Annotated in this window: 100 protein-coding genes, 1 tRNA gene and 1 pseudogene (2 of these 102 cut by a window edge); 44 read left to right on the plus strand and 58 right to left on the minus strand. The window is 43.0% G+C overall.

The window, feature by feature from the left end; all coding sequences use genetic code 11:
• The 6 genes from MB380_RS12410 to MB380_RS12435 form a co-directional block, all read right to left on the minus strand.
• Positions 1-2,394 carry the 5' portion of a hypothetical protein gene (locus tag MB380_RS12410; protein WP_253522818.1) on the minus strand. It extends 27 nt beyond the left edge of the window, so the window shows 2,394 of its 2,421 coding nt (coding positions 1-2,394); its start codon is at positions 2,392-2,394; its stop codon lies beyond the left edge, outside the window.
• Entirely contained in the window at positions 2,394-5,078 is a 2,685-nt protein-coding gene (locus MB380_RS12415) for a hypothetical protein (protein WP_253522821.1), read from the minus strand. The genes MB380_RS12410 and MB380_RS12415 overlap by 1 nt, the downstream gene beginning before the upstream one ends.
• A gap of 223 nt (positions 5,079-5,301) precedes the next feature.
• Positions 5,302-5,805: a DinB family protein gene (locus MB380_RS12420; RefSeq protein ID WP_253522823.1), complete on the minus strand. Its 504-nt coding sequence runs from the start codon at positions 5,803-5,805 to the stop codon at positions 5,302-5,304.
• A 302-nt stretch (positions 5,806-6,107) separates the two neighbouring features.
• A complete protein-coding gene (locus MB380_RS12425; RefSeq protein ID WP_253522825.1) occupies positions 6,108-7,028 on the minus strand; it encodes an AraC family transcriptional regulator in 921 nt (306 codons plus the stop codon).
• A 49-nt stretch (positions 7,029-7,077) separates the two neighbouring features.
• A complete protein-coding gene (locus tag MB380_RS12430) occupies positions 7,078-7,935 on the minus strand; it encodes an SDR family NAD(P)-dependent oxidoreductase (protein WP_253522828.1) in 858 nt (285 codons plus the stop codon).
• Positions 7,936-8,407: 472 nt separating this feature from the next.
• Positions 8,408-8,481, minus strand: a tRNA-Arg gene (locus MB380_RS12435).
• Positions 8,482-8,721: 240 nt separating this feature from the next.
• On the opposite strand from MB380_RS12435, the gene MB380_RS12440 reads away from it, so the two are divergent.
• From MB380_RS12440 to MB380_RS12450, 3 genes are all read left to right on the plus strand, one after another.
• Positions 8,722-10,131, plus strand: coding sequence for an MBOAT family protein (locus MB380_RS12440; protein WP_253522831.1), 1,410 nt, complete (start codon positions 8,722-8,724; stop codon positions 10,129-10,131).
• A gap of 134 nt (positions 10,132-10,265) precedes the next feature.
• Positions 10,266-11,252 carry a hypothetical protein gene (locus tag MB380_RS12445; RefSeq protein ID WP_253522834.1) on the plus strand — a complete coding sequence of 329 codons (987 nt, stop codon included), beginning with the start codon at positions 10,266-10,268 and terminating at the stop codon, positions 11,250-11,252.
• 84 nt (positions 11,253-11,336) lie between these two features.
• Complete coding sequence (locus MB380_RS12450; RefSeq protein ID WP_253522837.1) at positions 11,337-12,311, plus strand: NAD-dependent epimerase/dehydratase family protein; 975 nt, start codon at positions 11,337-11,339, stop codon at positions 12,309-12,311.
• Positions 12,312-12,435: 124 nt separating this feature from the next.
• Here MB380_RS12450 and MB380_RS12455 read toward each other — a convergent pair whose 3' ends face one another.
• From MB380_RS12455 to MB380_RS12495, 9 genes are all read right to left on the minus strand, one after another.
• Entirely contained in the window at positions 12,436-13,620 is a 1,185-nt protein-coding gene (locus MB380_RS12455) for a glycosyltransferase (RefSeq protein WP_253522839.1), read from the minus strand.
• A gap of 138 nt (positions 13,621-13,758) precedes the next feature.
• Positions 13,759-14,874 carry a glycosyltransferase family 1 protein gene (locus MB380_RS12460; protein ID WP_253522842.1) on the minus strand — a complete coding sequence of 372 codons (1,116 nt, stop codon included), beginning with the start codon at positions 14,872-14,874 and terminating at the stop codon, positions 13,759-13,761.
• 232 nt (positions 14,875-15,106) lie between these two features.
• The gene (locus tag MB380_RS12465; protein WP_253522845.1) at positions 15,107-16,426 is read right to left on the minus strand and encodes an MFS transporter; all 1,320 of its coding nucleotides are present in this window, start codon (positions 16,424-16,426) and stop codon (positions 15,107-15,109) included.
• Positions 16,427-16,510: 84 nt separating this feature from the next.
• On the minus strand, positions 16,511-17,266 hold the full coding sequence (locus tag MB380_RS12470) for a LamB/YcsF family protein (RefSeq protein WP_253522848.1): 756 nt from the start codon (positions 17,264-17,266) through the stop codon (positions 16,511-16,513).
• Between the two features lie 69 nt (positions 17,267-17,335).
• Positions 17,336-18,283: a biotin-dependent carboxyltransferase family protein gene (locus tag MB380_RS12475; RefSeq protein ID WP_253522851.1), complete on the minus strand. Its 948-nt coding sequence runs from the start codon at positions 18,281-18,283 to the stop codon at positions 17,336-17,338.
• Between the two features lie 367 nt (positions 18,284-18,650).
• Positions 18,651-19,325 (minus strand): 5-oxoprolinase subunit PxpB, encoded by a 675-nt coding sequence (gene pxpB / locus MB380_RS12480; RefSeq protein WP_253522854.1) that lies wholly within the window; start codon positions 19,323-19,325, stop codon positions 18,651-18,653.
• A 107-nt stretch (positions 19,326-19,432) separates the two neighbouring features.
• On the minus strand, positions 19,433-21,445 hold the full coding sequence (locus tag MB380_RS12485) for a thioredoxin domain-containing protein (RefSeq protein WP_253522857.1): 2,013 nt from the start codon (positions 21,443-21,445) through the stop codon (positions 19,433-19,435).
• A gap of 9 nt (positions 21,446-21,454) precedes the next feature.
• Complete coding sequence (locus MB380_RS12490) at positions 21,455-23,107, minus strand: T9SS type A sorting domain-containing protein (protein WP_253522860.1); 1,653 nt, start codon at positions 23,105-23,107, stop codon at positions 21,455-21,457.
• A 20-nt stretch (positions 23,108-23,127) separates the two neighbouring features.
• Positions 23,128-23,802: an NUDIX hydrolase gene (locus MB380_RS12495; protein ID WP_253522863.1), complete on the minus strand. Its 675-nt coding sequence runs from the start codon at positions 23,800-23,802 to the stop codon at positions 23,128-23,130.
• Between the two features lie 172 nt (positions 23,803-23,974).
• Between MB380_RS12495 and MB380_RS12500 the strand changes: the two genes are divergently transcribed.
• The 4 genes from MB380_RS12500 (at position 23,975) to MB380_RS12515 (ending at position 28,073) form a co-directional block, all read left to right on the plus strand.
• On the plus strand, positions 23,975-25,261 hold the full coding sequence (locus MB380_RS12500; protein WP_253522865.1) for a hemolysin family protein: 1,287 nt from the start codon (positions 23,975-23,977) through the stop codon (positions 25,259-25,261).
• Positions 25,262-25,596: 335 nt separating this feature from the next.
• Complete coding sequence (gene pyrE / locus MB380_RS12505; RefSeq protein WP_253522868.1) at positions 25,597-26,226, plus strand: orotate phosphoribosyltransferase; 630 nt, start codon at positions 25,597-25,599, stop codon at positions 26,224-26,226.
• 59 nt (positions 26,227-26,285) lie between these two features.
• The gene (locus MB380_RS12510; protein WP_253522871.1) at positions 26,286-27,218 is read left to right on the plus strand and encodes a hypothetical protein; all 933 of its coding nucleotides are present in this window, start codon (positions 26,286-26,288) and stop codon (positions 27,216-27,218) included.
• 3 nt (positions 27,219-27,221) lie between these two features.
• Positions 27,222-28,073 (plus strand): sulfotransferase domain-containing protein, encoded by an 852-nt coding sequence (locus MB380_RS12515; RefSeq protein ID WP_253522874.1) that lies wholly within the window; start codon positions 27,222-27,224, stop codon positions 28,071-28,073.
• A 9-nt stretch (positions 28,074-28,082) separates the two neighbouring features.
• On the opposite strand, the gene MB380_RS12520 is transcribed toward MB380_RS12515, so the two are convergent.
• From MB380_RS12520 to MB380_RS12530, 3 genes are all read right to left on the minus strand, one after another.
• A complete protein-coding gene (locus MB380_RS12520) occupies positions 28,083-28,226 on the minus strand; it encodes a hypothetical protein (protein WP_253522877.1) in 144 nt (47 codons plus the stop codon).
• Positions 28,227-28,535: 309 nt separating this feature from the next.
• The gene (locus MB380_RS12525; protein ID WP_253522880.1) at positions 28,536-28,679 is read right to left on the minus strand and encodes a hypothetical protein; all 144 of its coding nucleotides are present in this window, start codon (positions 28,677-28,679) and stop codon (positions 28,536-28,538) included.
• A gap of 200 nt (positions 28,680-28,879) precedes the next feature.
• The gene (locus MB380_RS12530) at positions 28,880-30,757 is read right to left on the minus strand and encodes an asparagine synthase-related protein (RefSeq protein ID WP_253522883.1); all 1,878 of its coding nucleotides are present in this window, start codon (positions 30,755-30,757) and stop codon (positions 28,880-28,882) included.
• Positions 30,758-31,330: 573 nt separating this feature from the next.
• On the opposite strand from MB380_RS12530, the gene MB380_RS12535 reads away from it, so the two are divergent.
• From MB380_RS12535 to MB380_RS12545, 3 genes are all read left to right on the plus strand, one after another.
• A complete protein-coding gene (locus tag MB380_RS12535; RefSeq protein WP_253522887.1) occupies positions 31,331-31,990 on the plus strand; it encodes a hypothetical protein in 660 nt (219 codons plus the stop codon).
• Positions 31,957-32,742, plus strand: a complete 786-nt coding sequence (locus tag MB380_RS12540) for a sensor histidine kinase (protein WP_253522890.1) — start codon at positions 31,957-31,959, stop codon at positions 32,740-32,742. The genes MB380_RS12535 and MB380_RS12540 overlap by 34 nt, the downstream gene beginning before the upstream one ends.
• A gap of 98 nt (positions 32,743-32,840) precedes the next feature.
• The gene (locus tag MB380_RS12545; protein WP_101726179.1) at positions 32,841-33,515 is read left to right on the plus strand and encodes a response regulator transcription factor; all 675 of its coding nucleotides are present in this window, start codon (positions 32,841-32,843) and stop codon (positions 33,513-33,515) included.
• A 365-nt stretch (positions 33,516-33,880) separates the two neighbouring features.
• On the opposite strand, the gene MB380_RS12550 is transcribed toward MB380_RS12545, so the two are convergent.
• From MB380_RS12550 to bla, 4 genes are all read right to left on the minus strand, one after another.
• The gene (locus MB380_RS12550) at positions 33,881-34,978 is read right to left on the minus strand and encodes an acyl-CoA desaturase (RefSeq protein WP_253522893.1); all 1,098 of its coding nucleotides are present in this window, start codon (positions 34,976-34,978) and stop codon (positions 33,881-33,883) included.
• Between the two features lie 128 nt (positions 34,979-35,106).
• Positions 35,107-36,123: a zinc-binding alcohol dehydrogenase family protein gene (locus tag MB380_RS12555; RefSeq protein ID WP_253522906.1), complete on the minus strand. Its 1,017-nt coding sequence runs from the start codon at positions 36,121-36,123 to the stop codon at positions 35,107-35,109.
• A gap of 244 nt (positions 36,124-36,367) precedes the next feature.
• The gene (locus MB380_RS12560; protein WP_253522924.1) at positions 36,368-37,735 is read right to left on the minus strand and encodes an FGGY-family carbohydrate kinase; all 1,368 of its coding nucleotides are present in this window, start codon (positions 37,733-37,735) and stop codon (positions 36,368-36,370) included.
• A gap of 202 nt (positions 37,736-37,937) precedes the next feature.
• Positions 37,938-38,690, minus strand: a complete 753-nt coding sequence (bla, locus tag MB380_RS12565; protein WP_253522927.1) for a subclass B1 metallo-beta-lactamase — start codon at positions 38,688-38,690, stop codon at positions 37,938-37,940.
• 385 nt (positions 38,691-39,075) lie between these two features.
• Here bla and MB380_RS12570 point away from each other — a divergent pair, with 385 nt between their 5' ends.
• Positions 39,076-39,444 carry a hypothetical protein gene (locus tag MB380_RS12570; RefSeq protein WP_253522929.1) on the plus strand — a complete coding sequence of 123 codons (369 nt, stop codon included), beginning with the start codon at positions 39,076-39,078 and terminating at the stop codon, positions 39,442-39,444.
• Positions 39,445-39,525: 81 nt separating this feature from the next.
• Here the strand turns inward: MB380_RS12570 and MB380_RS12575 are convergent, their stop codons facing one another.
• The 5 genes from MB380_RS12575 to MB380_RS12595 all read right to left on the minus strand — a co-directional run bounded on the left by MB380_RS12575 (position 39,526) and on the right by MB380_RS12595 (position 42,776).
• Positions 39,526-40,035 carry a hypothetical protein gene (locus MB380_RS12575; RefSeq protein ID WP_253522946.1) on the minus strand — a complete coding sequence of 170 codons (510 nt, stop codon included), beginning with the start codon at positions 40,033-40,035 and terminating at the stop codon, positions 39,526-39,528.
• A 61-nt stretch (positions 40,036-40,096) separates the two neighbouring features.
• Complete coding sequence (locus tag MB380_RS12580; protein ID WP_253522963.1) at positions 40,097-40,957, minus strand: chromate resistance protein ChrB domain-containing protein; 861 nt, start codon at positions 40,955-40,957, stop codon at positions 40,097-40,099.
• Positions 40,958-41,005: 48 nt separating this feature from the next.
• On the minus strand, positions 41,006-41,422 hold the full coding sequence (locus MB380_RS12585) for an arsenate reductase ArsC (RefSeq protein WP_253522966.1): 417 nt from the start codon (positions 41,420-41,422) through the stop codon (positions 41,006-41,008).
• 112 nt (positions 41,423-41,534) lie between these two features.
• The gene (locus tag MB380_RS12590) at positions 41,535-42,380 is read right to left on the minus strand and encodes an arsenite methyltransferase (RefSeq protein WP_253522969.1); all 846 of its coding nucleotides are present in this window, start codon (positions 42,378-42,380) and stop codon (positions 41,535-41,537) included.
• Positions 42,381-42,440: 60 nt separating this feature from the next.
• Positions 42,441-42,776, minus strand: a complete 336-nt coding sequence (locus MB380_RS12595) for a helix-turn-helix transcriptional regulator (RefSeq protein WP_253522972.1) — start codon at positions 42,774-42,776, stop codon at positions 42,441-42,443.
• 232 nt (positions 42,777-43,008) lie between these two features.
• Here MB380_RS12595 and MB380_RS12600 point away from each other — a divergent pair, with 232 nt between their 5' ends.
• Positions 43,009-43,989 (plus strand): glycosyltransferase, encoded by a 981-nt coding sequence (locus tag MB380_RS12600; RefSeq protein WP_253522975.1) that lies wholly within the window; start codon positions 43,009-43,011, stop codon positions 43,987-43,989.
• A 374-nt stretch (positions 43,990-44,363) separates the two neighbouring features.
• Here MB380_RS12600 and MB380_RS12605 read toward each other — a convergent pair whose 3' ends face one another.
• Positions 44,364-47,216 (minus strand): outer membrane beta-barrel protein, encoded by a 2,853-nt coding sequence (locus MB380_RS12605; protein ID WP_253522977.1) that lies wholly within the window; start codon positions 47,214-47,216, stop codon positions 44,364-44,366.
• A gap of 311 nt (positions 47,217-47,527) precedes the next feature.
• Between MB380_RS12605 and MB380_RS12610 the strand changes: the two genes are divergently transcribed.
• Positions 47,528-48,247, plus strand: coding sequence for a prolyl oligopeptidase family serine peptidase (locus MB380_RS12610; RefSeq protein ID WP_253522980.1), 720 nt, complete (start codon positions 47,528-47,530; stop codon positions 48,245-48,247).
• 81 nt (positions 48,248-48,328) lie between these two features.
• Here MB380_RS12610 and MB380_RS12615 read toward each other — a convergent pair whose 3' ends face one another.
• The 4 genes from MB380_RS12615 to MB380_RS12630 all read right to left on the minus strand — a co-directional run bounded on the left by MB380_RS12615 (position 48,329) and on the right by MB380_RS12630 (position 51,616).
• Entirely contained in the window at positions 48,329-49,306 is a 978-nt protein-coding gene (locus MB380_RS12615) for a hypothetical protein (RefSeq protein WP_253522983.1), read from the minus strand.
• Between the two features lie 85 nt (positions 49,307-49,391).
• Positions 49,392-49,619 (minus strand): VOC family protein, encoded by a 228-nt coding sequence (locus tag MB380_RS12620; protein WP_253522986.1) that lies wholly within the window; start codon positions 49,617-49,619, stop codon positions 49,392-49,394.
• 69 nt (positions 49,620-49,688) lie between these two features.
• Positions 49,689-49,904, minus strand: a complete 216-nt coding sequence (locus MB380_RS12625) for a VOC family protein (protein ID WP_253522989.1) — start codon at positions 49,902-49,904, stop codon at positions 49,689-49,691.
• Positions 49,901-51,616: a DNA polymerase/3'-5' exonuclease PolX gene (locus MB380_RS12630; protein WP_253522992.1), complete on the minus strand. Its 1,716-nt coding sequence runs from the start codon at positions 51,614-51,616 to the stop codon at positions 49,901-49,903. The genes MB380_RS12625 and MB380_RS12630 overlap by 4 nt, the downstream gene beginning before the upstream one ends.
• A gap of 140 nt (positions 51,617-51,756) precedes the next feature.
• Here MB380_RS12630 and MB380_RS12635 point away from each other — a divergent pair, with 140 nt between their 5' ends.
• Entirely contained in the window at positions 51,757-52,149 is a 393-nt protein-coding gene (locus tag MB380_RS12635; protein WP_253522995.1) for a DUF2141 domain-containing protein, read from the plus strand.
• A 126-nt stretch (positions 52,150-52,275) separates the two neighbouring features.
• Here MB380_RS12635 and MB380_RS12640 read toward each other — a convergent pair whose 3' ends face one another.
• Entirely contained in the window at positions 52,276-53,070 is a 795-nt protein-coding gene (locus tag MB380_RS12640) for a thymidylate synthase (RefSeq protein WP_253522997.1), read from the minus strand.
• 631 nt (positions 53,071-53,701) lie between these two features.
• Positions 53,702-55,966, minus strand: a complete 2,265-nt coding sequence (locus MB380_RS12645) for an acyl-CoA dehydrogenase (protein WP_253523000.1) — start codon at positions 55,964-55,966, stop codon at positions 53,702-53,704.
• A gap of 371 nt (positions 55,967-56,337) precedes the next feature.
• On the opposite strand from MB380_RS12645, the gene MB380_RS12650 reads away from it, so the two are divergent.
• Positions 56,338-57,171 carry a hypothetical protein gene (locus MB380_RS12650; RefSeq protein WP_253523003.1) on the plus strand — a complete coding sequence of 278 codons (834 nt, stop codon included), beginning with the start codon at positions 56,338-56,340 and terminating at the stop codon, positions 57,169-57,171.
• Here MB380_RS12650 and MB380_RS12655 read toward each other — a convergent pair.
• The 3 genes from MB380_RS12655 to MB380_RS12665 form a co-directional block, all read right to left on the minus strand.
• A complete protein-coding gene (locus tag MB380_RS12655; protein WP_253523017.1) occupies positions 57,159-57,638 on the minus strand; it encodes a YdeI/OmpD-associated family protein in 480 nt (159 codons plus the stop codon). The two genes, MB380_RS12650 and MB380_RS12655, sit on opposite strands and share 13 nt — an antisense overlap.
• A 2-nt stretch (positions 57,639-57,640) precedes the next feature.
• On the minus strand, positions 57,641-57,994 hold the full coding sequence (locus tag MB380_RS12660) for a TfoX/Sxy family protein (RefSeq protein ID WP_253523031.1): 354 nt from the start codon (positions 57,992-57,994) through the stop codon (positions 57,641-57,643).
• A 74-nt stretch (positions 57,995-58,068) separates the two neighbouring features.
• Positions 58,069-58,491 carry an OsmC family protein gene (locus MB380_RS12665; protein WP_253523034.1) on the minus strand — a complete coding sequence of 141 codons (423 nt, stop codon included), beginning with the start codon at positions 58,489-58,491 and terminating at the stop codon, positions 58,069-58,071.
• Between the two features lie 666 nt (positions 58,492-59,157).
• On the opposite strand from MB380_RS12665, the gene gatA reads away from it, so the two are divergent.
• Together gatA and MB380_RS12675 are read left to right on the plus strand one after the other, a co-directional pair.
• Positions 59,158-60,582 carry an Asp-tRNA(Asn)/Glu-tRNA(Gln) amidotransferase subunit GatA gene (gene gatA / locus MB380_RS12670; protein ID WP_253523037.1) on the plus strand — a complete coding sequence of 475 codons (1,425 nt, stop codon included), beginning with the start codon at positions 59,158-59,160 and terminating at the stop codon, positions 60,580-60,582.
• Positions 60,583-60,852: 270 nt separating this feature from the next.
• Positions 60,853-62,376: a lytic transglycosylase domain-containing protein gene (locus MB380_RS12675; protein WP_253523063.1), complete on the plus strand. Its 1,524-nt coding sequence runs from the start codon at positions 60,853-60,855 to the stop codon at positions 62,374-62,376.
• Between the two features lie 150 nt (positions 62,377-62,526).
• Here the strand turns inward: MB380_RS12675 and MB380_RS12680 are convergent, their stop codons facing one another.
• From MB380_RS12680 to MB380_RS12715, 9 genes and pseudogenes are all read right to left on the minus strand, one after another.
• Positions 62,527-62,805, minus strand: coding sequence for a hypothetical protein (locus MB380_RS12680; protein ID WP_101726206.1), 279 nt, complete (start codon positions 62,803-62,805; stop codon positions 62,527-62,529).
• A gap of 919 nt (positions 62,806-63,724) precedes the next feature.
• On the minus strand, positions 63,725-66,352 hold the full coding sequence (gene mutS, locus MB380_RS12685; protein WP_253535579.1) for a DNA mismatch repair protein MutS: 2,628 nt from the start codon (positions 66,350-66,352) through the stop codon (positions 63,725-63,727).
• Positions 66,353-66,882: 530 nt separating this feature from the next.
• On the minus strand, positions 66,883-67,218 hold the full coding sequence (locus MB380_RS12690) for a hypothetical protein (protein WP_253523080.1): 336 nt from the start codon (positions 67,216-67,218) through the stop codon (positions 66,883-66,885).
• Between the two features lie 103 nt (positions 67,219-67,321).
• A complete protein-coding gene (locus MB380_RS12695) occupies positions 67,322-67,831 on the minus strand; it encodes a hypothetical protein (protein ID WP_253523095.1) in 510 nt (169 codons plus the stop codon).
• Positions 67,832-67,879: 48 nt separating this feature from the next.
• A complete protein-coding gene (locus MB380_RS12700) occupies positions 67,880-68,347 on the minus strand; it encodes a hypothetical protein (protein ID WP_253523097.1) in 468 nt (155 codons plus the stop codon).
• 132 nt (positions 68,348-68,479) lie between these two features.
• The gene (locus MB380_RS12705; RefSeq protein WP_253523100.1) at positions 68,480-68,848 is read right to left on the minus strand and encodes a hypothetical protein; all 369 of its coding nucleotides are present in this window, start codon (positions 68,846-68,848) and stop codon (positions 68,480-68,482) included.
• 71 nt (positions 68,849-68,919) lie between these two features.
• Positions 68,920-69,093 (minus strand): annotated as a pseudogene (locus MB380_RS21960) (CPCC family cysteine-rich protein).
• Positions 69,094-69,262: 169 nt separating this feature from the next.
• On the minus strand, positions 69,263-69,664 hold the full coding sequence (locus MB380_RS12710; RefSeq protein ID WP_253523103.1) for a hypothetical protein: 402 nt from the start codon (positions 69,662-69,664) through the stop codon (positions 69,263-69,265).
• 266 nt (positions 69,665-69,930) lie between these two features.
• Complete coding sequence (locus MB380_RS12715; protein ID WP_253523107.1) at positions 69,931-70,350, minus strand: hypothetical protein; 420 nt, start codon at positions 70,348-70,350, stop codon at positions 69,931-69,933.
• A gap of 239 nt (positions 70,351-70,589) precedes the next feature.
• Between MB380_RS12715 and MB380_RS12720 the strand changes: the two genes are divergently transcribed.
• The gene (locus MB380_RS12720) at positions 70,590-71,405 is read left to right on the plus strand and encodes a tetratricopeptide repeat protein (protein ID WP_253523110.1); all 816 of its coding nucleotides are present in this window, start codon (positions 70,590-70,592) and stop codon (positions 71,403-71,405) included.
• A 389-nt stretch (positions 71,406-71,794) separates the two neighbouring features.
• Here the strand turns inward: MB380_RS12720 and MB380_RS12725 are convergent, their stop codons facing one another.
• From MB380_RS12725 to MB380_RS12750, 6 genes are all read right to left on the minus strand, one after another.
• Positions 71,795-73,126: a c-type cytochrome gene (locus tag MB380_RS12725; protein WP_253523112.1), complete on the minus strand. Its 1,332-nt coding sequence runs from the start codon at positions 73,124-73,126 to the stop codon at positions 71,795-71,797.
• Positions 73,127-73,176: 50 nt separating this feature from the next.
• Entirely contained in the window at positions 73,177-74,607 is a 1,431-nt protein-coding gene (locus MB380_RS12730; RefSeq protein WP_253523115.1) for a cytochrome c, read from the minus strand.
• Between the two features lie 83 nt (positions 74,608-74,690).
• Positions 74,691-75,125: a hypothetical protein gene (locus MB380_RS12735; RefSeq protein ID WP_253523118.1), complete on the minus strand. Its 435-nt coding sequence runs from the start codon at positions 75,123-75,125 to the stop codon at positions 74,691-74,693.
• 266 nt (positions 75,126-75,391) lie between these two features.
• Entirely contained in the window at positions 75,392-76,564 is a 1,173-nt protein-coding gene (locus tag MB380_RS12740) for a PepSY domain-containing protein (protein WP_253523121.1), read from the minus strand.
• Between the two features lie 109 nt (positions 76,565-76,673).
• Positions 76,674-79,022, minus strand: a complete 2,349-nt coding sequence (locus MB380_RS12745) for a TonB-dependent receptor domain-containing protein (protein ID WP_253523135.1) — start codon at positions 79,020-79,022, stop codon at positions 76,674-76,676.
• Between the two features lie 366 nt (positions 79,023-79,388).
• Positions 79,389-80,390: an IS110 family transposase gene (locus MB380_RS12750; protein ID WP_253523137.1), complete on the minus strand. Its 1,002-nt coding sequence runs from the start codon at positions 80,388-80,390 to the stop codon at positions 79,389-79,391.
• A gap of 563 nt (positions 80,391-80,953) precedes the next feature.
• On the opposite strand from MB380_RS12750, the gene MB380_RS12755 reads away from it, so the two are divergent.
• The 3 genes from MB380_RS12755 to MB380_RS12765 all read left to right on the plus strand — a co-directional run bounded on the left by MB380_RS12755 (position 80,954) and on the right by MB380_RS12765 (position 83,798).
• Positions 80,954-81,871: an AraC family transcriptional regulator gene (locus MB380_RS12755; protein ID WP_253523139.1), complete on the plus strand. Its 918-nt coding sequence runs from the start codon at positions 80,954-80,956 to the stop codon at positions 81,869-81,871.
• Between the two features lie 251 nt (positions 81,872-82,122).
• Positions 82,123-83,163, plus strand: a complete 1,041-nt coding sequence (locus MB380_RS12760; protein ID WP_253523142.1) for a S9 family peptidase — start codon at positions 82,123-82,125, stop codon at positions 83,161-83,163.
• A gap of 311 nt (positions 83,164-83,474) precedes the next feature.
• A complete protein-coding gene (locus tag MB380_RS12765; protein ID WP_253523144.1) occupies positions 83,475-83,798 on the plus strand; it encodes a DUF4260 domain-containing protein in 324 nt (107 codons plus the stop codon).
• Positions 83,799-83,841: 43 nt separating this feature from the next.
• On the opposite strand, the gene MB380_RS12770 is transcribed toward MB380_RS12765, so the two are convergent.
• Both MB380_RS12770 and MB380_RS12775 read right to left on the minus strand, forming a co-directional pair.
• Positions 83,842-84,411, minus strand: coding sequence for a Crp/Fnr family transcriptional regulator (locus MB380_RS12770; protein ID WP_253523147.1), 570 nt, complete (start codon positions 84,409-84,411; stop codon positions 83,842-83,844).
• Positions 84,412-84,418: 7 nt separating this feature from the next.
• The gene (locus MB380_RS12775) at positions 84,419-85,231 is read right to left on the minus strand and encodes an oxidoreductase (protein ID WP_253523164.1); all 813 of its coding nucleotides are present in this window, start codon (positions 85,229-85,231) and stop codon (positions 84,419-84,421) included.
• Positions 85,232-85,599: 368 nt separating this feature from the next.
• Between MB380_RS12775 and MB380_RS12780 the strand changes: the two genes are divergently transcribed.
• The 3 genes from MB380_RS12780 to MB380_RS12790 all read left to right on the plus strand — a co-directional run bounded on the left by MB380_RS12780 (position 85,600) and on the right by MB380_RS12790 (position 87,861).
• Positions 85,600-85,962 carry a DUF4260 domain-containing protein gene (locus MB380_RS12780; protein ID WP_253523167.1) on the plus strand — a complete coding sequence of 121 codons (363 nt, stop codon included), beginning with the start codon at positions 85,600-85,602 and terminating at the stop codon, positions 85,960-85,962.
• A gap of 311 nt (positions 85,963-86,273) precedes the next feature.
• A complete protein-coding gene (locus MB380_RS12785; RefSeq protein ID WP_253523171.1) occupies positions 86,274-87,656 on the plus strand; it encodes a TlpA disulfide reductase family protein in 1,383 nt (460 codons plus the stop codon).
• A gap of 46 nt (positions 87,657-87,702) precedes the next feature.
• Complete coding sequence (locus tag MB380_RS12790) at positions 87,703-87,861, plus strand: hypothetical protein (RefSeq protein WP_253523174.1); 159 nt, start codon at positions 87,703-87,705, stop codon at positions 87,859-87,861.
• Between the two features lie 89 nt (positions 87,862-87,950).
• Here the strand turns inward: MB380_RS12790 and MB380_RS12795 are convergent, their stop codons facing one another.
• Positions 87,951-92,108 (minus strand): PAS domain-containing sensor histidine kinase, encoded by a 4,158-nt coding sequence (locus MB380_RS12795; RefSeq protein WP_253523177.1) that lies wholly within the window; start codon positions 92,106-92,108, stop codon positions 87,951-87,953.
• 1,366 nt (positions 92,109-93,474) lie between these two features.
• Between MB380_RS12795 and MB380_RS12800 the strand changes: the two genes are divergently transcribed.
• From MB380_RS12800 to MB380_RS12835, 8 genes are all read left to right on the plus strand, one after another.
• Positions 93,475-93,672, plus strand: a complete 198-nt coding sequence (locus MB380_RS12800) for a hypothetical protein (RefSeq protein ID WP_253523180.1) — start codon at positions 93,475-93,477, stop codon at positions 93,670-93,672.
• Positions 93,673-93,716: 44 nt separating this feature from the next.
• Complete coding sequence (locus MB380_RS12805) at positions 93,717-96,002, plus strand: S8 family serine peptidase (protein ID WP_253523183.1); 2,286 nt, start codon at positions 93,717-93,719, stop codon at positions 96,000-96,002.
• Between the two features lie 121 nt (positions 96,003-96,123).
• The gene (mce, locus tag MB380_RS12810) at positions 96,124-96,531 is read left to right on the plus strand and encodes a methylmalonyl-CoA epimerase (RefSeq protein WP_253523186.1); all 408 of its coding nucleotides are present in this window, start codon (positions 96,124-96,126) and stop codon (positions 96,529-96,531) included.
• 536 nt (positions 96,532-97,067) lie between these two features.
• A complete protein-coding gene (pheT, locus tag MB380_RS12815) occupies positions 97,068-99,500 on the plus strand; it encodes a phenylalanine--tRNA ligase subunit beta (protein WP_253523188.1) in 2,433 nt (810 codons plus the stop codon).
• A 428-nt stretch (positions 99,501-99,928) separates the two neighbouring features.
• Entirely contained in the window at positions 99,929-101,293 is a 1,365-nt protein-coding gene (locus MB380_RS12820) for a hypothetical protein (RefSeq protein ID WP_253523191.1), read from the plus strand.
• A 53-nt stretch (positions 101,294-101,346) separates the two neighbouring features.
• Positions 101,347-101,625: a transposase gene (locus MB380_RS12825; protein WP_253523194.1), complete on the plus strand. Its 279-nt coding sequence runs from the start codon at positions 101,347-101,349 to the stop codon at positions 101,623-101,625.
• Positions 101,626-101,669: 44 nt separating this feature from the next.
• Positions 101,670-102,506 (plus strand): IS3 family transposase, encoded by an 837-nt coding sequence (locus MB380_RS12830; RefSeq protein WP_253523198.1) that lies wholly within the window; start codon positions 101,670-101,672, stop codon positions 102,504-102,506.
• Between the two features lie 131 nt (positions 102,507-102,637).
• Positions 102,638-103,489, plus strand: coding sequence for an SEC-C metal-binding domain-containing protein (locus MB380_RS12835; RefSeq protein WP_253523201.1), 852 nt, complete (start codon positions 102,638-102,640; stop codon positions 103,487-103,489).
• A 79-nt stretch (positions 103,490-103,568) separates the two neighbouring features.
• Here MB380_RS12835 and MB380_RS12840 read toward each other — a convergent pair whose 3' ends face one another.
• Positions 103,569-104,150, minus strand: a complete 582-nt coding sequence (locus MB380_RS12840; protein WP_253523204.1) for a hypothetical protein — start codon at positions 104,148-104,150, stop codon at positions 103,569-103,571.
• A 133-nt stretch (positions 104,151-104,283) separates the two neighbouring features.
• A complete protein-coding gene (locus MB380_RS12845) occupies positions 104,284-104,520 on the minus strand; it encodes a hypothetical protein (protein ID WP_253523231.1) in 237 nt (78 codons plus the stop codon).
• Between the two features lie 146 nt (positions 104,521-104,666).
• Between MB380_RS12845 and MB380_RS12850 the strand changes: the two genes are divergently transcribed.
• From MB380_RS12850 to MB380_RS12885, 8 genes are all read left to right on the plus strand, one after another.
• Positions 104,667-105,230, plus strand: coding sequence for a hypothetical protein (locus MB380_RS12850; protein ID WP_253523234.1), 564 nt, complete (start codon positions 104,667-104,669; stop codon positions 105,228-105,230).
• A 102-nt stretch (positions 105,231-105,332) separates the two neighbouring features.
• Complete coding sequence (locus MB380_RS12855; protein WP_253523237.1) at positions 105,333-105,722, plus strand: hypothetical protein; 390 nt, start codon at positions 105,333-105,335, stop codon at positions 105,720-105,722.
• 150 nt (positions 105,723-105,872) lie between these two features.
• On the plus strand, positions 105,873-106,670 hold the full coding sequence (locus tag MB380_RS12860) for an MbnP family protein (RefSeq protein ID WP_253523240.1): 798 nt from the start codon (positions 105,873-105,875) through the stop codon (positions 106,668-106,670).
• A gap of 8 nt (positions 106,671-106,678) precedes the next feature.
• Complete coding sequence (locus MB380_RS12865) at positions 106,679-107,719, plus strand: cytochrome-c peroxidase (protein ID WP_253523243.1); 1,041 nt, start codon at positions 106,679-106,681, stop codon at positions 107,717-107,719.
• A gap of 48 nt (positions 107,720-107,767) precedes the next feature.
• Entirely contained in the window at positions 107,768-108,670 is a 903-nt protein-coding gene (locus MB380_RS12870; RefSeq protein WP_253523246.1) for a hypothetical protein, read from the plus strand.
• Positions 108,671-108,781: 111 nt separating this feature from the next.
• The gene (locus tag MB380_RS12875; protein WP_253523260.1) at positions 108,782-109,696 is read left to right on the plus strand and encodes a sugar phosphate isomerase/epimerase; all 915 of its coding nucleotides are present in this window, start codon (positions 108,782-108,784) and stop codon (positions 109,694-109,696) included.
• A 210-nt stretch (positions 109,697-109,906) separates the two neighbouring features.
• The gene (locus MB380_RS12880; protein WP_253523263.1) at positions 109,907-110,599 is read left to right on the plus strand and encodes a YafY family protein; all 693 of its coding nucleotides are present in this window, start codon (positions 109,907-109,909) and stop codon (positions 110,597-110,599) included.
• Between the two features lie 75 nt (positions 110,600-110,674).
• Positions 110,675-111,088, plus strand: coding sequence for a DUF1761 domain-containing protein (locus MB380_RS12885; RefSeq protein WP_253523279.1), 414 nt, complete (start codon positions 110,675-110,677; stop codon positions 111,086-111,088).
• 45 nt (positions 111,089-111,133) lie between these two features.
• On the opposite strand, the gene MB380_RS12890 is transcribed toward MB380_RS12885, so the two are convergent.
• Entirely contained in the window at positions 111,134-111,757 is a 624-nt protein-coding gene (locus MB380_RS12890; RefSeq protein WP_253523282.1) for a trans-aconitate 2-methyltransferase, read from the minus strand.
• Positions 111,758-111,999: 242 nt separating this feature from the next.
• On the opposite strand from MB380_RS12890, the gene MB380_RS12895 reads away from it, so the two are divergent.
• The 4 genes from MB380_RS12895 to MB380_RS12910 all read left to right on the plus strand — a co-directional run.
• A complete protein-coding gene (locus MB380_RS12895; RefSeq protein ID WP_253523285.1) occupies positions 112,000-112,629 on the plus strand; it encodes a hypothetical protein in 630 nt (209 codons plus the stop codon).
• 387 nt (positions 112,630-113,016) lie between these two features.
• The gene (locus tag MB380_RS12900) at positions 113,017-114,270 is read left to right on the plus strand and encodes a hypothetical protein (protein WP_253523288.1); all 1,254 of its coding nucleotides are present in this window, start codon (positions 113,017-113,019) and stop codon (positions 114,268-114,270) included.
• A gap of 443 nt (positions 114,271-114,713) precedes the next feature.
• Positions 114,714-115,238 carry a hypothetical protein gene (locus tag MB380_RS12905; RefSeq protein ID WP_253523291.1) on the plus strand — a complete coding sequence of 175 codons (525 nt, stop codon included), beginning with the start codon at positions 114,714-114,716 and terminating at the stop codon, positions 115,236-115,238.
• Positions 115,239-115,326: 88 nt separating this feature from the next.
• Positions 115,327-115,343: the 5' end (the start) of a hypothetical protein gene (locus MB380_RS12910; protein ID WP_253523293.1), read on the plus strand. 1,474 nt of this gene lie beyond the right edge of the window; the window shows 17 of its 1,491 coding nt (coding positions 1-17); its start codon is at positions 115,327-115,329; the stop codon falls past the right edge of the window.

A 115,343-nucleotide genomic window follows, 5' to 3' on the forward strand; every position in this document is an offset into this window, starting at 1 on the left:
TCGATAAATTCCTGCACTTTCTTCAAGTCTTTTAATTACATCCATTACATCATCGTGTGGCATCTGGTGTATATGGTGGAGTGATGAATAAATATTGGCATATTCATTGTAGATATTGGTTGAAAAAATTCCGGTATCATCTGTACCTACCACTATGGATGGTATATTCTTTCCCTCCTTTTTCCACCTTATCCAGTTAATTAAATGATAAGTACTAAAATCTCTATGGTAGCCAATTCTTACATTACTTGTAGGAAGTGTCTCAATTACAATCTCTCTTAAACTCATGAACTTTAGCACTTCAATCTGAAGGATTTCTAATTGAGTTTCATTGAGAATAGAAAAAGGATTAATATCAATAATCTCATCATAATTCTGTCTTATCGTTTCAGTATGGTAATTTAGGTAAACCTCTAGGGCATGATCAGGATTACTGTGTCCGTATTTTTTTCTAAATCCCTTATCTATTGCGAATTCCCATTCTTCTTCATCAAATACGAGACTTAATCTTGCATCCTTGCGTTTCTCTGATGATACATGTATAGGGCAGCACTGTCTCATTAACCAGGCTTTTTCTAAAACTTTAATAGGATACCGGGTTTTATATATTTCAAAACTCAGGTTTTCTACTTCATTAATTATATAAGGCAAAACTTGCTGTAAAGAGTCTATACTAAATTGAAGAATCAAGTGATAGCAAAAAATCAGATTATCCAGGTGAATCCCCTTTTTTATTTTAAACTTATTACCAACCGCTTTTGCCCAAAGTTTAACAGAAACGCCTGTGGCGGTTGCATGCCCTATCCTGTCAGACTTTCTCAAATCACAAAAATTGATTGCTTCATAAATAGCTCGTAGTCCATCCAGAATATGGTAGAAATCTTCTCCGGCATGATACGTAAAATGTCGTATGCCAGCACGACGCATCATTCTGTATACCGGGGCAAAAACCTCCGGAGGCGCATCAAACTCATTAGAAGCTGCATCAATGCCAGCAATTCTATATTTATACTTATGTTGATTCTTTTTTAAAAAAGTGATTACTTTTCCTATCACAAACAAGTCGTGCCTTAAAGAACGATGTCTAACTGTCTTACTTTTGTTTTTTTCAGGCTGTTTAATGAAATGCGCAACAAGAGTTAATTCAGGCAATGGCAAATTATTACCGATACTTTTACTTTTTATTTTAAAGTCAGCAATTAGCTTTTTCCAGCCAGAATCTATATTGTCAAATAGGCTTATCATCTCAACCTCGGTTTTTTTGGGAGAAAAACGTCCTTCCAAAAACCTGATGTATCTTAAATCATTTCCATTCATCTGATGAAAACGATGAAGGTAATCCTTTTCAGGTCCGTCCCGAAACTTATTCTTTGTAAGTTTTTGAAATTGGTCAAATCCGTTCTGATGAACCTGCTGAACTAATAAACGATTAGTTAAACCAAGAATCAGTAAATAGAAATGTAGCAAGCCAGCTAATAACTCATTGGGATTACGATAAAGCCTGTCGAGTATTAATATATGCATTAGCATTTCAACAGACATTTTGCAAGTACTTTCCGAATCATGCTTAAAAACCAAGGAAGCAAACGGATGTCTGAAACTCCCTTCATAATCAGGGGAATTATTAATAATCTTATGCAAGATGATATTCTTGTTACCAATGTTCTGGTTGAAAGACGTATTATCTATAAAAAGAAAATCAAAGAAAAACTTACGTAAGTTTCGTGCTATTTTTAAAAGTCGGTAGTATTTTAATGGCTGAATTGCACCAAACTCCTGCTCTAGCTGCTCCTTAACCATGTTCTCTTTGAAACCCATTTTTAAATGACCATAAGTTTCCTTAGGGTTAAAAAGAAAATCCTGCCATACCTTGTCTGTTTCAGAGGCCCCGTTGAGATGAACGTGCAAATCATGGAATCCGTGACTTTTGGAAACATAATAATTAAGCTGAGACAAATCTGCTCTTGGAATGGAAGTATACCGAGTATTAGGAAGTATATAAGTTTGGAAATAACTATTGATTTCACTTTTAATAAGATTAATACTTACTGGTGACTTTTGAAATAAAAAAAGACTTTGCAACCACAATGGAGGGATATAAGTTAGTAATTCCTGCCAGTTGTTTTGCTGCTCAGACTTTATTCTTACTCTGTTCTGGTTCAGCTCAAGAAACTGACATACCCAAACTGGCATAGTATGAGAAAAAAGTTTTGATAAACTACCAGTTTCAAAAAAAATTTCTGAAAGCTCAAACTTCAACAAGTGGTCTGGCAAATATGGATTTTGAGCCCTCTTCAACAGAAAAAGGCGTCTGCTTATGTCCTCTATGTTAGCATACTTGCCATCATCGTATTGACGCAAGGATTCATTATCTGAGAGTAAGAGATGCAGCATTATATTTTTTCTAAATACGTTAAAAAACTATTCCATGAATTTTCTGTAACTCTAATTATTCCAAAATTACTCAAATAGGTTTTTGCTGCTTCCCTGGAAAAAGTTTTAATATTATCAATATCTTCATCATTCTCTTCTAAAATTTGAACAATTTTTTCATGGTTTGGTGAAGTCAATGGAATTTTAACAATATCTTTTTTTATCTTAACTTTATTTAAGATATCATAAACTCTTAGATTAAATATTGCGCTATTTATTTCATAGCCTGAAAATTCAAGAATCAAGTTAATAAGGTCAGATTGGTTCTTAAGGTAAACTAATAACAAAGGACAAGCTAAAATCCATTTGGAAAAGCTTAGATTCAAGTCACTTTCATTTAACTTTGCTCGTGCTTTTTTTAGATTGTTGGTAAATATTACATCGCTATACCGAGGATTACTCAAACTTAATTCATCAGCAAAATCACTTTGCTCTTTGAAATCTTCGACTAAAACTGAATTCATAAAACCAATTATGTGAGAGTGAAAGATTTCACCTAAACTCTTTATTTCTTTTTCACTTTCAATATTTGTGACGACATAAAAAAATCTTGTAGAAACCCTTCCCAATAACTGTACCGAAATATTAATATAATTTTGTTTGAAAAGGAAAATCCACTTTTCAACAAGGTATTCTATATTAATGTCAGTTTCTAGTCTTTCTCCTAAATCTTGTTCATAAGCATCCCAAACATCAATTTTCTTATTGTTACCTGTTTTAAAGTGCGGCATGATAAATGCTCTCAGTTGAGTTAATCCAGCAAAACTCTTAATAGAATCTCCTGATTGAACCATCCTACAAAGCTCCCCGATAGCAGCAATAAGTAAATAGGGAGAATAAGTGAGTAATGACGACTGTTTATAAACGTACTGATTTGAACTCAATGGCAAATACACTAGTAATTTTTCAATGTAGTTAGCTTTATTTTCTGTTAATTCCCAATCGATTCTGCCTTGTGTCTCTTCTTTTTTCTTCTTTGCTTTACCAGCCATTCCGAACAAAGGTATTGTTCCTGCCCTTGAAATAGAATCGCTGTTTCCTAAGTTATCCATTTGACCTCTTAAATAGGCAATTATCCTACCCATCGTGGTTTTCAGCGCACTGTCATTTAGTATTACGTCTCTTCTACACATCTCCTCAAAAGCTTTTTCCATTTCAGACCGGTCTCCTGCTTTATAACCGATTAGCGGAACTAAATTTCTGATATAACCAATCCTAATTATATAATCAAAAATTAGATAAGAATTTGCTTTAATTTCAGTAGCTAAAATGAAATTTAAATTAATTAAACTTGAATTGAGTGAAGAATCTGTAGTAAATGGCTGAAGTTGATACAATTCTTCAATTTTTTGTTCTTTTAGTAAAAACTGAAGAATTATCCTATTGATGTTATAACTACTTTCCCTTAAACTAGGTGCATCAATCTCTTTAGCGTATAAATCACTTATAAATACATCTATTAATGAATCTATTTGGTTTTCCAAAGTAGTTTTGACCTCAAAAAAAATAGAAAGTACTTGTACTTGTGTTCGAATAGGCAAATCTAAAAAAAAATGTAAATACTGATCTGAATCATTCCTTACTAAGAGACCTATATTGCTAAGAATTTTTTTATAAACTTTACGAATATCAACTTCTATCTCATTGTCAGTATTTTTTTTGTAAACATTTATTGTGTGACCTCTTTTTAAAACTTTCCATATCGTTGGTAAATGAATCCTATATTTTGGTAACATTACTTTCTTTAAATATTGTGCCTCCAATTCTGTAACCATTTCATCAAAACGACTCGGTCTTTTGAGAACATCTCCTTCATAATTTAATATATCTTTGCCGAAGTTTTGCCATTTCTTTTGTCTTACAACGGTTGAATACAACTTCATGTCTCCTGATAAAATAGTAATCAATCTATCACTGGTAAGATATTTACGAATTGTTTCCAGTACCGGCCAGCCCTTTCTTGAGTCAACATCAATATCATCGAACATCAAAAGGAAAACTTTCTTGTCTAGAATTTTCAAAGCTTCTATTAATAGATTATGAAAGTTTTCAGATAGTTTGAGTGATGCCCCTACCGACTTCAAACCATTTTCCATTACAAATTCGGGGTCTTGCCAACTGTTATTTATATGATCTGCCACTCCATCAATGGAGGGTAATCCTGATGCCAGTTTGCTCAAAGCATTTCGCCAATCTTTTCTTTTCCAGACTATTTGATCCGAAGTTGGTTTACATTCTTCATCGTCTAATTTCTTTTCAACCAATTCCGTAATTCTGGAAATTACATTCAAAAAAACATGCCCTTTCTCTTCTATCAATGTTGGGTCAATTATTTCTAGAACCTGCACCTGCTGAAAATCGGAACTATTAATATCGCCAAATTTATTTTTTTTCTCTAGTTCCTTTTGTACGCTCAACAAAAAGGAAGTTTTTCCACTACCTCTTGAGCCCAGAATGGTAATTGTATCATGCAAGTGCAGCTCGGGTTTATTCTTACTACTGATATTCTCATTAACATTCTCAATTTTGCTTTTTATAAATCCCAATACATTTTCAAGCTCATCCTGATGTATTAGATTACTATTGGCTTCAAAGGGTTGAGCATGTGTACTTTTATCAAGAATTATATTAATTTCTTTAGGCATTGAACTATAAGTTTGAAGTTTTGTACGAATGAATAGAATAATATACGTAAATATAGTAATTTATTATTTAGCGGTATAAGAATCTTTGCAAAGCAAAAGAAAAACGGCTTAAATGTTTCAGGATGATAAAAACCTTGCTTCTTTGTTTAACATCTTTCACTTGAAAACCATAAAAAAAGCCTTCCCAAACAAGAGAAGGCCCATCCATCAAATCCATCCACTTTTACTTCGGCACCGACTGCTCGTAGGTGGGGCCATATAAGCCTGGTACTTTGTTGTCGGTGGCGCGTAGATACACAATCATTTCGCCGCGGTGGTGGTAAATGTGGTTAAATACAAAACCACGGGCTATGGCGCCTTTCGGAAATGGCCCCAGAATGGTATGGTCGCCGTTTTTCATGGTCCACAGGTTTTGCAGGCTCTCTTCAGTGGCCGATTGCAGCGCCACCCGGGCCTTTTCCACATTGTTTTCAAACAACATAAGCGTCGCGCCTATATCGGCAGGGTTGCCGCGTTCCAGTCGGTCGGTGGCCATGTCATACACATCGGTGGTAAAAACGCCGGTATACCAGTAATAAATAGTGGCTATGTGCTGGGCAAGCTCGCCCATTGTCCATGAGGTGGGTGAAGGCCTGTAAGCCAAATCTTTTTCCGGAATGGCCGTCAGCAGTTTTCTGGTATTTTGAACTTCCTGCTCAAACTCGGCTATTAAAGATTGTAAAAGCATATTTGTGTTCCTTTTTATGAATAATGAGGATAGACTATTGTCTTTTTATGACGCTATTTTGAAGACGTATCGGATAGTTGACAAAGTTATTAAAAACTATAAAATTTTAATGGTCAGAAAATAATTTACGGGGTAAATGCCACCTGCGCTGATTAATCAATTAAAAAAATCCGCTATCGAAAAACCCCTACAAAAAATAAAGCCTGAAAAAACATAAAAATCCCGAAGAGGGGCGGCACATTAATGCAGCCACACTTCGGGACTAAACCTTAATTAAACAATTATAAAGGTACTAACCTACATCAATTAAAAGACCGCTTAAACTCCAAAGGAGAAATATTCGTCTTCGTTTTGAACAATTTGCTGAATGACTGCGGATGCTCGAAACCCAGTTCATAGGCTATTTCACTGACCGACAAACCGGTGGTAGAAAGTTTCTCTTTTGCTTTTTCTATCAGTTTCTGATGAATATGTTGCTGGGCATTTTGCCCGGTAAGTGAGCGAAGCAAATCACTCAGATAACTGGGCGACAAATTGAGTTTTTCTGAAAGATAATGCACCGTGGGTATGCCCTCATTGGCTGGTTTTTCACCGGCAAAATAGCTGTCGAGTATTTCTTCCAGCTTTTGCAGCAAATCGTTATTAATGGCCTTGCGTGTAATAAACTGGCGTTTGTAGAACCGGTTAGCGTAATTGAGTAGCAATTCAATCTGGGCTATGACCACATCCTGACTAAAATCGTCTATGCGGCCTTTCAGTTCTATGTCTATCATATTAAAAACCTGCATAATGGTTGTTTTTTCTTCTTCTGAAAGATGCAGCGTTTCGTTAGTAGCATAAGAAAAGAAACCGTAATGTCTGATTTTCTTTGCCAGACTATACCCCAGAAAAAAATCGGGGTGAACCAGCAGCGTGTACTCCGAACACGCGTTGGCTTCGTTATCGTTTACCCCCATTATTTGTCCAGGCGATGCAAACAACAGCCCGCCCTCATCAAAATCATAGTAGCTCTGGCCGTATTTCAGCCTGCCAGTCAGTTTTGGTTTATAGGCTATTTTGTAAAAACCCAGCACATGCCCATTGCGGAAGTCGCCCATATCGGCAGGCAGATGAGTTCCATGTATCAGGCTGATTAATGGATGTTGGGGCCTGGGAATACCAAAAATACGGTGTGCCTCTGTCAATGACTCCATTTTCAGCGGGCTGTTATCTTCTTTTTTCATGTTTTGAAATCTGTAAAACGATGGTCGACACTTAATTTGGATTGCGCAATCACTTTATGCTACCCTGCGCTGCATTAGATACCTCTGCCCATGCCTCCCAAGTTGCCAGCCGTTCGTTATAAGCCTGACGAACCCAAGGTAAATTATGACTACCCAGAAAAAACCGTAAAGGTGGGTTTTCGGCATCTACAACCTTAAAAAGCGCCTCCGGTGTAGCGACAGGGTCTCCTCTTTCCATAGTTTGAAGGCTACCAAAAAACTGATTTTTAAAATCGGCGTAGATGTCTAGTCCCTGCGCAAATTTCAACGATTGCTGGCTGCCGAACTCGGTAGCATAAGCGCCCGGCTCAATGATGGTTACCTTTATGCCAAAAGCTTTAACCTCGGCTGCCAGACTCTCATAAATGGCCTCAAATGCCCATTTAGACGAGCAATAATAGCCAATAACCGGCAATACCACATGCCCCAGGTTGCTTGAAGTACCCAGTATGTGCCCGCCGCCCTGCTGACGCAACAACGGCAAAGCCGCCTGAATAACAGAAACCGGACCAATAATGTTCGTTTCATACAAAGCGCGGATATCGTCAGCGCTTGATTCCTCGATGGTACCAACCAGCGAATACCCCGCATTGTTGAAAACAATATCAAGCCTGCCAAAGTACTCATAGGCCTCATTTACTGCCTGCCGGGCTTGTTCGGCATGGGTTACGTCCAGCTCCAGCGTGAGTGCGTTTGCACCATATTTTTCTTTCAGGTCGGCAATGCTTTCCAATTTGCGCGCCGTAACTGCTACTTTATCGCCGCGTTGCAGGGCGGCTTCTGCCCATACGCGACCGAATCCGCGTGATGCGCCTGTAATGAACCATACTTTTTCTGACGTGCCTGAATTTTCCATTGGCTGTTTCATAATGTGTTACTATTTAAAATGATTAACAGCACAAAGGTCAGCACAGTGGTGTTCTCTGGTGTAGTCAAAATGAGGGATTACGTAACCAAAATGCGGGTGGGATGAGTTTCAAGAATAGCCTCAATTTTTTTGTGAAGTATTTTTAACCACAGAGTGTCGCGGAGTGATTGCACGGAGGAACTCGGAGTTTTTTACACAGTGAAACTCAGTGCCAAACTCTGAGCAACTCCGTGGTAAAATAATCAGATAATGCGCTTTCAAATTTTTAGAATAGCCAGTATTTTTAACCACGGAGTGTCGCGGAGTGATTGCACGGAGAAACACAGAGTTTTTTACTCAGTGAAACTCAGTGCCAAACTCTGAGCAACTCTGTGGTAAAATAAAAGGATTGAGAAGAAGAAGTTTATAAACGAGAAAAGCCCCGCATATTAAGCGAGGCTTGGCTCATAAATCAATTATTTTTTTTTAGTAGTGAACCCGGCAGGATTCGAACCTGCGACCCACAGATTAGAAATCTGTTGCTCTATCCAACTGAGCTACGGATCCGAATTGTGGGTGCAAATATAGCAGTTTGAATTTAAAATTCAAAAATGCTTTGAAAAATTGTAAGATAAACTCATTGTTTTTATCCACCGCCGCTTGTCGGTTCTCCTTTCTGTGGTATATCTTGCAGGTAATTTCATCAAAAAATCTTCACTCAATCAAGTTTCTGTATAAAAATGCCTTTGAAACTTTGATAATTACACAGAACTTTGAAACTTGATTCGCTAACAAAACAAAACCTGAATGCTGTTTAATTCTCTGCAATTTGTTTTCTTTTTTATTGTTGTTACTCTTGCCTATTTCAGTCTGCCGCATCGGGGCCGTATCTGGCTGCTGTTGCTGGCAAGTTGCTATTTTTATGCGGTTTTTAAGCCTATTTATATATTAATTCTGTTTGTTACCATAGTGGTTGACTACTTTGCGGGCATTCTTATTGCCGATGCCACCGGTAAAAAACGAAAATGGCTGCTCGTTATCAGCCTTATTACCAATATCGGGTTTCTGGCTTATTTTAAGTACTACAATTTTCTGAACACCAATCTGGCCATTATCCTGTCGAAATTCGACACCCCCACCCCATTCCCTTTTCTTGATTTCGCACTCCCCATCGGGTTGTCTTTCCATACGTTTCAGGCCATGAGCTACACCATAGAGGTGTATCGCGGCAATCAGAAAGCCGAAAAAGACTTTGTCATTTACTCACTCTATGTCATGTTTTACCCTCAGCTGGTGGCAGGGCCTATTGAGCGGCCTCAGAATTTGTTATGGCAGTTTCATAGTTTTTTCAAGTTCAGTTTCCCCAACCTGAAAGAGGGCCTGATGCGCATTGCCTGGGGGATGTTCAAGAAAGTAGTCATTGCCGACCGGCTGGCTATGGTGGTAGATTATTGTTACGATAACCCGCAAGACCACAACGGACTAACGCTGCTGATTGGTACTATTTTCTTTACTTTTCAGATTTACTGCGACTTCTCGGGTTATTCAGACATCGCCATTGGCACAGCCAGGGTAATGGGCTTTAAACTGATGGAGAATTTCGATACCCCCTATTTTTCAACCTCCATATCCGAATTCTGGCGGCGTTGGCATATATCATTATCTGGCTGGTTCCGCGATTACCTGTATATTCCGCTGGGTGGTAACCGGGTAAGCGAAAAACGTATGTATTTTAACCGTTTTTTTGTATTTATGATGAGCGGCCTTTGGCACGGCGCAGCGTGGACGTTTGTTATATGGGGTGCCTTGCATGGCATTTACCTGATTTTAGCCCAGATACGCGACAAATATTTTAAACTGAAAACCAGGCCCCTGCCTGCTTTTTTGAGCCAGCCCTTTAACCTGTTGTTTACTTTTGTGCTGGTTATGCTTACCTGGGTGTTTTTCAGGGCAAAGGGCCTTACCAATGCCAGGATAATTCTGCAAAAGATATTCTCTTTTGGCAGTTATGGTAATACCATTGATTCGCCTTTCAATAATACTGAAATGCTATTGTGCTGGCTGTTGATTGCCGGACTGCTGCTGAAAGAAAAGTTTGTGAAGGTGATAGTTGTTACCAACACGGCCCGATTCTATGTTGTATTTTTGGCGCTACTGTTGGTTTGTTATTTTCTGGGGGTGTTTGACTCCAACCAGTTTATATATTTTCAGTTTTGAGTTAATTATGAAACATAGTGTTTTAGAGTACATTGTGGCAAAGAAATACTTTTATAATAGCCACTAAGTACACAATGGATGCACAATGTTACGCTATTTTCAATATCAAATTTGTGGCAAGAAAATAAAGAGGAATGAATTTAAAAATATTAAAATATACCGCCCTTGTTGTTTTTGCTCTGCTTTGGTTGCCGGGCTTTTCGCCCAATGTAGCCAGATGGCTGGCGCAGAAAGGCTTTGTGAAAGACGAATATCGTTACGGCGATTTGTACCGTTTCTCGAATCTGGCGCAATTCAGGGTTCCTAATCAGCAGTGCGTGCCAGCACCCGTGAAGGTTACCAGCCCCAACACGGCGCTATACCTGATTGGCGACAGCTTTACCGAACCTGCAAGGATGACAGCCGCCGACTTTAAAACCGGTACTTTTCAAAGATTCTTTATTGGGGATACCAGTTTTATTAAATTAGACCGAACAAAGAAGAACATTCTGATAATTGAAACCGTAGAGCGGCATTTCAGAGAAAGGTTTGCGCAGCCCTATGCAAACCTTGTAACGGGCAAACCCAGTACCCGGCAAGCTGCCAGAAAAATGCTGCTGAATGCCCGCGACGTGTTCTGGTATAGCACCGAACGACACGAAGCGGTGCTGTTTTCGTCTGATTTTTTTCTGAAAATAAAAGAATGGAAGGCAGGTTTGAACGAAACATTTTTTAACCGCTCAGATAGCCACGTGGTGTTGTCGGCAGATAAAAAGCGCATTTTCTTTGAGATGGATGCCCGCCCCGATGGCATTACGTCTTCTTTTGATAGGGTTTCTGACAGCGAAATCAGCAGGCTGGTTGAAAACGTAAACCGCACTTATGATTTCTACAAAAAAAACGGCTTTGATGAGGTGTATCTTTCTATTGCCCCCAATAAGAGTTCGGTACTGGGCAAAGACCTGGGCAACTATAACCGGCTGATAGAACGGGTTCAGCAGCACCCGGGCCTGAAAGCACCTTATTTTGATATTTACACGCCGTTCAGCTCGTCAAAAAAAATGCTGTATGATGTGGGCGACACCCACTGGAATTGCGAGGGCAAACAAATATGGCTGGATGCCGTAAATGAGAAATTATAATGCCTTTTATAAAACAAATAGATTTTTTAGATTTGTATTTTACTGCGACAAAAAATATTATAACAATCTACCAAAACTAAAAATATGAAAAAAGCAATTGTTTGCGGAGCAGGCGGCTTTATAGGTGGCCACCTGGTTAATAGACTAAAAAGTGAAGGCTATTGGGTAAGAGGCGTTGATATTAAACATAACGAATATAAAAATGGCAATGCTGATGAATTTATCATCGGCGATTTAACCGACCCTTTGGTGTGTAAGCAAGTGCTTGAAGGCGGTTTTGACGAAGTGTACCAACTGGCGGCCGACATGGGCGGTGCAGGTTATATTTTTACCGGCGAAAACGACGCAGCCGTTATGCACAATTCGGTGCTTTGCAATGTTAATATGCTGCATGAGTCTCAAAAAGCAGGTGTAAAGAAGATATTCTATTCGTCGTCGGCCTGTATGTACCCTGAGTACAACCAGAACGAACCCGAAAACCCTAAATGCTCGGAGGATTCGGCCTACCCTGCTGCGCCTGACAGCGAATATGGCTGGGAGAAACTTTTCAGCGAGCGTTTGTATCTTACCTACCAACGTAATTTGGGCATACAGGTAAAAATAGCCCGTTTTCATAATATATTCGGCCCACAAGGCACCTGGAAAGGCGGTAGAGAAAAAGCCCCGGCTGCTATATGCCGTAAGGTAATAGAGGCAGAAGATGGCGGTAGCATACAGATTTGGGGAGACGGCAAACAAACGCGCTCATTTTTATTTATTGACGAATGCATTGAAGGTGTACGCCGCCTGATGGAGTCTGATTTCTCGGGTCCGGTAAACATTGGTTCGGAAGAAATGATATCTATCAACGATTTTGCCAGAATGATTATCGGCATTTCGGGCAAAAATGTTTCTATCAACAATATTCCGGGGCCGGAAGGCGTGCGCGGGCGAAATTCAGACAATGCTTTGATACAGGAGAAACTGGGCTGGGCGCCATCGTTACCATTGAAAGACGGTATCACCAAAACCTTTAACTGGATTGCCCAACAGGCCGCCAAAGAGGTAGAACTGGTTTAAGATACTGAAGGCATAAGAACCATGAAGTGGCTGAACTACCATTCGGCCAATTTTTTTGCACCTGCCTGATGCCACGGCTTTCCATACATAGACCTGGCAAGCGCCATCAGGCAACTGTACAGGTTTAATCAGCCAACAGGGCTTTTATAAAGGCTTCGGGGGTATGTCTGGCAACAAACTCTGCTGCTCGGGCAGGGTATTTGGGCTTAGACTGGTGCAGAAAAAACCTGAACGCCTCTTTTATTTCTTCCGGTTTGTGGCCGTCTACTGCCAAGCCCAGTTCATATTCGGCTGTTATGTTGCCTACAACACCAAATCTGGTGGCAATAATTGGCTTGTTATGCCTGCAGGCCAGACCAATAACCCCGCTTGACGAATAGAAATTGACATAAGCCAGCGAAACGATGTCGCTCTGGTTAATGAACGACTCCATCTCGTCGTCGTCCACAAAGCGGCTTTCCATTACAATTTTCAATTCGGGGCGTAGTTTCCGGGCTTCAGCAATGGCCTCAGCCAGAGGGGTTTCATAAACCTGCGAAACCTTGCCCACTATCAGCAGGCAGGCATTGGCTGCTTCGTCGGCGGTTAAATCCTGCAAGCCGCGCACCAGGTTCACCACATTCTTTTTCTGGTCTATCATACCAAAAGCCAGCAAAATTTTGCGGTGTGGCTCTATTTTAAATTGCTCACGTATTACAAGCCCCTGGCGCATAGGGTAATCATAAACGGGGTCGGGCAGGTAGGTAAATGCCTGCGTGCCCAGGGTTTCGTTCATGGTTTTGATGGTCTCGTAATCATTAAAAATGAATACTTTTTTCAGCTGCTTGTTGCGCAGCATCCACCAGGTGGTAAACAATTTGCGGGCTTTGGTAACTTTGGTTTTTTGCCGGGCTTTCAGCGAGTTATCGACCGGCACTAACCTCGGGTACGGATTAAACATAATACCGTGTATAATACAAAGCGGGCGGCTGCTGCCAATGGTATGCTGAAACATATCAACCATCATTAATATCAGCCTGTCGGCTTTCAGGTCGGTTACATACCGGCTGATGCTCTTCCAGAGCAGCTGGGTTGATTTTATGAGGCTCATACCCGACAACTGCGGCGCAAACTCTTCGTCGGTAAAGAAAATAATCTTTACATTTTGGGCAGAGGTTTGCACAGAAGGAATGGTTCTGGCCTCGGGGTTCAGCAGAAATATATATTCTCTGTCAGACGGATTCTTTTCTAAATAGCGTAAGATATTCTGGATGTGTCCTAAATTATGCCCTACAAGTTTTACATAAATATCACAAATGATGATTCTCATAAAAGGCCGTTTGAAAAACGCCGGTATCAGATTGGCCCCGGCGGAAGTGGTTTTATCAAAAAAGGTTCAAGTGGTATCTCCGGCTGCAAAGTTACAATTAAATTTTATTTTTTCTGCCTGCCTGTTGCAATCAGGCCATTACCTGCCTGCCGCTTTTTTGTAGACCTCGAGTGTTTGAATGGCTGTAATGCCCGGCGAAAAGTCTTTCAGGCGGCTGTAACCCCTGGTTACCAATGCAGACCGTTGCTCTGAACTGCTTACCACACGGCTGATAACAGCCGTGATGTCGGCCGGAGAATCGGGGTTGAAGTAAACGGCGGCATCCTGCGCTACCTCTGGGAAACAGGAACGATCGCTCAGCACAACGGGGCAACCACAGGCAAAGGCTTCAATAACCGGAATACCGAAACCCTCGTATAACGAAGGGTAAACAAAGCAAAGGGCTTTCTGGTATAGCCTGTACAACTGAGCGTCGCTCACAACGGGTTGGTACCACACCGCATCAGCAATCCCTTCAGTCTGCAGCCACAGCAGCTCCACCGCTGTAAAAGGGCAACTGCCCGCACATATCAGTTTCAAGCCGGGGTTTTGTTTCAGCACCGGGGCTACCCCTTTTATAAAAACATCAAAATTCTTGTAGTTTTCGCGGGTGCCTACATACAGCAGGTAGTTTTCTGGTGTTTCAATATCAAAATCATCAGCAGGCTTGAATGTTGAAAAATGGGTGGAATGATACACCACATCTACCTTGTCTGGCGACAGATCAAAAATCTCAATGATATCGTTCTTTGTGTTTTCAGACACGGCAATGATACCGGCCGCATTGTGCAGCAGTTTTCTTTTATAGTCTTTACTGAAACCATCAAGCAAGCCGTATTCTGTACCGAATTTTTCGGGTATGGCATCATGATAAGTAATTACATAAGGCTTATTACCCAGAAAAGGCACAAAGTAATTGTTGAAAAAAGTAGGATGAAAAACGTCGTAGTTTTTAATACTGATCTGAAGGGCGCTGTTGAGGCGGTTAAGGTGCGAAAACATCAGATTGGTGTATCGGCTGCCCAGAAAATAACTGAACGGATAAACCGTCCTGATGTCTCCTTTTTTGAGGTACTCGTTATTTGAAAACAGCAGGGAAAGGCTTACATCAACTCCCTGGTGATATTTCAGGTTATGCATCAAGTCATAGAAATACCGGGGAACACCTCCGTATCTGGCACCTGTAAACGACTGATGATCATAGAGCACTCTCATAAACGCTGGGGTCAGATATTCAGATAAACCATACAGTTACCTGATATCCTGAATTTAAATTAAGAACAGACCGGTGCTCTGGTTGGGGGTAAAATGGTTTTACCAAAACCGAGTACTGACGATTAGGAATAAATTTGCCGGGCATTTAGCACATGTAAGCACGCACCCGTTAATTGCTGCAAAAATAGTAAAATGCAATGATATAAACCTTATAGTAAAATTTATATTAGGCTTATCCCTTATAAATATTCTTCGATGGAATGCGCATCAGCAATAAAAAGCCGATAATAAAAAACACCAGTATTACCAGTACCGAATTGCGCATGTCGCCGGTTAGCTGTTCTACCACACCAAACAAAAGCGTGCCAAGGGTAATGGCTATTTTCTCGACGATGTCGTAAAACCCGAAATAAGACGCGGTGTCTTTGGTGTCGTCGGGTATCAGTTTCGCATAAGTTGAACGCGATAGTGATTGTATGCCACCCATTACCAGACCCACCACGGCGGCTATCACATAAAATTCATTGGCGGTGGTGGTAAAATAGGCAGCCAGCGGCATAAGCGACCAGATGAATATCTCTATCAGCAGGGCTTTGGTATTGCCGAATTTGCCTGATAACCAAGAGGCCAGAAATGAACCCGGGATAGCAATGAGCTGAATGAGCAATAAAGTAACAATCAGCCCGGTTTTTTCTATGTGCAATTCTTTATCGGCAAAAATGGTGGCCACGTAAATGACCGTCATTACGCCCATGTCATAAAACAGAAACGCCAGCAGAAAACGCTTGATGAGGTTGTTCTGGCGAAGCTCACCCAATACTTTGCGTAATTCTCTGAAACTACTGCTAAACACCTCTCCTTTCAGCCTTTTAACTTTGTCTTTGGGCAGGTAGTAGAACGGTATCTGTGCAAACAAGGCCCACCATAAACCCACAGTAAGAAAAGTTATGCGTGCCGTAAGACCAGACTCAGTATCAGCCTGCGAAAGCCCAACCATTTCGGGTTTCATGATCATAACCAGATTAAACACCAGCAATAGTACGCTGCCAATGTAGCCCATCATAAACCCGCGGGCGCTGAGGTTATCAAAACGGTCTTCGGTGGCAATTTCAGGCAGGAATGAGTTATAGAAAACGATGCTTCCGCCCCAGCCAACTATTGAAAGCCCAAAGGCAATGACCACCCAGTTGACGTTGTCGCGGGTAAAGAAAAAGAAGTAGGCACAACTGGCAGCCCCCAGATAACAGAATAGTTTCATAAAAAACTTACGCCGCCCGCTCGAGTCGGCCAGTGGAGTAAGTATGGGGTTCAGCAAAACCAGCAGTAATGTGGCTACTGATATGGTATAAGAATAGAGAACGGAGTTCTGCACATGAAAGCCAAAGAAATTAACCTCGTCGTTGATGATGTTACCCAATGAATCTTTAATAGACGTGGTAGCCAGAAAGTACATCGGAAAAACAACGGTAATAATAACAAGGTTATGCACCGAATTGGCCCAGTCGTACATGGTCCAGGCGGTCAGCACCTTCTTCTGATTCTTTTGAAACATTGCTTAGGTAAGTGTTTGGTTTAGGGAAAACAGGCACGAATTAGCAAATAATTCTTTAATTTTTTAAAACTATGTAATAAATTTTCAAATAGCCCGTACCTGAATGCCCTCCGTCTTCAATCTTTCATTCAGTGCTTTGGCAAATGCAACCGCGTGCAAGCCATCACCATGCACGCAAATGGTGTCGGCTTTTATAGGTATCGCACGGCCTTGGGTCGAAACAACCATGCCTTCTTTTATCATCCTGATTACCTGCGTAACGGCTGTTTCGGCATCTTCAATGAGTGCGTTGGCATGAGTGCGCGGGGTCAGGCTGCCGTCGTGCTGATAAGTACGGTCGGCAAATACTTCTGAGGCGGTTTGCAGGCCTGCTTTCTCAGCTTCACTTATCAGCAGGCTGCCTGAAAGACCGTATAAAATCAGTTTAGAGTCACTGTCGAATGTGGCTTGGGCTATGGCCTGCGCCAGCGCGGTATCTTTGGCGGCCATGTTATATAAAGCACCGTGCGGTTTTACATGGTGCAAAGTACCCCCCAAAGCCCTGGTTACATGAAGCATGGCGCCTATCTGATAGAGGCAGATATCATATACCTCCTGCGGACTGAGTTGCATATTGCGGCGGCCAAAGCCCTGCAAATCGGGGAAGCCGGGGTGCGCGCCTATGGCTACACCCTGTTTAAGGGCCAGCTCTGCGGTTTTGCGCATTGTGGTGGCATCGCCCGCATGGAAACCACAGGCAATATTGGCCGACGATATATAGTTCATCAGGATTTCGTCATTGCCCATTGTCCAGGCGCCGAACGACTCGCCCATATCACAGTTGAGGTCTATTGTTGGCATGATGTTGGGGTTTTGCATGTAGTATATTGAGCAAGTGAGAGACAAGGCAATGCCTTGTCTCTACTCCGATTATATAATATTCATAAATCTGATTGTCGCCTTCAATTTCTTCATTTCTTTCTCTCTCAAAATTAACAAATCTTCGGCTTCGGCTGCTGAAATACACTGAAAACGTATGGTATCTTTCGGGCCACATTGTGCCAGTAGCGGTAAATCGACTGAAATTACATGGCCCACACGGGGGTAACCGCCGGTTGTCTGGTGGTCGGCCATCAGAATAATCATTTGTCCGTCCGGCAACAGTTGCACCGTTCCGAAATCAACGGCCGATGAAACCAGTTCGGTTTTTTCAGAAAGCTGCAATGCCTCGCCCATTAACCGATAGCCCATGCGATTGGATTGCGGACTGATGGTGAAAGGCTGGCTTTGCAGTAAAGCCCTGCTATCGTTGGTCAGTAAATCGTATTCATTTCCTTTGATGAGCCTGATCATGGGCGATGCCCCGTAGGGTGGCCTGATGCTTAAACCCAAATAAGGTAAAAAGGCGGATGGATTGGTAGAAGATAATGCAAATCTTTGTCGCGAACGTATGGTATTGAAATTCAGCAGGCTATTTGTGCTTTTGCTGCCCAGCCATGCCTGGGCCTGAATGCCCTCTTTAACAGCCAGATAGGCGCACTGTCCGCTGATTCTCTTTCTGAATTTCAGCGTGTTTCCGGCGGGCACCTGTATGGCTTGCCAGTTATTGATTGGGCTTATGCCACCATTTTCATTCGACAGATATGGTGCAAAATCTGCTCCGCCAATGGCTATAATGGCGGCTTCTTCAAAGAGTATTTCAGGCGCCGGAAAATGGCATTCAAGTACGGCTTCGTTTTCATGATTACCCAGCAGGATATTCAGCAGGCGTGCGGCGGTTTTGTCCATTGCGCCGTTCGGGTTAATGCCGCTGTAACGGTAGGCGTTACGGCCGGTATCCTGAATTGTGCTTAATATGCCGGGTTTTAGGAATTGCATTCTGGTTATTCTTGAATTAGTTTTTTTGGCTTTCTATCATTGAGGCTTATTGCCAAATAAAAATACTATAAGTTTTATAAACCCGGGTTGTTACTTTTTTTACCTAAAAAAAAGTAACGCAAAAAAGCAGGCATCATTTAACTCGCACAATTAAAAATCCTTCAGACTACTTACATTCTCATCAATTCTTCCTCGATTTTTAATCGTGCTCAGACAAGAAATGATGTTTTAAGGTTATTCATTTTTAGTTGTTATTCTTTTCCTCTGTGAAACTCTGTGTTTAACTCTGGTAACTCCGTGGTAAAACTTTTATTGTGGCTATTAAAATGCGGCGAACAGGATGTTCGCGCCACAAAAGATAAAAATACTATTCTACCCTCACAAACTTCACCAAATCTCCTGCTTTCAGGAGGGTTGGGCTTTCGGAGCTTATATTAAATAATAGTGCATCAGTATGGCCTATGAGCTGCCAGCCACCCGGGCTTGCCAATGGATAAATGCCTGTTTGTTGGCCTGCTATGCCTACGCTGCCTGCCGGAACTTTGGTGCGGGGCGATGCCCTCCTGGGTGTAGCAATTCGGGTATCCATGCCACCCAGATAGGCAAAACCGGGCAGAAAACCCATCATATATACACGGTAAGTGGCGGCGCTGTGTATCTCAATTACTTCTTCTTTACTTAGGCCATTATGTGCTGCTACATGGGCCAGGTCTTCACCATCATATATTACCGGAATGTCAATCCGGTTCGGGCTGATGTTTGCGGTACTTATCGTTTTGTTGAGGGCTTCTTTCAGATAATTCTCTGCCAGTGCATAAGCCGTTGGGGTTTCAGGGTAAGCTATTCTAACCTGTACAACATCATAAAAGATGGTAAGTGAGGCATAGGCAGGCACCGCCTCCTGAAAGCCGATGAATGGCTGGCTATTACAATAATGAAACAGTTGCGACACAAGGGTATTAACGGCCTCGTCGATTACCGAACCGAAGTCGATGGTAACAGCCGAATCACTCAGGGGGAATATTTTGTACCGGTGTTTCAAAAAAGGTTAAAAGTTTGGCTCGGCCCCTTCTCCAACTCCGGGAATGGAGACGTTTTACTTTCATCTCCAAGCAGGGGTAAAAATTGAACAGGCGGCCTGATAACTGGTCATTTCATCAATTCCAATGCCTTGCTGATGTTGTCGGTGGGCAGTTGGCAGGTTTTATCAAAGCAAACGTAAATCATGGTTCGTCCGTCCTGCGCTGTGCGGCCTTGCAGCAGGGGCAGGCCAGACCCCTCAGCTGAACCTGCAAACACCTTATTGGGGCCGTAGGTCTGGTCTAGTATGGCTCTAACGCCTTGCGCATCAGGCCCAACAATGGCCACTTCGGCGGTTGGTTTTACCAATTGGGTGGCCAATGTAGCCCAGTTGGTGAGCCACTGGGTATCGGTCAGCACCAGTTTTTTCATTTTGGCCAACATCAGCCGGGCTATATCCACAAAATCGCGGCGGTCGAGTATGATACCCAGGTTATACAGGTTACCGGCCATTATAGAATTAGATGCCGGTATTACGTTATCAAAGAGTTCTTTTTTGCGGGCTATCAGTTGTTCTCCCTGGCTGTCGGTAAAATAGAAAAACTGGTCTTCGGTGTCATAAAAATTGGCAATTACGTAATCAGTCAGCATTTCGGCTTCATGCAGCCACTGCTCGTCGAATGTTACCTGATACAAAGCCGTGTAGGCATCAATTACACTGGCGTAGTCTTCCAGATACGCAATAATGGTAGCCTTGCCGTTTTTATAATTATGCCATAGACCCCTACCCTCGTGGCCGTCTTCGGTTTGTACAACCACACTCATTTTTGTTTGAATGAAATGCGCATTGGCCAGTGCCAGGGTTAAAAACGCGGGGTCGTTGATGTACCGGTAGGCATCAACCAGCCCCTTGAGCATCAGTCCGTTCCACGAGCAGAGAATCTTGTCGTCGAGACCCGGTCGCACGCGTTTGCTGCGTTCTTCCACCAAGGTGGCAAACATTTTATCCCATTGGGTATTGTCAACACCCCACAGGCGGTCTTCCAGATGCAGAATATTGTTGCCGTGTTCCCAGTTGCCTTCTTCGGTTATATTAAAAGCTTCATTAAATTCTGCCGATTTTTCAGCCAGCAGGTAATCAATTTCCTGCTTTTTCCAGATGTAAAATTTCCCCTCTTCGCCTTCGCTGTCGGCATCCAGCGCCGAGTAAAAGCCTCCTTCGGGGCTGGTCATTTCGCGTTGCAGCCAGTTGATAGTCTGGGTAACACGTTCTTTGTACAGGTGGTCACGGGTGAGTGCGTAGGCCTCGGCATAGAGCGACACCAACTGACCGTTGTCGTAGAGCATTTTCTCAAAATGCGGCACTTTCCAGTCGGCATCGGTCGAATACCGCGTCCATCCGCCACCCAGTATATCATAAATGCCCCCAAGCGCCAGCCTGTCAAGCGTCAGGTTCAGGTGCTGCAAGGCTCTTTCATCTTTAGTAAACTGATAATAACGCAACATAAATTTCCAGATGCTGGGCATCGGAAACTTCGGCGCGCGATTCATGCCGCCGCGTTCGTAGTCGAAATTAGAGCGCATCCGGTTAAAAACAGCTACCAGCTCTTCTTCGCTGAAACTCAGTTCTTCATCTGCCTGTAAACCATATTTTTCCGACTCGCTGAAAAGCATATTTTGTGTAAAGCCATCGGCCGACTCCTGTAATTTGTCGTAGTTTTCGTCAAAGGCACGCTTGATACCCACCACCAGATTAGCCCAGTTTTGCGGCGGAAAATACGTACCACCATAAAAAGGCCGCGCATTGGGCATCAGAAAAACATTGAGCGGCCAGCCGCCCTGCAAACCCATGGCCTGTAAGGCCTCCATATAAATGGCGTCTACATCGGGGCGTTCTTCGCGGTCTACTTTTATACACACCAGGTGGGCATTCATTAAATCGGCAATCTGCTGGTTTTCGAACGATTCACGCTCCATTACATGGCACCAGTGGCAAGCCGAATAGCCGATACTTACCAGTATGGGTTTGTTTTCGGCCTGGGCTTTTTGCAAGGCTGCTTCTCCCCAGGGGTACCATTCAACCGGATTATGGGCGTGCTGTAAAAGATAGGGGCTTGTTTCGTGAATCAGTTGATTTGGCATAAAATTGCATTATTTTTTTATGAATTTGGTGGATAAGTTCATGGCTCGTATCAGGTACGTACCCGCAGGCAGGTGGTTGATTTTCAGGGTTTTGATGTTTTGCCCCTGTTGCAGGCCGATGTTTTCTTCATAAATGGTTTTGCCTGCGGCGTTGGTCATGCTGATGCGCGTGGTTTGCGGTTGCGGGCTGTTCAGGCTGATGTGCAGTTCTTCTTCTGTCGGGTTCGGAAAAACCTTCAGAGCATTGGGCAATTGGCCGGGTTCCTGGCCCAGCAGGTTCATATCAAACCTGCAAAGAAAAATCTCGTAGCCTTTTAGTGGTATAAACAACTTCTGGTTGTTGTACGTGGCCTCTACCATTACGGCATCGTTGTCGTCTTTGGCGTAAGGGTTGTGCGCCACCACCAGCAAATGGTTATTTTTTACCACTGCCCGCCAGATAGGCTTGCGGTTATCAACATAGGCATGAGCCGGTTGAGGTATTACCAGCTGATAGTTGCCCGTGAACATCTCTTTATAAGCCGACAAGCGGTGCAGGCCTTTAATAAAATACTCGTAGGTAGCAAAGTTTTCGTTGTTGGTAAAAAGGTTGGGGTCGTCCCATAGCCAGAGGCCACTGGCACCGGAGAAAAACGGAAAAATGGCTGTGGCTTCGGCCATAAACGGCTTTATGAACTTCTGAGCCGCATTGGTTACATAACTGTAACGCAGCCAAACAAACGGAATGATGCGTTTATCGGGCGCCCAGGCGCGGTTTACCTCTATCTGAAAAAGCAGGTAGGCCAGGTAGTCGGGCGCCAGCGGGTGCGGGTAGTCATAATAATAATAGGCTGACGGCGCCAGGAAATCCTGCCGGGCCAGTACATCGCCGCCCAGGGTGTTCCGGTTGAAATCGTACATCAGGTAATTGAGCAGGCCGGGGTCGGTTGTCCATTTCTGCCAGCTATTACCGGGTATATTAATGTAGGTATTCAGAATGGGGGTGTCTGAATACCCTGCTATGCTGGCCGGTTTATTGTTTTTGGTAAACAAAAAGGCCTCGGCATACAAGGCCTGTAAATCTTTTTTGTATTGGGTTATAAAGGCGTTATTGTCCAGGCCCCGGTAGGCAACAGGGGTTGTGGGGTGGTTTTTCAGAATCAGAATAGAATCGTTGCTTTTGATTTGCCGTTCAATATCGGGCACCAGCAGGTCTACTTCAGGCATGGTACTCAGTTCGTGCTGCCATCTGCCCTTGTAGCCGTCCAGATTGTTATTCCAGGGGCTGCGCAAGGCCCACCAGGGCTGGTCTGCGCCGTTAAAGGCTACGCCATACCATACCAGCGCTCTTTGATGTTTGGGCAGGGTGGCGTCGGCGTTTTCAAAAGTTGCCAGATGGCTAAACCCATACCTGAGCGGAAGCCGCTGGGCGTCGCCAAAGCGGGGGCCGCCATACACCAGCGTAAAAGGCAGGGTAAATTCGGGGAATTTCTGCCAGTCGATAATGCGGTTCTGGGCTGTGGGGCTGAACGGCGCCTCAACAGCATTGCAGATTTGTCCAAACGACCGGAAAGCGAATAACTGCAAGGCAGCAAACAGAAAAAACCATGGCACCCGTTTGTTCCAACCATGTAGCAGAGACAAACGGTAGCGAGGCCAATTCTTGTTGTTGCTGTGTATCATGTAAAGATAACCGCGAAAAACTATTGCTTGTTCAATTCATCAAAAACATAACGGATAGAACTGTAAGAATTAAGCAGGGCTTTCTGCACCTGTTTTTCGTCCATCCAGCTTAATTCTTCAATGCCCTCTTCTGTCTGGGGTTTCATGTGGGTGTCGTCGGTACATTGCATTATATACCATTTGGTGCGTTTCAGTATCTTGTTATTGCCCATGGCATAGGTGTGCCAGGTTGTGCAAATTTTTTCACCAAGTATCACACTTATGTTGCATTCTTCCTCAACCTCGCGTATGGCTGTGGTTTTAGACTTCTCGTCGTCGTCGCGTTTGCCTTTGGGGAGGTCCCACTTGCCGAGGCGATACATCATCAGTATTTTATCGTCGTCATTAAAAACAACGCCTCCAGCGGCTTTTACTACCTTATAATAGCCCTTTATCTGCTGTTCAATGCTGGTTTTGTCGTCTACCACAAACACCACCGACTGGAAGTCGAAGTCTTTCACTGTCCACAAAAGGCGAAAGAATTTCTCAATAGTGGCGGCAGAAGTATTTAATATGATGACGTGTCCTTTAAACCGTTTTTCGGTGAGTGGCTCCAGTCGGGCATCCAGCATGATATCAAAGTCATTGCCGTGCAAATGATGGAACTTATTTTTACTTATAATCTTTACAGGTTTGTCGTCAATGAAGATAACCATTGGTTTTGTTCAGGCAGATTTGTTTCTGGCAGCAAAGTTCGTAATTTTTTTGAAAGTTATTGAAGCCGTAAAAAAATTATAATACACATTTCGTTCAGAATATTTGTAAAACATATTATTTTGCACTTTAATCACCATCTGGCCCACCTACCGGCGGGCCAAAAACTTCTAAATGGAAATTTTAATTATCCTTTTTTTAGTAATACTCAACGGTATTTTCTCTATGTCAGAGATTGCCCTGGTATCATCCCGCAAAACTAAACTAGAAATATCAAGCAAAAATGGTGATAAAAGAGCGCAGGCAGCGCTAGACCTGGCTAATTCTCCCAATCGTTTTTTATCTACGGTTCAAATCGGCATCACCCTCATCAGTCTCTTGACGGGTATTTTTTCAGGCGACAGCCTGACACTACACCTGCACGATACGCTGCTGGCCTGGGGTTTCCCGCCACTTTATGCCAATGAAGTATCGGTGGGGCTTATTGTACTCATTATCGGCTTTGTACAGTTGGTACTGGGCGAACTGGTACCCAAACGTATAGGCATGGCAAACCCCGAGGCCATAGCCAAAGCGGTAGCCGCGCCGATGAACATCCTGTCGAAAATTACTTCTCCGTTTATATGGCTGCTCACCAGAAGCAGCGACCTTATTTTTAAGATGTTCGGCATTACGCAGTCTGACTTTGCAGTAACTGAAGAAGAAATAAAATCGATGATTCAGGAAGGTGCAACCGGCGGAGCCATTGACGAGATTGAACAGGAAATTGTGCAGAACGTTTTTCATCTGGGCGATAGGAAAATTACCACCCTGATGACCAGCCGTAACGAAATTACGATGCTGGACGTAGAAGACAGCGTTGAAGAAAACAAAGCCAAGATTATTGAATACAAACACTCGGTGTATCCGGTTTGTAAAGACGGTATCGACAATATTATTGGTTTATTGTATATAAAAAACCTGTTGGGCAAAGACCTGGACACTGAGTTGAGAAACCTGGAACAGGTGCTGAAAGAACCACTGTTTATACCTGAAAACAACCATGCGTACCAGGCCTTAGAGAAATTCCGTGAGGAGCGTATCCATGTGGGTATTATTGTTGACGAGTACGGCAGCGTGCTGGGTATGATTACCCTGAACGATATTATGGATGCATTGGTGGGTGATATTTCGGTAGATAATGAGTTTAGCTACGAGATTTTTGAACGTGAAGACGGTAGTTTTCTGGTGGATGCCTCCCTGCCTTTTGATGATTTTCTGAATCATTTTGATATTCAGATTAACAATCGCCGCGAATACACCGGCTTTGATACCCTGGGCGGTTTTGCCCTGAACATATTGAAAGAGATACCCGACACCGGCGATAAATTTGAATGGGAAGACTACGAATTTGAAATTATTGACATGGACAAAAACCGGATTGACAAGATTCTGGTAATGAAGGTATCAAAAGAGAGTTGATGAATTGTAAAATAAGGGTTGAGATTAACTCAAAACATTTTCTGACATTCACTACTTCGTTATCCCGTAGGGATGATCTATCGGTAGAATAAATTCCTTAGAAAAATTCAAGTCCCGCTGGGACGATGGATTAATATACCATCCTTACAGGATTCACCTTTAGTATCAAGGTGTTTTCTACAGATATACCGTTCTGATGGGTCTCTGCGTACTTAAGAAAACACAAATTCTCTCTAAAAACCTGAAATTCAAGGTACAAACCTCATAAAAGGCTTTACCTGAAATATATAACCAGTAACATTTTTTGCCTTCAGGCTACCTAATATAATATCTGAATGAACACTTCGCGTAAAATTGCTTCTTATCTGTTATCAACCAAGGCCGTAAAATTAAGCCCCGACCAGCCGTTTCAATGGAGTTCGGGCTGGAACTCGCCCATTTATTGCGACAACCGCGTAACGTTGTCTTACCCGGAAGCAAGAACATTTATTAAAAAATCGTTGGCCAAGGCCATTAAAAAGCATTTTCCTGAGGCCGAACTCATAGCTGGTGTAGCCACTGCCGGTATACCGCAAGGCGCGCTGGTAGCCGAGGCGCTTGGCCTGCCGTTTGCCTATGTGCGCCCCAAACCGAAAGAACACGGCATGGGCAACCAGATTGAAGGCCGTATTGAAAAAGGACAGAAAGTGGTGGTTATTGAAGACCTGATATCAACAGGTGGCAGCTCTCTGAAAGCCGTTGACGCCCTGCGCGCCGCCGGAATTGAAGTGGTGGGTATGGCAGCCATTTTTACCTATGGCTTTAAAGTAGCCGACCAGAACTTTGCCGACAAACAGGTGCCGCTGGTAACGCTGAGCCATTATAATGCCTTGATAGACGAGGCCATCAAGCAGAATTATATATCGGCTGAATCGTTGGAATCGCTTAAAAAATGGCGCAGAAAACCCGAAACCTGGGGTAAGTAAGCACAAGAATTGATACAATCTTTTACGAGGCAGAAACCCCATTCTGTCGCTTTGTTTATATGGCAGGTGGTATCTGCCTTTCAGAATCTATCAGAATGGTCTCTTATATTTATAAAGGTTGTGGTATCAACATAAGCTCTGAACTGCCATTGCCTGAACTGGTACCGGGCGATGCCACCCCGGCAGACCTCAGCATCAGAATAGGCCCGGTACCAGACCAGCCAACAGCCGAGGTAACAGACATTGGCCCCGGCTATATGGCAAGTGCCCATGAGTACATTTTCAGGTTACCGAATGTGGCAGGCTATTATGCAAGAGATGGTAAAGAAATATGGATTGACCCGGCTAAAAATGCCGACGCTGAAAGCATCAGACATTTTTTACTGAATCAGGTTTTGCCACAGATACTGTTTCAGAGAAATCTGATACCATTGAAAGCATCAGGTATTATCTATAACAACCAGGTGGTTTTGTTTGTAGGGCGCAGCGGAGCAGGCAAGTCTACCCTTCTGGCATCTCTAAAGCAAAGAGGTTATCAAGTATTTACTGATGATATGTGCGTTATGCGCCACAATGCCAAAGGAGAAATAGAAATACTGGCAGGTTATGCTACTATAAAATTATGGCAAGATGCCTACAAAATACTTCAATTGGGCAATCCGGATGAAAGCATGAGAATACGGCCTCAATTGCCCAAATACAATACGTTTATTCATGATGAGTTCCTGACTTACCCGTATCAGGCAGCAACAACCATTTTTTTATTAGAGGCTACCATCCAAAAAAGCGCCTATACAGCAGGTGTATCCTATGCCAGCTTGTTTAAAGCACACACAGATAGCCTGCATGGTAAATCTTTCAATAAAAGGCAACTGGTGTTTAATGTGCTTAGCAATTTTCTTAAAAACAAAACCGCGTACCGTATCAGGCGCTCGGTACACCAGGATTCGATTGATGAAATGGTAAAGTTTATTGAAACCAAAATCTGCTAACCTATGCAAGACACACTTCGTAAAATTGTATGGCTGGCCTCATATCCCAAAAGTGGCAATACCTGGTTCAGATTGTTTTTGTCGGCACTTGCCAATAAAGGCAATTTAGATATTAACCGTCTTCGTTTCCAGATGATATATTCGTCGAGAGATATATTTGAGAGCGTAAGCGGAATTGACTCGCGGTATCTTTATGACGAAGAAGCCAAATTACTGCAGCCGGAGGTTTTTAGAAAAATTGCTGCTGATTCAACAGAAAACCTGTATATAAAAATTCATGATGCTTTTGTGCAGGCAAACGGCACTACACCCATAGTACCAGAAGATGCAAGCCTTTGTGCCATTTATTTTATCAGAAATCCGCTTGATATTGTTGCTTCTCTGGCCAATCATTTAAATAAACCTATTCATTATGCTTTAACTCTGCTTTGCAATAAAGCAGGTTTTTTTGTGCCGCAACATGGTAATCTGAACAATCGTAATCAGTTCAGACAGTATTTATCAGACTGGAGTTCGCATGTGCAGAGCTGGACCAATGGCCCGAATTTTCCTGTATATGTAGTCAGGTATGAAGATATGCTCGAAAACCCCTTTCAGGTATTTAAGCAATTACTGGTTTATACAGGCGTAACTGAATACAGCGATGATGCCATCAGGGCTGCCGTTGAAGCTACTGCTTTTGATAAACTGAAAAAGCAGGAAAATGAAAAAGGTTTCAACGAGAAATTCAGCGTTGAAACCCCTAGTTTTTTTAGAAGCGGCCTGCAAGGTAACTGGGTTAATGAGCTAAGTGCCCAGGAAGTGGAAACCTTAATACAAAACCACAGTGAAGTAATGACCCGCTTTGGCTATTAGTTTATCCGGTCATGAACCGGTTGAAACTCCGCCTCCATCATTGCCTGTATTAGATGACCCTTCTATTATGTCCGCCGATAAAAGTTCTATTCTCGGTGTTTCCCAGGTTTTTTTAACAGTCAATTCTGCTTTTACTACATTTGAATCTTCCATAATACAATTATTAAAAATTTATAGATAAATATTTTTTACTTTTTCCGGGTTAATCGCTGGGTCACTCAAATAAAAATATAATCAACTGTAAATACCTGCTAATCAGTTAATTATAAATGTATTATGCAATAACCAAAGCAGTTTTCGAAAAACCGGGGAAAACAGAAGAAATTCAGCGTTGAAACCCCTGATTTTTTTAGAAGCGGCCTGCAAGGTAACTGGCTTAATGAGCTAAGTACTGAACAAGTAGATGCTATTATCAATTACCAACAGAAGACCATTAAAAGGTTTGGTTACCTGATATAATTATCAGGAAGCGGTATCAGTACCCGCGCCGTCAGTACCTGGTTGACCGCGTCCTTTTATTACATTCTCAGATAAAACAACTATCCTTGGTGTTTCCCAGTTTTTTTTAACTGGCAATTCTGAATTTACTTCTTTTTTAACTTCCATAATAGATATAAAAAAATTTGTTAATAATAGATATGAATAATTTTATTTACTAATTGAAAAAAAAACGGCAGAAAATTAAAATTTAAGATGGTAATGATAGCCAAGCCTGAAAATCTGATAAAAAATGGCTTAATCTGGCATTAATGAATCAGAAAAATCCTGTAAAACAAAATTAGAAATTCTATTTTAGAAAACTAAACTTATTTATAAAAATAACCTTTCGCCTCAAGCCAGTGTAGGTATGCCACCAGTTCAACTGCCCATGCAGCAATACGGCAGTCAGTATTGTTTCGTTTGCCTTCAAGAATAGCCCCGTACAACGTCTTAAAACGATCTACATGAAGTGCCTGCCTGCTGCGCTCATAGCTGGCATCTTGTAGAACAGTATCTATATATGTATGCGATTGAATGAACTTTTCGGTGAAATCAAGAACAAATGGCTTCTTGTCTTTTCTCCACTGAATTTCCTGTGGCACAAAACCGTCCATAGCCCTGCGCATTAAAGACCGCTGCCAGTTATTTACCAGAAACTGCTCTGGCGGAATATCCATAAAAAACTCCATCAGGTTTTTATCAAGCAACGGAACCGTGCTTTCTATACCGTAAGAGGCACTTAGTTTTTTTTGCGTACTAAAAAGCATCCCACCCAAGGTACCAGTATTAATAATGGCGGCCAGCCTTTTTTTAACTGACGCTGTTGCGCCGAAGGCTACTTTTCCGGCTGCCAGAGGTGCCAGTTCTTTACTTAGCAAAGCCTGCCTCTCTAGCCGAAGGTAAGGAAGAATGGGTTCGTACAGTTTTCTGGCAAAAGAGTTATCCAGTATGCATGTCCTGAAAGCCTGAAGAAATGATATTTTGTTATCGGCGGCTATAAAGGCTAAAGATTTAAATGCCGCACGTAATTGACCCGCTTTAAGCTGGTCATATATCAGGCCATCACCTTTGTAAGACATGGCGAAGTCTCCGCCAAAACCATTAAAAAACAAACCTATTCCTTTTTGGCTTGCGGTTTCAAACAGGCGTTTATCTGTATAAATAAAAGGATAGGCCAACACTTCGAGGCGTTCAAATGTATCGACCAGATTAGTGAAAGGCCCCGAACCGTCTGAAAAATCAATAAACTCCTGCTGAATATTAGGATACTTTTTACCCATTAGTTCCATATAATAGCGTTCGTCTTTTTGGGTTCCTGTGTAATCGGGGCTTAATACGTTAGAAATAGTATATAATGGCTTATTCTTTTTTTGCAGCTCTGTGGCCAGAATACCAGCCAGAAATGAGGAGTCTAGCCCGCCGCTTAACGAAATCCCCACGGGCTTGTCGGTATCCAGCCTTTTGTTAACGGCATTGATAATGAGTTCTCTCATGCAGGCTGCCCAGTCATTATCGTTAGTAAAGGCATACCTGCCCTGCTTTTTAAGCTGCCAGTAATTGTAAAGCCCAATAGAATGTGGCTCATTACACTGCCAGGTAAGACGGGTAGCCGCAGGCAGTTGTTTGATGTCGGCATCGTAAGTACCGCCATCAAAATTAACCATAAACTTATTTACGGTATTGTTCCTGTCAAATCTTTTCGGGGTCTGGTTTGCGGCTGTTATACCTTTTATCTCGCTGGCAAACACAAACGCCTGCCCGTTGTAATAGTAATAAAAAGACCTGAAACCCATGTGGTCGGTGGCTGCAAAGATGGTTCTGGTTTCTTTGTTCCAGATTACAAAGGCAAACTCACCATCCAGGTAATCGGTACAGTTGCTGCCATATTTACGGTATAGCTTCAGTATCAGGCAGGCGTCGGCTATTTCATGGTTTTTATGGGGCAGGCCCAGCAGGCTTATGATGTTGCTCTGGTTGTCAAGGCGGCTGTCGCAGGTAATTACATATTCATCTTCCTGATACGGCAATAGCTCGTTATGCTGCCTCACAGACGTAATAAGCTGGTATGTGGCTAAAAACGCCCGGGTATCATGATATGTACCTTTACCGTCTTTGGCCCTGTGTGCCATGGCTTGTTGCATAGCTGCAAAGGCTGCATCAGATTCTGGTGGAGACGTAAAGATGATTCCAAAAATGGCGCTCATGGCTGCAAATCAGGTGGTACCTGTTAAGGTTAAAATAAGACAGGGCGCAAAGATAAATAATAAATCAGAATTAGTACGGCGCAGGTAAACCAAATAAATAAAGGTAGAGAAATAAAAAGAAGAAATGTGCCGCTAATGATAAGCAGACATTTACTGACTTAGTTAGGCCAAACCCTAATATATTTTTAATGTGGTGCGTTGATATGGATTAATATCTGATGCGTGCTTTACCGGCTATCTTTTGCAGAGCATTGTGCTGCTGATTTAGCAACCCTGATTAAGACTCACAAAATAACAATAGGCGTACCGGAAAACCAACATGCAAAAATGGGCATAATTTTAAAATAATTTACGGGTAAAAATACCTGTTTTGCGCTTGCGTAGTTTTACGTATTTGCCATAACACCTATAAAACAGGTATTTTTACGGGTATGCAACCCCTTAAAAAAGGGCTACATTTGTTGTGGCGCTTACAGGTAAGCCCCCCAGAACTCCTTTTTCTGAAAATATGTACCCGGCAGGGCTGTCAGCCTGACGCCGGGTTATATAATTGACTATTAAAAAAGACACCCGATGCTTGTAAAAATTACAACTTGGCTGGTAACGTATGTTTCAGTTGTATTGCTTTTTCCGGTTGCCATTGCTGTGTATAGAAAAAAACACCTGACAAAAGAGCTGAAGGCCATAGCTGTTTATTTATGCTTTGCGCTTTTTTCTGAGGTGGTGTCAATCGTTACTGCTGAATTGTTAAATAACAACCTGCCGTTTCTGCATTTCTATACCATCATTGAGTTTGCCATTATCAGCTGGTTCTATAAAACCTATCTGCAAAATTTTATACCAGAGGGTGTTTTTTATGTGGCTATTGCGCTTTTTACAGTGCTTGCTGTGCTCAATTTTATATACGTGCAACCACTTACAGGGTTCAATACTTACCCGCGTGGGCTTGAAAGCATCATTTTTGTATTTTTTGCCCTGGCAACCTATTATAAGATGATTCAAACGCTAGAGATTATTTATATAGAAAAATCTCCTTTATTTTGGATTAATGCCGGATTTCTGTTTTACTTTGCAGGGAGTCTGTTTTTATTTGTACTCGGAAATTTGCTATTGAGGATGGACCTCCGCCTGAGTATGTTATCGTGGGCAATTCATGCCTGCCTGTTGGGTTTGACCTATATATTTATTGCTATTGGTTTATGGTACAGCCCGCAACAACAGGAGCCCCACTAGATATGTATGTGATGATAATTGGTGGTACACTGATGCTTTTAATGATGGCCTGCGGTATTGTAATTTTTATGGTGCTTTACCAACGCCGGATGCTTGAACACCGCATTCGTATTCAGGAAGCAGAAGCCAAGCATCAGCGCGAGCTGTTTTTTGGCGCTATGGATGCCATTGAGCAAGAACGCAAAAGGCTGGCCCGCGACCTGCACGACGAGGTGGGCGCGTCTTTGTCTGTGATGCGGCTGATGGTTAATGAGCTACCCACCAGGCCACAACTAACCACATTAGACTACAAACAGCTGATAGATAACATCATAGACAACGTAAGGCGGATATCAAACGACCTGCTGCCACAAGGGCTGGAAGAGTTTGGCCTGCCTTATGCCATTGAAAGCCTTTGCGAAAAAGTAATGGCCGTTGCCGGAATTGACATCAATCTGACTGTAGAAATACCCGAACAACCGGGCAATACCCAAAGCCTGGCCGTTTACAGACTCTTACAAGAGTTACTGAATAATGCTGTAAAGCACGCTGAAGCCACAGAACTAACGCTAACGATAAGGAAAGAAAATGCATTTCTATCCATTAAATATGCCGACAACGGCAGGGGCTTTGATTTTGTAGAAGCGTATCAGAAAAGAAGCCTTGGTCTTAAAAATATAGAGGCCCGAACCCGGCTGCTTAACGGCCAGACCAGGTTTGAGACATCTCCCGGTGCCGGCCTGAGAGTGGATATTGAAATTCCGGATTTGTAGGTATTTACGTACCTAATATCAGTCTTCAACCTGCTACTGATTATATACAAATTGAACTTTGTCAACCAGTACCTGTATAGGTTTGCTATACTATACTTATGAAGATGATTAAAATTGCTATTGCAGATGACCAGATTTTATTCAGAAAAGGGATGGCCGCCATCATTAATAATCTGGATAAAATGGAGATTATTTTAGAAGCCGACAACGGCAAGACTTTACTTGATGCCATTAAAACTGCTGAGGTAAAGCCCGATATTGTGTTGCTTGATTTGTCAATGCCCGAACTGAACGGCATTGAAACCACCAGGATTCTGCACTCCGACTACCCGGATATCAGGATTATTGTGTTATCAGTGCATAGCGATGACCGCTTTGTGGCGCACCTCATGGAGCTGGGTATTAATGGTTATCTGTTTAAGAATGTTGAGCCTGCCGAAGTAGAAAAAGCCATTGTAACGGTTATTGAGAAGGGTTTTTATTTCAATGAGGTTTTTCTGAAAACCATGAAAGACCGCCTGACAGGCAAGAAACCCCGGCTGCTGATACCACAAAACATACCATCTACGTTAACGCAGCGCGAACTGGAAGTACTTGACCTCATCTGCCGCCAGTACACCGCGCAGGAAATTGCCGAGAAATTATTTATCAGTATCCGAACCGTTGACGGCCACCGGAATAATCTGCTTGAAAAAACGGGTGTCAGAAACACGGCCGGGCTTGTTGTTTTTGCCATCAAAAATAACCTGCTGGACCCGGCGACGCTTTTGTGAATGAGCGGGCGGCGTTCCGCTGATTGAGTGAATTAGTGATTGAGTGATTGAGTGAATGAGCGGGCGACGCTTTTGTGAATGAGTGAATGAGCGATTGAGTGAATTAGTGAATGAGCGGGCGGCGCTTTTGTGAATGAGTGAATTAGTGATTGAGTGATTGAGTGAATGAGCGGGCGACGCTTTTGTGAATGAGCGATTGAGTGAATTAGTGAATGAGCGGGCGGCGTTCCGCTGATTGAGCGAATTAGTGATTGTGTAAATGAATTTCTATAATTGCGGGGAATTAGTGAATGAGTGATTTAGCGGCCGCTAAATCACTCATTCACTAAATCACTAAATCACTAATTCACTAAATCACTCATTCACTAATTGGTTAACTTCCCAAGATGCTTCAGCATTCTGATGTGTGAGTCGAGGCCGTTAATGAATGATGCTTTATCGTTATAGAGTATGCCGTATTCTTCGGCGGTGCTGCGTACAATAGGCGAAATGTATCGGTAATGCACGTGCGATATATGCGGAAAAAGATGATGTTCAATCTGGTAGTCGAGCCCGCCGATATACCATGATAACAGGTAATTTCTGCTGGCAAAGTTAGAAGTGGTATTGAGCTGATGAATAGCCCATGAGTTTTCGATATTACCTTTTTCGTCGGGCGATGGCTGGTGTGCGCCTTCTACCACGTGCGCCAGCTGAAAAATGGTGCTCAGTATAAGCCCTGCTATGGCGTGCATAGTCATGAAACCAATCAGCCACTGGCCAAAGCTCAAATTTAAAACCACCATCGGCAAAACACCAATTACCAGAATATAAGCCACTTTGCCAATAAGCAGGCGGAAAATCTCCTTGCGCGGGTACGACTTAACCAGCCCGGTTTTAGACATCTCGTTATATAAAGCAATTTCTTTGAAGTCTTTCCAGAGAAAAGACAAGGTCATGAGGCTATATAAAAAGAAAGCATAAATATGCTGAAATCTGTGTATGCGTTTGAGTTTGTCGCTGCACGATAACCGCAGCAGAAACTTGCCGGTGATGTCTTCGTCTACCTCATGAATATTGGTAAACGTATGATGCAGGCGGTTGTGTTGTATCTCCCAGTTGTAAACATTACCCCCAAGCAGGTACAAAGAGGCACCAAAGAGGCGGTTGATCCAGTGATGCTCTGAAAACGAGCCATGAATGGCGTCGTGCATTACAGACATACCTACTCCGGCTACACCCACACCCATCAGTATGGTAAGCAGCCACATTTGCCATAAGGTACATTGCCCACTTAAAATAAGCGCAAAAGAACCCAGGTAAAGAGACAACATACATATTGCCTTTACCATTATTTTTTGTCCGCCTGTTTTCTGAATCTGATTTTCGTGGAAATAACTATCTACTTTTGAACGCAGAACTGAAAAAAAGAGCGATTTATCCTTATTGAGGAATTTCACTCTGTTGTATTTTGAAGGTTTCATTAAAGGGGTTTAATGGGGTTAGGTAGTCCTTTCACAAGGTACTAACTTTCCCCTGAAGAATCTATTAATCTAACGCTTAAATGAAAAAAATATTGTACTTAAGGAACTTTTTATTTTTTCATTAGCTTTTATAGCGTTATCACGGCCTTTACCAGTTCATGCCCCGACTGCAGCAGGTGTTCAAAACTATCGGCCACGTCTGCAAAGGCCACGCGGTGGGTTATCCAGGCGTTGGTATCAATGCGGCCTTCTTCCATCCAGTGAATGATATTATTAAAATCTTCCGGCAGGGCATTTCTGCTGGCAAAAATGGTGAGTTCTCGCCGGTGGAAAAGCGGGTCAAAGAAAGTCATGTCTCCCTGAAACAAGCCTACAAATATAATTTTGCCGCCAAAAGCCGCCATTTCAAAGGTACGCATCATAGAGCCGGGGTTGCCGGTGGCATCAAAAATGGCCGTGGGCATATCGCCATCCAAGTGCGCTTTAATGGCCTCCAGGCTGTTGTCTGAGGCCACTACGGTGGCATCAGCCTGCATGGTATTGCTGGCAAAATTCAGGCGGGCCTCGTTTACGTCCAGCATCACCACTTTTGCACCTTTAATTTTGGCAAACTGCAAACAGGCCAGCCCTATGGGCCCCGCCCCTATTACCAGCACTTTGTCGGCCGCGGTAATACCTGAACGGTTAACGGCATGGCAGCCAATGCCCAGGGTTTCAACCAGGGCCAGTTGCTCAAAGTTCAGTCGAGCCGAGGCATAAAGTTTGCCGGCAGGCAGTTTCAGGTATTCTGTCATGCCGCCGTCGGTATGCACGCCCAGCACCTGCAGGTTTTCGCAGCAATTGGTTTTGCCGTTACGGCAAGACTGGCAATGCCCGCAGTGCAGGTAAGGCTCAACGGCGCAGCGGTCGCCGGGTTTAACGTTGGTTACAGCAGTGCCGGTTTCTATCACTTCAACACCCAGCTCATGGCCCAAAATGCGTGGATAAGAGAAAAAAGGCTGCCGACCGCGATAAGCGTGGTAATCTGTGCCGCAAATACCTATGCGGTGTACTTTTACAAGGGCCTCGTGTGGTTGTAAGGGAGCAGGCTCGCTCACCAATTGGTACTCAAACTTTCCTGCTTCCTGTAAGGTTAATGCTTTCATTTTTATGTTCGATTCTTTTTTGTTTTCCCTCCTTTTTTTTAGAGAGGGTTGGGCATTTCCTGATTTTTTAGTAAAATACCCGGGGTGGCCAAGCCACCTGTAATACTTTTTGAATGATTTGAGAAACAGGTTGAGATTCAGTTTTGTACCAAAACACTTGAAGATGCTGAACTGAATGGTTCAACCCAATCTCTTCATTTATTGGCAGTTTAAATACCCCGATTCTAAATACATTGCGGTAATTTTAATAATATCGCTTTAAACGAATAATCTGCTCGGGTATGGGTTGGGAGTTCCAGTGTTCATGAATAACCAGCGCAGCGCCTAATGCCGATGCCTGCGCAATTTCTGAGGCAAATACCTGCTTGTGAAAAAATGCATCGGCCAGCAGATTCATAAATATTTCGTTTTTAGAGAAACCGCCTTCTACAAAAATCTTGCGTACCCCCTTACGGCCTATGGTAAGGCGTAAAGAGGCTATCTGCTGCGCCACCAGGTCTAGCATAAACTGGTGGTAGGCTTCTTCGTACGATTTAAAGAGGTTAATGTTGCGTTCTACAAAGGGGCTGTCTAGCGTTACGTCGGCTGTTTCGGGGGTGGCCTGTTTGTATTTTTTGCGGAGGTGCATAATCAGGTTGGTATCAAACCTTACCTCTTTATAATAATTAACATTTACATTGAAATAATCGGCCAGGTGTTTCACCTGCCGTTCATGCTCATTGCCCGCAAAAATTCTGGATGCCTTCACCGGTTTGCCCTCATAGTTCAGGTAAGACAGACAATCTTTGGCCATTTCGGCAGTGGTAAGCGGCTCTTGGTTGAACGGATTAAGGCTGATGGCCCAGGTACCGGTTGACAGCAGCACAAACTCTTCGTCAAAAGTACGCAGGTACGGCACCAATGCCGACGAACTATCGTGCACGCCTATGCCTATAGCCCGGCCTGTGGCGGTATCTACCACTACCTCATTAGTAAGCATAGGTTTTTGCTGCACCGAGTGCAAGTGCTCTGCCTCTACCCAGGCGTGGTAATTGTGTTTTTCGTAATCCCAAAGCAGGGTATGGCAACCCACGCTGGTGATTTCGGAAAGGGGCTGGCCGGTAAACAAAAAGCTACAATACTGTGGCAGATGTAATGAATGACGAATGAGATGAAAAAGCGAAGGCTTCTGGTTTTTGAGCCAATACAACTGCATAGCCGAATTGAGCATGCCGAGGTCTGGCGAAGCAGTTTGGCGGTAGATATCGCTACCGTATTTTTCTACAAAATCATTACGAAGTGTTTTAGGCAGGGTTTTCAGGTAATTGTATAAGGCCGCCAGGGGTTTTCCGTTGCCGTCAAGGTGTACCAGGCTTGCACCATAGGCCGAGAAATTAAGGGCCCTGATATCATAGTTGGGGTTTTCTGACAGGACTTGAAAGCTGTTTTTAATCCAGTTGGTGAGTTGCAGGAGGTCGTCTGACGGAAAGCCGTCGTCATCGAGCGACTCATCAAGCTGCACCTGTTCTTCGTGTAGAATCTGATAATTCTGGTCGAAAACGAGTAACTTTTTATTTGTTTTACCAATATCAAAAACGGCACAAACCGGAATCGTGGCTTTCTTTTGTGTCATTGAGTTTTCATTTTTTAAGTTTCCAAAATTAAGAAACAGTTTTAATTATTCTTAACAGAACTTGTTTTATTGGGCATGAAGCAACAATATTTTATTACACAGCCACCAAAAAAACACCCGGACTACTTTATACCTAAAAGTAAGCCGGGCGGGTGGTAAAATACTATGAGCAGATTATGCCTAAAAAACACATATTGGGGTGCTACTTAAACAATTGAATGGTGTAGTCAAGCAATGACTGATTTCCATATTCGCCATGCCCGGGTATCACAATTTTTGCTTTCGGGTAAGCGGCTTTTACTTTTTCAACCGTGGCCGACCATTCGGCCAGGTTGGCGTCGCCCAGATAACCTTTGGTAGCATCTATTTCTTTAATGAGGCAACCGCCAAACATGACGTCGTCTGGCGCAAAGTAACCTACTACGTTGTCTTTGGTATGGCCTTCGCCAAAGAACCTGGCTGTTGCCTGTTTTTTGCCAATTTTCAGGGTCAGCAGGTCTTTAAAGCCGTTTTGTGGCACAGGCATTTTGTCTTCCTTTGCCAGCTCAATTGTCTTAAAACTGGCATAAGACGGAATGTTATGTTGATGAAACGCATTGAGCCCACCGAGGCAGTCGGTATGAAAATGGGTAGGAATAACCGCTTTTATCTGGCAATGTAGCGTTTCTGTAACCCATTTTATGAGTTCTTCGGCGCTTTTGTCTTTAGTGGGTGTGTCAAAAATAATAACCTCATGGCCGTTTCTGACCACCAGCCCGTTACAAGGCACATTGCCGAAGTCGTTGGTTTGGTGATACGATACATGCAGGAAAGAATTATCGGCAATCTGGGTAATGATCAGGTCTTTCGACTGATACACTTCTTTGGGTTTAAATGCCTTGTTTTTTTGGGCCTGGGTACTAAAAACAAATACCTGTAGTAGTAATAATAAGAGTGTTTGTGAAAGGTTTTTCATTTTTTTCTTCCTGCTGTTAAGAGTGATTTTTTAGGATAAATAGCACGATTTTTTTTGAGCTTACCAAAGGTACAGAAATTTATAGTCAGCCTCAAAAGACCTGCGAAGAGTTTTTTTAAAAAAATCTAGTGGCTTTTTTGGGGTAGGTTTTGAAGCAAAAAAGCGGGGGTGGCTTCGTTTTTTTCAGGCTTACCTTGTATCTTTGCAACACCTGGTTCTGCAAAAAATCTTTTGGCATTCTAGCCGCGGGCCGAAACGCTTCACCCATCAGGTATGTAAGTACAAATACTCACCTTAAAAAAATATTAATACTCATTTTTTCTGCAACTTTTGAGTACTTATACCCGTTATATAGGTAGTACAAACAAAAATTATTCGAAAAAAAATGAGAACTAAAATAAGCACCCTGGTGGTGTTGGCGGCTTTGGCCGTTGCATCTACCGCATACGCGCAAAGTAAGGCTTCGCAGCCGGTTAACTATAAACAGCAGAATATGCTGCTGGCCAAAAAAAGTAAGCAGGCCGAATCGAGCAGGATTGCGATTTCAAACGATTACTCAACCAACCCGTTGGATAATCACCGCAATTATAAAGCACATTCAGGTGCCCCTAAAGCCAACAAAGTTGTTTTTGATGTAACACTGGGTAACAGGCACCGAAACTATAAACAAAAGAATTTGCTTACTTCAAACGGCTATAAAGAAGCCAACAAGCAAGCGCAGGATATTGAACGAGAGGAATTGGTTTTGAAGTAACAGAGAGTGGTAAGAGAATTGTTCAATAAGAAAAGGTAGCCTTTTAGGTTACCTTTTTTGTTATTTACTGGTGGGCATGCATTAAAAGTTCATACCAAACTGAAACCCAAGGGTAAAAGATGCAGGGCGGCCATTACCAAAACGCAATGGCAACGGTAATGCGATGTAATAGCCCGAATGCTTGTTTTTCTTTACTACCTTATTAAGTACGGGTGTAAGCCCATAGCGGCCGGAGGTTTCAAAAGCTGCCCGGCCGGCAAAAGTATAACCTTTGCCCAGCGCAACCAGCACACCAGGATGAATAAGCAGATTGCTTACCCGGCTGATGCCTTTTTCGGATAAGATAAGGGGGACGATTTCAAGCGAAAAACCTGCTTTGGGGGTTTTCCAGAGATTGAGACCTACCGGGAAACCCACCACATAGCTGTCTTTAAAGTTAAGGGTATTCTGCCTGCTGAAAGTAATAACCGGATGAATAACCCCTACATAACCAGTAACACGCGGATACGTTGGCTCTGGTGGTTTGTTTTGCCCGAAAGTAAGAATGCTACACCATAAAAATAAGGTTGCCAGGTAATGTTTCAATGCCATTGTTTTTGTTTTGATGTGGCACAAAACTAGTTACCGCAGCATTACAGAAATTGCACGCTTTTTACCTATTTGTATCTGGTTTACCTTTACGAAGATTATTTCTGAACGATAGCGGATTTTTACCCGTATGCTGCCTGAACGACCTTGTAAAATGGCTCTGGTCTGAAAAGCCCGTCAGATAGGCAATTTCAGTAAGGGTGTAGTCGGTTTGTTGCATCAGGTCTATGGCTTTTTCGATACGCCGTTTGCGTATATACTCGCCAAAGTTGAGGTCATCAAAATATTTTGAAAATTCGCGGGAGAGATAGGATGGATTAATGGCCAGCTCTTCTGATATTTTGCGGAGGTCGAAACTAAACTGCGCATCAATCTGGTCCTGAATAATGTGTTTCAGTTCTTTTACCCATTCGGGTACTTTCTTTTTGTCGGTCTCTTTCAGCAGGTTCTGATACACTTTGTGCAGCATGTCTTCAAACGGACTATTCTGTAAGTGTTTTTGCTTATACAGATGCGTAGCCCAACTGTAAAGGGCATCATAAATTATATAGCCCTGCTCAAGCAGCTGGTAGTCGTCAGAGATATTGTACGAAAGGCCCGCCGAAATGGCCATCAGCCCGGCAGACTCATCAGTTAATTCATATCTGTCGGTATCTGCGCCTCTTACAATATCGGCCATAATACCAACGGCTTTATCCTGAATGTTATATTTACTGACGATGTAGTCGAAAGTACAGCGGTCATTGTAATGCGTAAACTCTACCCCCGGGATATCAAAAGGAATAGCATTTAGCTCGACCGACTTCGGAATTACCTCATGAAAAGGCACATAGATAAACTCAGCCTGGGTATCTACAAATTTCCTGATAAGCCAGGGGCAGGCCAATCGGTCTATTTTGGGTTTTTCGCGGGTTATCCACTTCATAAAATGTGCGTTTTAGGGTAAATGTACGAGCAACGAAGGCGCACCCTGTTAAAGGTTGTTATCTACAAAATTCTGAAGATACTCTTTTATCAGATTACGTACCCGGCGGAACTCCGCCTTGTTTTCTTCTTCTGAGGCGCCTTTAAATTTGGATGGATCCGGGAAATTCTGGTGCAACTGCCGCACTGCTCCCGGAAAAACCGGACAACGTTCAAGGGCGTTGTCGCATACAGTAATTACGTAGTCGAAATCAATATGGGTGTATTCATCAACATTGTTTGAGGTATTCCCGCTGATATCGATGCCGTCTTCAAGCATGGTGGCTATGGCGCCCGGGTTTAGCCCGTGGGTTTCTACGCCTGCACTGAAAATTTCGGCCTTCCCGGCTGCCAGTTGATTCAGGTATCCGTGGGCTATCTGGCTACGGCATGAGTTACCCGTGCATAACACCAGTACTTTCTTCATTGCGCAAATGTTTTGTTTTTATGGTAAGATAAAAATTATGTGGGGGCTTTGTATATGCCCCCCTACGGATTATCAATCCGTAGTACGAAACACGGATTACCAATCCGTGATACTAACAACACCCAGCCCCCGGAGTGCAGCAATTGAGACCCTCTTTTTCGGCATAAACCGTTATGCTGAAAATACCCGACGTGCTGTTTCTGAACTCAGCAATTTCTGCCGGGCTCAGGTAATTGGCCAGAATATCGTCAGGCACAATAATAGGCTTTTCTTTCTGAATTACGATGTTCTGAAAGCCCGAATCTGCAATCATTTGCAGGTACTCATCTTTCTGAATAGCCCCGGCTACGCATCCGGCATACATTTCGGCGGCCTCTTTCAGTTTTTCGGGCAGGTGGCCAGTCAGTACAATGTCTGAAATACTAAAATGCCCGCCGGGTTTCAGGATACGCTTGATTTCAGCAAAAACGGCCGCCTTGTTGGGTACCAGGTTAAGCACACAGTTACTCACAACCACATCGGCGCGGTTGTCTCGCAACGGAATATCCTCAATATCTCCCTGACGGAACTCCACATTGGTATAATTCAGCTTTGCGGCGTTGATACGCGCCTTTTCAATCATGGCCGGTGTAAAATCAATACCAATTACGCGGCCGGTTTCTCCGGTTTCGGCACGCGCCACAAAGCAGTCGTTTCCGGCACCCGAGCCCAGGTCAACCACGGTGTCGCCTTTGCTTATGCGGGCAAACTGCGTGGGCAAACCACAGCCCAGGCCCAGGTCTGCATCGGTGGTGTAGCCGTTCAGATTCGTATAATCGTCGGCCATGATGTTGTAAACCTCTGTTGAGCAGCCGCCTGCTCCGCAACACGAGGCGCGGTTCAGGTCTGCATCCTGCAAGGCAATTTCGCTGTACTTCTCCTGTACCAGTTGTTTCAGGTTTTGTTCTGTGTTTGTCATTGTTTGATTAAGTTTTATGGTGTATGATGTAAACATACGACAAATATGTGCAAAAAATTTTTAACAGCACTCTGCCTGCGGATTAGCCAGAGCCGATTCGAAAAACAATTGAAATAGCGTTTTTACTCGCGCTACCACCTGAATATCGAGACAATAGCAAACATGCTGCCCGCTTACTTCGCCCTGAATTATGCCCAGCTCTTTCAGCTCCTGCAAGTGTTGCGACACCGTGGTGCGGCTCAGGGGCAGTTCGTTAGAGATATCGCCCGATACACACACCTGCTTTTTTGCCAGAAACTGAATAATGGCCACACGCGCCGGGTGCGACAAAGCCTTGGCAATCTGGGCGATTTCCTGCTGCTGCACATCAAAAAGACTGGTTTTGGCGTATGTCATGGGGTTTGATTTGAATTATGTCGTAAATATACGACATGGGAATTTATATTTAAAAGATTTTCCTTATTTTTTATTTACCGTTAGCCCGAACAGAAAAAACTGATTTAAAACACTGGTTTTTGTTAATATAAAAAAAATATTCCGACAAACAAATAACACTACCCTAATCTTTCGTTTTCAATATCAATGATATTAAGTTTATCTTTGCTGAAAATCCATAACATAAGTTTAAATGAATATAGCAATCTTGAGTAACTCTGTTTTGCCTGTGACTAAATATGGTGGTACTGAACGTATTATTTGGTGGTTAGGCGAAGAATTAACAAAAATGGGCCATAAAGTTACATTTATTGCGCCCGAAGGTACAAAGAGCAGCTTTGCAAAGGTTATACATTACAACCCGGAAATACCGCTGGCAAGGCAAATTCCTGAGGAAACAGACATTGTGCATCTTTACGAAAAACCAAAAGAGCCGTTGTCGAAACCTTATATTGTAATGATACAAGGTAACAAAAACGACTTTGAAGCGTGCGACGAAAACACCGTTTTTGTATCCAGGAATCATGCCGAAAGATATGGGTCTGACGCCTTTGTGTATAACGGCCTGAAACTGGAAGAATACGGTAAACCAGATTTTAAGGTGCCGCGTACGCATCTGCATTTTCTGGCCAAGGCTGCCTGGCGCGTAAAAAACGTAAAAGGGGCCATTAGCATAGCCCGGGCCAGTGGCAACAAACTGGCTGTGCTGGGCGGCACCAGGCTCAATATTAAAATGGGCTTCCGGTTTACCCCCTACCCCAGCATTAGTTTTTATGGCATGATAGGCGGCGAAGAAAAAAACCAGTTGCTGCGTACTTCAAAAGGTTTGGTGTTTCCGGTTTTGTGGCATGAGCCTTTCGGTATTGCTATTATTGAGAGCATGTATATGGGCAGCCCTGTGTTTGGCACGCCGTATGGGTCGTTGCCAGAACTGGTACCCGCCGGAATGGGCGTGCTGTCAGACAAGAAATCGGTGCTGATTGAGGCGCTGGCGGATGTTGATAGCTACGACAACAAACGGTGCTCGGAGTACGTAGCAGATAACTTTACTATGGCACACACAACCCGCAAGTATATTGAGTATTATGAAACTGTACTGAACGGCCGGAAGATTAACCCTACACCACCGAAACTGAAAGAAATGCCGCCTAAGTTTTTGCCGTTTTATGAGTAAGGAATGGCGAATTAGTGAATGAGCGAATTAGTGATTGAGTGATTTAGTGATTGAGTGATTTAGTGAATTAGCGAATTAGCGGGCGGCGTTCCGCTGAATTAGCGGGCGGCGTTCCGCTGAATGAGTGAATGGCGTTCCGCTGAATTAGCGGGTGGTGTTGCGGGGAATGAGTGAATAAATTGTTTTGTTTTGTGATTTCAGGTTGGTTATCGGGGTGTTTTTTTTGCGGGTATGTACCCTTTTATACCATAAGTTGCGCGGTTTATTTGTATGCGAGACTTAATAATTGGAGTATCATAACCATTAATACAACAACAAAGCCCTGCCGTTCATTTTTGTCGGCAGGGCTTTGTTGTGTCTGATTATGGCGCGGTTTACAATCTGAAGTTACGCAGGTTGTAAGTGAAAGTAACCATATAATATCGGCCCAGCACCATGTTTCTTACGTCTTCTACATAGGCCGTTGATACGTTACGGCTGATGCTGTTGTTTTGTTTCAGAATATCAAACACATTAAACCGGAGTTCGGCTGCCTGTTTTTTCAGGAATTTGTAGCCCAAACCGCCATTCCATAAGGTAAAGTTTCTGTTGTAGCCCGCACCCAGACCTGAGAAAGCCTGATTGACCACCTCGGTTTGTAACACAAAGCCTTTGCCAAACAACCAGTTCACTTTGGCGTTGGTGTTCTGGGTAAGGAAGTTGCTGTTCAGATTAGACTGCAAGCTGTTGCGCACAATGTTGTAGCTGGGCGAATAAGACACCGTGAAGTCGAACTTCTCGCTCATACTGCTGCTTATTACCACACCACCGTTAATGCCATAGTTATTGGTAAAGCTTTTCACGTTGTTTATCAGGTTGGGGTTTTTAAGGTAAGATACCCCCGCATTGAAATTAACGTTTGATTTAATGGCCGAAACCGGTAAACCATAACTTACAAAAGAGCGAACATTCAGCAGTCCATCCATATTAACGGGCTTGGTAAGCTGCGACCCTCTGAAAAGAATGATGCCGTCGGCCAGTTGATAATCTTTATCAGCAATAAAGGTTGACTGCACAATGGCATTGTTTGAGTAACTGAAGTTACCAAATATATTGAAGCTCTGGGCTGTTTTAGACTTTGTTGAACCAAAACGAAAAGAAACCGAGTGGCTGTAGTCTTGTTTCAGGTCAGGGTTACCGGTTGAAAGCTGCGTAGGGTTGCTGTTGTTGATAACATCCTGCAACTGATTAACCGAAGGCGCATTGGTGCTGGTACGGTAAAACACCCTGATGTTGGCTTTGTTCTGAAAACGGTAGTTGAACATAGCATTGGGCAACACACTGTTGAAAGTGTACTTCACGTTCTGAGCCGTTGGGTAGGTTTGCTCGCTGGCCAGTTGGGCGTTCTGATATGCCGCTCCAACCGTGAAAAACGATTGCTGATTGCGGATACGATAACTTACACCAGTACGGTTGGTAAGGTAATCGTTATCAAAAACCGAGCTTAAAGACTGGTTAAGAATAGAATAAGTATCGTTTTTTTCGTCGAAAGCATTGACACGCCTGTCAGATGTACTCAGGTTGTATGATATGTTGTGGTCGAACTGAATCTGGCCTGTTTTACCAACCGGCTCGGTATAGGTTGCAATGGCCGACACCCGGTTGCTGTACGTATAAGAGCGCGTTTGCTGATTAATTATCTGGGTGGTGTCGTTCGGTGAAAAATACCGGCTTAGCGAATACTGACTGCTCAGGCCTGTTCTGTCGCTCAGGTTATCCTGCAGACTTAACGAGAACGTGCGGCCCTCTTTGGTAAACCGGTGGCGGAAAAGTACCTCCCCCGATAAATTATACCCTTTATTATTTGAGTTACGCGTAGTACTGGTGGTGTTTTGCAGGGCACCCTGCAACATGGTTTTACCATCCTGCATAGAGTAGGTGTCGTTATCCTGCCAGCTAATACGCGGTGTAAATATAATAGAGTTATTTTTGTTGATGTTGTATTCCAGACGCATCGTAACGCGGTGGTTCAGGTTGTCGTTTTCAGAACCGTTGGTTTCTGTATATGTCTGAGGAATAGTACCCAGGTACTCGCGGTTGGCAGAGCCTGAGTTGCTGTTTTTAGCCGAGTTGAAAAAGTAGCTGGTGTTAAGTTTTACTTTTTTGCCGAGGTTGTCGCTGTAATTAAGGCCGATAGACGTAGTGTGGGCAATACCCGGTTGCTGGCCAACCATAAAGTCTCCGGCGTTAGTACCGCCGCCACCACCACCGGGGCGTCCGCCGCCGCCGAAGCCTCCACCTCCTCCGCCACCACCTGGACGGGCGCCGCCGCCACCGGCAAAACCACCGGCACCGCCGCCAAATCCACCACCACCTGACGAGCCAAGCACACCCAGGATATCCTGATTAGAAAAATTCTGCTGATTAATGTTATTAGACAGGCCAATGATGGTTAGCCGCTGGTCTTTTTTGAAGAGATTCATACTCACCCCCGACTGATAGCGGTCGTTTTCGCCATAGCCAGCGTAAACCTTACCAAACTGGCCGTTATTTTTGCCTTGCAGGGTAGTAATATTAATGGTTTTAACAGAGTTACCGTCGTCAAAGCCTGTAAACTGGGCTTGCTCGCTGAGGCGGTCAAACACCTGTACTTTATCTATAATTTCGGCCGGCAGGTTTTTTAGCGCCAGCGTGGCATCGTCGCCAAAAAACTCCTGTCCGTCAACCGTTACTTTTTTTACTTCTTCGCCCTGTGCTTTTACCACGCCGTTTTCAATAGTAACGCCGGGCATTTTTTTCACCAGGTCTTCGGCCGACGCATCGGGGTTGGTTTTAAAGGCATTGGCGTTAAACTGCACAGTATCGCCTTTTTGCTCTACCCTTATCTGCTTTTCGCGCACAATTACCTCGCTTAGCTGGCGGGCGTTTTCGCCCATTATCAGCACACCCAGGTTTTTGTTGGTAGTGCCTACGGTTATTTTATTGCGGAGGTCGTCATACCCGATTGAGGTAACGCGCAACAGGTAGGCACCTGCCTGCACACCCGTGAAACGGAAAAAACCGGCGGTATCAGCCTGTACACCCTTTCGCTGGGTGCTGTCGGCCTGGTTTATCAGTAATACGCTGGCGCCAACCACTGCAATTTTGGTTTTGGCCTCCTGCACTTTGCCGGTAACTTCTACTCCCTGAGCAAACAAGCCCACCGAAACCAGCAGCGCAATTGATAATAAAAATAGATGCTTCTTCATTGATTATTTTTCGTTGACATCATTTAGAGCAACAAATAGACTTAAAGTTTAGTGACTACCGTTCATTAGGCGACCAATCTGCAACTTGTGTAGATAAAACATATTAAAGCTGTCGATTATAGATACTTGTGCTATTGTATTAATCTAATATAACGCTGAATATAAAATTAAAAAAAATTAATTTCAATGGTAATGGTTTTAAAGCGGCGTGGCTAATTTGTAATTAAATTAAATAAAAATTGCAAATTTGCATATATACTTACATGCGTTTTACAAATTACTGATAATCAATTTATTATTATTAAGCTACTATGTGCGTTTTTCGAGCTCCATTATTGTATTTCCGGCTTTTATGCTGTTATCTTTTGGTTTTTGCGGCCGGGCCATTGCTGGCACAAATGCCAGACAAACCCCATGAGAAGTATAAATATTTATTGTACTTACCCAAGGACTACAACAAAAAAACTGTGCCATATCCGGTTATTATCTATTTGCATGGAAGCTCGCACAGGGGCAACGACCTCAACAAACTGAAAGGCTACGGCATACCGCAACTGATTGCACAGGGAAAAGAATTTGATTTTATAATTGCATCACCACAATGCCCTGATGGCAAAAGCTGGGGCAGCGACAACTGGTTTGACCCACTGTATGATGAACTGAAAACCCGATACAGAATTGACCCAACCCGTGTGTACCTGACAGGCATTAGCCTGGGTGGCAATGGTACTTTTGTGGCCGGAGCCGCCCACGCCAGCAAGCTGGCAGCGCTGGTGCCATTGTGTGGGTGGGTGGGTGAAAATGAACTGGGCCAACTATGCCAAAACCTGAAAGAAAAGCCCATTTATACGTATCATGGCACGGCAGATACTATTGTTGACATAAACGAGACCGAGCGCATTGTAAAAGCCCTGAAGGCTTGCAACGGAAATATTGCGTTTAAAAGGCTGGAAAACGAAGGGCATGGTATTCAGTTTCTTTATGAAAAACAAGAGATTTATGATTGTATGCTGCAATGGCGGTTAAAGTAGAAGGCTGAAGTTCTGATACTGCCGTTCTAAGAACGGCAGACACACTGACTCAATTGAAATTGAGCCAAACTGGTGTTGGCTCTATTCTTCTTTTGGCTTTTCAATTGGTATGCGTCTATCTAGGCAATATTCATATATTTCAGAATCATTAATGAAATATTTATCACAAAATTCATCAAGTTCTTTTTCTGTCGACTTATAATATCTTTCCTCTGCTGTCAAGAGTTTTTCAGCCTGCTCTATAAATTTTTCAAATTCACTATTTATTTTACAAAGTTTATCAATCGTTTTAAAATCTAAATCGTGGTATCGGGCTGTAAATAGAACTCGGCTTTGATATGGGTTTGATTCTAATTTAATTATACCAATTCCAAAAGATTCATTTAATCTTGCCATTTCTTCAGTCAAACTATCACTATATTCAAAAACAACTAAGTATCCATAATTCGCCCAACTTGAATTCGAAACTGCCTGAAAAAAAGCTTTTTTTAGTTCGCTATCAGTATTTATTTCTTTCTTAATTTCATACGAACTAAGTTTGAAAGTATCTACCTTATTAATTGCCTTAATGAAATTTTGACTTGCCTTGCTTCTTAAATTTAAGAACTTTATCCCAACTAAATCCGGGTGAGTCCATATTTGATTATTATCATTTCCATTCGATTGTTCGTGGAAGATTGTTTTAGAATAAATTTCTGTATTCTTTAAATAACTGCTTAAAAGCTTATGTAAATCTCTTTCTTGAAAAGCTTTTGTTTTTACTTTATTTTCAATCTTATCAGGGACTACTTTATTGTCTCCTGAAAGGATTTCAATTTCAACTGATTGCTCATTTTTAGTTAAATAATATAAATAGGATCCCGACTTTTTAATTCTTTTTACTCGCGAATCACCAATTCTGATAAAATCTCCTAATTGTGCTGAAACCGTTGAAGAAGGTGTTTTAGAATCTCTGAAATCTATATAATTCTTTAAAATAATATGATTTGTTATGTCATTATAATTTGTCAAACCTCCAATTTCTTCTAAACTTTTTAGTATTGCCTCTTTTATAGTCATAGGAAATATTTAATTTATTAGGTGATAAACTATTTTTTTTTAAATAATATGCAACATTTCAAAATTTTGCGCTGGGCAAACTGATTCATTTATTCCCCAAACCCCAACTCAACTGCCAACTCAATCCAAATTTATCGGCAATGAAGGCGAATTTCTTGCTGAAGGGGTACTCGCCCAGGGGCATCATGGTCATGCCGCCTCCTGACAGGCTGCTGTAAAGGGCATCTATTTCTTCTTCGGTTTCACAATTGACATAGACCGACACCGCTGGCGAAAAACTGAACTGGTGCGCAAAGCTGCTGTCTATGGCCATATAGGTTTGCCCTGCTAAGGTAAAGGGGCGTGTTTCACTTTTCCTTTATGTCCGCCCGGTTCGTCGGTTTCATAATGTTCTATGTGCTGAATGCTTAAATAAGGATACATAAAACCTGATGGCCTCTTCGGCTTTACCGTACTGCTCACCGACAAACATCAGAAAAGTAATGGTTTTTTGCATAGCCATCATGTTTATTGCTTCTGCTGTTAACTTTCCGGAAATTTTATTTATTATTTTTTCTAAGCGAGACGCTGCGTTTATAAAAACCCAATCAACTTTCATTTTACCCTTTCTTTCCGTTTCGCCAAAAACGCTTCTATTTCCTCCAGGCTCAGGGCATTAAAGGTCATGCCGGTAGTAAGGCCGCCTTTGCGGGCTACTGCTACGCCATAGTGCATATCCATGTAGCCATCCATTTCGTGGGCATCGGGGTTTATGCTCAGCATTACGCCTTTTTCAAGGGCATATTGTATCCAGCGCCAGTCTAAATCAAGGCGGTATGGGCTGGCGTTGATTTCTATCACCACGCCGTTCGCTGCGCAACTGTCGATAACGACCTTGTAGTCAATAGGGTATCCTTGCCTTGAAAGCAGCAGCCTGCCCGTCGGGTGCCCCAGAATAGTAGTATATGGGTTTTCAATGGCTTTCAGGAGGCGTTCGGTGGCGCGTGCTTCTGTCATGTTCAGGTTCGAGTGGACCGACGCCACCACAAAATCAAAAGTAGCCAGCACCTCATCGGGGTAATCCAGTGAGCCATCTCCCAGAATATCCGACTCAATGCCTTTCAGAATTTTAAATGGCTTACCTCCACCTGCATTCAGTTTTTGGTTCAGTTCTTCAATTTCGGTATGCTGTTGCATTACTTTATGCACACCCAGCCCCGATGCATACTGCGCCGACTGCGAGTGGTCGGCGATGCCGAGGTACTCAAAGCCCAGTTCCTGACAATAGCGCGCCATTTGCTCGAGCGAATGCCGGCCGTCTGAGTACGTAGAGTGGTTATGCAAAATGCCTTTCAGGCCCTGCCAGCTTATCAGGTCTTCGTTTTTGTGGTTAGTTATCCACTCAAACTCGCCTGCGCCTTCGCGCATTTCGGGTATGATGTAAGGTATGCCGTATTTTTCGTAAATCTCCTCTTCGGTGCTGATACCCTGCGCTGCGCTTATCTGCATCAGGGTTTTGCCCTGCTCGTTTTTATGTTTCAGGTGGTTGATATCTGCCGAATATATAAACTGCTTTTGCACCAGCTGGCTGGCAGGCACAAACCTGATTTCGAGGTCTATTTTGTTATCCAGGTATTTGCCGCGCCAGGTAAAGGGCGACGATATCCGGGGGTTTTCAGCAAAACTTTCAGGCAAATGTGCAAAGAAACCATGCGCTTTGGGTGCTTCGTCAGTTACCAGAAACAGCAATGAATCAACGATTTCGTTTTTACGGCGCACCTGCCCGGAAACCTCTGCCTTGCTGAAATACTTTTTCAGTTCTGCGGCAATGGTTTCTGCCAGCGCTTCGGCCTTATCCATGCGCAGTTTACCTGCCTGGCTCTGCAAAAAAACGATTGAATCCAGTATAGAATCCTGCGTTTTGCCGCCAAAGCCTTTTACTTTGCCCAGGGTGCCGTTTTCGCAGGCTATCTGCAAATCATTGATGTTGTCTATGCCCACTTCTTTCCATAGCACTTTTATTTTCTTAACCCCTATGCCCTTTATTTTGAACATGTCAATCACGCCCTCGGGGGTATTAGTCAACAAATCCTGTAACTCTTTCAGGGTTCCGGTAGTTACTATCTCAAGCACTTTGCCTGCCACGGTTTTACCCACACCCTGCACCTGCGTAAGTTGGGCAAGGTCCATACCGGCGAGGTCTCCGGTAAATTTATCGAGGTAATAAACGGCGTTGGTATAAGCTCTTATCCGAAATTCGTCGGCATCGTGCAATTCCATTAACTTTGCGGTCAGTTCAAGTGTTTCAACTATGTATTCGTTAGTAACCATGCGCGTAGGTAGTATTAGGATAGAGTATCTGTTCTGATTTTTTGAAACTCAAAATAAATAATAAATTGTGAAACTGATTGTAATTATCTTGTTTCATTCGTTAATATAGCTCTGGTTTAAAAGCAAATTCTGAAAATCTGATGAAAAAAATGCTGTTTCTGTGGTTGCTGAGCCTTAGTGCGCTGGCACAGCAACCCGTTTTAAAAGTAAAAGTAAGCGGTTTTGAAAACACAAAGGGGAAACTGATGCTGGAAGTAGTAAATGCCAGCCAGCAACCCCAAAGCCGGATGATGGTGCCCATAGGCAACAAGCTGGCCATGGCAGATATACTGGGCCTAAGCCCGGGGCAATATTCGGTGCGGGTGTATCATGACGTAAACGGCAACCAGAAACTTGATACCAACCTGATAGGCATACCGAAAGAACCCTGGGGGATGTCGAACAACGTAAAGGCTGTGCTTGGCCCGCCAGATTTTAAAGAAAGCCTGTTTTGGCTGAAAGAAGATAAAACAATTGAAATTGTACTGCAATAAGGCTATGCTTTGTTTTGCCGTATCATGCAGAAAGGTATCGGGGTATTTGCAGAAAGATTTGTTTCTGCCCACAGGCCATGCCAGATGGCAGAAACAAATCTTTATAGCCCACAAAAATATTTGATTTTAAACCGCCACAGGCGCTTTAATGGCCGGGTATGGGTCATATTCTTCCAGGCGGAAGTCTTCAATTTTAAAGTCGAAAATGCTTTTCACCTCGGGGTTTACCCACATTTTGGGTAGTTTGCGTGGCTCGCGCGATAGTTGCAGTTCAACCTGTTCCAGATGGTTCAGGTAAATGTGGGTATCGCCGCCTGTCCAGATAAACTCATGGGCTTCCAGCCCGCACTCCTGCGCTATCATCATGGTCAGTAAGGCATAAGAAGCAATATTGAAAGGCACACCCAGAAAAACATCGGCACTGCGCTGGTATAACTGGCATGACAGCTTGTTATCGGCCACATAAAACTGAAACAAGGCATGGCAGGGCATTAAAGCCATTTGCGAAAGCTCACCGACATTCCAGGCAGAAACGATAATCCGGCGCGAATCAGGAGATTTTTTAAGGGTATTGATTACCTCTTTCAGCTGGTCTATACTGCTGCCGTCGGCGGTGGCCCAGCTGCGCCATTGCTTGCCGTAAATGGGGCCCAGGTTGCCATCGGCGTCCGCCCATTCATCCCAGATAGATACCCCGTTTTCTTTCAGGTATCCAATATTGGTTTCGCCTCTGATAAACCACAACAACTCATGAATAATAGACCGCGTATGTACTTTTTTGGTAGTTACCAACGGAAAACCCTCTTGCAGATTAAACCGCATCTGATAACCAAAAACGCTGATAGTACCGGTGCCGGTACGATCGGTTTTTCTGGTTCCGTTTTCAAGAATATGTTTGAGTAGGTCCTGATACTGCTTCATGGGATTGCGGCTATTGAGAATTTTTGCAAAGGTAATGAAATTATTAATTTAAACCCGTAGTGCATTTTGAATCGTAGAATATAAGCTGCCAATAAATATTCTAAAGGGTTTGATTGAACCATTCAGTTCAACATCTTCAAGTCTTTTGAGGCAGAAATGAATCTGCACTTGTTTGGGATTGCTTTTAGATTGATTCTGAGTTTTTTGAAAGATTGGGTATCCCGTAGGGATGATATATCGGTAGAAAATATGGCTGATACAAGTATAAAGTCCCATCGGGACGATATATTAAGTACTCAACAATAAATATATTATCCCTGACGGGATACACAGCTATAAGCCAAATCTACGTCTACTGATATAACATCCCTATGGGATTCCGTTTGAATGGAAGGTTAACTGATTAAATTCAACAATCTTTGATTAGTGCTAATTTGAGGTCTATGCTTCTTAAATGCACTACGAGTTAATTTAAGTAACGCTGATTTAACCGGTGATTATGGAGAGAGGGTGTCTTAAAAGAAATTCACAAAAATTTTATCTGGCAAAAATCTCTTTAAGACAGCCGCTCTCCAAATTTTCATCTAACTAAACATGGCTGCGACCAGGATGTTCGCGCCACAATAAAGGCTTAACCTACCACAATGGGCGCGGCCAGGCATGAGTCAGGAATATTGAATGCCTCAACCAGTGGTACGGCATCGGTTCTTATATCCCAGCATAACTGGTTCACGAGCTTGCGGATGGCCTTTGTTTTGGCGGCTTCCATGTAGCCTTCTTCCAGATACCAGCCTTTGTTATGCTCAATTTCCGACAAAGCAAATAACTGTTTCAGTTTGGTCAGAATCGCCTTCAGGCCTTCGTCTTCTACTCCATTTACAGCCGTCTGAAACTGCTCCAGCATCAGCCTGTCCAGATACGCCCGCGCCACATCCTGCATCTGGTGTTGGGCTACATTAAAGGCATCGTAGGCATCAAGCCCACTTTCAATGAGCTTTTTCATGCGGCGTGCCGCCGATGCCAGAATCACCTTCTCGCGGTACTCAAAAGCATTTTTATGGAAGGTGTCGTCTAGCAGATGTGCCTCATCGGTATTGCGGGTAGCCATTGGGTTTTTCTGCATTATTACCGTTTTGGTTTGCTCATACACGTAGTTAAGCATACCAATGCTATCCATCTGCTCAAAGGTTTTTCTGAACTCGGCCAGGCGGCTTTTGGCTACCAGCTGCATCAATACGGTGTTGTCGCCCTCAAAGGTAGTATATATTTCGGTATCGTTTTTCAGGGCATCAATGCGGTTTTCAGACAAATAACCTTTGCCACCGCAGGCCTCGCGGCATTCCTGCAAAATATCGCGGGTGCTCCAGGTTACGTACGACTTCATACCTGCGGCCAGCGCTTCTATCTCCTGCATATCAGCCTCGGTTCTGTGCAAAAACCGATGGGTAAGGTATTGCAGGCCAAAGTGCATGGCGTAGGTTTTGGCCAGCAGGGGTATCAGCCTGCGCTGGTGCATGCGGTAGTTCAGGATAGGCACCTCAGAGCCGCCCTCGGGGCCAAACTGCCTGCGTTGGTCGCCGTATCTGATGGCAATGCTTAACCCCGATTTAGAAGCCGCAAGCGCCGAACGCGGAATGCCGATTCGCCCGCCGACCAGCGTGCCCAGCATGGTAAAGAACCGGCGGTTGTCGCTCGGAATCGGGCTTTCAAACAAACCATCTTCATTAACGGTAGCGAAGCGGTCGAGCATATCGTCTTTGGGTATCACCACGTTATCAAAACTGATGGTGCCGTTATCTACGCCGTTCAGCCCCATTTTAGGGCCGCAGTCGGCAATGGTTATGCCCTTTAGGGTGTTGCCAGCTTCGTCGCGCAATGGCACCACAAAAGCATTAACGCCGTAATCTTTGCCATCAATAATCAGTTTGGCAAAAACGGTGGCCATGCGGCCATGTCTGGCGGCGTTGCCAATGTATTCTTTTTGTGCTTTGGGGTGCGGCGTATGTATAGTAAAACTCCGTGTGCTGTGGTTATAAGTAGCGGTAGTTTCAATGCCCTTCACGTTTGAGCCATGATTGGTTTCTGTCATGGCAAAGCAACCGGGGATTTCGAGCGTACCTATTTTTTGCAGGTACTTTTTATAGTGTTTTTCGGTACCCAATGAATACACACTCATGCCCCAAAGCCCAAACTGCACGCCGAATTTTATAACCAGGCTGAGGTCATGGTAACTTAGGGTTTCCATAATGGCAAAGTAGTCGGCAATGTTGTTGCCCCCGCCATATTCTTTGGGGTAGGCCATATTACCCAGATTCTCGGCCGCCAGTGTTTTGCACCATTGCAGCACTTTTTCTCGGTACACCTCAATATCTGTTGAGGTCTCGTAGGCAAATTCAGGCCTGCTGATAACCCCTTTTACCCGATTGATGATAGGCGCATAGCTGCCATCGAGCAATTCGGTTAGCTTGCGGGTATCAAAACTATGGGTGGTATGGTGTATAGACGTAAATGTTTTACCGGCTGTTTTAAACTGGCTGATGGCCTCTTCACCGGCCAGGCCCAGGTTCAGCTCAAGGGTTATAAAGGCCGGTTCCCGTTCGGCCACGTCTTTATCATTACCCGACAACCATACCGACACATCAAAAATATCTTTGGCCTGTGGCAATGCCTGCAAGGCCTCTTCAATTTCGGTTTTCCAGTTGGCCAGTTGCTGCCTGCCGGGTGGTGTAGCTATGTTGAGCCGGGCCATCAGGTATTGCTGCTCGGTTGCTGTAAGCCATGGCTGGTTGTCTATAAAGTCTTTGAGTGTCTGTAATTCTTTTTGGGTCAGGAGGTCGTCTGACCAGACCAGGTAAAAAAGCGGAAGAAAAGCCTTCAATTTTTTGTTCTCCATCATGCAAATCAATTGTTGTGGTATAGTGGGTAAATATACCGGTTTCTGCAATGCCCTAAACGGGTTTTATGGTTTTGCCATTTCAGCAAAGGTAACAGGCAACCGGGGTGTTTTACGCAATAACAACTTTTGGCGCTATTTGGTTAATGAGAAAAAGAATATTTTATCATTTTTTTGCAATAATTGTATAAATTATTTTATTATTCTAAGTTTTTTGTTAGATTAGCTTACGCTTTGACCCGTAAACAGTATGCAGCCTAAAACCTAAAGGAGTGTCTCGCACCGACACCACAACCGATGCTGTCTTTCAATTCTACTGCTCTGCTAATTTTCACCAAAAGCAGCAAAAACTTATTATTTTTTAACAGGTTGACATGGCAGACCAAAATCAGGAAAGGGAGGTAATCCTGCTTACAATAGATATAGCCACACTTGTTTACCTGACGGGTTTTGCCTTGATTTTTGCACTGATACTGGTGCTTAAGCTAAAACACTGGAAAGATACGCTTGAAAAACTGGAAACCCGTGCGCAGCAGGTACAGGCTATATTATTAGAGCGATTGGCACATCAGAATAAATTTCTGAATCAATTAAGAAAAGAATTGCATGAGAGCCCCTGCCAGCTGCTCTTTGTGGCGCAGATTAACCTCAATATGGCAGAGGAGGACCAACCCACGGGCGATGAACACATTCTTCTTTTTACGAATACCAACCGGCTGATAACCCAGACGATTCAGGAACTGCGGAATCTGATGAGACGACTGGAAGAAGCTGCCGCCCCGGCTGAAAGCCTTACGGCGGGTATCAGACATGAACTCGATAAAATCAGGAATACAACCCTGACCGACACCCGCATGACGGTGGTAGGGCGGGTGTTTGCACTACGGCCCGAGCAGGAGATTATTTTACTGAAAATGATTCAGGAATTATGGAGTACTACAGATTTTGAAATACCGCCAGCCGAATTATGGATTGACTTGCGCTTTGAGCCGGATAATTTTACCATGCTTGTGAGCCTGTGGCATGGCAGCGATGTTGAAGAAGCGCAAAGGCGCATAATTGAGCAGCAAACGGCAGAAACAAGAAAAAAATGCAGGTTAATAGATTTTGACTGCCGGCAGGCATGGGCTGATGCCCGAACGGTTGTTTTTGAATTCAGCGCCTGTAAGCAAGGTTACATTGGCAGCCCCAGGCATTATTGCTGGTGATACTTCTGCCCGCTGGCCACTTTTTCAATGGTTTTTACGATTCTTGCCGCCCGGGTTTCGTCGGTTTTGGCAGAGTAAATCCACTCAATAAAACCTTTTTTTTCGCCTTCAGAATACCCCATGAATTTTTCATACAGGCCGGGTTCGTCTTTCAGGCAGTCGGCCAGTTCTTCCGGCACATCTGTCGGCAGGTTGTCGGCATATAAAATAACCCTTACGGTGTCGCCGAGTTGTTTTTTGATTTTCTTTCTGATTTCAGCCTTCACCGGAAAAAACAACCTCCCCTGCCCCATGGGCATCAGGTTATAGCCGCGTATCTCATAGCCGTCAACCGAACCCCTTACCCGCACCCAGCCGAAAGGCCCTTTGCGTGGGGCATCCATTTCTTTTATTTCAACGTATGTCCACCCACCGGGGGCGTCCATTTTTTCGAGGCGATACTCCTGGTCAATCAGCGGTTTTTCCATTGCTATTTAGATTTTTTAGCCAAAGGGTTGTAATTGAGGCAAAGCTGCAGCCAGTGTTCAAGGTCTTTTCGGGTTCTGATACCCCGCTCGGTTACGTACACGTAGCCTTTCATGGCCTTACCGCTAAAGTCCATCGGCAGGCAATCGGGGTTTTCTATGGCTGTGGCAAAATCTTCGGGGCTCAGGCGGCAGAGCACCACGTCTTCACCAGTCTTTTTATTGGTATGCGTGGCACAGCACATCTTGTCGTCGACCATGATACAAACCCCGCTGAACATGGTTTTTTCAGTAAAACTCACCTGTTTTTCTGTAAGAATGTCTCTGATTCTGTTCAGAACGGCTTCGTTGTAGGGCATGGGCGAAAAAGAATTATTGGTAAATTGCAGAGAGAAGGCAATGCCCTCTCTCTACACAAGTTTACTGTTTTACCTTACTCATTCAAAGAATAAGAATGCGTTATTTCGGCAGTGGGCGATAACTGCGCTGTGGCCGAGCAATATTTCTCCATTGATAACTTGATGGCTCTTTCTATCTTTTCTGTGTCAATGGTTCCCTTAAATGCGTAATGAATATTAATTTTTCTGAAAGGCTTCATTTCTGTACCTTCAATCTGTGTACGCTCGCCTTCTACACTTATCCGCAGGTCTTCAATCAGCTGGCGTTGTTTTTTAAGTACCAGTATTACATCAATGGCAGTGCAACCACCCAGGCCCATCAGCAGCAGCTCCATGGGTCTGGCACCGGCGTTATGCCCGCCTATCTCCACGTTGGCATCAATGTGGTTGGTTACTCCCGAAACGCCAGTTGCCTCAAAATGAAAGGCATCATCCACTCTTACTAATTCTACTTTCATATTATTATTTTGTTGTAGTGCTCTTTTCTTAGCTGGATAATCCAGCGATTTGTTTATAAATTAAACTTCTTTACTTATCGTTTATGGGTTGTTACTTTTTTGCCTGAAAAAAGTAACGCAAAAAGCAGGCATCATTTAACTCGCACAATTAAAAATCTGATATTTCATTTCTTTTAATCCGTTTTTTTTGTTTGATTTTTAACCGTGCTCAAACAGGAAATGATGCTAGCGGTCTATTAATCTTTAGTTGTTATTCTTTTTTCTACAGATTTCCTATTATACTCCTTACTCTGTGCAACTCTGTGCCAAACTTGGCGTACCTCCGTGGTAAAAATAAATTGTGTAACATTGAGCTACTTTGTGTACATCGTGGCAAAATTTTCTAGCAATCGGATTTTCAAAAATATAAATCAATTATTTTATATATACGAAAACAATAAATCCTTATACGAAGTTTCCTGATTGCGACGTACTGAAAGTTCGCCTTAAAGAGTCAATTCGACAATCTGCAATCGATATTCGGCAATTACTTGGTTTTAATTCTGGAAGTTTTTTAAGAAATTGCAGTTTCAAACAGCACATAGCCATTTTAAACTGGTTATGGCACACCAAGGCACTGCCAATTCAGTAACAAATAAAACAGATTTTTAAAGAAAAACCGATAAAATGGCGAAATACAATTCACTGAGAGAAATTCAGGAGGCAATCAGAAAACAGGAGACGTCTTGTGTAGCGTTGGTGAAATATTATCTGGAACGAATTGAGGAAAATAAAAATCTGAATGTTTTTTTGGAAGTGTATGCCGGCGAGGCATTAAAAAAAGCCGCTGAGGTAGACGAAAAACTAAAAAACAACACCGCCGGCAGGCTGGCCGGAATGGTAATAGGCGTAAAAGACGTACTGGCCTACCAGGACCACGGTTTACAGGCAGCCAGCAGGATTCTGGACGGCTTTGAGTCGCAGTTTACGGCAACGGCTGTGCAAAGGGTAATAGACGAAGACGTAATTATTATAGGCCGCCAGAACTGCGACGAATTTGCGATGGGGTCGTCGAACGAAAACTCGGCGTTTGGCCCGGTACGCAACTATGCCGACCCTACACGTGTGCCGGGTGGCTCGTCGGGGGCATCGGCGGTGGCAGTACAGGCAGATATGTGCCTGGCTTCGCTGGGTTCAGACACCGGCGGTTCTGTTCGGCAGCCGGCTGCTTTCTGCGGCGTTATTGGTGTAAAACCTACCTACTCGCGGGTTTCCCGCTGGGGACTGATTGCGTATGCGTCGTCATTCGACTGCGTGGGGCCCATTACCAGAGATGTAGACGATGCCGCGCTTCTGCTTGAAATTATTGCCGGAGCAGACGAGTACGACAGCACCGTATCCAGCCGCCCTGTACCCGCTTTTACCAAGCAACTAAGCCCCAAAAAACACTACCGCATTGCCTACATGCGTGAGGCGCTGGAAAGCGAAGGGCTGGACGAAGACGTTAAACAACGAACTTTTGAGACCATAAACTGGTTAAAAGACCAGGGCCATGTGGTAGAGGCTGTAGACTACCCATTGCTAAAATATCTGCTACCTACTTATTATATACTGACAACTGCCGAGGCCAGCTCGAACCTGTCGCGTTTTGATGGCGTGAAATATGGCTTCCGGGCAGGCAGCAAAGTTGACAATCTGGAAAGTCTCTACAAAAAAACACGTGCAGCAGGCTTCGGGGCTGAGGTTCGGAGGCGCATTATATTAGGCACTTTTGTATTAAGTGCAGATTATTATGATGCCTATTATACCAAAGCACAGCGGGTTCGTCGTTTAATAAAAGAGTCGACCGACAAAATCCTGTCGGCTTATGATTTTCTGATTTCGCCCACTACCCCAACGCCGCCCTTTAAAATAGGTGAAAAATCGGAAGACCAATTGCAGATGTTTCTGGCCGATATTTTTACGGTGCAGGCCAATGTAATCGGGAATCCGTGCGTTTCGATTCCGAACGGACAAAGCTCTGACGGCCTGCCGATTGGAATACAGGTGCTTGGCAAAAATTTTGAAGAAAGTGAAATGCTGGCCTTCGCTAAATTTTTGCAGCAACAGTAAGCCCCTGAAAATGGTTTGAACAGCCCTGTGCCTGGCTTAAAACAACTGTTTTTCAAGGTTTTCGGAAAACCCCGATGGTTGTTTCAAGGTATAAAAATTGCCCCAAACCGGCTTCCAAATGCTTATTGTTTTTTCAGAAAAATTTGAAAATATCAAAAAAAGTTTTACAATTCCTTGACAAACAAGCGGTTGTGTTCTATTTTTGACAAACATTGCTTTCTTAGTGCCATTACAAAAGCTGAAATCCCGTAGTAAAAAGATATTGAAATTATGACATTACTCAAGAAGTGCCTCGTCATTGCGAGCTTTATTGGCTGTGCCTCATTTACCGTTCAAGCCCAGTCTGTAATTCCAAAAGAAGCCACATTGGTATCGTCTGAAGACACGCTCAAAGAGCAACCTGTAGAAGCCTTTATACCAAGCGCCGATGCCAGAAAGGTACGCGAAGGGTTTCAGAAAATGCAGAAGACCATTCCTTTGGAGTACAACGCCACAGTGCAAAGTTTTGTAGAATACTTCATTTACAAGAAGCCCAGTTTTACAAAGCGAATGCTGGAGAAAAAAGATTTCTATTTCCCGATTTTTGAGAAATATCTGGCTAAATACGAAATGCCCGACGAGCTGAAGTATTTGTCGATGATTGAATCGGCCCTGAATCCGAAGGCGGTATCAAGAGCCAAGGCAGTAGGTTTGTGGCAGTTTATGAAACCAACCGGCCGCGAACATGGCTTGAGAATTGATGAATATGTAGACGAACGCATGGACCTTGAGAAATCAACTGATGCCGCCTGCCGCTATTTCAGACAATTATATAAGATATTTGGCGATTGGGAACTGGTGCTTGCTTCTTACAACACCGGGCCGGGTAACCTGAGAAGGGCGATCAGACGTGCCGGAAACATTACTAACTACTGGGAGCTTCACCCCTACCTGCACCGCGACACCCGCACTTATGTACCGCAGTTTACTGCCATTATGTATATGATGCACCATGCCGATGAATATGGCATTGCCGGTGATGATTCGTTAAGAATGGCCCCAAGAGAATTCCAGACCATAACCGTAGACGGCTATGTAGATGTAGAGGCATTCAGCAATGCCAGCGGTATCAGCCTTGATGATATCCAGTTATTGAACCCACACCTGCTGAAAGACCACGTACCGGCATCGAGCCGTGGGCTTGACCTGAGGATTCCGGCTGAAAGCTATGCTTATTTTGAGGCCAACCGAAATACTATTCTGGAGGCGGCATCTAAAAAACAAGGCAATACGATGCTGGCGTCTAACGAAGCCAGAACCGAACCCGGTGTGGTAATTATAGGGGGCAACAACAGCGGCTATGCCCAGGCAGAAAGTGAAAGTGAAGAAGAAGAGAATGTGAAACCTGAGCGCCAGGAAGACGAGGTAAGAAAGATTAAGAAAGTAAAGAAAAGATACCACGTAGTGAAACGGGGCGAAGTGCTGAACAGAATAGCCACCAGGTATAATGTGGAAATGTATGACCTGAAGGTTTGGAATCACCTGAAGTCGTCTAAAATACTGGCTGGCCAACGCCTCTTGATTCTTGATGACGACAACGAGGAAGTAACGGAGGTGGAACGCATTGTTAAACACGAAAGAAAAACCAGAAACCATATTGAAAACACCAAGCCGAAGTATCATGTGGTGCAAAGAGGAGACACCCTCTGGAAGATATCACAACGTTATGGTGGCATTTCGATAGAAAAGCTGAAAAAATTGAACGGATTACGTTCTAACAGCGTAAAAGCCGGACAAAAACTTAAAATAAGCTGATTGGGCTAATACCTGAGCCAACAAAAAACTCCCTCACTGACCAAGCGAGGGAGTTTTTTGTTTTCTGTGCGTTTGCTGGCGGGGTATTGTTTGGTTGAATAAGGCTTAAAGAGCCGTGCCCGGCCAGCCAATCAGACAGAACGGAACCCATTACTTCATAAGAAAAGAGGCAATGGTGCTTTCGATTTTCCGTATCGGAACCAGAAAAGGTTTATCGGTAATAGTTACCTCAATCTGGGTTTCGGGGCTGCCAGGCTCAGAGAGCACCAGATAGCTGCCCTTTACGTCGCCTATGGGTGTGTCAATACTGAACGTACCTTTGGTGTCGTTTCCGTTGAAAACACCACCTTTACCGGTGATGGCATTTCCGGCAGCGGAAGCGAACTCGGCAGAAGTACCGGGGTAAGCAATGTTGAATGATGATGCCATAGTTGAAAGAGTTTAAATTAACAATTGTGTGAAATTTAATAAAAGTTTTTGAGGTTTCAAGCCTCATATAAATTTAAAAAACGAAATAATATTTGGCAAAGTTCCGCCAATGAACAGTTGCGGCTATTGAAAGAGGGCATGTAGAGACACACTGCGTGCGTATCCGGGGGCCTGTTTATGGAGTAGAATTTTGTTTAAAAATCAGGTCTTTTCCAGAGATTAGTATCCCGTCAGGGAAAATATATCGGTAGAAAATAATGTTCTCAGGTGAACAAAGTCCCGTTGGGACGATATATTAATTCTCAAATACTAAATATACTATCCCTGACGGGATACAACCACACGAATTGAATCACTTACTACAAATATACCATCCCTACGGGATTTTAATTCCAAAACAACCTCTTAAAACTGATTCAGAAGTAACCAGTTTCGGCGATGAGCAATGTTTATAATAGAGGGAAGAAGAGAATTTGTCTGGATAAATCTGGTCATTCCCGGAGATTAGTATCCCGTCAGGGATAAAATATCGGTAGAAAATAATGTTCTCCGGTGAACAAAGTCCCGTTGGGACGATATATTAATTCTCAAACACTAAATATACTATCCCTGACGGGATACAACCACACGAATCGAATCACTTACTCCAGATGTATCATCCCGGCGGGATTTTAATTCCAAAAAAAACTCTTAAAACTGTTTCGGGAATATCCAGATTCGGCGATGAGCCGTATGCAATTCGGCTCTACAAACCTTCCATTACAACAGCTCATTCAGATACAACCACACGAATCGAATCACCTACTCCAGATGTATCATCCCGGCGGGATTTTAATTCCAAAACAATCTGTTAAAACTGATTCAGAAGTAACCAGATTCGGCAATGAGCCGCAAGCATTACGGCTCTACAAACCTGCCGTTACAATAGCTTCACCAGTTCGTTCAGTTTCAGAAGCGCTTCAATGGGCGACAGCGTGTTTATGTCCAGCGCCTGTAATTTCTTCTTTACGACTTCCAGTTTAGGGTCTTGTGGTTCAAAGAAACTAAGCTGGATATTATTTTTGGGTGCCTGCTGGATTTTCTCCTTATTGTTTTCTTTGATGTGGTCTTCTTCCAGATGATGCAATATTTCATTGGCTCTTAGAACCACCGATTGTGGCATACCGGCCATTTGCGCCACGTGGATACCAAAGCTGTGTTCGCTGCCGCCTTCTTTCAGCTTGCGCAGAAACACCATTTTGTTATCAACCTGTTTCACAGCCACGTTGAAATTCTTGATACGTGGAAAATCATCCGCCAGTTGGTTCAGCTCATGGTAATGCGTGGCAAAGAGTGTCCAGGGCTTGCTTTTGGCGTGGTTGTGCAGGTATTCGGCAATGCTCCAGGCTATGCTCACGCCGTCATAAGTGCTGGTTCCGCGACCGATCTCATCCATGATAATCAGGCTGCGGTCGCTCAGGTTATTCAGGATACTGGCGGTTTCGGTCATTTCAACCATAAAGGTAGATTCGCCTCTCGACAGGTTGTCGCTGGCCCCTACCCTTGTGAAAATCTTGTCTACAATGCCCAGTTCGGCACTGGCGGCAGGCACAAAGCTGCCTACCTGTGCCATTAATGATATGAGGGCTGTTTGCCGCAACAGGGCTGATTTACCGGCCATATTCGGCCCCGTAATGATGATAATCTGCTGGGTTTCGTCGTCCAGAAACAGGTCGTTCGGCACATAGCTTTCGCCCAGGGGCAGTTGCTGCTCAATTACGGCGTGGCGGCCTTCTTTAATGTTCAGCACCTTGTTTTCGGTAACTGTTGGCTTGCAATAATTATTTTTGCGTGCCACTTTGGCAAAAGAAGCCAGGGCATCCAGCACCGATATCACCCGGGCATTTTGTTGTATTTGTGCTACAAACTCGCCGGCAGTGGCTACCAACGCATTAAAAATCCGTTGCTCAATCTCAAAAATCCTGGTCTCGGCCGTCAGAATTTTATCTTCATAAATCTTCAGTTCTTCAGTTATATACCGCTCGGCGTTTACCAGTGTCTGCTTTCTTATCCATTCAACCGGCACTTTGTTCTTATGGGCGTTTGATACCTCCAGATAATACCCGAATACCTTGTTATAAGAGATTTTGAGCGATGGAATCCCGGTGCGTTGCGCCTCACGGTTCTGGATTTCAATCAGGAAGTCTTTGCCCGAAAAAGCAATCTTGTGGAGTTCGTCCAGCTCGGCATCTACTCCGGTTTTAATCATATTACCCAGATTGGTAACAATCGGGGCATCGTCGCGCAATTCGCGGTCTATTTTATCAAACAGATACTTGCATTCTGTCAGCTGGGCTACATATTTCTGCAGCACATCAAATGTCTGGCTGCCGTCTTCCAGCAGTTTTTTGATGGGCGGCACCTGTGCCAGCGCCCGTTTCAACTGCCCCAGCTCGCGCGGACTAATCCGCCGTACGGCCACTTTAGAAATCAGGCGTTCCAGGTCGCCAATGGGTTTCAGCAGGGTAGTCAGGTTTTCGGCTACCTCATCTTGCTGCACAAAAAACTCAACGGTATCCAGGCGTTCCTGTATCACGCTTTTTTCTTTCAAAGGCAGCACCAGCCACTTGCGGAGCAGCCTGGCACCCATCGGCGTGATGGTCTGGTCTAGTACCTGAATGAGCGGTACGCCGCCTTCATGTTGTGCAAAAACCAGCTCCAGATTGCGGATAGTGAAGCGGTCGAGCCATACATATTTATCTTCGTCGAGGCGGGTAAGGCGCGAGATATGCCCCATTTCCTTATGCTCAGTGTCTGACAGATACCGCAGAATTACCCCTGCCGCCACAATGCCTTCGGTGAGGTTTTCTACACCAAAGCCCTTGAGGGAAGCAGTGCGAAAATGATTGATGAGCAGGTTATAGGCGAAGTCGTACTGGTAGGCCCAGTCTTCAAAACAAAACTCGTTGAATTTATCGCCAAAGGTGCCGTGAAACTCATGCCGGTACTTTTTGCAATAGAGTACTTCTGCCGGGGCAAAACTTTGCAGCAGCTTATCGATATAGGCCGTGTTGCCTTCGGTAGTGAGGAACTCGCCCGTTGAAACATCCAGAAAAGCCACCCCGAAGTAATCGGGACGGGCGAAATGTATAGAAGCCAGATAGTTGTTCTGGCGGGTATTGAGTACGTTATCATTAAACGAAACCCCGGGTGTTACAAGTTCGGTAACGCCGCGGCGCACAATGCCCTTGGCGGCTGAGGGATCTTCGAGCTGGTCGCAGATGGCTACGCGCTCGCCTGCACGCACCAGTTTGGGCAGGTAGGTATCCAGCGAGTGATGCGGGAAACCCGCCAGTTCTTCCTGCGCACCGCCGTTGTTGCGGCGCGTTAAAACAATGCCCAGAATTTTTGAGGCCTTGATGGCATCTTCGCCGAAAGTCTCGTAGAAATCACCCACGCGGAACAGCAACACTGCCCCCGGGTACTTGGCCTTTATCTGATTGTATTGTCGGTTGAGAGGAGTCTCCTTTGGCTGTTTTACGGTTTCTTCTTTTGACGGACGTGCCACTTTATTCGGGATTTTATCTGCTAAAACAGCCAAAGTTACGCATTTTTATTGAGTGATGCTACGGTGGGTGGAGGGAAAATGAGGTTGGGTGTGTTGGTGCGTTCGTAAGAGTATGGGTGCTATTCGTGTGTAGAGACAAGGCAATGCCTTGTCTCTACAGTAGCATTGACGAAAACCAGTTGTTTTTTTTCAGTTTCAGATAAGTGTGTATTATTTAGTTGGGGTGTGTGGCGTTCTTGGAACGCTTGTTAGCAATGATGTTCTAAGAATATCTGACACACTGAAGATTGAATAACCAGCTAAACTGGGTTGGGTATTTTGGCGCATTCGTAAGAGTATGGTTGACCATCGTGTGTAGAGACAAGGCAGTGCCTTGTCTCTACAGTAGCATTGACCAAAACCAGTTGTTTTTTTTCAGTTTCGGATAAGTGTTTATTAATTAGTTGTAGTGTATGAGATTCTTTGAACGCTTGTTGAAGGGGTGTTTTTGAAAATAACTGAAAATTGAATGTTCAGCTAAATTGTTAGCTTTATTCTTGCAATTTATACACTACCTCCTGCAATCGTTCTTTTGTTATCTTCCCATTTATTTCCGGGTTTGGCAACTCAAAAACAAATTCTTGCATTGCTTCGTTGTTAAACTCTAAATCATCTCTACATTCAAGTGCATTAGCCCATCTAATTAAAGTTTCAAAATCTATTTCATCATTAATACCTCTTTTTAGAACACAAGTAAAATCTTCAATGCTAATTGGGTAAAATGGCATTTCACTATCCCAGGCAAATAGATATAAATCTTTTTCTAAACTCTCAATATTGTTACGAAGCAAAACTAAATCCTTTAAAAAATCTACTCTACTTTTCATATCCGAATGAGAGTTTTACCATTAATAATACTTTCATCATGAACAAACGCTTTTTAACAATCTTGAATAAACACAAAGGTCATCTATTCGAAGTCTTTTGCGCTTATGTTAATTGAAAAACCTTGTTTTCTTCACTGGTTTGTATTGACAATACATTATCCTTAATATTAAAATGTTCTATGCGGTCAAATGATTCATCCATTACAACAACACCATCGTAATTTATCACTGTCAAAAAGATTTCTCCTAACACAAGTAATTTTTCAACATTGATTAAATACAAGCCATTTAATAAGCCTGAAAACTCAATCTGTGCTTTTACATTCAAGTTTTCATCTATAAAATAAATACTCCTTCCTGTATCTAATACAAGTGAGTTATCCCAAAACAATAAATTCAAATTGTCTTCTCTAAAATCACTATCAAACGCTAAAACAAATTTCTTTTCTCTTGTTAAAGAATGGTAGCCAACAGAACAGTAGTAATAATCTCCATAAGTACCATTCAAGTAAAGAATTTTATCAGTAACTTGATTATTTAAAAAAGTTGATGCTTCGCGTGACGAATTAAATTTATAGGTTTTGATAAAAATATTATTAACTATCTGATTCATATTAATGACTTTCTATAAGTTTAATAGTTATTAAACTATACTGAACAATTAGACTTCTACTTCATTTAAATCAATATCTCCCACATTATTTTCAGCAAGCCACCCCATAGCAAAACTATTTTCAAATCCTTCCCCTTTATTGCCTAAAAGATTAGTACCTTTTACAAAAACATTGTTTTTTATCTCTATGATATTTTCAAATTGACAGTCGAAGAAATTTAAAAACTCTAAGAAAACATTTCCATCAATAATTACAGGATAAGCATTATGTCCGCCCATTTGGTAGTCAACGTAGCTCTTGAGGATACAATTTTTTAATAGAAAACCATTCACAAACCAACAGGAATGAATTTTCAGGTTATTGATTAAGCAATTTTCTACAACCAAATGAATGTTCAATTCAAATGCCCCTATCAAATCAATTGTATTAATTACGCAATTGATTACATGCATTGAGGTATAATCATTTATGTCTTTCTGACTTAGAATATCTATATTCTGATTTTCTATTAACATAATGCATTATCAAGCTAATAAAAGTGCTTTGGTGAAATCTATTTCATAAAAATTAAGTAGTTTCGCCTATTGCTTTTTGCATTTTAAATAAGTTCGGCAACACTAAAAGCAATGTTTTAAGCATCAACTCAATTATACATTTCTCATAAAAGGTGTTATTCGAAAAAGATTATCTTCTCTTATTTCATTATTCAATGACCAATAATCTATCAGGTCAATAAAAATCATTCTTTTAGACTCTAGAATTAATTTGATTTCGTTCCACCTATCATCAATATCTAAATCATACTCGTTTAAATAATCTTCATAAGACACAAGTGTAAGAGACATTACTGCTACCCGTTTATCTGCTGACAAATCATTTTGATGATAAAAGTTTAGAAAATCATTAATCCTATTGGAATTTGCCATTTCTATATCCCAATCTTGTTCTATACCTGTATAAGGCAATGACAGCTCCTTACTCAGCTGTTCCACTATTTCTTTTTTTATGATTACCATATAAATAATTAAAGGACTAATCCGTTAACTTCTTTTAGATTGTTATAGTCCCGACAGGCCTGATTCTTGTTTTACTTTTCATCTTCCAAAGGTGGGCGAACTTGCTCTTTGAACCTTTTTTCTATTGCTCCATAAGATTTAAAGTTCTCTCTTGCTAGAATTAAACAAAGACTATTTGCCCCGCCTTAATAATAAGGCTCTTGAAGTTGTAAACCATCATCTTCCCAGAAGCATACAGCACAAATCTGAAATGTATTATCTGCTTTTTCATTTAAAGTATAAAAGTATCAGCATGGACATTTATAATTTCCAAAATTATTGGCGCCCATTTAGTTATACTTGCATTAAGTAATAATCCATCCTATTATTTGTTTTTAGTCATAACCACAAAATTATGCATGACCGTGCTTACTTTTAGTCTCTTGATATATCAAGTCGAGATATTACGAAATACACGTAACTGCCTATCACTCTTTCATCATTAAGCCAGTTTCCGGAAGAAAAAGTGATATCACCACAATCAATTATAACAGGGTGAATGCTTTTCAATTGGCCATAGCAGTAATAGCGCCACCTGTTATTTTCTGATGTTACAATATCGCGTTTGTTCTCTTTATTTTCACCCCAAAATGCAGACTCTGATATTCCTTCTTCAAGAAAGCTAAAATTAACTTCTGCTATTTCCCCCTCCTTAAAATCAAAGGTATGGCAAAAAGCCCAAAGCTGCCTCCCATTTATTTCAAACAAAATTTCTGCTTCAGGATTATCTTTATCAAGCCAATCGATTTGCTTTATAGTCACTATGAAACTATTCATGATTTTTATTCCAAATTAACCCGTATAGCTATTTGTAATATAAAAATGGAACGGCGGAATTTTAGTTTTTCAATCCAATAAAACTCTGCCATTAAAGGTGTAAAGTAGGGAAATTTAACTGTTGCAAAAAACGCAGAGTCCCCTAGCCCTCCTCAAACCAGCACACGCGGGAGACTCTGCTTAGACCTTCAAACTTCTATAATGCTTACTCCTTCTTTTCAAACTTTAATATATAACTATCTTCAAACTTAAGCCAAAGAAGACTTTTAATTAATTTCAAACTGGTCGACTTTCAGATTTGTCCGAATTCCATACAAGTCTTTTCTCATTGCTAATGCAAGTTTATTTAGTGTCTGGCTGTTTTGTTGTAGGATGAAATTTTTCATTTCAAGAACAACCTGGTCAGAACCAAAAAGAGACATATTAATAAACTCAGCGTGCACTTCATTCCTTAAACTATCAATAGAATTTATATCAGGACGGTTAATTATATTTCTGGTCTTTTCTCTATCATAATAGACCAATGCATAGCATAGCAAAATAATTGTTTTGTAACGTGTTTCTTTCATAGAATGCCTTGACTCTTGCTTTGCTTTTTTGGATGCGATTAAAAAGTCAAATCCACTCTTAAGTAAACCGCCAAAGCCAACTAGACCTATTGCAGTTAATATTTGTTCTGTTGTCATTTAATGTTCTAGGTTATTTAATGTTGAATTATTCAGTTGAGCTTTACTAAATTGCTTATTAAATAGTTGTAAAGTCACTTATCCTGCCAAATGCTCATACGAGCGGAACACTCTTATATAATCTTCGCAAATTTCTTTCACCTTTCTCTGCCCCACGCCCTCTGCAAACAAATTTTTCCTTATTTTTGCCCACAAACAGTTCCGCAATAATAATTAACAATTTTAGATATTTCACGCTGATGACCCGCTACTTTTTTAACCGCTGTGTAATTACCCTTATTGTGTTGCTTGGTACTGTCTTTCATGCCTCGGCGCAGACGTCCGACGAGTATCTGAAAGCCGGAGAAAAGAAGTTTGCCAACAAGGCTTATAAAGAAGCATTGATTGACTTCGACAAAGCCATTTTGCTGAATCCGAAAAGCATTGAGGCTTATAATGCCAAAGGTTCGTGCTTGTATGAACTGAAACAATTCAAAAAAGCCGCTGAGGCTTATGGATATGTGATAAAGTTTGACTCCACCAATGCCGAGGCTTATAATAAACGAGGGGTATGTTATGTATATGGGCCTTTCCGACTGGGACCGGCGATAAAAGATTACACGAAAGCAATCAATCTTAACCCTGATAATATTAAGCCGTATTATAATCGTGGTTTTTTGAGAAACTGGGGAAGAGGCTCTGCCTGCGCTATCGGCGATTTCACCGCGATATTAATGATTGATTCTACCAATTCAAATATTTGGATTAACCGGGGTAACAGTTTTAAAAAAGACAAACAATTTACTGCTGCTATTTTAGATTACACCAAAGCCATTAACAAAGATGCCCCTGATAAACTTATGGCATATTTCAACAGAGGGATTTGCTATGAGGCCATCGGTAAAAATGACGACGCAGCCCAGGATTTTAACACTGTCTTGATGCTCGACCCATCTAAGCCAGACAATACCGCTTTTTTAAAACAGCCCATGCAGCTCAAGCACCTGCATCGTAAGGCCAAAAAAATCATTAAAAAGGCATTTCCAAGTGACAAACAGTGGCAGTTAAAGGTTTAAGACAACCGGATCTACCCCTACCCGAATGTAATTTTGTGCATAAAACTACGCAGTACTAATCCTTGGTTATACCAACTGTCATAAGTTTGGGATTATTGTTAAGCGGGCATTGAACAATAAATTTTATTGAATAGCCGAAGCGTCCCGCTCTGCAAACGCCCCGGCTATCTTAAGGCAATTATCATTTTATAAATCCGGTCTATTAAACCTGTTTTGCCTCCAATCTTTTTACACCGATATAAATACCAGTATCATAGAAAGTATAAGCAAAAGCAACAGTATAAGTATGCCTACCTGCTTTCCGGATGAAAAACCACTAGTTGCTTGTCGTTTAGATTTCTTCATAAGGCTATCATAGTTTAAAAAGTGCAAAAAACCTTTTTTCTATACTAATGAAGAGAAAGAATCCATTCGGCCACCTGCTGTACCTGTTGGTCGGTTAGGTGGGTTTGTGGTGGCATAGGTGGGCCTTCGCGCTTTTTACCGGGCTTTTTAATCCAGCTTACCAAACCAGCCTTGTTTCCCTTATAAATACCGGCGGCTTCTTTCATGGCGGGGCCTACCAGTTTTTCATCTACCTGGTGGCAGGCTATGCAGTTATTATTGAAAATATCCTGGCCGGGTAGCTTGGGCGCATCTGCTGAAACCACCTTAGCTTTAACGGCTTCGGCAGTGGCTTCTTTTACCAGTTTCTCGTAAGCTGCAGTTTTGGCAGCTACCAGCTTGCGGTGCGGGTTAAGGGCGTTAGAACGGTAAAGCTGCCTGCCAGACCCCATAAATATAACTACAATACTCATGGCAATGGCTATCCTGCCAAAATATCTGCCAAATTGGGTTTCGTCGGCATTAATTTCTTTCCAGAGCCACGCCATTGCTACTATGGCTACCGCCGCACCACTCAGAATCACCAGCAGCACATTAGAAGCCAGCCCTTGCGAAGGCAGGGTGATAAGTATAATGGGTCCTATAATAAACTGTATCAGCGAACCATAAAATGTAATGGTGTACAGATTTTTACGGACTCTGAAACGGGAAAGCGTTGGATAGCGGGACTCGAAATCGTAGGTTTTCCGCCCCCAGTACCACACCAGAAACAAGCCCGAAGCTGCCATACAGGCATTCAGGAAATGCAGGTATCGTGGAAAAACATTGGGAAGCAGTAATGCTGAAAAGAACCCCTCAACAACCGACCATTTATCAGGGAACATCATGAGATTGACATTGGTAAGAAAAATGAGCGGTATAAAAAGAAAAAGTAGCACGGTCGTAGCCAGAAAACTGATATGAAGCAGCTTGTTATGTTGTAACCGTTTCCATAAAAACTTATGCGCATAAAGCAGCAGTAACGCAATAGTTACCAAGGGTATAACCATAATCCACATCAGGCCGGTGAGGGCATTGGCCGTATAAAAATAAGTGGTATAAAGCGTATTAATGACCAATAGCGGAGCAATGCCCATAACAATGGCCAGCGACTTATTGACTGTAATGGTTTCGGCAACTGAGTAGGCCAGTTTGTCGTAGTCGGGTTTACGAAGCCCGAGTATCTGATAAAAAAGAGCAAGAACAGAGCCTCCAACCATTAGATTTATAAAAAGAATGTGTACAAGAAACGATACAACCAGTAACAAAACCAGTAGCCACTCTGGTAGCGGCAATGGTAGAGGCAGGTCTTTCTGCACTATTTGCGGTGCTGCCTGCAATAATATATAATAAAACATAATGAATTGCTGATTTAATGAGCGCCATTAAAGGCGCATAAAAATTTAAGTTACTGCCCGGCTGAAACCTCAGAAGGCTTTAAGAGTCCCAACCCGTTCTGCGAACCTTCAACCGGCAGGGTGTAGTCTTGCTGAAGGGTTTTAATAAACACACAAAGCGCCTCAAGCTCCTGATTATTGCCGGGAAACGGCGGCATAAAATAGCGTGCCCGATGCATATTTTTTATGTAGGCTTTCATTTGCGCGGTATCCCAGGGTTTATTGCCAAACATAGCCGTAAACTTGCCTTTTATTGGGTTTACCATGCCATTGGTTGTATGGCAGCGGCTACAGGTAATAATAAATACGTCTCTTCCTGCTTCGGTTATGTTGCCAGCTGTTATCTGTTTGGTAGGCACAAAGTTTGCGTGCTTCAGAACGCCGTCTCGCTGCAAAAGGGGGTAATCTTCAACCCTTATACCATTAGAGTACATATACTCGCCAATTACATAAGGTTTGCGGATAAACTCGCGCAGGCGTTCAAAGTGGCCCATCAGCACTACTACCAGCAGTATTGAAAGCCCCGCCAGCCACGATGGCACCGTGGCAGGCTTAAAAAACGACCAGTTGGCTGTTATCATAACCAGCCCAATAGCTATGCCCACTATACTAATTATCTGCGAGTACCAGTTCTGAAACTCCATAGTACCCATAGCCACAGGCAAATTTCCAATCAGGTTATCAGGAATCACATAGTAATACAAAGCCGCGCCCAACGCTGCCAAAGGGGCCCAAACCAGCACCCAGCGACTAATAAACCTGACAATGACAGCCCGGAAAGCCGGGTCTTTACGGGTAAAAATGATAGCCAGAAACAGGGCTATCATTCCGCCCATTGTCATGGCCAGCGTAGTGCGGAATAACAGCTGCGGTACGTATATCGGATTCAGGAACCCATAAATGAAACTACGATTGGCGTTCCAGTTGCCGGTGTCCATCATAAAAGAAAGAATAGATACGATGATAGACATGGTTATCCACGAAAAAAACGACAGAAAAATACCATAGCGCAAGTGTTTGGCTCTATCGGTTATGGTTGACCGCAGCTTTTTCCAGGTAAGAAAATAAAGCAATATCAACACTACTTCAGTTACAAAGACAATCCATTCAACAAACCATGCGCCAAAGAAAACACGAATGAGACTGCCAATGGAGGCTGGGTTTACCAGCGAAGCCGAAAACCAGATACCAACACCTGTCATGGCGCCAATAGTGGTAGTAATAAGAAATGCAAAGAAAAGTATCCGGTAGGCGGTTTTGTCCCACTTTTCGGCCTGAGCCGGGTCAGTCTTTAAAAGGCTGAAACCTTTAAACTCTAGCATGGCCACAACGGGCATCAACCCAACTGCCAGTGCGTGATTAATAACGGCATGAAGCACCGCTATAATAGCGATTAAGGCCCGGTTTCCGAGGAAATCGAGATGAAATATTGGAAAATCCATGATGATTCGGTTTAATTAGACAATAAAAATGCAGGCCGTGCCAAACAGGACGACCAGGTGAAGCATACGTGCTTCATTATTGTTTATACCGATACCTGTGGAGGATGGATAATTTTGGCGTAGAAATCCTGAAAATAACCGTTTTTGTAGGCATAGTTGCGTTGAGGCCAGTCATTGACACCCTGAGCCGGGTTAACAGCCAGATCTATGTCTTCTACAAAAAGATTGAACGAAAAAGCCAGATTTACCGAGGCTTGTTTCTTTTGGGTGGGTTTCTGCCCGAAATCGAGCAGGTCAAGTAGTTTTTTTTGGAGTTCTTTTTCAAACAGTGCTACTTTTTTTTCAATACTGGCATTTTGCCTGCTGAACTCCTCTGGGTTTTTTACAGAAAAACAGAAAAGAAAAGTAAGCGTGCTTTGGGCAAAGAAAACGATAAATATAGAGAATATAACCCACCTGCGGGCCTGAGAAACCTGCCCGGCAGAAAGTTGCTTGATATGGATTATACGGCGAACCAAATTACTTTATTTACCGCACAAATATACAGCTAAAAGATTAAAAAATATGCTTTCAAACCCTGCTTTTATAAGGGGGTTGCTATTTTGGGGTACTTTTCGAGCCGCCCAGCCATGTTATAGGTCTACACAAATCTATTTAAAGCCTTTAACTGATGTTAAACCCCTTTTATATCAAAAACCTGCGCACACAGGAGATTTTTGCAAGGTTTTATTATTAATAAATCGTATACACACGGCAATGCCCTGTCTATAACAACACACCAACCTCAACTAACCGCCATCTTTTTACTCTTTCTTTTACCTTTCTTTGCACTGCTTTTCTCTTTATTCAGCCAGATTATGAAACCGGTAACGGGCAGGGAGGCGCAAATGAGAGAGACTACAAATGCCAGAATTTTGGTGGGCAGACCGCCTATGGCGCCTATGTGTAAATCAAAGTTGAGCGAGGCCATTTTATCGCCGGGTGCCTGGTTTTCATTTGATTTCAGCTGCTTGATTTGCCCGTCCGACTGGTTAAAGTACAGCCATCTGAAAACCCCGGTGCGGTCTTTGTTCAGCCTTATCTGTATATCATGTGTTTTTTCGGTAGAGTCGCGCAGCCTGATTGACATCATGTCGGCCTTGGGGTAGGTCTGCAAAGCATAAATCAAGGCATTGTCGAGCGTTTTGTTCAAGGGTTGTGGCACTGGCACAAAGTCTTTTTTAGCTTTTGCAACGCTTCCGAGTTTGTTCAGTGAATCGGTATAAAACGTTTTAAAGCCGGGGAAAGCAAACACCAGCCCCGTTACACTTATGATAAAAGCAAAAACAAGGCTGTAAAAGCCCAGCACATTGTGGAGGTCGTGGTTGAGGCGTTTCCAGCGGTAGCTGAAATTAAGCCATAAACCTTGTTTCACGGTAGCGCGGTTCCATTTTTTAGGCCACCACAACACCAGACCCGTCAGCAGCAGCACCACAAAAACGGCAGTAGAATAACCCACAACCGGATGCCCGATTTTCTTACCCAGCAACAAGTTCAGGTGCAATTGTAACACAACCTGAAAAAACTCTTTTCTGGTGTCTTCAACGGCCTGTATGGCCCCTGTATACGGGTTCATAAACACCCTTTTATAATATTGCTGGTAGTTATAATACCCAAAGGCTTTGTCATTGGTTTTGTTTGCTCTGAACACCCAGGTTCTTCCGGCATCGGGGTATAGGTCTACCCTTGATATTTTCTCTCCGGCTTGCAGGCCTGCCTGTGCCTTTTGCAGCAGGGTGGTTAAAGGCAAAGGCTTGGGGTTGGGCGCGGTTTGGTGCAGGTAATACTTTTGGGGGTATGCCCATAGCTTCAGGTCGTCGTGAAATACGTAAATACAGCCGGTAATGCTGACAATAAAAACTACCATACCGGTTATAAGGCCAAGCCATTTGTGCAACCAGAGAAAAAATGCTTTCATAAAAATGTAATTATAAATAACTGCAAAGGGTGCATACCCGCTCCGGTAGCGGCTGCCGCCGGAGCAAGATGATGCTTAATTGAGATTGACCCGATATAAAAAACTGTCATCAGAATCTGAAGCGGGTGTTAATGTTCAGCTGTGTGCCGTTACCCCTTACATAATTGGCGTTTAAGCCCGGGTAAAGGCTGGCAGGGTTAAAATACACGTTGTTAAACAGGTTTTCTACCCCCAGGCTAAAGCTGAGTTTTTGGTTGAGATTATAAGTACCTGCCAGGTTAAACAAATGATACCCGATAATATGGCCTTCGCCATTCAGATACTTACCGTTAGCCTGCTTCTGGAAGCGGTCGCGGTCGCCTACATATACCCAGTAAAACTGCAGGTTGAGTTTGCTGACAGGTGTGTAATACAAAAAGCCAGTTGCTTTAGGCGGGGCAATTCTGGCGCCGCTCAGGTATTTTTTGCTGCCGTCTTCAAAAATAGCCTTGCCCTCTACAAAAGCGTAGGTACCTCCTATTTTCAGTTGATTGGTCAGGCGCAGGTCGGCGGCTACTTCATACCCATATACCCTTTCAGGCTCGCGCTGCGGAAGCAGATACCCGCCTACATCTACCAGATTAGCGCCGAGGTCAGATGTACTGATGTAATACGCCGCCGAAAAGTTGAAGCCTTTGATGCGGCTCGAAAAACCCACCTCATAGTTATTGGTGATGATGGGGTCTGTTTCCATGCTTTCAATGGTGTTGGCGGTTGCCCGGCGGATAATGCGCCCCAGCTCATTAATGGCAAAGCCCTGCGAGAAACTCACAAACGGATTGAAGAAGTCTGAACGGGCGTAGCGCAAGCCAGCATTAAACATGGTGGCATTGTAGGGTATCTTACCTCCTTTAACGGCTATGCTTCCGGCATTGTTTGGGCCGGTGGCAATGGTGTTGAAATCGTTGATGGTTACGGTGGCGTTTTCGTAGCGCACCCCTCCTTTCAGAATCAGGTTATTAACAATATCTACTTTCAACTGGGCATAAGGCGCCAGATTCACCATGTTCATATTCGGAATATACACCCGGCCATCTACCAGGTCCTGATTGGTGATGTCGTTCAGCAGGTCTAGTCCGTAAGTAATTTCAGCAGGCATTTTACCAATTACAAACGGGGTGTTAAGATTAATGCGCAAGCCTTTTTTCTTAGAATTGATCATGGTTTGCCCCGGGCCATACCAGGCCGTACCGGTGGTAACGTAGCGATTCATGGAGCTAAACGAGTTGATATATACGGAGGCATCCAGCTGGGTTTTACCAAACAGGTTTCTGCGGGTGTAGGTTACCAGTGCGTTATGGTTGAAGGGTGTCCCTGCGGGTTTGCCGGGGTCAGTTCCCTCCACACCAATGGTGGGTGTCTGGCCGTACACCCCGTCTTTGCTGATGTATTTGGTGTGCTGCGTGCTATTGAAATAATTGTAAAAAGCGCTGACAGACGAAAGCGCGTTGATGTCGTAACTTACTTTGGCAAAAGCATTATACTGGTAAGAGTTAGAGAGGCCGTCGGTTTGTCCTAAAGGAATCCCCTCGCCATCTCTTTGCAGGCCTATGTATTCGGCCGAGCCGGCCACACTATAGCCCCATTTGCCCTTTTTACCGCCCAGATACTGCGAGGCACGGTAGCCCAACGTACCATTGGAGCTGAACGGATTCAATGAAACCCCCACACTGCTTTCGCCCGTTAGTGGGGTATCGCCTTCGCTTTTCCTGGTTATGTAGTTGATAATACCTCCGCCAGAGCCATTACCATAGATAGACGTAGCGCCTTTGATAACCTCTACGCGCTCAATAACGGCCGGATTGATGGTGCGGATGTCGCGCGAGCCGTTCATTAACGGCGTAGATTGCGGAATACCGTCTATCAGCACCAATACGGCACGGCCGCGGAGTGTCTGGCCTGAGTTAACCGCCTTATTGGTAGACACCCCCAGACCCGGTACCGTAAAGCCCAAGACGCTTGAAATGTCGGTCGTGATATTGCTCTGGGCTTCTATTTCACGGCGGGAAAGAATAGTAATAGACGACGGAATGGTTGAGATATGCTCAGGCTTACGGCCAGCAGTTACTACCACTTCAGACAGGCTCTTCTGGCTGTATTGCAAAACAACTTGAAAAATACTGCCGGGGGTATCGGCACTGAAGGATGTTTTGTAGGTTTCATAGCCGATGGCTCTAATCTCCAGCACGTTGTTGCCACTAAGTGTTGTGTTCGACTGATAATACCCTGTGGCGTCGGTAAGGCCAATTGCTTTTTGATTCAGAATCACTGTGGCGCCGGGTACGGCCTCCTGGCGGGTATCTTTTACCTGAATGCGGATTTGTTGTGCTGATGCGCCAATGGCCATCAATAACAGAATTAATGCGCCCGAAAACAAAAAAATGTGGCGTCTGTAATGGTTAAAAAAAGGTGTAGACATTATAAGTTTGTTGTAATTGTATTTAGACTAATTATAAATAAGCCGCAAATATAAGAAAAGAAATGAATGAGGTGCAAGGAAAAGCAAATATTTGAAGAGGGTACGGGGTAAGAAGTATAGGGCGTTGGGCAGAGAGTTAAAAACAAAAGAGATTAGGGTATTTCACTGGAGATTCATGATTGTTATTGCTCTTTAAGGGTTCAAAATTTTGAACCCATACCGTTTGGTATCCATTTATGTCCCGACAGAGTCTCCCGATTGTGCGTGCCTGAAGCCAGTTAATGGGACTCTTCATGTCCCGACAGAGTCTCCCGAGTGTGAGTGCCAATAGCCAGGCAAGGGGATTTCTATGATAAAGACAAAGAACTAGTTCAAGGAAAAGTTAAATTTTTCTTGTTTGCGAATCAGCGCAGAAACTATATGTAAAATTTTGTTTCTAACAGCATTCAAAGCCGACATTTTGCTTTTATCTTCGGCAAGTTTTCTTTCATAATATTGCTTAATAGGTTGACACCATTTGACCGTAGATAGCGCGGCCATATGCAGTGCTTGCTTTAGTTTTTTATTAGCCAGATGTGAAACTCGTGGTGTATTTTTAAGACTACTCCCTGATTCTTTTTTAAAAGGTACTACACCTGCATGACAAGCAATTTTTCTTGGATCAGAAATCGTTTCAAAGTTATTAGTTGCCGTAATCAGGGCAATGGCAGTTTGTTTGCCAACACCTGGAATACTTTCAATCAAATCCTTGTTATTGTCAACTTGCAGATCTTCTTTGACTATTTCATCCAACTCTTTGTCAATTTTGGCAATACTTTTGGCTAATCCTGCTATTGAATCCTGTAAGGTCTTCTTTAAAGATGCATGGTCTTTTGTAGAAACAAATCCCTTCATTTCATTGACATGCCGTTCTATCTGATGCTTCTGTTTGAGTAATAATTGTCTAGCAGATTGTAAACGTTTCATCTTTACAACCACTTTATTATCAGGTTTATATATCCTGATTGTTGGAAGATTCTTTCTTAAATACTGGGCAATTAGATACGCATCAGCACTATCTGATTTCTCTCGCCTAATACCCTTTGAGTTAGCAATGTCTAGGGCATTAGATACCACCAAATCTAATCCTTTTTCGACCGCATAAACTTTAAAAGGATTTGAATAGATACCCGTATTTTCCATCCCAAATAATATCGAGCCTAAGTCTTTATACCCTGCATTCTTCAGATTTTTTAACAAACCAGAAATGTCTTTTGCTGTATTGTCAATCTGCCCATTTAATAGAACTTTGTCCATTGAATCAATTAGCGAATAATCAATCGTCAATTTTGATACATCCATTCCTAAAAATAATGTCTTGGTTTTCATATCTTTGTAATAGTTGAAGAATAAGAAGTTGGTTTCGATAGATTGACACATGTCTTTAATAATAGGGTCGGTAGCCCTGAATTTCTATTTGTGTTGACTATCGAAGTAGCGAGGGTAGGACTATATCCCCTTATAGGCTCCAAGCCTATGACTCTAATTAGTTTCCCTACCCCCCACAACTTCTATAATTGTTAATCTTACCAAAGATAACCTTTCTTGGTTTTGTACAGCTTGCTTTTCATTTACAAATCTAAAAGACTCTGCCGCAAAAATAAGAAGCCAGAGAACTGGAAGTAATACATGATACTCAAGTTATTGGCAATCCACCCGGTGACCCTGAAAAAGCCGCTCTTGCATTTATTGAACTGGCAGAAACCGAAAATCCCCCGCTGCATTTCTTTATGGGTAGCGATTCTTTCGGAATGGCGAACAGCAAAATTGAATTGTTGCAAAATGAATTGAACGCTCATGAGGCTTTGAGTAAATCTACTGATTTTTGATTGATTCATCCAAAAAGAGACAGAATAGATGAATTTCTGTCTCTTTTTCCTAAATTTGAAGAAATGAAAAACAAAAGCATACATACTTTCAACACCATCAGTGATTTCCATAAGATGAGTGGCTTACCTAAGCCGGAACATCCGCTGGTGAGTCTGGTAGATTATGGATTGGTGAATTATCAAACCGATGAAAAGGAAATCAGCTGGGTGCAGAATTTCTATTCTATTGGCTTGAAACGCAACATTCAGGGTAAGTTTAGGTACGGACAACAGTCGTATGATTTTGATGAGGGATTGATATCATTTGTGGCACCAGGTCAGTTGGTGCATTTGTCGGTAGAAAAGCCTGTCATAAAACCCACAGGTTTGCTTCTGTTTATTCACCCTGATTTTATCTGGAATACCTCACTGGCCAAAAACATCAAGCAATATGAGTTTTTTGGGTATGCAGTCAATGAGGCGCTGTTTCTTTCAGAGAAAGAGGAAGCTATTATCACTGATATTTTGCAGAACATTCAGCGGGAATATCATTCAAATATTGATAAGTTCAGTCAGAATATCATCATTGCCCAGATAGAATTGCTGCTTACCTACTGCGAACGGTTTTATCAGCGGCAGTTTATTACACGCAAGAAAAGCAGCCATCAGGTACTTGAAAAACTGGAACATATTCTGGACGATTACTTCAATAGCGACAACCTGATTGACCGTGGACTGCCGACTGCCCAGTATATTGCCGGATTACTGAATGTATCTCCCAACTATTTAGGTAGTTTGCTGAAAGCCCTGACGGGACAACCCACCCAGCAGCATATTCATAACAAGCTGATTGAGAAGGCCAAAGAGAAGCTGTCGGTTACTGAACTATCAGTGAGTGAAATTGCTTATGACCTGGGCTTTGAGCACCCACAATCGTTCAGCAAATTATTCAAGAGCAAAACCAATTTGTCGCCGTTAGAATTTCGGGCTACGTTTCAGTAGGGGATTGGATGACTAATAGTTCATGAGACAGGGCTTTGCCGGTGTCTCTACGTGTTTTTTGGTTAATTAAAATAATATTTTGGTAGGGGTTCAGAATTCTGGACCCCTACGTAATGAAATTCTCCCGCTGGAGACTCTACTGATACATTCAATTAATTTATAGTAACCTAATCAGTCAACATGCAACTATCGTCCATTACAAGTGTCTTTATATTAGTAACGTGCATCAATCATATTCCCCTCAATCTTTTATGCGAAAATTACTATTGTTTGTTGGTCTTTTGTTACTCAAAAACATTGCAATTGCTCAGCCTGTCATTCCCGATGCATTCGGCTTAAAGGAATTCTCAATTCACGACAAAAAATTAGGCCTGGTTCAGTTTTATGTTGATACCGTAAATATTCATAAAAAAGCTCCATTGTTTATTGAGGTGAATGGCAGCGGAGGGCTCCCGCTGTGCCTCTATGTTCAGGGGAAAAAGTTTGTTACAACACCTGTCACATTCAATCAGGAACTACTCAGCAAGACCAAAGACAAGTACCATTATATTATATTGGGTAAGCCCGGCACTTCTTTTTGCGATACCCTGAAACTCGATATAAGCATTCCTGAATATCAAAAAAATCCATCGCAGGTTTTGTTTGCCCATAAACCTTCTGAAGAATATACTAAACGACTGAGCTTAAACTGGCGTGTTGAAGCCACGCAACTGGCCATCAATTATCTGGTTAAGCAAGGTTTTTGGGATAAAACCAAAATAGTGGCCTTTGGTTATTCAGAAGGAGGACAAGTAGTGCCTACCTTAGCTGTGAAAGAAAAACGGGTTACGCATATTGCGCCTGTAGTGGGAAGCGGTTTAAACCAGTTGTATGATGGAATTATTAGCTGGCGCGTCAAAGCAGCGAAGGGTGAACTAACCCAGCAGCAGGCACAGGATAGTGTGGAAGCATCTTTCAGGCGTATTGCTGAAATCTATAAAAATCCGACCTCAACAGACAAAGAAACAGGCGGACATTCTTACCAGCGCTGGGCTAGTTTTGGCAGCACCATCCCTTTTGAGCAACTGCGACAATTAACAATACCTATCTACATGATTGCTGCTACTCGCGATGACAGCTCTCCTATTTATGGGCTTGATTACGTACGACTTGAATTTATGCGCTTGGGCAAAACCAATTTAGTGTATGATACCTGCGTAGGTTGCAATCATTATCTCGTCAATGCCGACACTGGCCAATCAACCGGCATTAGTTATGTTGATAAGATATTGAATTGGGTTGAGGGGAAATAGGAATAAGATGCTTAAGACACACGCAAAAGAGACAGGGCATTGCCACTGTCTCTACGGATTTTTGTAATATCTTGTAGGGGTTCAGAATTCTGAACCCCTACAGTTTGGTATCAATTTTTTTACACCTTTTGAAAACACAATATCCATCGCGAACAGGATGTTCGCGCCACAAGAACCCTATGCCACCAAATTCCTTGATTTTTGTCAAGACCAATCGGGTTTAGTTTTCAGACCTTTGTGTCAGATTAATAAACACCTCAGATAAACGACACAATGAAAAATCTTTTGAAATTAAAGAACTCGGACAGTTTTTGCTGTCCATCATACTTTTTAATCAGTTAGACTTTGCCTGGTGGACTTTTCCGGCTTGTATTCTGTTGCCTGATTTATCAATGATTGGCTATGCGGTCAATACCAAAACGGGGGCATGGATTTATAATTTTTTCCATCTTAAAATAATTGCCATTGCTGTTATTAGTGCCGGATTCTTGCTTAATAATTCTTTACTTACTTTGGCAGGTGTGATTTTATTGGGGCATTCGGCAATGGACAGAATGTTTGGTTATGGTCTGAAATTTGAAGACAGCTTTAAAAATACGTATATGGGGCTGATTGGGAAGAATGGGAAATCTTGATTCCATGAACCGAACGTAAAGGTTCAAAATTTTGAACCCCTATTCACCGTATATTCTTTCTTATTCTGCTTAAGGAAGATTGCGTAATGCCCATATAAGACGCTAAATAAGACAGTGGGATGCGGTTAGCCAGATTAGGGAATTTTTCCAGAAAGGATAGATAGCGTTCTGTGGCATCTTCTGCCATCATCAGACTGATTTTATTTACCTTTTCGGCCAACCCTTTGGCAGTGATTTTGGAAACTATGATATCCCACTCTATAATGGTCATGGATAAATCTTTCATGGCACTTTTAGACAAGACCAGATACGTGCAAGGTGTGATAGCCTGTATATATTCTGTCGATGGAATTTCCTGATTATAGCTGTTTATATCGGCCAGAAAGTTATTTTCTTCAATAAAATACTTCGTAATCTCATCGCCTTTGTTGTTGTAATAACAAACACGCATAATTCCCTCTGTCAGAAAAATAACCTCGCGGGGTATCTTTCCGGCTTCATGATAATACTCATCCTTTTTAATTTCCCGTTCAACAACCTTGCTTTTGATTAAATCAATCTGCTGGCTGTTCAGATTGCCGAACTGCAATATATAGTTAATAAGTGCTTCCATAAAAACGTTATTTCATCTGACTCATAATCAATCGGTCGAAGAATTTATCTGACAGAATGCTTCTGAAAAACAACATCAGCTTTGCACCTGAAGCGCCAACATATCTGGTCTTTGGATTAGCCGCTTCAATTCCTTTTTTAATGAGTTTTGCAATCACAATAGGGTCGGCGGCGTCTTTTTGAATAGTAGCATACATATTGTTTACGCCTTTTGCCAGTGTGCTGTATGCTGTACTACCTGAAACACCCATCATATATCCGGCGCCCAGCCCTGTCATTTCTGATTTTGTTCCGCCGGGTTCAATCACAATTACATCAATTCCAAAGACTTTCACCTCTTTTCTTAGGGCATCACTCAAACCCTCAATGGCAAATTTACTGGCATGATACCAGCTTCCCATAGGTAAGGTTACCTTGCCCCCTACCGATGATATATTCACTATTTTGCCATAGTTATTTTTCCGCATGGTCGGCAATACTAATTGTATCAGTCGAGCCACGGCAAAAACGTTGACTTCCATCTGATATCTGGCATCGGCCATTGGCATATCTTCTAAAGCGCCATAATAGCCAGAACCTGCATTGTTGATTAAAATATCTATACTGCCTGTTTCTTTTATGATATGTTCAATGCAGGCCACCATACTATCTTCGCGGGTAACGTCTAATGCAACAGGTACAATGCTGAATGCCATAAGATCCTGCATTTTTTCAATTCTTCGTGCGCCACCATAAACCTTATAACCATTTTGAGCCAGATAAATTGCGGTTGCTCTCCCGATTCCTGATGAGGCTCCTGTAACTAAAACTGTCTTTGCCATCTTTTTGAGTATTTGTATGAATAATGAGGCAAAGGTGAATAGTTCACAACTGATTTGTTTTGCCATTTGGCAAAAAGCAAAGATTGGCGTAAAAATATGCTCTAATAAAATTTATGATGATTGAATATACACAAAATACCCCGGTCTTGCACCGTTCCGTTCAAAAAGATGAAAATTCAACTCAAGCCACAAAATTTTGAACCCTACCTTTGGTTATCCATTTTCTTATGCCTTCTGTAACTACATCACCCACCGCGAACAAGATGTTCGCGCCACAAGGCATTGCAAAATCTTGATTTTTATCAAGACCAACCGGGGTTTTTATTCAGACCTTTGCAACAGACATTAAACATTAAATAAATAAAGCAATGAAAAATTTACTGACACTCGAAGAATTAGGCCAATTGATACTTTCTGTATTCCTTTTTAATCAGCTTCCTTATGCCTGGTGGGTTTTTCCGGCCTGTATATTGCTGCCTGATTTATCTATGGTTGGCTACCTGCATAACACCAGAACAGGGGCGTTTTTATACAATTTTTTCCATCATAAATTGCTGGCCGTGCTGGTTATAGGTGCAGGTTTTGGCTTTAACATTCCGCTTGTGGGGCTGGTGGGTGTGATATTGTTCGGCCATTCGGCAATGGACAGAATTTTTGGCTATGGCCTGAAATATAACGACAGCTTTAAAAATACGCATCTGGGGGTAATCGGGCAAAACGCCAAGGCTTAGTGCCTGCCATAGCCATTTTTTAACTATATGGCCTGCTCATTGTCTGAAGTGTCTCTTGCGTTTGCTCTTTTGCACAACACAAGAGGCACTTCTTTTTTGGTGCTATTGGGGTGGGTTAATGGTTTAATAATCCGCCTGATTCATACCGCTAAATAACAATACCTTGCGCCAGCCCGTTTTATTGCCTACTATTGCAGGTAATTGGTATGTGGCTATTATAGCTGTGAAAGCCCTGCCGGAATACTTTTTTCCACCAATGCAAGTTGCAGACCTTACTGCTGGGCTGTGCCTTGCCTGCAAATGATTGCCTCATGAAAAAACTCTGTTTTCTGCCTTTAATTGTATTTCTTGCCTGCTCGCCCGATCATAAAAAGCAAGACAAGCAGGCAGGTAAATCTGCAGACACTGTTACTATTGTTTTCAGGTCGGCTGAAACTGACCAGCTTTGGGTGCACCCTGCCATGACACTGAAAGAAACGGAAACATTGGAGCCTTCTTATCAGATGAATCCCGGTGATACCCTGACCTTACAGCTCAATGCTGCCCTGCAAACGCTTAGTCTTGACTATCAGTTTGTTTGGGGCATGGAATTTATCGTTTCGCCCGGAGATACCATTGTAGCAGAGGTTGAAACACAACAGAAAAACGTGTACAGGTTGGTAAATGGTAAAAGGCAGGCCATAAAAAGCGTTGAGGAAGAAACCTACTGCGATACCAGCGCCTTACATGCACTGAAACTGCAAATGAAAAAAAGCCTGGATCTGAAAGCCACCCAACCTGCCGCAGCTTTGAGGGCATATATTGGTGCCAATGAGGCTTATTTTGGACGCAAACGCGACTCTCTGTTAAGCATAGCCAGCCCAAGAGCCAGGCTGCTGGCTGATGTGGTACTGGCCGACCAATATGGCCATTTAATGGATTTTAATGCTGAATTTAAAGATGCCGGACTGGAACAGACTTTGGTGTCTGACAAGTACCTTAACCGGCAAAACTTTAATAACCGCCACCTGACACCCATCTTTAATGCTTACCAATACCATTATATAACCAGAAACGCGATGGATAAACCGTTGGCCGAGCGATATAAGAGCGCATTTACGGGTTTCCCGGAAGAAATGGAGGCAACATTTAAGCTGAGCACCATCATAGAGATGATTCTGCATAAGTATGACCGCAAAACGCTGATAGCCTACATTGATGATTATAAGCACGTTTTTGGCTCGAACAAGACGCTGGAATACTGGATGAAAGAGATTGACTACGGCACCCCTGTAAGTAACGACCTTTACCTGACAAATACCCAAAACAACCGGACAACCTGGAAAGACCTGCTGAAACAATGGAGAGGGAAGGTAGTGTATGTTGACTTCTGGGCCAGCTGGTGCGGCCCCTGCATTGGCGAAATGCCGTATTCTAAAAAACTGAAAAGTGAGCTGAAAGACGTAGAATTTGTGTATCTGGCACTGAACGACGAAGAACAACCCTGGGAAAAAGCCCTTGAAAAGTACGAGATTACCGAGAAAAGCTACCTGATAACCAACTCAAAAACATCGGCCTTTATAACCGACCACCAGATAAACACCATACCGCGCTACATGATTATCAACAAAAAAGGAGAGATAGTCAATGCTGATGCCCCAAGGCCATCGTCGACGGAAATCAGTTATTTGCTGAAAGCAGAACTGAGCAGGTAAATCTATTTGAGACTTTACACTACCGGCAGAAACCGCCAATGGCTGAATGCTTCAGATTTTTTTGGTGCATCCGTGGTTAGCTGTGAAGGTTACCGGAGTAAACGGAGTGGGTGTGTTCAGGTATAGCAGTAGAGACAGGGCATTGCCCTGTCTAATCCCGTCTAGGCGACAGCTATTCAGCATTGCCGGTGTGTTTCTGGCATAGTGCCAAAGTTCAGTATTTTCAGAGAACAGCCGCTCCGGCTGATTGCATAATCAACCGGGCGGGGAGGTAACCAAAAGGATTGTTGCGCTTTATGTGGCTGAGCGATTAAACCTGAGTTTAAATGTGGTGCCTACATTTACCGTACTTTCTACTTCAATGGTGCCGCCAAGGCTTTCCATTTGTGACTTAACCAAAAACAAACCCAAGCCTATGCTGTTCGGGCGGTCGTGAAAACGCTGATATAAGCCAAAAAGCTTTTCTTTATGAAGTTCTACATCAAATCCGATACCATTGTCAGAAAAAACAAGAACAATCTCTTTATCTGTCTTTTGGGTTTCAATTTTGATTTTCAGGCTGCGGTCGGTCGCTCTGTACTTGAGGGCATTGGTCATGAGATTCATGAGAATACTCTCCATGTAAGTTTCTGTAAAAACTACGCTTGGTGCAAGTTCAAAATGGGTTTCAATGTCGGCTTCAGCTTCCTGAATCAGAAAATTCAGTTGGTTTTTTATTTGCAGCAGTATTTGCTCAAAATATACCTCTTTATATTCTATGGTGTTGTTTTCCTTAATTATCAGAATTTTTATCAGGTCATCCAGTGTATTGCTGAGTTGAAGGGTGGATGCCCTGAAACCATCAATAATAACTTTCAGCACCTGGTCTTCAATCTGTATTTCTTCAAGCAGCTGAATAAACCCTAACAGATTTGATAAGGGCGCTCTCAGGTTATGAGAGGTAATGAAAGAGAAGTTTCTCAGGTCATTGTTTCTCTTGTTCAGCGTGTATATCAGATTTTCACGTTCAATATCCAGATTTTTACGCTCGGTTATGTCTCTGAAATTAACCACTATGGCATTTACTGCGGCATCGTTCAGCAAATTCTGGCAACTGGCTTCCAGCCAAAGATAGCTTCCGTCTTTGCAAAGACTCCGATACTCAAAATACCGGGTTATTTTAGGATTCTTAGCCACATCAAAAAATGCCTTTGAAACAGTTTCTACGTCATCGGGGTGAACCAGGTCAAATCTTGCTTGGCCAATCAGATCGCTTTCCTCATATCCAAGAATCTTAATCCCGGACTGGCTAATCTCTTGCATTATTCCATCCGGGCCCATCAGGCATAACCCATCGTTGCTGTTTTGTAAAAGGCTTCTGAAACGTCTCTCATTATCTCTGATTTTCGCCTGGGCCTTCATTTTTTCAGAAACATCGCGGGCAATTCTTGATATGCCCACAATATTGCCGTTATTATCTTTTATGGGCGACGCCGTTATAGAAATATCCAGCAATTGGCCTGATTTGTTAATCCTTTGGGTCTCGTAATAATTAACAGGCTCGCCTTTGTATATTTTGTTGAAAATTTCTTCTTCTTCGGCTAAACGTTCAGGCGGCACAATCAGGTAAATGCTGTTACCGATTATTTCTTTATCTTCATAACCAAACATTCTGGCGGCTCCTTTATTCCAGCTTATGATATTTTTCTTTGTATCAAGGCTTAAAATGGCATCTTCTGAACTATTGATTATTGATACCAGGAGGTCTTGCTGTTCTTCGAACAATTTACGCTCTGTTATATCTCTGAAACTGCCCACAATCGCATTAATTTCAGGTTTGTGTAACATATTGGTCAGGGTTCCCTCCAGCCAAAGAAAATTATCCTCTTTGTTGAGCAATCTTAAGGTACATAAAAAAGGAACTTCCGGATTATGGAAAGACCTTTTAAAGCATGTCATTACATTATCCAGATCCTCCGGGTGTATCCGATCAAGAATAGCAGGTATTTTAGTTTCATCGTTCATGTAACCAAACACCTTTTGTATAGCAGGGCTAAGAAACTCTATACTTCGGTTTGCATCAATGAGAACCAGGAGGTCATGGCTGTTGGCAATAATAGACCTGAACTTCAACTCTCTTTTTGCTAACTCTTCCTCGGCTTCTTTTCTTTCTGTAATATCTCTGCCGGTAACGCATATACCGGTTATCTGCCCGTTTTCAATTACCGGGCTGATAGTATAATTAATCCATAAAAGCCGGTTGTGTGTTGAATAGGGGCGGTCATACCGAATGGTTTCGCTTTGCAATGCTCTGTCGAGGAAAGATTGAACGATGGCTTTTCTATCATCGGCAATAATTTCTAAAAGATGCCTTCCTACCATCATTTCAGTATTGGTATTAAAAAGTCCATACGAGTAAGCTTTCGTATTGAAGGTCTTTATTTTTCCATGGGTGTCTAGCAAAACAAATGCCTCAGAGGTATTATCAAAAATCGCTTTCAGGTTAGATTCTGAAATTTTGATGATCTCTAAAGCCTCTTTACGCTCGGTGACATCAGTATAGTTTGAAACAATGGCCTCTACGCTTTCATCATTCAAAAGGTTGGTGATGTAGCCTTCCACCCATTTATACGTACCGTTTTTGCATTTAAGCCGGTTCAGCCTTGGTACCGAAAGTTCTGGGTGTTTCAACAATTGCTCAAAAATGGATTCTGTTTCAATGGCCTGTTCTTCATGCATAAATAGCAGATTCCGTTTACCAATTACTTCCGTGTTGATATAGCCAGTCAGTTTTTCAAATGCCGGGCTTACATAAGAGATAATCCCCTCTGCGTTGGTCAGTATAATAATATCCTCTCCTTTTTCAATCAGCGCCCTGAAACGATTCTCACTTTTTATTTTCTGCTCTTCCGCTGTTTTACTAGCCGTAATGTCTCTGTAATTACAAACAATGGCCCCCACGTTTGCATCATGCAACAGGTTGGTAATGAGGCCTTCAAACCATAAATATTGCCCTTCCTTATTTTTTAACGGCAGCAAACGGTGAATAGGAACGCCCGGATTCTGAATAATTTCTGACCATGTAGTTACCGCCATTTCTAAAAAATCAGGATGCAGGCAATCCAAAAACAAATTGGGGTTGTTTATGCTGTCTTCAAAGGTAAATCCTGTAATTTTCTCAAAAGCAGGGCTTGCATACTCTATTATCCCTTTTTCATCAGTCAGAATTATTATATCACTTGCATTTTCAACCAGCGACCTGAACCGGTTTTCATTTTTCACCACCTCTGCTTCGGCCAGTATGCGCTCGGTGGCATCCTGATAATTGGAAACAATTGCCCCAACGTTTTCATCGTTTAGCATATTGGTTACCAAACCTTCCAGATACACATCGTGGCCATCTTTATGCTGAAAATGCAAAATACATGAGATAGGAATGCCGGGTTTTTCTAATGACTCCTGAAAAGTCTTTCTTGCTTTTTCGGCGTTATCGGGATGCAAGCCTGAAACAAATAAACCGGGATTTTTCTGAAGCTCTGAAAAGTAGATTCCGGTAACTTTTTCAAATGCGGGGCTTACATAATTCACATTTCCGCTTTTATCATTCACAATGAGTATATCAGATGAGTTTTCTACCAAAGCTCTGAAACGCCTTTCGCTTAGCTCCAATAGTTTTTCTGCTTTCTTTCTGATACTAATATCACTAATAAAAGTACCCACCTGAATTTCGCCATTGCTTGTTTGATAAGTAACTGACGAAAGTTCAACCGGAAACCGCTCGCCATTCTTTCTGATAGCGGTGGCTTCACCATAATTCCTGCCTAGTCTATTTCTTTCATCTAAAAAACGCAGAAATTCTTTATCTGTATGGTCAATAATTACTTTCCGGTTTAATTGCTTAAACTCTTCTATGCTGTATCCAAACATTTCAACAGCAGAATCATTGACGTCGAGAATATCGCCGTTCAAATTACCTAAAAAGAACGCATCCAATGAGTTTTCAATAATTTTCTTACATTTATTCTCATGGCTTTGAATGTCTGACTCGGCCTTTTTTAGAAGAGACATATCAACAGCCGAGACAAAAACGCCAACAATTGCCTTTTGCTTGTTATAAATAGGTTTGTACTTATTTCTGCAGGTCAGCCGGGTATTCTCATTTATCGGCATATCCACATCTATTATAAGGGTTTCACCTTTCAGTGCCCGCTCATAAGCGTTTCGCGCAATTTCTTTTCTGCCTTCTGGCGCATAGTCCAGAATATTATTCCCCTTTTTTACTGACCTTCCGAAGTATCTCTGATAGAGCGCTTTAAAATTAACACCAAAATCGACTATGATTAAGTTAGTATCAATAATCAAAAAACTGTCTTCGCTGTAGTTGTCCAGCAGGTCTTTATAATCAAGTTTTTCTGATAACAAAGAGGAAAAATTATTTTCATTAGGATTCGATTTCATACGCGAACGAAGCATGTTTAAGTTATCAGCCTTGCTTCAAATCAGGCAGGTGATAATTGTTTTTCAGGTTTCTCTTTTTAAGAGAATAATTTATAGGTGCATATTTCTCTAAAAACAGGTTTTTTAGAGAAATGGTTAATGGTTTCCTTAAATAATCTGTAACCATTGTATGTATAGAGCGTAATCGGTTTTTCTGCTGGTAAATTAGACGATGAGCGAATTACGAAACAGGTTTTATTAAATACCTGATGAAAGTTGCCAGTAAATTCAACCGGAATACCTGCCCGGATATAATGGGGGTATGTTGATCCGGAAAAATCAATTGAGGGCAACCATTAGCCTTGTAAACAGATATTGCTTTGAAAGAAGCAAAGGCTTTTTAGCTATTTAATAGGGCGATTATTGCGTTTGCAAATGAGTTCATTGATAATAGTAGTTTTGTAAAAGTCAAAGTATTTATATGGTAATTATATGGTAATTAATACGGCGTATTTTTTACCATTAAGCGAATTTTTCTGCAGTAATCAGATAATGCAGTACCCTGGATAAATCACGGTTATACTGCCATTAATAAATTCATGCCTGGTAATATTAACGAAGTTGTGCGAAGAAAGATGCAGATTTGCCGCAATTTACACAAACTTCCTGAAATGAAGAAAAAATGAGTATAAATACTCAAAAAAATAAAAATCAGAGCAATGATACTATCCATCTTTAGTTATAATTAACTAAAATTATATTTGGTTTGGCATTTTTAATGCTAAAAAATACAAGGCTTTCTAAATACTGTTCTTCTGAAAAGCAGCTTTTCTTTAAGTAAATGATGTATTTTCTGATTGGATATTTACTAAACCTATAGCTGGTAAGGGCGCAAAAAAAACTGAGGTTACGGTCATCATCTCACAATACCTCCACATACCCATCTACCCCGTTTACTTTTATTTGTTGGCCGTCTTTTTCTGTTATCCTCCGGCGGAGTTTCTCTCATTTGCCTGTACATATACGTGTTAACGAGCCTCTGCCGGGATAAAGCTCTAAAATCCAGAAAATTATAGCCCATCATAACCACCGCGTAGGCTCACTGACTCATACAACCCTGCGTGCCGAATGCACTGCCGGTATGCGGATCCTGCCAGGCAGGTTTAACGCAATTTCTTTTGCATTGTTCCGCCCTGTTTACCGTTAACTAAATTTTTCTTGATTAAAGAACCACATTTCAAACCATTTGAAAACAATTTAGTTATATTTATTCATTGGAAATTACAATATCTATTTCTAAGGAAATTGGAATTGAAAATGCTCCAAAAAACAAAAGATTGAATTAAAAAAACTGTGACACACTTTATGCTGCCTGAACTAACAAAGACCGCACAAGGCTGCTATGCAGCTTCTATTGCCGGCCAAAGCCCGGCACTTATTACTCAATTACGAATCGGCCACATGGGAGGGCCATGAAAACTGCGTTTACATCATTCATCTGCCGGAAGAATGGAGCCATTCAGGAACAAATCTCTATTTTAAAACCTGTCAGATTCTGCCAATCTTCGTTGCCCGGGTATTTATACCGGGGCCGCTGTGACCATCCTTATCAATGAATTTACAACCAAAAAAACTACAATAATCATGAAAACACTTTTTCTTGCCTTGCTTTTCATTTCATTTGCTTCTATGGGGCAAAAGAACAGCGCCTTCTATTATTATTTCGACCAGAAAATCTCTATCCAGAAAGACTCTTCCGCTGTTTTACTGATTGGCAGCAGTGCTGAGGAAGCCGGGCAGGTGGGTAAGTTTCTGGCCGAATCAAAAATCAGTTACAGCCTGCAAAGCCCTTATAAGCATATTGTAAAAGTACCTTCCAGGTCGTTGCCGGTAAACAAAACCAATTTCAACAGAGCATTGAAAGAAAAGTACCCGAAAGTTTATATCAGCTACGCCTACACCTACGAAGGAAGTGAGCTGTTTGCACTGAATGAAATACTGATTAAGCCTAAAGTGGCATTGTCAGAAATTGAAAAGAGATTCAGCAATAACATCCGCATCAAAAAAGTAAAAAAATATAATACGGCCGTGCTGGAGGTTCTGGCTGATAAAGATGTGCTGGAGGTGGCTAACCAAATCTATGAAAGCGGCCTGACAGAATGGTGCCAGCCGAATTTTATTGCCGAACGTAAGTTAGGCAATACGCTGTATCCTGACCAATATTACCTACATAACACCGGGCAATTTGGCGGCACGGCAGGCATAGACATCAACGCACCAGAGGCCTGGGCTTTAACAGCTGGCTGTGGCGTAAGAGTAGCCGTGGTAGACCAGGGCGTAAACAACCACGATGACATGGACGGCCGGGTGGCTGCCGGTTTTGACCCCGGCAATACCACCAATCCGGGCGCCCCACTGGTGGCAGACGATAATCATGGGGTGGCTTGTGCGGGTATCATTGCGGCCTCAAACAATACCATTGGTATCAGAGGTATTGCCAGCAATGCCATTATTGTACCGGCTAAAATATTTAATGGTAACACTGCCTACAGTGATGGTGATATTGCTGATGCCATTGACTGGGCCTGGGATGAAGGCAACGCCGCTATACTGAGCAATTCATGGGGTGGCGGAAGCCCCTCTACAAACATTACCAATGCCATTAACAATGCCACTACCCTGGGCAGAGGGTCTTTAGGGGCGGTAGTGGTGTTTTCCGCGGGTAACGGTTATCCTACTTATACTGATGTGGCCTACCCTGCCAGCCTCAGCAACGTACTGGCCGTAGGCGCTGTTGATAAAAACGGCAGCATCTGGGGTTACAGCCAGCGTGGCAGCGCACTGGACATTGTAGCTCCGTCGGGCGATGTCAATTTAAATGGCGATGTAAGAACTACCGACCGCATGGGTTCAGCCGGATATTCATCAGGCGACTACGCCAATAATTTTGGTGGTACCTCTGCCGCTGCGCCACAGGCATCTGGCGTAGCAGCGTTGATACTTTCGGTTAATCCGGGCCTTTCACAAGCCCAGGTACGAACCATTATTCAGCAAACCGCTACCGACATGGGCTCATCAGGTTTTGATAATACCTTCGGAAACGGCAGGCTCAATGCGCAGGCGGCAGTGATAGCAGCCGTTGGCGGCCCCATTACAGGCCCTGATCTGGTTTGCACCAATGGCAGCTTTTCGCTTACCGGCACGGCTCCCGGCTCGGTTACGTGGTCATCTGGCAATACATCTATCCTTACCATTAATTCTTCTACCGGCTATGCTACCCGGGTTGGTAACGGAGTCGTAACAATTACTGCCACCATTAGTACGTCTTGCGGAAATGTGCAAATTACCAAAACTACCTTTGCGGGGAATCCGGACCTGACCAAAAAAGTGAATGGCGTGGTTGCAGGTACGGTAGAGGTTTTCGGTGGCAATACGTATAGCCTGCTGGCATCATCTAACAGCCCTGGCACTTCATTTAACTATAACGACTACACCGGCAGCGGAACCATCTCTTTAACCATTTATAACCCCAGCTCGGCCAGCACCAATATGTATGTTTCTTCTACCTCTACCAATGGCAACCGATTTGTAAAGGTAACGGCCACCAATACCTGCGGCAGCTACAATGAAGACTTAGTTTTTTATGTAAGACCTTCTTTCAGACTGGCGTATCCGAATCCGGCCAAAGGACAGTTGACATTAGAGTTTAACGGCGTTGATGAGACTTTGCCCGATGCCATTGAGTTAATCAACGAAAAGTCTGGCAGGAAAGAAATGGCGCTGACCAAAGATGCAATTATGCGGGATATTCATAAACAACAGGATAACAAATACACCATTGACGTGAGTAAACTGGAACGCGGCACCTGGTATATGCGGGTAGTTAAAAAAGGAGCAAAAGCAGAGGTGATACGATTAATATTAGACTAATGCTTACAATCAATTAACCATAACCTGCAACCACGGGTTTTAACGGCAAACAGGATGATGCCCCGGCTATGTTTCGGTTTACCGAAATAATCCTTAATTTGCCGGAAATAAAACCTGTATTATGCTTACCAATGTAGAACATATCGGCATCGCCGTGAAAAACATGGCGGTGTCGAACAGTTTGTTTACCAAACTGCTCAACGTGGCACCCTATAAAGCCGAAGCTGTGGAAAGCGAAGGCGTGCTGACTTCTTTTTTTAAGGTGAATGCAACCAAAATAGAGCTGCTGGAAGCCAGCAACCCCAATAGCCCCATTGCAAAATTCATAGAAAAAAAAGGCGAGGGAATACACCACATTGCCTTTGAGGTTGACGACATACGTGCCGAAATGCAAAGGCTGGAAAGCGAAGGCTTTGTGCTGCTGAACAATGAACCCAAACCCGGTGCCGATAACAAACTGGTGTGTTTTTTACACCCCAAAAGCAGCAACGGCGTGCTGATAGAGCTTTGCCAGGAACGGCGCGACTGATAGCGTCTTGTTTTATGCCGCAAGGTTACACTAAGTAGGTAATTTTTTTTACCACGGAGGAGCTCAGAGTTATTCACAGCGTTTCACGAAGCAAGTAACTCAAAAACGCAAAAGAATAAAATCAACAACTAAAGATTGAACAACCTTAAAACATCATTTCCTGTTGAGGCAGACGGCCAGTCTACGATTAAAAATCGAGCGAGGGATATTGCGAAGTGAAATAGAATAAAGGATTTTTAATTGTACGAGTTAAATGATGCCTACTTTGCGGACGGCCAGTCTTGCTTACTTTTTTTCAGGTAAAAAAAGTAAGAGCCAAGAAATAAGAAATGTCTTTGAACCAAGTTTAAAGCAAAAATTATTAGAAGAAAAAGTAACAACTCAATAATAAGAAATGTCTTCGAGCTAAAGTCACTTCAAAGAAATAAGAAAACAATTAAAAGTAATACCCATCCTTATCCCAACCGAAATATCTATCTTTGCGGAAAAACCGGGCAGAGCGTACAGCCCGGCTGTTACATTCCAATTATTGTTGCATGAAAATTTCGTATAACTGGTTAAAGAGTCTGATTGATATTCAGGAATCGCCTGAAGAAATAGGTAAATTACTGACAGGAACAGGGCTGGAGGTAGAAGGAATTGAGGAGATAGAATCGGTAAAAGGTGGCCTGAAAGGCTTTGTGATTGGTGAGGTACTCACCTGCGAACCCTTCACCGTTAAAGAAAAACAACTGAGTTTAACCACAGTAGATATAGGCGCGGCCGAGGCGTCAACCATTGTCTGTGGAGCCGCCAACGTGCGCGCCGGACAAAAAGTGGTGGTGGCTACCCTGGGTACAACCATTTACTTTGCCGACGGCAAGTCTTTTACGATAGAAAAACGCAAGGTGTACGGGCATCCGTCAGAAGGCATGATATGTGCCGAAGACGAAATGGGCATTGGCACCTCGCATGACGGTATTCTGGTGCTGGATACCGACCTGCCCAATGGCACACCGGCGGCACAGTATTTCAAGATGGAGCCTGATTATCAGATTGAAATTGGCCTTACCCCCAACCGTGCCGACGCGGCCTCACATTTTGGTGTGGCGCGTGACTTGAAAGCCGTGCTGGGCCGTGAAGTAACTTTGCCATCGGTCGACAAATTTGCGGTGTCGGCTCAGAAAACAGACTTTACAGTTACCGTAGAAAACACCGAGGCTTGTCCACGTTTCTGCGGGCTGGAGATTCAGGGAGTAACCGTTCAGGAGTCGCCCGACTGGTTGAAAAAACGCCTGCTGGCTATCGGTCTGAACCCTATCAATAACATTGTCGACATCACCAATTATGTGTGCCATACGCTGGGGCAACCCATGCACGCCTTTGATGCCGACGAAGTGAAGGGCAAACAAATAATAGTGCGCGTGCCTGAAAAAGGCACCAAATTCGTTACGCTTGATGGCACCGAAAGAACGCTTTCTGGCTACGACCTGATGGTGTGCAATGCCGAAGAACCAATGGCGATTGCCGGGGTATTTGGCGGACAAAAATCGGGTATTAAATCAGGCACTACTAATATTTTCTTAGAGGTTGCCTATTTCAGCCCGGTTTGGGTGCGTCGTACTGCCACTTTCCATGGGCTGAAAACCGATGCGTCGTTTAGATATGAACGTGGCACCGACCCGAACATGCCGCCTTTTGCCATTCGCTTCGCTGCCCTGCTGGTGCAGGAATTGGCCGGTGGAACCATTCTGGATGGTGTGATAGACCATTACCCCAAGCCGATTGAAAACCTTGAAATACAGGTAAAACATAAGCATATTAACCGTTTGATAGGTAAAAACCTGGACGACGACCTGATAAAAACCATATTGGAAAGCCTTGATATAAAAGTGCTGACCGACGATGCCTTTGAAATGACCGTCAGCGTGCCGCCCTACCGCGTAGATGTAACCCGCGAGGCCGACGTAATTGAAGAGATTCTGCGCATTTATGGTTTCGATAACATTGAGCTTTCGGAGCATTTGCAGGCTGATTTCCTGTCGGGTTTCCCGGATAAAGATGCTGATAAACTGCAGATGCGCTTGATTGAGCTACTGGCAGCCAATGGTTTTAATGAGATTCAGACGCTTTCTATCACCAAACCGGCTTATAACGAGGCCATTCAAAGCCTTGCAAAAGGCGGACAGGTTACGTTATTGAACCCATTGAGCGAAGAGCTGTCGGTAATGCGCCAGAGCTTGTTGCTGACAGGTATGGAGTCGGTGGCGTATAACATTAACCGCCGCCAGAAAGACCTGAAACTGTTTGAGTTTGGTCGCGCTTACTTTACAAAACAGGAAGAAGGCCAAGACAAAAAATATAAAGAAAGTAAGCATCTGGGCTTGTGGTTGTCGGGCAATCAGCAGTCGGAGACCTGGTTGGCTGGTAGTAATCCTGTTACATTCCATGACATGGCGCTGGCTGTACAAAAAGTGCTAAAAGCCATGAAGGTTACTAAATTTGATACCCAGGACGCCAATTCACCGGTGTTTCAGTATGGTTTAACCTACCTTATCAATAAAAAACCAGTGGTAAGCCTCGGGCTGGTGAAACCATCCATTGCCCGGCTGGCCGATGTGAAACAGGCGGTGTTCTATGCGGATTTCGACTGGGAGTATCTGTTGAAACAGTATTCAGAGAAAGTGAATTATGTAGAGATACCGAAGTTCCCCGAGGTACGCCGCGACTTGTCGCTGGTGATAGATTCTGCCACCAGTTTTGATCAGGTGTCGGCCATTGCCAATAAAACAGAGCGTAACCTGTTGAAAGCCGTAAACGTATTTGATATTTACGAAGGCGAAAAACTGGGTGAAGGCAAAAAATCATACTCGGTAAGTTTCATACTACTAGACAAAGACAAAACCTTAACCGACGAAGTAATCGACAAAACCATGCAACGCCTGATAGCCGCGTATGAGAAAGAGTTGAGCGCGGTGATAAGGAAGTAGTTTAAAAATATTAAACCCATTTTCTGCGTAGAGACAGGGCATTGCCCTGTCTCTATCGTTATACACACCCATCCCCAAGAACTGAGTAAGGATTCTATATTTACCACGGGGTAGCACAGAGTAAAAAACACGGTGTTTCACAGAGGTTTATTCCTAGTGAAACTTCGTGCAAAACTTAGTGTTACTTTGTGGTTTTATAATGAAAAGTTCTGACTGAAACCAAGGTTTAATACGCCATTCTCACCCATCCGCAAGAACTGATTAAGGATTCTATATTTACCACGGGGTAGCAATTATTTGCTACTCCGTGGTTTTTTTATTTGTTTTATTTTCTGGGATTTATGGATAGTAGTATATTTGATAAAGGAAACTTATTAATTTTAATTCATAATACCTCTGTTTAGTTAATATTTACATAATAACACCACATGAAAAATACTGAGGAAGTTCTATCTGAGTTAAAAGACCTTATTCAGACAGATGGATATATATACTCACTTTGTTTAATTTTATTCGAAGATTTTCACTTTAATCTTGATAAAATACATGAAGTAAATCATAAGTCAAAATTGAGTAATAAAGAATGTACATTAATATTAGGCTTTTTGGTACAGGATGAGATAAATTTTACTATTCCTGAGTCATTTGAAGTATTGTTAAACCATAAGGAGAAGACATATACCTTAATGAAAGAATTGCAAGATTCATTGAATTTTACGAAGATGAATAAGCTCAGAGAAATTTTTACCAAATTTGAGAGCGGCGAAGAAATTGAAAGCTACAAAAATGATAAAATTGACTTTTTTATTAAAGATAGAGGAATGATTGAGCCGACATTCTATTCTGGAGATGGTGTATATGATTTTCAATACTTGGAAAATCTTGAGCGCAAATATAAGTTTGATTTGGACTGGCTTTTAGAAAATAGAAACTTTGAAGTCAACATAGTTCGTAATATCGTAAATCAAATTAAAAAAATTTTATTCGAAAAATCAAAAAGAGTTGCTCTAATAGATTTAAAAGGTATTTTCCCAAAAGTAACTAAGAAGGCTAGAAAGAAACTAAAAAGCCAATACACAGAGGAACAAATTAATAAATATGAGAAGGAAATCTATAATCAAGCAATGTTTTACCAATACAGGAATTTATTTTCTCCTATTTCTAGCGATGTTAATAAGGAAAAATTGAGTACCAATAGTTTAGAAGCCTTTTGCGGAAATTTGGTCGACTTATTTGTAATAAGAGAATCTGATTTTGAAAATAAAGACAGTATTCAAAGTTTTTTCCATAACTTTTCTTTCGAACCTAACTGTAATGCAGAGTTTAAAGGGCCTGGGTATTTTAACATATTAAATTCTCGTCCTTTAGTCAAGTTAAGTGAAGGGCGATATTTTGCACCAATAAATTATTTAATATCTGAAGCGGTTTATGAGAGTCCATTTTATTGGATGTGGGATGACTTAAGCTATCGTAATAACGTTTCAAAGCATAGAGGAGATGTTGGAGAAGAAATCGCATGGGAGTTTCTATCTAAAATATTTGGGATAGAATATACCTTCAAATCTGTTCTTATAAGGAATAAAAAAGGCCATCCAATTACTGATATAGATGTACTTTGTTTACTTGGTACTAAAGCTTTATGTGTACAAGTAAAATCAAAAAAATTAACGTATTTAGCAAAAAGAGGTGAATTTGAACAATTAACTAAAGATTTTAAAGGTGCTATTCAAGATGCATATAATCAAGGACTAATTTCAAGAAAAAGCATTATGGATGATAATGCAATACTATAGTTCCCCCCTAAAATAGTACCAGTAGTTAAGTTGAAAAGACTTAACTTACACCGATGAAAAAGACAAAGCGGAAGTTTACTACAGAGTTCAAATTACAGGTAATTCTGGATGCCTTGACTGAAAGGCAAACCTTATCGGCATTAAGCCAAAAGTACGGATTGCACAGCAACCAGATTTCGCTATGGAAGCAGGATTTTCTCAATAAAGCCAAACAGATTTTGCAGGCGAAGCCTGCAAATACTTCTGAGCAGGATATGGAGAAGAAGGAACTTTACAGTAAAATTGGTCAGTTACAGATGGAAGTTGATTTTCTTAAAAAAAAGTTATCCTGACTGACATCTCGGTACGATATAGTTGGTTAGATACGCATGAGCAGTTGAGTATCCGCAAACAAAGCGAACTGCTTTATATTGCTCGTTCAAGGCTGTATTACAAGCCTAAGTCGGAGGGTTTAGTCAATTTACACCTGATGCGATTAATTGATGAGCAATATACCCGAACGCCGTTTTATGGTGTTCCTCGCATGTACGAGTATCTACAAAGGGCTTGTCCTAGGTGGATACTTAATAAAAAGCGAATTGAACGCCTGTATGCAAAGATGGGATTACGAGCCGTTTTGCCAGGTCCGCATACCTCAAAACCCGATCCGAAGGCAACATATCGGTTTCCGTATTTGCTAAAAGGGTTAGAAATAGAACGAGCGAATCAGGTTTGGGCAGCCGACATAACCTACATCCCGATGAGTAGAGGATACCTGTATCTGTACGCTATTATTGACCTTTACAGCCGTTTCATTGTACATTGGGGAGTATCCAACTCGATGAATGCCGAGCGGTGTACCACCCTCACACGAGAGGCGATTGTACAGAGTGGAATACCGACTATTTTTAACACAGATCAGGGAAGTCAATTTACTTCAGTCTGCTTCCAGAATCTGATTAGAGAGTTCGGTATCAGCATGAGTATGGATGGTAAAGGAAGGGCGATTGATAATATTTTTATTGAGAGATTTTGGCGAACTCTCAAATATGAGTATGTTTACCTTAACCCAGCCAACGGAGGGCTTCAGTTTTACTTTGGATTAGATGAATACATCAGATATTATAATTTTCAAAGACCCCATGAGGCAATTGAAAAAATGACACCTGCCTCCAAATATGGCATTCAAAATTTAACTAATTTTTCAACCAAATATTCAACTTCGCTGGTTTAAGTTTGGGGGTAAGTTAAATACTTTACGATAATAATGGAAACCCAATAAATCTGAAGCAGAAGATAGATGAAGTTTATATTTTGGGTTTAACTACTGAAAACTACCCAGCATTACAAATACAACTTCAAACGATGCTTGTTAAGAAGGATATTGATCCGTATCCTTTGTTTATTTCTATTTTCGATTTAGAGTTATTGACATATTATCTTTCGGATCCGTATGATTTGATGTATTATGTTCGTCAAAGAGTTGGACTTGCTGAATATTACATATCTGATGAAGAGATAAATTATCTAGGTTATCATCTTGAACGAAAACTGTATAGAACCAATGATTACGATAGGGTAATGATTGATTCATCATTTGGATTAAGAATTGATAGAAATTATTATCCTTACAAAACTGGTTTAACTCATCTTTTATCTGAAAGAAACGATCCAATTCATAATCGATGGAATAATTTAAAATTTGAAGAATTCTTAACAGCTATAAAAAGCAGCAAATTCTCCAAAGTCTCCGATATTGTTTTTCAATTCCTTGATTTATCCTTTGATAGTCGAGACAAGATTGTTGAGCAAATTTTTATGTGCAAAGAAAAATCAAGGTTGAATTGCAAATCTAAATCAATGTCTGCTGGATTTCAATTTAATTTTGGAATGAGTTATTTAGCTGCAGGTCCTGAGAATTTAAGTTCTTTAGATTTTAACGTAAGGATTTATTCTGAACTTAAGAAGTATAAATTAAAATGTAATACTTGGTTAGGAATTGGAGCATTTTGGAATAGTCCTAATTTAATTGACTATATGATTTATCTAGATAATCCTTGGGAATTTAATCTTCAATTAGAGGAGGATAGTGCAGAACTTTTTAATAGTAGTAATTCTAGGAAAATAATTTCAATTGAAGGGGGGCTTAGAATTGGAAGAAATGATAGGTGCCCGTGCAATAGTGGATTAAAATATAAAAAATGCTGCGGGAAGTGAATTTAAATCCAATTTTATACTTAGGCTACATTTAGTAAAGGTGCTTTAAATTTATCAATGATCTATTTTAAACCCAATTTCACCCCATTCTCAAAATCCTATACGTCTTCTTCTTCAAATCGAATTTAAAAAGCCGTGCGGGGCCTTCACCTGTATATGCGTAACCGTTGATATGTCTGACAAGAAATTTACCGCTTGAGTCCTTCACCATTGGTCTGCCGTCCTGCCCATCATGAACCATCGTTTTATCCTGAAATGGTGGCCGTGAATACACCCTGTCCTGAATAATCATTTCCAGAAATTCCCGTTTACGCTTGTCGCCGACACTGTGCTTGCGCCTGCCATTCCTATCGCAGTCATATATTAAAACTATGTTCGAAAGGAAATAGGCGTAGGCATCTGGCAGGTTATCTTTGTAAGAATCTTCAATATTTACACTTAATAGCCAGGTTTTATTTCCCTCTGTATCTATGTATCTGTTTAATTCATAGATGCCCATGCCGTTTACAAAGTAATGCTCTTTGGAGGCTATATGTGCAAATTCTCCTAATACGCTGAACTGAAGAGAATCTTTAGTCAGAAATTCTCTTTTAATTGGGTCTTGTGCCAAAAGGTTTATGCACAGTATAGAAATGAGAATCAGGAGGGTTGTTTTTTTCATGGCAATTATAAGTATTTTTAGTCAGTATTTTTATTAAGTATCATGCCCCCGGCAGGGTCTCCCGTGTACATAAGCTAAGCCCTGCAAGGGCTCTCTGCCGGGGCAGAGATGGATTTTCTGGCAATAAATTTCTTCACCTTTCCATCACTATAAAAAAATAATTGCGGGATCGCCCATTGTAAGTTTCCGAAAAACTTGAAACCGTCACCACCCGAAAGCCTTCTTCACTTTTCTCTTCAATATATCTTTCTGCTTTTGTATATTCATTAAGTACAATACAGGTAGTTTTTCTCTGATTTGATTTATAAGTCTGCGACATCAACAATATCAGCAAAGCAAAAGCGGCCAGAATCAATAAATTCTTTCTCATGGTAATATTTATTTTAAGTGATTAATGACTGAAATATATGAAATGGCATCCCATTTAAAAAGAACACGAAAGCATTTTTATTCGCCGGCTCCCAGAAAACAATCCTGCATTACTTTCGTTTGTAATTATAATTAAATCAATCCGCCATGACCAGATTCGGTTCTTTACTTCTCTTCACAACCCTCCTCGCCTGCAACACCCCAACCGATAAACCCGCCACCAAAAGTGCCGCGGAAATAACACCGGCTCAGCTGATAAGCCCCGGCCAGAGCATCGGCCAACTTACCATTGGTATGCCTGCTGATAGCGCACTGGCAAGGCTCGGGCGGCCTGATGCCTCTGATGCCGCTATGGGCAGCGCGCTGATGGCCTGGTACGGCAAAGATGCGCACCACTACCGAACAGCGGTTTTTACCAGCATGAATATGGGCAACGAGAATTTCCACCGTATTAAGCGCATCATGGTTAGTTCGCCGTGGTTTAAAACGGCCGACGGACTGGGTGCAGGCACGCCGCTGGCGGTTCTGGCAGAACAATTCAGGTTAAAAAAGGTAGCAGATGCCGCCGCTTCCCAAAAGGGGTTGCTGGTGTACACGGCCGTTGGCAGGGGCATCAGCTTTGATATTGACAGCCTTACACGCATCTGCAAGGCAGTAACGGTGCATCCGGCAGATGAGCAGGCGGCCGCCTATATTAATATGCATGAATAACCCGTTTACAAACAGGCCGTTACAGAAAAACCCGCCAATAAATACATAAAGAAATAGCCGTTTGGGGTATCAGGCATTTTATTTATGTGTATCTTTGGGGCTATGTTACAATTCAGGCAAATAGCGCTTGTGTTCCTTTCAGCGGCCGTGATGGTGAAGTCGCTGATTGTGCCGCTTATATGTCTCGACTACGAGTTCCGTAAGGATTTCATCATCAAAAACTATTGTATCAATAAAAACCGCCCCGAACTGCATTGCGACGGCAAGTGTTTTCTGGCCAGGAAAATCAATGCCGAAAACCAGAAAGAAGAGCAAAACGCATTGGGCAGCTTTATTGAAAAACTCATTGAAATAAATAGTGTAGGCACCCCGGGCACCTTTGTTTTTGACAACGAGGTCGAAATCATTCCCGCCGCCGTGCAAAACTATTTTGTTTCTATTCAGGCCACTGTCGACTTCTCCAGTGCCGTTTTTCATCCTCCGGTAGTCTGACACCCCCCTTCTCTGTTTTTTATCATTCCATGCCCGGTAAAGCTGCCGGAGCTAACCTTTTTGTATTATATTACTTCTTAAAACATCCGTAAGCACGGTTGTGGAAGGCCTGCGCCTGCCCGGCCCGATGCTGTCTAATTATTCAGAAAAATGAAAAATCTCACATATCTTGTTATTGCCTTTTTTGTTGCTGTTTTTGTGGTGTCATGTCAGAAAGAAGATGACATCAACCCTAACGATAAAAACACCGTTACCCTTGAGTTTGACAACCGCGTGGGCGACCAGAAACTGGTGCTGGGTACTACTACTGCCAAAAACGCATTGAATCAGGACTTCACCATTACGCGCCTTAACTACTTTGTGTCAAACATCAGCCTTAAAAACGAAAACGGCTCGGTAGTAAAATTAACCGACAAGTATTTTCTGGTGAAACACGCAGACCCCACCTCTTACCTTATTAAACTGGAGAACATTCCGGCGGGCAATTATACGTCGGTTTCTTATGTGATTGGCGTAGACAGCCTGAAGTCGGTATCAGACGTGAGCCAGCGCAAAGGCGTGCTGGACCCCTCTTCTTACGGCGACGACAGCATGTATTGGTCGTGGAACTCGGGCTATATATTCTTTAAAATGGAGGGTAAGTCGACGGCCATACCAGCCAATATGATGAACATGACCGAGTTTCAGTTTCATGTGGGCGGCTTTGGCGGCATGACAGGCAAAACCCCCAACAACCTGCAAACCATTACCCTGCCTATGGCCGAGGCCGCTAAAGTAAGAGGCAATGTGGCGCCGCAGATACATATCATTAATGATGTGCAGAAGGTGTTCAGCGCCGTAAACCAGATTAACTTAGCCACCACCTATATGGTACATGCGCCGTCGGCGGGTACGGTTATAGCGCAAAACTACGCCAAAAGTTTTATGGTAGACCACGTTCATAACTGATGCCCCGCATGAAGCAAAGGTTTTATCTACTGGCTTTAAGCAGCCTTGTTTACCTGGGAGCCGCCTGTTCGGAAGGTAGCTCCGGGGTAATCAGGCCCGAAGAATGGTTTGCGGTTCCGGCCAATTTTCCGAAACCCATCTATGATTTCTCGAAGAACCCCATTACCGCCGATGGCTTTGAGCTGGGCAAGGCGTTGTTTTTTGATGGCGATTTGTCGCGCGATGGTACCATTTCCTGTGCCGAATGCCACAGCCAGCCCTATGCGTTTACGCATCATGGGCATGACCTGAGCCACGGCATTGATAACCAGATTGGTATCAGAAATGCCCCACCGATACAGAACATGGCTTTTCAGCGGGAGTTTTTCTGGGATGGTGGTGTGTTTGACCTTGACTTGTTCTCAATTGCGCCCATTGAAAACCCCGTTGAAATGGACGAAAAACTAGGCAATGTGCTGAACAAACTGCGCAAGAAAGACAAATATGCCAAGCTGTTCAGAAAAGCCTACGGCACGCCCGAAATTACCACAGAAAGGTTTCTGAAAGCCTTGTCGCAATTTATGCTTACGCTGGTTTCGGCCAATTCTCGGTATGATAAATATGTGCGAAAAGAACCGGGCGGCACCCTGACAGCCGACGAACTGGCCGGAATGGCCGTTTTTGAGCAGAAATGTGCCTCATGCCATACGGGGTCGCTTTTTACAGACCAGTCGTATCGTAACAACGGGTTGCCGGTCTATAACCAGGAAGACACCGGGCGGCACCGCATAACCCAAACCGATGCCGACCGCTATACATTTAAAGTACCCAGCCTGCGCAACATTGCCGTAACGGCCCCTTACATGCACGACGGCCGCTTTTACAGCCTCGATGCCGTGCTGGAACATTACAGAAGCGGCATGGTAAATTCGGCCACGCTCGATGCCTCGCTGAAACAGAACGCGAAACCCGGCATAGCCATTACCGATACCGAAAAAGCGCAGCTAAAGGCGTTTCTGAAAACGCTCACCGATGACGATTTTCTGACCAATAAAAAATTTGGCATTTAAAATACACCGCTGCCAGACACCAATAGGCAGGCAGCAAAACGGACGTTAATGATGAAAAAACTATTGATACTGATACTACTGGCCAGCCAGTTACCAGCCTTTGCCTGCGATATTTGCGGCTGTGCCAATGGCAGTGCGTTTGTGGGTCTTTTGCCCAGGGCGGGGTCTCAGTTTGTGGGTTTAAGATACCGCAGCCGCGTTTTCGACTCTCACCTGAACAGCGTGATGCTGAAAACCCGCGAAACCTACCAGACCGCCGAATTATGGGGGCGGTTTTATCCGGTTAAAAATGTGCAGCTGATGGTATTTGTACCTTATAACAGCAACCACCAGGTGTTACGGTACAGTGGCACCGAAGCTAACAAAAACGGATTGGGCGACGCCATTGTGCTGGCGCACGTAAATGTGCTGAATACTTTTCTGGACACCACCAAAACCAGCCATATATACCAGAGCCTGATGATTGGCGGAGGCGTAAAACTGGCCACCGGAAAATTTGAATACGGCTATGATAACGAAATAAACCCTAATTTTCAGCTGGGTACGGGCAGCACCGATTTTCTGTTGAGCGCCATACACACCATAAAAATGCACGGCTGGGGGCTGAATACCGAAATTGGCGGCCGCATAGCCACCCGCAGCAACAAGCATTACCGGTTTGGCAACCGCATCAATGGCTCGCTGACGCTTTTTTATGCTAAAAACTGGGGTATGTTTTCTGTTATGCCTAATGCCGGGGCGCTGGTAGATTACGGTTTCCACGACCTGAAAGAGGGCATGCGCAATACCGAAACCGGTGGGGTGTCTACCCTGGCACACGCAGGGCTGGAAACGTACTACAAACGTTACAGCGCCGGGGTGTCTTACAAGATCCCGGTTTATCAGAACCTAGGCGGTGGCGAACTGAAAGCCCTGCCGCAGTTCAGCGTGCATCTGATGGTTAATTTCTGAGGCTCTGGCTTAAAAGCCCTTCAGGTTTGCGGTTTACCTGCGTGCCAGCGTGGTTTATAAACAAGTTTTTGTTAATTTGAGCCGGAAATATTCAACCTGAAATTTTAAACCATGAACCGCAGAGATTTTTTTGAAGCAAGCGTAGGGGGAGGCATAATGCTGGGCAGCATACAGTCGATAGCGGCTCAGACACAGGCCCCGGCTGCTGCCAGCCTGAAACTGAAAATACTGGCCACCAACTGGGGCTTTGCCGGAAGCACAGATGCCTTTTGTGCCGCCGCAAAAAAAGAGGGGTACGATGGCATTGAGGTCTGGTGGCCGAATGAAAAGAAAGACCAGCAGGAGTTGTTCAACGCCCTTGCCAAACACCAGCTTGACGTAGGCTTTTTGTGTGGTGGCCACCAGAAAGACCCGAAAGAACATCTGGAGACCTTCAAAAAGGCCATTAATGCGGCGGTGGCGTCGCCGGTTCGGCCTTTGTATATCAACTGCCACAGCGGGCGAGACTATTTCAGCTACGAGCAGAACAAACTTTTTATTGACCATACAACGGAGGCATCGCAGAAAAGCGGCATTAAAATTCTGCACGAAACCCACCGCGGGCGAATGCTCTTTGCAGCACATATAGCCCACAATTTTATTGAGAAAAACCCGGCCTTGCGCCTGACGCTTGACATTTCGCACTGGTGCAATGTGCATGAAACCCTGCTGGAAGACCAGGCCGAAGCCGTGCAGGCAGCTTTGGCAAGGGCAGACCATATCCATTCGCGCATCGGGCATCAGGAAGGGCCGCAGGTAAACGACCCACGCGCGCCCGAGTGGGAAAACGCCGTAAAAGCGCACCTAGCCTGGTGGGATAAAGTGGTAGAATACAAAGTGAAATCAGGCGAGGTACTGACCATACTGACGGAATTTGGCCCGCCGAATTACCTGCCAACCCTACCCTACACCCGCCAGCCGCTGGCCGACCAATGGGGCATTAATGTACACATGATGCATTTGTTGCGGAAGCGGTATCTGGGGTGAACCTTAAAATTCTTCTTAATCTGCGTACGGTGAATAAATTCACCGGCTATCAAAACAAATGTCTTTTTATTTTACAGCCGACTTAAGTCGGCATCACTTATAAAAAAGACCTTTGTTTTGATAGACGCCGACCGGGTGGCGTACCACTTTAGTCGGTGAAAATAATAGCGAATAATCCTTCAGTGAAATATTCCTTACAAAACCCTAAAAATGAACGAAAACGATACCAAACGCTTATCGCGCCTCACCGCAACTTTAACCATGCTGCAAACCAAGCGTTTGCTGACAGCTACTGAGCTGGCTGCCAGGTTTTCGGTGAGTGTACGAACCATTTACCGTGATATACGCGCTTTGGAAGAAGCAGGCGTGCCTATTATTACGGAAGAAGGCAAGGGATACTCGTTGATGGAAGATTACCGCATACCACCCATTATGTTTACCGAGAACCAGGCCAATGCCCTGATACTGGCCGAACAGCTGGTGCTGAAAAACAACGACACTACGTTTATTAAAGATTATACCGGGGCCATAGATAAAATAAAGGCCGTATTGCGCACCAGCCAGAAAGACAAGGCCAATCTGCTGACTGCCCGGACACGTTTCGACCAGATTGTTTACCGGGAAAGAAACAGCAGTGTGTTATCGGACCTGCAGTATGCGCTCACTAATTTTTATCTGGCAAGTATAGAATATACCAACGAGGCTCAGGAGACATCTACACGGCTCATTGAGCCTTTTGCGCTGGTAAGCACCCGCGAAAACTGGCTACTGATAGCCTGGTGCCGGCTGCGTAAAAATTTCAGGTATTTCCGCCTTGACCGCATCAATAAACTGGAAGTGCTGACCGAACAGTTTAAGCCTCACCCAATGACATTGCAGGAATTTTTTGAAAAATTTCAATAAGCCTGCCCACCCCTGACATAAGGTTGTCTTTGGGCGATGATAGTTTTGCATCATCATCCAAAAAAACAAAAACTTATGATCAGTCAATTATCAAATCTCAACTGGCTCGGTGTGGCCATCGCTTTTGTAGTATATTGTGTTTTAGGCGGCTTATGGTTTACCGTGATTTTTGTTAAACCCTACAAAGCCTCGTTAGGCAAAGTCAACGAAACCCTGCCCAATGCACCAATTTTTATAGTAGGGCCCATGATTTGCACGCTGGTTGTAACGCTCACAAGTGCCATTCTGATTAAAGCGCTCAACATAACCACGCTCAGCGGTGGTTTTGAGTTCGCTTTATTAGCGGGTTTTGGGTATCTGGCAGCCAATACGGTAAACATTGCCGTCAACCCCAATATTCCCCACCCTATTTTGTATGGGTTTATCAGCAGCGCGTATCATCTGGTTTGTATCACGTTGGCAAGTGTTATACTGGTGCTTATGCCCTAATCTTTTAGCCATTAGCCTGCCCAAAGTGCGCGCTAATGGCTTTTTTTATTGGTTCTGATACTGAAACAAACAAAAAGTGAATCTTTGCAGGGTATCAAAAGGTGTAAAATGCTCGGTTTTGATACATTTAACAGGGCGCAGAAACGCGCTGAAAAGCGCAGTCAGTTCATCGGCCGAATACCGGCAAATATCTAAGCCGCTGCATTTTCTGGGGCCGTCTTCGGCAAAGGTGGCCAGCAGCACATACCCGCCGGGATTGAGCGATTGAGCCAGATTTTCAATATAATGTTGTCGGGCGGTGGTGTCGGTCAGGAAATGAAACGTAGCCCTGTCGTGCCAGAAATCATATTTGCGGGGGGCCACAAAATTTCCGGCGTCGGCCGTTATATACTGGATGCGCTGTACTTTGTGGCCCAGCCTTGCACTGGTTTTTTGTAGTGCCGCTGCTGAAATATCAACCAGCGTAATATCTTCATACCCCTGCGCCAGCAGGTAATCAACCAAGCGGCTTTCACCTGCGCCCATGTCTAATATGGCTGCCTGTTTAGGCAGGTTTAATGTTTCCAGTAATTCAATGGAGGTGGCGGGTACAGGCTTAAACCAGCTTACTTCTTCAAAATTTTTGCTGGCATATACCTCTTCCCAATGGGTTTGCAGATGCGTGTTCATGGTCTGGCTTGTTTGGTGGCCTTTTCAGCTTAACAATTTCTTATAAACGTATAGTTCATACCGGGGTAGGTTTTGCCTGCTGCTGAGCGGGTTTCTGACTGACAAAAATCATTATTTATTATCTTTTCAGGTTCTAAATTGCTTCCGGATTACAAATTTGTATTTTTGTAATACCAATGCGTTGCAAGCGATAAACGCGCATGAAAAAGCAATTTTTTTAAACAACTTACAAATACCTTTTTATGAAACCTACACACATTTTATGCATTGTTTTATGCCTGTTTGCTACGAGTATCTACGCCCAAGACATTATTTTCATGAAAAACGGCGAAGAAATAAAAGCCAAAGTAAAAGAAGTAAAAGACAAGGAAATCAGTTATCTGAAATTCGACAATCTGAGCGGCCCTACCTACACCAAGCTGAAAAGTGAAGTGGTGATGATTAAATATGAAAACGGCCAGAAAGATATTTTTGCCGACCAGAAAGTGCAAACCGCCGAAAGTTATGTTGAAACCAGTGCCGTTTCTGTATCGCCAGTGGGTAATGCAACAGCCTATACCTACGAAAAAGGCATGGCCGACGCACTGACTTATTATAACGGCGAAAACAGCGGTAAAACAGGTACCCTGCTTACTTCTTTGTTAATTAATGGTTTGGTTGGGCTTATTCCGGCTGTTGCGTGTAGTTCAACCACACCGAAGGTCAAGAATCTGGGCATACCCAATATGGAAGCCTACCAAAAAAACCCCGACTACGCCAGAGGATACCAAACACAGGCAAAAAAGATAAAATCAAAAAAAATCTGGAAAAACTGGGGTATCGGTACCGCTATTTCAACACTTGTTATTATTATAGCTTCTAATGCCAACTAAAATAAGGGCGGGTACCGGCCACTTCAACCGGTGGCTGGCACCCGCTTTATATTTCTGCTTTTATTGCTGATAATCATGTAGTTACCCGACTTGTCTTTAGCCGGTTTATTTTTTTCTTATTGCTGCACTCTTCTCTCCGCTTTTGCAATTACTTATTAAAAGGTAGCATTTCAAAGGTTCACTTACCGAATAATAAGTATATGAACGTATATGCTAAAAAAATGAAAATGTTTTCTAATTTCGGTGCAACAATTCAGCCTGAAATTTTTTTAAGCACTTAAAAGCCATTAAAAGCAAAGTTCATTAAAAAAAGTTGTTTGCCCATACTGGTTTCTTAGCATTAAAAACTGGCAAAGCTGTGCACAAATCTAAACATGAAAACTAATTATGAATACTACTACCAACGTTACCAGCGGCCAATACCTTTTGGCGCCGCAAGCCAGTACCACTACCGTGCTGACGCTTATGTCTGGTTCAATTACTTTAACTGGTAACACAACCTCTCAAACAAGCCTGACACTTGTTTCACCAAGCACGGGGGCATCGCAGGCGTTTACCATCACTAACGGCAGCGCTTATGCCGAAGGAATTATTACCATTAACTATCCCGCTGCCAACGGTGGGGCACAGGAAACAGCCGAATGCCACATCAATTTTTTTCTTAATACCACTCAATGGGAGCAGGATTCCTCCGGCTCATTTCCGGATGATAATACCTCTATCATACCGGCAAAATCAACAGGCAGCCTGCCTACCCTTTTAAACGTTACGCAGCCAACAAGCGGGCCGTCAGACGGTATTGACTCATTGTATCAGGTACTCAACAAAGCTATGGTTTTTCTGGTAGATTATCGCCCCGAACACCAAACCATGTTGTTCAGAGGTAACACGCCCTTTGCCGCACCAACCGCTGATAACGGGCAGCAGGCAGTCGATTTCGGTAGTTTGCATACTTACATGGAAAACCAATACATAAGCCAGACAGGTAATAAAGATTTTCCGGCGCAAGGGAGTTATACCTTAAGAGATGTATGCCTGCAAAGCCAGGAAAGCGAGGGGCAATCTATTTTATGGGAGCTGGAGTCGTTTGGCGGCACCTCATTAAATCAGTTAAATACACAAACGTGGGTGCCTGCAGATAATTCATCAAACACCACACAAAACCAGATGTGTAACTGGCAGATTGAGCCACATACACAACCAGGTAATGATGTATTCGATTGGGATTCAGTAAAACAACTTAGCGATTGGATGTGTCCGAAAGACACCAACCCCAATTTTTATATTTACTACATACATTGTGCCAGCGGACACGACAGAACCGGCATTGTGGCCTCGGCCTATATGATAGTCAACAGGGGGCTTTCATTAAATCATTCTTTAATATATGGCACCACCGTGGCCAAGCAAAGCGCTACCAGCGGCCAGGTGTATGCCGACTGCCAGGATTTAGACGGCACTAATAAGGGCAACATTGACCCTGACCGCTCAAGGCTGATGATGATTGCAAACATCTACGACCAGACCGTACTTAACATTTATAATTCGCAGAATAACCCTGACCCGGCGGTTACGCAGTTACCCGCAGAAGCAATGAGTACCGACCCCGCTTATGTTTATTCAACCTATCCGTGGGATTAAGCGCAGATAGCGTATACTGAAAAACGTTAGTAAAAAACATAGCTGAACCTTCATCTTTTGCCCGTTGTTAAGGGCTAATCTAAAAACCAGAAACAGGGTTCCGGGCGTACGAAGGAGTAGTTATAAAAAACGGAACCCTGCATCACCTACCCAATAAAACAAAGCATAGCGCGGCGCGCTGGTTTCTGTGCTGTTCTATTGCCTGAATGACCGATGCACGCTTACATCTGATGTAAGCAGTTTCTTTCTGAAAACACCGTTGTTTTCAGCAGGGTTGCCTATGCCAAGGGTTTTCAACAATGAGTAAAAAATAGAATACCAAACCGGTTCTGAAAAGGGCTGACCACCCCATTGTGACAAAAAAAAGACCCTAAACTACCCAAACGGGGGCGAAAACCGAAAAGCCATACGAGTAGGTATTCAATCTAAAATAACAATTAACAATGAAAATTTTATCCGCTTTCTATGGTTCTTGCAATATCAACGCCGTAGATGTAACTTCACAAGTACAAACCATTGTAAACAGTGCCGTTGGAACAGCCTCTGTTTTGGTTAATTCTGCAACATTCAATATTCCAGACCCTGACGCCGGTACAAGGAAATCGCTTACCATTACTTTTACTTATGGTATCCCGTCAGTTACCTTAAAAAAATCGGCGGTAGATGGTACAACCATTACACTTGATCTGGTACCCAATCATTTCGAAATTGTGTCGGCTTACTATGGCACCACAGCCGTCTATTATGACATTACAAAAGCCTTGCAGATTTTCACGCTTGAGTCGGTTGCTAATTCAAGCCTGGTGGTAGGAAGCAGTTCATTCTTCAACCAGTTTACCTACGGGTTTGACATCGCCTACGGCGTACCCAAAACGCTGACGGTTTCATTCTTCAAACCGGGTAGCAGCAGAATGATTACGGTGTGTGCCAATGATGGGCAGACACTTGATTTCAACAGGGCGTTTTAAGAGCCCATCAGATTGCGTACAGGGGGGGTGTAACCACACCCCTCTTGTTTTTTACCGGACGCCAACGAATCATTTAAACTCAATATATATGGAAACGAAACAATT

The sequence above is a fragment of the Emticicia sp. 21SJ11W-3 genome (genome assembly GCF_024138715.1).
GTDB classification, from domain to species: domain Bacteria; phylum Bacteroidota; class Bacteroidia; order Cytophagales; family Spirosomataceae; genus Emticicia; species Emticicia fluvialis.

Coding starts and splice junctions, on each gene's coding strand:
- MB380_RS12415 (WP_253522821.1), bottom strand. CDS start 5,078: ATGCCTAAAGAAATTAATATAATTCTTGATAAAAGTACACATGCTCAA.
- MB380_RS12420 (WP_253522823.1), bottom strand. CDS start 5,805: ATGCTTTTACAATCTTTAATAGCCGAGTTTGAGCAGGAAGTTCAAAAT.
- MB380_RS12425 (WP_253522825.1), bottom strand. CDS start 7,028: ATGAAAAAAGAAGATAACAGCCCGCTGAAAATGGAGTCATTGACAGAG.
- MB380_RS12430 (WP_253522828.1), bottom strand. CDS start 7,935: ATGAAACAGCCAATGGAAAATTCAGGCACGTCAGAAAAAGTATGGTTC.
- MB380_RS12440 (WP_253522831.1), top strand. CDS start 8,722: ATGCTGTTTAATTCTCTGCAATTTGTTTTCTTTTTTATTGTTGTTACT.
- MB380_RS12445 (WP_253522834.1), top strand. CDS start 10,266: ATGAATTTAAAAATATTAAAATATACCGCCCTTGTTGTTTTTGCTCTG.
- MB380_RS12450 (WP_253522837.1), top strand. CDS start 11,337: ATGAAAAAAGCAATTGTTTGCGGAGCAGGCGGCTTTATAGGTGGCCAC.
- MB380_RS12455 (WP_253522839.1), bottom strand. CDS start 13,620: ATGAGAATCATCATTTGTGATATTTATGTAAAACTTGTAGGGCATAAT.
- MB380_RS12460 (WP_253522842.1), bottom strand. CDS start 14,874: ATGAGAGTGCTCTATGATCATCAGTCGTTTACAGGTGCCAGATACGGA.
- MB380_RS12465 (WP_253522845.1), bottom strand. CDS start 16,426: ATGTTTCAAAAGAATCAGAAGAAGGTGCTGACCGCCTGGACCATGTAC.
- MB380_RS12470 (WP_253522848.1), bottom strand. CDS start 17,266: ATGCCAACAATAGACCTCAACTGTGATATGGGCGAGTCGTTCGGCGCC.
- MB380_RS12475 (WP_253522851.1), bottom strand. CDS start 18,283: ATGCAATTCCTAAAACCCGGCATATTAAGCACAATTCAGGATACCGGC.
- MB380_RS12485 (WP_253522857.1), bottom strand. CDS start 21,445: ATGCCAAATCAACTGATTCACGAAACAAGCCCCTATCTTTTACAGCAC.
- MB380_RS12490 (WP_253522860.1), bottom strand. CDS start 23,107: ATGATACACAGCAACAACAAGAATTGGCCTCGCTACCGTTTGTCTCTG.
- MB380_RS12495 (WP_253522863.1), bottom strand. CDS start 23,802: ATGGTTATCTTCATTGACGACAAACCTGTAAAGATTATAAGTAAAAAT.
- MB380_RS12500 (WP_253522865.1), top strand. CDS start 23,975: ATGGAAATTTTAATTATCCTTTTTTTAGTAATACTCAACGGTATTTTC.
- pyrE (WP_253522868.1), top strand. CDS start 25,597: ATGAACACTTCGCGTAAAATTGCTTCTTATCTGTTATCAACCAAGGCC.
- MB380_RS12510 (WP_253522871.1), top strand. CDS start 26,286: ATGGCAGGTGGTATCTGCCTTTCAGAATCTATCAGAATGGTCTCTTAT.
- MB380_RS12515 (WP_253522874.1), top strand. CDS start 27,222: ATGCAAGACACACTTCGTAAAATTGTATGGCTGGCCTCATATCCCAAA.
- MB380_RS12520 (WP_253522877.1), bottom strand. CDS start 28,226: ATGGAAGATTCAAATGTAGTAAAAGCAGAATTGACTGTTAAAAAAACC.
- MB380_RS12525 (WP_253522880.1), bottom strand. CDS start 28,679: ATGGAAGTTAAAAAAGAAGTAAATTCAGAATTGCCAGTTAAAAAAAAC.
- MB380_RS12530 (WP_253522883.1), bottom strand. CDS start 30,757: ATGAGCGCCATTTTTGGAATCATCTTTACGTCTCCACCAGAATCTGAT.
- MB380_RS12535 (WP_253522887.1), top strand. CDS start 31,331: ATGCTTGTAAAAATTACAACTTGGCTGGTAACGTATGTTTCAGTTGTA.
- MB380_RS12540 (WP_253522890.1), top strand. CDS start 31,957: ATGGTACAGCCCGCAACAACAGGAGCCCCACTAGATATGTATGTGATG.
- MB380_RS12545 (WP_101726179.1), top strand. CDS start 32,841: ATGAAGATGATTAAAATTGCTATTGCAGATGACCAGATTTTATTCAGA.
- MB380_RS12550 (WP_253522893.1), bottom strand. CDS start 34,978: ATGAAACCTTCAAAATACAACAGAGTGAAATTCCTCAATAAGGATAAA.
- MB380_RS12555 (WP_253522906.1), bottom strand. CDS start 36,123: ATGAAAGCATTAACCTTACAGGAAGCAGGAAAGTTTGAGTACCAATTG.
- MB380_RS12560 (WP_253522924.1), bottom strand. CDS start 37,735: ATGACACAAAAGAAAGCCACGATTCCGGTTTGTGCCGTTTTTGATATT.
- bla (WP_253522927.1), bottom strand. CDS start 38,690: ATGAAAAACCTTTCACAAACACTCTTATTATTACTACTACAGGTATTT.
- MB380_RS12570 (WP_253522929.1), top strand. CDS start 39,076: ATGAGAACTAAAATAAGCACCCTGGTGGTGTTGGCGGCTTTGGCCGTT.
- MB380_RS12575 (WP_253522946.1), bottom strand. CDS start 40,035: ATGGCATTGAAACATTACCTGGCAACCTTATTTTTATGGTGTAGCATT.
- MB380_RS12580 (WP_253522963.1), bottom strand. CDS start 40,957: ATGAAGTGGATAACCCGCGAAAAACCCAAAATAGACCGATTGGCCTGC.
- MB380_RS12585 (WP_253522966.1), bottom strand. CDS start 41,422: ATGAAGAAAGTACTGGTGTTATGCACGGGTAACTCATGCCGTAGCCAG.
- MB380_RS12590 (WP_253522969.1), bottom strand. CDS start 42,380: ATGACAAACACAGAACAAAACCTGAAACAACTGGTACAGGAGAAGTAC.
- MB380_RS12595 (WP_253522972.1), bottom strand. CDS start 42,776: ATGACATACGCCAAAACCAGTCTTTTTGATGTGCAGCAGCAGGAAATC.
- MB380_RS12600 (WP_253522975.1), top strand. CDS start 43,009: ATGAATATAGCAATCTTGAGTAACTCTGTTTTGCCTGTGACTAAATAT.
- MB380_RS12605 (WP_253522977.1), bottom strand. CDS start 47,216: ATGAAGAAGCATCTATTTTTATTATCAATTGCGCTGCTGGTTTCGGTG.
- MB380_RS12610 (WP_253522980.1), top strand. CDS start 47,528: ATGTGCGTTTTTCGAGCTCCATTATTGTATTTCCGGCTTTTATGCTGT.
- MB380_RS12615 (WP_253522983.1), bottom strand. CDS start 49,306: ATGACTATAAAAGAGGCAATACTAAAAAGTTTAGAAGAAATTGGAGGT.
- MB380_RS12620 (WP_253522986.1), bottom strand. CDS start 49,619: ATGGCCATAGACAGCAGCTTTGCGCACCAGTTCAGTTTTTCGCCAGCG.
- MB380_RS12625 (WP_253522989.1), bottom strand. CDS start 49,904: ATGAAAGTTGATTGGGTTTTTATAAACGCAGCGTCTCGCTTAGAAAAA.
- MB380_RS12630 (WP_253522992.1), bottom strand. CDS start 51,616: ATGGTTACTAACGAATACATAGTTGAAACACTTGAACTGACCGCAAAG.
- MB380_RS12635 (WP_253522995.1), top strand. CDS start 51,757: ATGAAAAAAATGCTGTTTCTGTGGTTGCTGAGCCTTAGTGCGCTGGCA.
- MB380_RS12640 (WP_253522997.1), bottom strand. CDS start 53,070: ATGAAGCAGTATCAGGACCTACTCAAACATATTCTTGAAAACGGAACC.
- MB380_RS12645 (WP_253523000.1), bottom strand. CDS start 55,966: ATGATGGAGAACAAAAAATTGAAGGCTTTTCTTCCGCTTTTTTACCTG.
- MB380_RS12650 (WP_253523003.1), top strand. CDS start 56,338: ATGGCAGACCAAAATCAGGAAAGGGAGGTAATCCTGCTTACAATAGAT.
- MB380_RS12655 (WP_253523017.1), bottom strand. CDS start 57,638: ATGGAAAAACCGCTGATTGACCAGGAGTATCGCCTCGAAAAAATGGAC.
- MB380_RS12660 (WP_253523031.1), bottom strand. CDS start 57,994: ATGCCCTACAACGAAGCCGTTCTGAACAGAATCAGAGACATTCTTACA.
- MB380_RS12665 (WP_253523034.1), bottom strand. CDS start 58,491: ATGAAAGTAGAATTAGTAAGAGTGGATGATGCCTTTCATTTTGAGGCA.
- gatA (WP_253523037.1), top strand. CDS start 59,158: ATGGCGAAATACAATTCACTGAGAGAAATTCAGGAGGCAATCAGAAAA.
- MB380_RS12675 (WP_253523063.1), top strand. CDS start 60,853: ATGACATTACTCAAGAAGTGCCTCGTCATTGCGAGCTTTATTGGCTGT.
- MB380_RS12680 (WP_101726206.1), bottom strand. CDS start 62,805: ATGGCATCATCATTCAACATTGCTTACCCCGGTACTTCTGCCGAGTTC.
- MB380_RS12690 (WP_253523080.1), bottom strand. CDS start 67,218: ATGAAAAGTAGAGTAGATTTTTTAAAGGATTTAGTTTTGCTTCGTAAC.
- MB380_RS12695 (WP_253523095.1), bottom strand. CDS start 67,831: ATGAATCAGATAGTTAATAATATTTTTATCAAAACCTATAAATTTAAT.
- MB380_RS12700 (WP_253523097.1), bottom strand. CDS start 68,347: ATGTTAATAGAAAATCAGAATATAGATATTCTAAGTCAGAAAGACATA.
- MB380_RS12705 (WP_253523100.1), bottom strand. CDS start 68,848: ATGGTAATCATAAAAAAAGAAATAGTGGAACAGCTGAGTAAGGAGCTG.
- MB380_RS12710 (WP_253523103.1), bottom strand. CDS start 69,664: ATGAATAGTTTCATAGTGACTATAAAGCAAATCGATTGGCTTGATAAA.
- MB380_RS12715 (WP_253523107.1), bottom strand. CDS start 70,350: ATGACAACAGAACAAATATTAACTGCAATAGGTCTAGTTGGCTTTGGC.
- MB380_RS12720 (WP_253523110.1), top strand. CDS start 70,590: ATGACCCGCTACTTTTTTAACCGCTGTGTAATTACCCTTATTGTGTTG.
- MB380_RS12725 (WP_253523112.1), bottom strand. CDS start 73,126: ATGTTTTATTATATATTATTGCAGGCAGCACCGCAAATAGTGCAGAAA.
- MB380_RS12730 (WP_253523115.1), bottom strand. CDS start 74,607: ATGGATTTTCCAATATTTCATCTCGATTTCCTCGGAAACCGGGCCTTA.
- MB380_RS12740 (WP_253523121.1), bottom strand. CDS start 76,564: ATGAAAGCATTTTTTCTCTGGTTGCACAAATGGCTTGGCCTTATAACC.
- MB380_RS12745 (WP_253523135.1), bottom strand. CDS start 79,022: ATGTCTACACCTTTTTTTAACCATTACAGACGCCACATTTTTTTGTTT.
- MB380_RS12750 (WP_253523137.1), bottom strand. CDS start 80,390: ATGAAAACCAAGACATTATTTTTAGGAATGGATGTATCAAAATTGACG.
- MB380_RS12755 (WP_253523139.1), top strand. CDS start 80,954: ATGAAAAACAAAAGCATACATACTTTCAACACCATCAGTGATTTCCAT.
- MB380_RS12760 (WP_253523142.1), top strand. CDS start 82,123: ATGCGAAAATTACTATTGTTTGTTGGTCTTTTGTTACTCAAAAACATT.
- MB380_RS12770 (WP_253523147.1), bottom strand. CDS start 84,411: ATGGAAGCACTTATTAACTATATATTGCAGTTCGGCAATCTGAACAGC.
- MB380_RS12775 (WP_253523164.1), bottom strand. CDS start 85,231: ATGGCAAAGACAGTTTTAGTTACAGGAGCCTCATCAGGAATCGGGAGA.
- MB380_RS12780 (WP_253523167.1), top strand. CDS start 85,600: ATGAAAAATTTACTGACACTCGAAGAATTAGGCCAATTGATACTTTCT.
- MB380_RS12785 (WP_253523171.1), top strand. CDS start 86,274: ATGAAAAAACTCTGTTTTCTGCCTTTAATTGTATTTCTTGCCTGCTCG.
- MB380_RS12790 (WP_253523174.1), top strand. CDS start 87,703: ATGCTTCAGATTTTTTTGGTGCATCCGTGGTTAGCTGTGAAGGTTACC.
- MB380_RS12795 (WP_253523177.1), bottom strand. CDS start 92,108: ATGCTTCGTTCGCGTATGAAATCGAATCCTAATGAAAATAATTTTTCC.
- MB380_RS12800 (WP_253523180.1), top strand. CDS start 93,475: ATGCAGCTTCTATTGCCGGCCAAAGCCCGGCACTTATTACTCAATTAC.
- MB380_RS12805 (WP_253523183.1), top strand. CDS start 93,717: ATGAAAACACTTTTTCTTGCCTTGCTTTTCATTTCATTTGCTTCTATG.
- mce (WP_253523186.1), top strand. CDS start 96,124: ATGCTTACCAATGTAGAACATATCGGCATCGCCGTGAAAAACATGGCG.
- pheT (WP_253523188.1), top strand. CDS start 97,068: ATGAAAATTTCGTATAACTGGTTAAAGAGTCTGATTGATATTCAGGAA.
- MB380_RS12820 (WP_253523191.1), top strand. CDS start 99,929: ATGAAAAATACTGAGGAAGTTCTATCTGAGTTAAAAGACCTTATTCAG.
- MB380_RS12825 (WP_253523194.1), top strand. CDS start 101,347: ATGAAAAAGACAAAGCGGAAGTTTACTACAGAGTTCAAATTACAGGTA.
- MB380_RS12835 (WP_253523201.1), top strand. CDS start 102,638: ATGCTTGTTAAGAAGGATATTGATCCGTATCCTTTGTTTATTTCTATT.
- MB380_RS12840 (WP_253523204.1), bottom strand. CDS start 104,150: ATGAAAAAAACAACCCTCCTGATTCTCATTTCTATACTGTGCATAAAC.
- MB380_RS12845 (WP_253523231.1), bottom strand. CDS start 104,520: ATGAGAAAGAATTTATTGATTCTGGCCGCTTTTGCTTTGCTGATATTG.
- MB380_RS12850 (WP_253523234.1), top strand. CDS start 104,667: ATGACCAGATTCGGTTCTTTACTTCTCTTCACAACCCTCCTCGCCTGC.
- MB380_RS12855 (WP_253523237.1), top strand. CDS start 105,333: ATGTTACAATTCAGGCAAATAGCGCTTGTGTTCCTTTCAGCGGCCGTG.
- MB380_RS12860 (WP_253523240.1), top strand. CDS start 105,873: ATGAAAAATCTCACATATCTTGTTATTGCCTTTTTTGTTGCTGTTTTT.
- MB380_RS12865 (WP_253523243.1), top strand. CDS start 106,679: ATGAAGCAAAGGTTTTATCTACTGGCTTTAAGCAGCCTTGTTTACCTG.
- MB380_RS12870 (WP_253523246.1), top strand. CDS start 107,768: ATGATGAAAAAACTATTGATACTGATACTACTGGCCAGCCAGTTACCA.
- MB380_RS12875 (WP_253523260.1), top strand. CDS start 108,782: ATGAACCGCAGAGATTTTTTTGAAGCAAGCGTAGGGGGAGGCATAATG.
- MB380_RS12880 (WP_253523263.1), top strand. CDS start 109,907: ATGAACGAAAACGATACCAAACGCTTATCGCGCCTCACCGCAACTTTA.
- MB380_RS12885 (WP_253523279.1), top strand. CDS start 110,675: ATGATCAGTCAATTATCAAATCTCAACTGGCTCGGTGTGGCCATCGCT.
- MB380_RS12890 (WP_253523282.1), bottom strand. CDS start 111,757: ATGAACACGCATCTGCAAACCCATTGGGAAGAGGTATATGCCAGCAAA.
- MB380_RS12895 (WP_253523285.1), top strand. CDS start 112,000: ATGAAACCTACACACATTTTATGCATTGTTTTATGCCTGTTTGCTACG.
- MB380_RS12900 (WP_253523288.1), top strand. CDS start 113,017: ATGAATACTACTACCAACGTTACCAGCGGCCAATACCTTTTGGCGCCG.
- MB380_RS12905 (WP_253523291.1), top strand. CDS start 114,714: ATGAAAATTTTATCCGCTTTCTATGGTTCTTGCAATATCAACGCCGTA.